This is a genomic window from Agathobaculum ammoniilyticum, from assembly GCF_025567315.1.
GTDB lineage: Bacteria > Bacillota > Clostridia > Oscillospirales > Butyricicoccaceae > Agathobaculum > Agathobaculum ammoniilyticum.
In genome coordinates this window covers 90,001-201,010 of the sequence record NZ_JAOQJE010000006.1, presented here as the reverse complement: position 1 = coordinate 201,010, position 111,010 = coordinate 90,001, and the positions used below count along the sequence as shown (strand labels likewise).

Below are 111,010 nucleotides of genomic sequence, written 5' to 3'. Positions count from 1 at the left end.
GGTATTCAGCCGCCGATGGTCGCTGTTGATCTGCTCATTTAACCCAGCGGATTGCAACTTTCCGGCGCTTACTTCATAGGAACGCATCCATGCTCTTTACTTGTCAAAGCTCATACTGCAGCCGCCTTTCATCGGCTTCCCCATAATCATTTTATAAATCCCCATGGGGAAGCCGATGAAAAAAGCGATTATTTATTCCAGTGCTTCTGGTAATCCAAATTCGCCCTTAAAAGCCCGTTTTCAATATGCCCCTTGACAAACGGGTCAACGTAAAATGTATAGTTACCCTGTTCATCAATATACGGGCGTAAGGCGTTCGAATGGATTATCGGTTGAAAGAAATGTACAACCCGTAGCATTGCCTGTTCGTCTCCATGTACAGCTTTTTTGACCGTATCATAGCTTAGAATCCGTTTCTCTTTTGCTTTACTCTTCACACGTTTCCCCAACAAACCATTCTCGGAGTTGTTTCATCGCTTTCCGTTTCTGGTAGCTTACTTTTTCTCTGGTCAGCTTCATACTTGAAGCTATCTCCTGATCTATTTGCTGTAGAAAATAGGAACGCAAGATAATCTCTCGCTGTGTTATCGAAAGCTGTTTTAGTGCGTCAGCAAGATCGCTGTCATAAACAGGCACGCAAATATCCCCAATTACAAATTCTGTGCCTGTCAGATGTATCACATTTACCGGTTGTGGAATGGCCTCAAAGAACAGCGCACCCGGAATATGGCATAGTGCATCTTTTCGTAAAAATCTGTACACTTCACTTGTCTGATTTTCGATTGCTTTCCAGCAATAGCTGATAAAGCGTTTCACCATAACATCCTGTGGCGTAAGCGACGTAAGCATTACACTCACCACCGATCATTTGTGAGCGCGACCGGGAGCAGGTGGAACAGGCCCTGCGCACGGCGCGGGAAAAGCATATAGAACTCAGCACACATTTCTGGCTGAAAAGCAAGAACGACCGTCAGATCTGGTGTCATCTGGTGGGGTGGACGGTTGAAGAGGAGTTTTTTGTGCTGTTCTCTGGGCTGTCTCCGGAGGTCCAGCTGTTTCAGCATATTGTCAGTGAATCGGCGGACAATATTTATGTGATCGATTCGGAAAACTACAACCTCCTGTATGCCAACAGCCTGAAATCCAGGGACGGGGCACAGAGCGCCTTCTCAGTTGGAAAATGCTATGAGGTGCTGCACGGCAGAACAGAGCCATGTGAGTTTTGCTCCCTGTATTCCAGTGCGGCCGCACAGCCGGAAGGTGCGGAGGCTTATGAGATGAATGGGAGGACCTATACCACGAGGACCCAGTCGATCGACTGGAATGGGAGACCGGCATACATCAAGTATGTACGCGATACGACGGAGGAGCTGAAAGAACGCAGGGCGAAGGAGCGGCTGGAGCAGTATTTCCAGACCGCGGTGAAATATCTTCCCGGCGGCATGGCTGTGATCCGACATGATGCGGAGGGGAACATCAAGCCGGAATATCTCTCAGAAGGCTTTTCAGAAATGCTGGATATGCCCCATGAGGATGCCTGGGCTATGTATCAGGAGAACGCCCTTGCCGGCGTGCATCCAGACGATCAGGCATTTGTTCAGGAGAATATGGAGCGCTGTATCAGTGAAAAGCGCGAGAAGTATGAGCTTGAGTATCGCTTGCAAAAAGGCAATGGGAAGTATATCTGGGTCAAAACCAAGGTATCTGTCATTCAGTGCGACGGCGACTGTGTAAGGGTTTATGCCGATTATCACGATGTGACCGCGGAAAAAAAGGTCAAGGAGCAGCTGCGCCAGCAGTATCAGGAGCAGATCTACCAGCACTACCAGTTGGCTGGGCCGGATGCCTTGATTCTTGGACACTGCGACATTACAAAAAATCAAATCCTTGAGATCGTGGACCACACAGACTCCGACCTTCTTTCCCTGTTTGGTTCAGAGCGGGAAAAATTTTTCACAGGACTGGGAACTCTGATTGTTGATCAAGAGGAGCGAAAAACATTTTACTCCAAATATCTGAATGAACCGGCTCAAAGGGCTTATGCTGCCGATAACAGAGAGATTGTCATGTCCTGCTTTATTGACCTCCCGAAGCAGCGCGCCGGAAGATATGTGCAATTCAAGGTGCTTTTAGTGGAGATGCCGGATACAGGAGATATTACTGGCATCCTAACTGTGACGGACGTCACGAAGAAGGCAATCCGAGATAAGATATTTTTAACGCTGTCTTCTACAAAGTATGATCTGGTAGCGGATGTGGATCTTCTCGCAGACCAATATGAGATCGTGAGCGGCGGAGATGACAATATCCCTGAAATGGCAGGATGTAATTCTGGGCGCATCCGGAAAGTCGTGGAAGAGACACTTGTGAAGGATTCTTGCGAAGAAGGATATGTGGAAAAGATGCTGGATCCCACCACGATGCTGGAACGGTTAAAGTCGCAGGGAAGCTACTCGTTCATCTTTTCTGTATGCAATGCTGCCGGTGAGATCCGAACGAAAAAAATGCACGTTTCAGCCATCGATCTGCGGCTCGGGCGGGTCTGCTTTATTCGGGCAGATGTAACGGATGTTGTAAATGCAGAGCGAAAGGCAAAGGAAGAACTTGAAAAAGCATTACGCGAAGCAGAAAACGCGAGCAAGGTGAAAAGTGATTTCCTCTCATCGATGAGCCATGATATCCGTACGCCCATGAATGCGATCGTTGGCATGACGACCTTAGCGCTTGCCAATCTGGATAACACGGACAAGCTGAGGGATTATTTGCACAAGATCTCCGTATCGTCCCAGCATTTGCTCAGCCTGATTAATGACATTCTGGATATGAGCCAGATCGAACAGTCTAAAATACAACTGAATCTTCAAACGATCCATATTGAGGAGCTGATCGGAAACATATCCTCTATTATGACCACTCAAGCCGAAAACATGGGTCTGTGCTTTAAAATTGAGACGGGCGTGTTTCGGCATATCAAATTTACCGGTGATGCACTGAGAATCAAGCAGATCTTGATCAATCTTCTGAGCAATGCGTTCAAGTTCACATGGGAGGGTGGCATGGTCATCTTCCGCGTTGAGGAGATCAATACAGAGAGCCATGGATGTGTACGCTACCGGTTCACAGTTCAGGATACCGGAATCGGCATCAGAGATGAATTCCTCAACCGGCTGTTTGAACCCTTTAACCGGAGCGAAAGGGTTTCCAAGGTAGAAGGGACCGGCCTGGGATTGAGCATCACCAAGGGCCTGGTTGATTTGATGGGCGGTACGATCCAAGTGGAAAGCAAATTGAGGAAAGGGACAAAGTTTGAAGTGGAGCTCGAATTTGCCGTTCCCGCCGAGCAGGAACAGCACCCTCAGGATGTGCCCGTTGAGGTGGGGCACGGCGACCTGTCCGGCTACCATTTCCTGCTTGTCGAGGATAACGAGATCAATTCCGAGATACTCGGGGAGTTGCTGCAGATGTGGGGCGCCACATTCACACTCAGGCGTGACGGCCTTCAGGCGGTCAACGAATTCAATCAGTCTGCGCCGGGAACCTACGACGCGATTTTTATGGACATACAGATGCCGGTGATGAATGGCTATAAGGCGACAAGAGAAATTCGAAGGCTCGATCATCCAGACGCTGCATCCATTCCCATTTTTGCAATGACGGCAAATGCGTTTGCTCAGGATGTGCGTGACGCTTTGGATGCCGGAATGAATGCGCACATCTCGAAGCCTGTGGAGATGGATCTGCTGTATAGTACAGTATCGAAATATTTGAAGAAGAAAAACGATCCATCTCATCGTTAAGAGCAAAACCATGTGCTTGTCTGACTGCTATGGAGCAGCAATCGTAAATTTCAGCGCTGTATCACTGTCAGAATAAACACAGCCAAAGGAAATGGACATCCCTCTCCTATGGTTCAGCCTGCAGAAAAGAGCCTGATGTTTCTCCTTCATGCCTTTCTCCTCCGGATCCTTTCGCCAGCAGGTTGGTTGACAGCTTCAGATGAAAAGGACCTGTCGAAGAATAGTTTTTTTAATAAAAGCAAATAAAAGTTACCGAGAAACCCAGAAGTTACTATTCTCGGTAACTTTTTATTTGCGCCATTTTTCTATCTTAGACTAAAATTTGCATTTTGCGATAGCCCTAGATTCTATAAGCTGTTGGACTCGCTCGCATTAACACATACTTAAATTGATGGAACACAAAATTGGTAAATATCGATTTCAACCGTCCCTTCCAAACGTCGAAACCTATCCGACAGCACAAACCGCAAATGCGGGATACATTGCCCGACACTTCGTAATGGTTGCTAAACAACAACCAATACACGGTTTCCCAGTTGCGTCTGGCCGTAGACAGCATTTTAGCTCAGACCCTCTTGGGTGCATTTACCTTGGGTGATTTACAGGTAACCGAAGAATTTGGTGGCGCATTTCAGGAAATTATGCAGGAAGTTTCTCAAGGGTCTTTTGGGGAGCGTTTTTGGCGTTGAATTTGGGTATGCTCGGCATGAAAATGGAGACACTGATCCAGACCGAAACAGTCAGTGAGAACATGGTCACCCTGCTGAAAAATTCTGTGCCCCAACGCCACCAGGCCGTACTGGATGTGGCGGATCAGCGCATAGCAGTACACTGGGAGGAGGCTCTTTCCAGCGATGGTCGTATGCCGAATATGGAACGTGATTTGTTCCAGTCCATCTACAACGTTGTGCTGAAAAGCTTTCACCAGAACGGCGGTGATGCGATGGCTGGCAATAGAGTTGCTTTTTGGAAAAGAAGTCACTGCAAAGACCGGGCAAGTATACGCAGAGTCTGTGGCTCTATTCCACATATTGAAGGGGGAAAATCCGGATTTCTTCGGTTGGCTGTCCATCCCAGACACCCTACTGGATTATCCGGTCATGTATACTCCATGCGACCCTGGGTACTATCTGCGCCGCGCTTTTGACGGTGATGAGAGCGTCAGCGGCGTGCCCTTTGTGGGTGCGGGTTACCAGCAAAACAGCCGCCATATCATCATCTATGGGCACAACATGAAAAACGGCAACTATGTTTACCCCACTCCTCCTGCTGTCTTACGCGGAACAGGATTTCTGGCAGGCGCATTCAACCATCACACTGGAAACTCTGGACGGCGGGCGCAGCTATCAGGTGGTGGGTGTGTTCTATTCGCAGGCATATCCCAAAGCCGAAACTGACGTGTTCCGCTTTTATCAGTGCAGTGACCTGCGCAAGCCGCAAGCCTTTGCGGACTACGTTGCGCAATGCGGAGTACATTGCTTACCTTGGCTACCCATACTCAGGAGGGAGGGTTTGTGGTTGTGACTTACTGTGAAGAAGAATAGAAAGAAGCAAACGGGGGCATTACAGGTTGCAGAATGTGTGTATTAGGACAAGACGGAAAAAGCGCGTTGAAGAAAGTTGTTTGCAGCGTCTCCACGCTTTATCAGCTTTAAATTTCTGTCAGCGGAAAGCACTGTTTCAAAACAAAAATCCCGCCTATCGGACACATGATCTTCGCGTTGTCTCTCGGCGAGCTTTGCTGCGCTTAGGGTATCACAATGCAAAATTCGTTGAACATCGTCAGCATTGATATAATCCATTTCGACAGGTCGTAATATAGTAGTGATTGTACTTTTCCCTGATCTGTTGGGACCTGCAAAAACAACAATCTCAGGTTTTTTCTTTTTTCCGTTCACTATATCGCCCTTTCCGCAATCGGTTTCCTACGAAAGTTCGTGTTCCATCTGCATGGATCATAAATATCTTGCCTGTTTTTTGATCAAATTGGGCAATAGGTTGTGAAAGGGCTTGCTTTTTCTTCAATTCCAGCTCCACGGCAAAGCGAGCCCCTTTCACAACCACAGAATCATCAGGAAGGAAATTATTTTTCCCGGGTTTGATTTTATGCACCTCTATATTAGAAAGTTACGCCTATTATTTCCCATTCTTTCTTTAGTAAACTGTGGTTATATATTTATACTATAGATTTACAGCTTATGAAACATCCAATATATAAAACGTTTACACATAGCATCTTGAATACTATCCGTAAGTTTTTTAATGAAGGGTAAATACCTTGACAGATCAGGCCGCAATTAAATAAATGCTGCCAAAAGAGACGGATTTCTCCAAACTGCTTGGAGAAACCGCCTCTTTTTCGTTTTAGAAAACCTTTCCACGGCCAAAGACTTATCGCCTATCCAGAAATCACAAGGGAATAGCAAAGGTTCACAGGCTTTTTTTGCGGCGCGGGTGGCATAGTAAATGGCGGAGGTGAAAAAAGTGCAGCAAAGCAAAGCGAAAAAAATCGCAATATCCTTGCTTTTGACCCTGATGATGCTGGTTACTGCACAGGCGGCGGAAATCACATCGGTAATCCCCATCGGCCACACCGTAGGCATCCAGATGAGCGCGGACGGCGTTCTGGTGGTGCGGCTGAACGATGTGCAGACAGCGGATGGAGCGGTCTGTCCCGCCCGTGACGCGGGCGTGTCGGAGGGCGACATGATCGTCAAAGTAAACGGCGCCGAGGTGGCGTCCAATGACGAAATGCAGAAGCAGATTGCCTTGTCGGCGGGGCAGCCGGTTGAACTGGAAATTTTGCGCAATGGCGAAACGCAAACGGTAACAGCGACTCCGCGCGCGGATACGGATGGTGTATACCGGATTGGCGTACTGGCGCGTGACAGCATGGCCGGTATCGGTACGCTGACCTACGTCGATCCGGAAACCGGCGCTTATGGCTCGCTCGGACACGGTATCTGCGACGGAGAAACAGGCGTGCTGATGCCCTTGAAAGAGGGTAGCGTCCTGTATTCTGTGGTAGGCTCGGTGCAGCGCGGCGAGGTTGGAGAACCGGGTGCGCTGCAGGGTGAATTCCAATCGGATGTGCCGCTCGGCACGGTAAATGAGAATACGGAAAGCGGCATTTTCGGTACGCTGACCGATAGTTCGCTGTATTCCTCTCTGGAATCCGTACCGGTGGCCGCGGCGGACGAAATAAAGGTGGGTGAGGCGGAAATCCTGGCCAATGTCGAGGGAGACAAGGTACAATCGTATTCTGTTCAGGTTGTCAAAATTTATCCGCAGGACGATGAATATGGGCGCGGGATGATGCTGCGCGTGACCGATCAGGCGCTGCTGGAAAAGACCGGCGGTATCGTACAGGGGATGAGCGGATCACCTGTTCTGCAGAATGGGAAGATCATCGGCGCGGTGACTCATGTGTAAGTAAGTATCATGATACCGATTAAAATTTTTATAGAAATACATAAAAGTGTTTCCTCAAAATTGCATATTTTAGATTAAAGAGACAAAATTCAGGCGAAAAGAAACAAAAAGGCATTTGGATATTACTCCAAATGCCTTTTTGCTAATATATATTTCCTGCTCGCGCAGGGTGCTGAACCGGTTATGTTTTTTCGGAGGGAAGCTCCTCAAACGGCGTTGTTTTCCTTGCCGGCGCCGGCGCGCGCTGGCCGAGGAACGAAGCGACCGCGCGGGTAATCACGCCGCCCGCGGCACAGCAGACGACCGCTTCGACCAAGCCCTGCATGCCGACCAGCAGCACCACGAACATCAGCGGATTTGCCGCGCCATTCGTCGCCACAATATTTTGGATATATTCGCAGTTATAGAACACCAGCACGATATACCCCATAAAGAACAGCGTATTGAGCAGCGGCGCGGACAGCGCGCCCGCAAAATAACTCCAGCCACCCTTTTTGTCCACACGCCGCAGCAGGCTAAACAGCAGGCCGACGAACCAGCCCATCAGGATGCGCATGGCGACGCACAGGATAAACGTATTGACCGGACTGACCTGGAAAAGCGCGCTCGTCATCGCGGAGCCTCCGGTCAGCGCGTCCTTAAAGCTCACCAGCCCGAACACGCCGCCGAGGATCGCACCCGCCACAGGCCCCATCGTCATCGCTCCGACCGCGATCGGCACGGTCAGGAACGACATGTACAGCGGCCCGACGGGAACGCTGCCCAACCCGATCAGCTTCATGACGATCTCGATTGCCGCCAGCAGGCCAAGCTGTGCCAGAACGCGCACATTGGTTGTTTTGTTCTTTTTCATATGTAATTTTCCTCCTGCTCCCGTCCCGCCCTTATCGTCGGGTACAGGGCTTATTTCGGCTTCTGCGGGTCAGGACCGGTTCCGCTTCCAGATCAGATGCAGGCCATCCAGCACAAGGCTTTGGTCGTATTCGAACGGCACGCGCATATACCGCGTGACCAGTGGCGCAATATCACCCGTCACGACCACATGGGGCGTTTGTCCCAGCGTTTCGGCAAAGCGTCCGACCATGCCATCCACCATGGCTGCCGCGCCGTATACCGCGCCCACGCGCATAGCATCGGCCGTGTTGCGCGCAAGGATTCCCTCGTCCCTCGCCTCGATCGCGACCGCGGGCAACTGCGCCGCCTGCTCCCGCAGAGCGGACAGGCTCAGGCGTACTCCCGCTGTAATAGCCGAACCGACCAGAGCGCCGGATTGATCCAGCACGGTAAACGTTGTCGCCGTGCCGAGGCAGACCACCACGCACGGCAGCTTCCCCTTTGCGCGCGCCGCAACCGCGCTCGCCACGCGGTCCGATCCAACCTGGCGCGGCTGCTCCGACCGGATATTAAGCCCTGTTTTGACGCCGCTCGATACCTCGATCACATCGGTCACGCCAAGCAGGCGCAGCGCGTCCTCGAGCACCGTGACCATGCTCGGCACGACCGAGCTGACCACGGCGCCGCGGATGCGGCCGACAGGTACGCTGTACAGCCCGAAAACCTGCTGCAGCTTGCAGGCGTAATCATCCCGTGTCCACTTGGGCTCGGTCGCGATGGAAGCGGCAAAGAGCTGCTCGTCTTCCTCATAACCGCCAAGCAAAACATGGCTGTTCCCTGCATTAACTGCAATCAGCATATCGGCCCCTCTTTCCCTGCATATTGCCAACGCCATTATACGGCATCCGGACATACTTTGCAAGCACTTATTGGGGCAGCATGAACGGAGCCGCCAAAAGCATCCAGAGCGCCGCGTATTTGGGGCATACCTGCCCTTGGATATTGCCGCGTTCGCGCGAATAATCCCATACGCCCATCCGGTACTTCCGGTTGACCGTGCAGCCGACGACGTATTCCGCCGCCGTGATGCACGCCGCGCCACACAGACACCTTGCCAGCGGCTTTTCCGCCCGCACCCGTGGACGCAGCCGGTTCAGCCCTACCAGTACCGCGCCGCCGGTGAGCGCCATCGTCCAGTGCGTGTAGCCGCGCCACAGAATTTCGAGCGCGGAATACCCACTTGCTCCTAAAAGGAACAGTCCGGCTGTTTGCTGCTTCATCTCTCATCACCGGACTTATTATGTCATATCCCGACGCCGTTATGCCTGCTCGGACGCACAAACCGCCAGCGCCGCGGCAAAATTTCCGGCAACGATCCTGGCCGCGCCGCACAGCATCAGATTGAGCGGCAGACCAAAATTTTCCACCGCAAAGCCCTCCGCATCTTTTTCCCCGATTTTCTCCCGCATCGCGCGCCCATCGGACACATACCCGTAAATCTGTTTTCCCTTTGCATGGGCGTAGCCGACCTCAAAGCAGGTGCCGCTGTCCGGCTCGGCACCACGGAACGGGTTCAGGTTCGCGATCACGATGTCGGCCTGATCGATCAGCCCACAGTTGCCGGCAAAAATATCCTGCGCGTTATCCGCCTCGTTGTCAAACGGGTACAGCCCTGCGAAGCCCTTTTCCGCACACATCATTTTCATTTTTGCGCCGCGCTGTCTTGCATCCGGCGCAAAAACATCAAAACCGGCAAGATATATCTTTTTCATATTTGCATGCCCTCCCTGTTATGCGTTGCACACAAAAAAGGGATGCCATCTCCGCGGCATCCCTTCCTGTCGTTTGTTACAGTCTCGCTTCCAGCTCCTTGCGGCGCTCCTCAAAGCCCGGCTTACCAAGCAGGGCGAACATATTTTTCTTATACGCCTCAACGCCCGGCTGATTGAACGGGTTGACGCCAAGCAGGTAACCGGAAATACCGCACGCCTTTTCAAAGAAATAGACCAGATAACCGAAATGCCATGCGTCCGCCCGATCGATCTCAACGATGATATTCGGCGTGCCGCCATCCATATGCGCCATCAGCGTACCCTGATAGGCCTTGGAGTTGACGAACTGCACGCTCTTGCCCGCCAAGTAATTCAGCCCGTCGATATCCTCCGCCGTTTCCTCAATATAGCTTTCCGAGCGCGGCTCGCGCACCCAGACAACCGTTTCAAACATCATGCGCGCGCCGTCCTGAATGAACTGGCCGATCGAGTGCAGATCGGTCGAGAAGTTGGCCGACGTTGCGAACAGGCCCTTGTGGTCCTTGCCTTCGGACTCATCGAACAGCTGCTTGAACCATTCGCCGAGCATGACAAGCGCGGGCTCGTAGTTGACCAAAATCTCCATGCTTTTGCCTTTCTGATGCAGGATGCTGCGCAGCGCCGCGTATTGCGCGCAGGCATGCTCCGTGCCATCCGCAAAATTCCGGCGCGCCTCGGCCGCGCCGGCCATCGCCGCGTCGATATCCACGCCCGCGGCGGCCATCGGCAACAGGCCAACCGCCGTCAGCACAGAGAAACGGCCGCCGACATCGTCCGGCACAACAAAGGTCTCATACCCTTCGTCGTCCGCCAGCTTTTTCAGCGCGCCGCGCGCCTTGTCCGTTGTGGCAAAGATGCGCTCCTTCGCGCCTTCCCTGCCGTACTTCTCCTCAATCAGCTTTTTGAAAATACGGAACGCGATCGCAGGCTCGGTCGTCGTGCCGGATTTGGAGATCACGTTGATCCCAAAATCGCGGTTTCCGATGATTTTGACAATATCGTTCAGGTAGGAGGAGGAAATGTTATTGCCGACAAAGTATACCTCCGGTATCCCCTCCGGACGCACACCGTTGTACATCTGCCCGTTCACAAATTCGATCGCCGCGCGCGCGCCCAGGTAAGAGCCGCCGATACCGATTACGACCAGCACCTCGCAGGTCTGCTGGATCTTTTTCGCAGCCTGCTTGATGCGCGCGAATTCCTCTTTATCATAGGCCTCGGGCAGATCAACCCAGCCCAGAAAATCATTTCCTGCGCCCGAGCCGGCATGCAGCACATCCTGCGCCGCCTGCACCAGCGGGGTCATCTGCGAAATCTCTTCCTCTCCCACGAAGCCTTTCAGCCCTGTCAGCTTGAGTTCCATTGCCATGATTCATTTCCCTTTCCGGTTCATTATAACCCTTTTCCAATAGTATACCAATAATCTCAGCGCCTGGCAAGGTTTTTGTTAATATTCTACAAATATTTTGTCCCTTCGAGCAATTTCATGCAACATTTTCCCCACCATTCCCGCCATGCAGCCGCAGAAAAGCCGTTCCCTGAAAAGAGGAACGGCTTTTGCAATTAATAAATCGGGAAATTGGCGCAAATATCGCATACGTTGCGGCGAATCTCATTCGCCTTATTTTCAAAATCAGTGGCAGTCTGCCAGATGAACTCCGCGATGTGGAGCATTTCCGGCTCGCCAAAGCCGCGGGAGGTGACCGCCGGCGTACCCACGCGCTGGCCGGAGGTAACGAACGGGCTTTCTGGATCGTTCGGGATGGCGTTCTTGTTCGCGGTGATATATACCTCGTCCAGACGGTGCTGTAGCTCCTTGCCGGTCACGCCGGTCTTGCGCAGGTCGATCAGCATGAGGTGATTGTCCGTACCGCCGGAAACCAAGTCAAAGCCCTGCTTCATCAGCGCGTCCGCCAGCACCCTGGCGTTGGTAACAACGCGCTTCTGATACGCCTTAAATTCCGGCTTGAGCGCTTCGCCGAAGCAAACCGCCTTGGCTGCGATCACATGCTCCAGCGGGCCGCCCTGCGTACCCGGGAAAATCGCCTTGTTGAATTTCTTGCCCAGCTCCTCATTGTTTGAGAGGATGACGCCGCCGCGCGGCCCACGCAGCGTCTTATGGGTCGTGGTGGTGACCACGTCCGCGTACGGCAGCGGGTTCATATGCAGGCCGGCCGCCACCAGGCCCGCGATGTGTGCCATATCTACAAAGAGGTATGCGCCTACTTCATGCGCGATCTCCGCAAACTTGGCAAAGTCGATCGCGCGCGGATAGGCCGAGGCGCCCGCAATAATCATCTTGGGCTTTTCCTTTTTGGCCAGGTCGCGCAGCGCATCGTAATCGATATAACCGTTTTCATCCACGCCATACGGCACGATATGGTACAGCAGGCCGGACTGGTTCACCGGCGAGCCATGGGTCAGGTGGCCGCCGTTGTCCAAGCTCATGCCCAGCACGGTGTCGCCCGGCTGGCACAGCGCCTGATAAACCGCCATATTCGCCTGCGCGCCCGAATGGGGCTGCACGTTAGCGTACTTCGCGCCGAAAATTTCACAAACACGTTTGATCGCAAGGTTTTCAACCTCGTCCACACATTCGCAGCCGCCGTAATATCGCTTGCCTGGGTAGCCCTCCGCATATTTGTTGGTCAGCACCGAGCCCATCGCGGCCATAACAGCCTCACTGACAATATTCTCCGAAGCGATCAGCTCGATATTGCGTGCCTGACGGTCGTATTCCGCCTGCATCATCTTGCCCAGCTCAGGATCATACGCTTTCACAAATTCCATTGCCTCGCGAACCATATTTCAACCTCCATCAACGTGCTATAAATTCTGTATCTCCATTAAACCACATTTTTCATCTTACGGCTACTGGCAAACAGATAGATTTTGCCCTGTTTTAGCACTTTTTTATGTTAAAAATGTAAAATGCCGACAAAACTCTTGCTTTTTCGTACAAATATGCTATGATATTAATACTTACGTCGTCAGGAGAGAAAGACATGACAAAAAAAGAACGCGCCGCCGCGGTGACCGAGCTGCTCAAGGAGGTTTATCCGGACGCTGTCTGCGCGCTGCACTATACCCATGATTACGAGCTGCTGTTCGCCACACGCCTGTCCGCCCAATGTACGGACGCCCGCGTCAATATCGTGACCGAAACTCTGTTCCGACAGTTCCCCACCCTGCAGAGCTTCTCCGAAGCGCCGGAGGAGGAGATCGCGGAGGCGATCAAAACCTGCGGCCTGTTCCGCACCAAGGCGCGTGACCTGAAAGCCTGCGCCATCATGTTGCTGAGCGAATATGACGGCAAAGTGCCAGATAACATGGAAGATTTGCTTCGTCTCCCCGGCGTGGGGCGCAAGACCGCCAACCTGATTCTCGGCGATATCTTCGGCAAGCCCGCTATCGTGGCCGATACGCATTGTATCCGTTTGTCCAACCGGCTCGGCTTTGTCAAAAACGAAAAGGACCCCGTCAAGGTGGAGAACGCGCTGCGCAAGCTGATCTCCCCTGCGGAATCCTCGGACTTTTGCCACCGGCTTGTTTTGTTCGGGCGCGAGCACTGCACCGCGCGCAGCCCCAAATGCTCCGGCTGCCCGCTCGGCGCGGTCTGCCCCTCTTATCCGGTCACAAAATAAGGAAGAAGCTGCTCCACAGGGGGCAGCTTCTCTTTTTAATGCTATTGTCTTGCCGCAGGCAGCGCCGGCCGCAGCGTCAGGCACCGCCGCACTCATTTCTCCGCGCTCCAGGCGCCTTCCTCCACCGCTTCCAGCAGGCACGTCTCGCTGTCAAGCTGGCGGCCCGCAAAGCAGTCTTTGTTGTTCTCGTAGATCAGGCGCAGCCCCTCCAGCGTCAGGTTGGGGTCCACCTCGTCGATCAGGCCGCAGTATTCCGCCATCATGCGGCCCATGCCGCCGGTCGCAACCACGCGCGCATTACCACCCAGCTCCTCTTGGATATCTGTAATGATGCCGGCCAGCGCGCCCACATATCCGCGCACCGCGCCCGACTGCATGGACTGCACCGTGGTTTTCCCGATCGCCTTTTCCGGCCGCTCGATATCCACGCGCGGCAGCTTGGACGCCTTGAGAAACAGCGCTTCCATCGCCACCTTGATGCCGGGGAAAATCGCGCCGCCCTGATATGCGCCGTTCCCGTCGATCGCGTCAAAGGTGGTCGCGGTGCCGATATCCACGATGATCAGCGGCTTCCCGTACTTTCTGACCGCGGACACCGCATTGACCAGGCGGTCCGCGCCTACCTCGCGCGGATTGGTGTAGCGGTTCTCAATCCCGATATCCACATCCCGCCCGGCGATGACCGGCTGCACATGCAGATATTTGCGGATGGCGTTGATCAGCGTATACATCACCGGCGGCACGACCGAGGCGATGATGACTGCATCGGTCTGGGTGCGGTCCAGCCCGTGAAAATGATAATATTGGGAAATCTGCATGCCAAGCTCGTCCGATGTCCGCTCCGCGTTGGTGGAGATGCGGAACGAACCCCGCAGCCTGTCCCCGTCATATAATCCAAACACCATATTGGTGTTGCCTACGTCAATGGTCAAAAGCATACCGTTTCCCCTTATTGTCTGAATTTATCGCGCCGGATCAGCCCGCCGTCCTCATCGAGCAGCGTAACTGCGCGAAGCTGTGCATTTTCAATCGTCAGGCGCGCATAACTTGCCGGACCGCCGCGCGGCAGGCTGATGCTGCCTGGGTTGCAGACCAGCACACCGTCTATCCGCTCCAGCAGCATGCGGTGGGTGTGACCGTATAGCGCCACCAAACAGCCCTCTTCCCGTGCCCGCTGCGGCAGGATGCCGCAGGCCAGCATGGATACCCGCTCCTTATGCCCGTGCGTGATATAGATTGGCAGGTTGTCCGGCGTGATTACCGCATACTGCGCAACGTCCGGCTTATAATCGTTATTGCCGCGCACCCGATAGACCGGCAGCATCGGGAAAAGCCGCTCCAGCTCCCGCGCGTCGTCCGCATAGTCGCCCAGGTGGATGACCGCGTCCGGCTTCTCCCGCTCGACCGCTGCGGCCATAGCGATATTCCGTCCATGTGAATCGGCAAAAACCAATATATTCAACGTGTTTTCGCCCCTTTCGCCGCGACACATATAGCAGTATTTTACACCGGCGCGGCCCACTTGTAAACCCACTGCATCACATTTTTCCATTTGCCGCATATACTGGCAGTAACGAAACCAGGAAAGGGATGGGAACTATGCCCGATCAAAATGAAATTTTACGCCGCCTTGCAGAGCAAGCCGGCAACCCCCAGGCGGTCGATCAGCTCCGCACGGCGCTGAACACGCCGGACGGAAAGAAGGCCGCGCAGATCATTTCCGCCCAGCACGCGGCCGATCTGGAGCGCGCCGCGCAGGCCGCGCAGCGCGGCGATATGCGGGAGGCGGCGATGCTCGCGCAAAAGCTCATGCAGTCGCATGAGGGTACTACGCTCGCGGCGCAGCTCAAAAAGCTGTTCCAGAAATAAGGAGGTACCCGCATGGACAACGATATGCTGTCCTCCCTGCTGAACGATCCTGATGCGCTACAGAACGCAATGAAAACCGTTTCCGATATGCTGGGAAGCCCCCAGCAGCCGGCCGGCGCCCCTGCCAGCAAGGATTACGACCCCTCCGCGGAGCTGATGGAGCGCGCGCTGCCGGTCATCAGCACCATCCTCCAAAGCGGGCAGGGCGCGGTCAAACCGGAAAAGCGCGTCCTGCTCAACGCGGTAAAGCCCTTTGTCACGGACGAGGTTGCCGGGCAGTTCGACCATGCGATGCGGCTGGTCAGCATAGCGCGCATCGCGCGCACTGTGCTGGGACAGCTGGGCCAATCCGGCGGCACCTCCTCCGACGACGGCACTCAATCACTCTGAACCAGAAAGGAAGCGAAGCCGCTTGTATAACCGCTATCTCGCCGCTGCGGAAGCCGACGACGCCCCGCCGCTACATAAAGAGCCGCCGTCCGGTCAGACCCCCGCAGACCGGAGCCGCAGCGGAGCCAGTTCGCAGACGGCGTCCGTGTTTACCGACCTGTCGCGCGGCCTGTCCGGACGCCTGCAAAACATCAAGCTCGACATGGACACCATCATCGTACTCGTCATCGTCTGGTTCCTTTTGAAAGACGGAGAGGAGATCGATTGGGAGCAGCTTCTCCTGATCGGCGCCCTGCTTATCCTGGGTATCTGACACATAGGTCAGATACCCTTTTTCCTGCGCGGCTTTGGCTCCGGCAGCGCCGCACAGGTCTGCCGCACCAACTCGGCCATGCGCGCGCGGTCGTCCAGCTCCTCGACATAGAGGAGGCGCGCGCCCTCGTGCGGCTCCACGATACGCGCTTCGGGCAGCAATGCCCGCCCCGCGTCCGTGATTTTCAGGCACAGCATATCGTCCTCGACCGTGGCGAAAAACTTTCCGTCGCACCACAGGCCGAATTCACCGAACATACGCTTCCAGGTGATCGTCCCCGCACCGGAAAGCTGGTCGCATACATAATTTACAAATTCCAGGCTGGATGCCATGTTATCTCCCTTTCAGGCGTCCCTCCGCGGCGTTGGACAGCGCGGCGTATTCCGCAAGGCTGAGCCGCTCGCCGCGCACACGCGCGTCCAGCCCTACCGATTGGATCAGCTCTGTGATCTCCTCCTTGCCCATTGCGCTGCCGAGCACCGGTCCCAGCGCGTTGACCAGCGTTTTCCGGCGCATGTTGAACGCCGCCCGCACAAGTGCGAAATACAGCTTTTCATTGCGCACTGCGACCGGCGGCTGGGTGCGCGGCGTTAGTTGTATTACTGCGGAATCCACCTTGGGCTTCGGCACGAAACAATCCGCCGGCACGTCGAACAGCAGCGCGGCCTCCGCATGATACTGCACATAAATGGAAAACGCAGAATACGCCGCCGTACCCGGCGCGGCGCAGATGCGCTGCGCAACCTCTTTCTGTACCATGACGGTGATCTTTTGGAAGGCTCCGCTTTCCAGCAGGGCTGTGATGGCCGGCGTAGTGATGTAATATGGCAGATTGGCGCAGGCCACTGCCTGAGCCTCGCCAAATTTTTCCCGACACAGCGCGGCCAGGTCAATCTGAAGCACATCGCCCTGCACGACCTCGAAATTATCATATCCCGCCAGCGTCTCCCCCAACACGGGCAGCAGCGCGCGGTCAAGCTCGACCGCGACCACTCTGTCCGCCCTGCGGCACAGCTCGGCGGTCAGACAGCCCATGCCCGGGCCAATTTCGACCGCGTTCCCCGTTTCCCCCGCACCGCTCATTTCCGCAATCCGGCGCGGCACGGTTTCATCCGTCAGGAAGTTTTGTCCCAGCGACTTGGAAAAGCGGAAGCCATGCCGTCCCAAAACCGCCCGTATGGTATCAATGTCACAAAGGTTCATTGCGCACACCCCACTATCTGTTATTCCTGCGCTATTCCCGTTTCCCAGCCGCTTTCAGCAGCGCTGGAGCGCCTCATATATAAAATCGGATAGGGATTCCCCTGCTCGTCGTGGTTCTTCCGCTCATAGACCACAAAGCCCAGATGCTCGTAAAATCCCCTTGCCTGTGGATTCTGCTCGTTTACTCCTACCGTTTCAATACCATACCGCTCCACCCCATACTCTATCAAGCTTTTCCCCCAGCCTTGTCCCCTTTGCTCTGGTGCAACGAACAGCATTTCCAGATTTCGTTCCTCTATGCCCATAAACGCAACAGGCACGCCATCCCTGTTTTCCAAAACGACTAAATGTGGAACCACCCGCAGTGCTTGTGGAACATATTGTTTGATCTTCTCAATTTCCTCAGCGGACAAAAACAAATGGGTCTGTTTGACCGCACCTTCCCACACCGTTAAAAGCTGCCTTATCAGCGCCTGCGGTCGGCTTTCAGGCTCCATGATTCTCATTTTATCACTCCGTCCAACAAAAAGGCCGACGGCAGAACGCCGCCGGCTTTTTTATTTTTAATGTCTCAATTCATTTCAAACTGCCCTTTTTAAGCAGCTTATTCCTCACCCTCGATCAGGCCATAACCGCCTGCGGCGCGCTTGTATACGACCGCATGGATATTATCGTTATCCGCATTGCGGAAAAAATAAAACTGATGGTCGAGCAGGTTCATCTGCAGGATCGCCTCGTCCACGCTCATGGGCTTGACCTCAAAGCGCTTGCGGCGCACGATATCGAAATCCTCCTCGGAAAGCGCAGCCTGCTGCTCGGCGATCTTATCGAACGCACCCTCGCGCAGGCGCTTTTCCAGGCGGGTCTTATGCTTGCGGATCTGCCGCTCAATGCTGCTGACCGCACCGTCGACCGAGGCGAACATATCGGTTGTCGTCTCCTCGGCGCGGACGACCAGACCTGTCTGGCGCACCGTAATTTCTACCGTCTGTTTGCCGCGCAGCTCGCTGAAAGTCAGCGTGGTATCTGAATCCTGATGGAAGTACCGATCCAGCTTCTCGACTTTGCGCAGCGCATACTGGCGCAGGTCGTCATCGATTTTCATTTTTCTCTCGACGATGGTGAACTTCATAACATCATCTCCTATCGGGCGGGTTGCCCAAGATACTTATGGGAATTTGCTATAATTAGTATACCACGTCTTAGGTGAAATTGTCCAATAGATTTTACACAAATTCACAAACTGTTCAGCATTTTCCCCAACGCGGTCACAATTCCCCTTCCGCGTGTCGGGTCACATGGCAGGAAATGTTCACCACGCAGGGCAGGCCCGCGATATGCGTGCCGAACGGCTCGATCGCGCAGGAAAGCGCGGTCACCGTTCCGCCAAGCCCCTGGGGACCCACGCCGGACGCATTGACCTTATCCAGCACTGCCCGCTCCATTTCCGCGTACATCGGGTCTTCGTTCCGCCGGTCCACCGGCCGGAGCAGGGCGCGCTTTGCCAAGTACGCCGCCTTGTCCGAGGTGCCGCCCAGCCCCACGCCGATTACGATCGGCGGGCAGGGGTTGGACCCTGCGCGGATGCATGCGTCCGCGATAAAATCCACAATCTGCTCCCTGGTCGCGGCCGGCGTAAACATTTTCATCGCGCTCATATTCTCCGATCCAAAGCCCTTCGGGGCGACCGTAATCTTGATCTTATCCCCCGCCACGATTGAAGTATACAGCACACAGGGGGTATTATCGTTGGTATTCTCACGCCGCAGCGGGTCTCCGACCACGGAAAGCCGCAGATACCCGTCGATATACCCACGGCGCACCCCCTCCGTGACCGCGTCCTCAAACGCCCCGCCGGTCAGGTGTACTTCCTGTCCCACCTCCGCGAACACAATCGCCATGCCAGTGTCCTGGCAGACCGGCACATCATTCCGCCTTGCCAGATCGCAGTTTGCGAGCATCTCCCCGAAAATTTCTTTCCCCAGCGGGGACTGTTCCGCTTTCTGCCCACGGACGAAAGCCTGCCGCAGATCCGCGGGCAGATAGTAATTCGCTTCCATGCAGAGCCGACGCACCAGCCACGTGACTTCCGAAACATCGATCGTTCTCATACCGTCCTCCTGTATTCCGGCGCGCCGTTGATGAACACGGCCTGCACCTGGCTTGTAAAATCCAGCGGTTCCCCGCTCCACAGGACGCAGTCCGCGTCCATCCCCGTGCGGAGCATTCCGATCCGTTGCTCCATGCCCGCAATGCGCGCCGGAACGGTTGTCACCGCGCGGAGCGCGTCCGTCCTGTCCATCCCCTCCCGCACAGCCAGCAACAGCGCCACGGGCAGCAGGCGGAGAGGTATCTCGGGATGGTCCACGGTAATCGCAGTCTCAATCCCCGCCCTGCACAGCAGGGCCGGCGCCTCGTCCGTCAGGTTCCTGAGCTCGGGCTTGGAGCGGTCGGTCATATACGGCCCGCAAACGACCGGCACCTGCTCCCCTGCCAAAAGGTCGGCGACCAGATGCGCCTCCGTACCGTGGATAATCACGGCTTTCAGGCCGAACTCCCCGGCAATCCGCAGCGCGGTAAAAATATCGTCCGCGCGGTGCGCATGGAAGTGCGCCTCCGCTTCGCCCCGCAGCAGCGGCAGCAACGCCTCCAGCTTGATATCGTAGTCCGGCTTGTCCTCCTCCGGCTCTTTTTCCGCGCGCTCCATCCGCAACAGGTATTCCCTTGCTTTGTAAAGCTGCTCGCGGATGAGCGCCGCGGTCGCCATGCGGGTAACCGGCGCTTCATCCTTGTCGTGATAGACCGACTTGGGGTTCTCACCCAGCGCAAACTTGATCGCGAGCGGCGCTTTGAGCACCATATCGTCGATGCGCCGGCCGGCCGTCTTGAGCAGCGCGATCTGCCCGCCGATCGGGTTGGCGCTGCCTGGGCTGACCGCGACCGTTGTCACCCCCGCCTCGACAGCTTCGCGGAAGCCACGGTCCAATGGGTTTACCCCATCGATCGCGCGCAGGTGCGGCGTAACGGGGTCGGTATCCTCGTTCCCGTCCGCGCCCTCAAAGCCCAGCCCGTCTTCATACAGACCGAGGTGGGAATGAATGTCGATCAGACCGGGTGTCACCACGCCGCCGCGCCCGTCAACCACCTGACCGCAGGCGGGCGGCTCGTCCGTTCCCATCGACACAATCTTCCCGTTTTTCATCCAAATCCATCCGAAAAAACGCGGATTCGATTCATCCATCGTCAGAAACGTGCAGTTTTTCAGAAGTATTTCTTCCATTTCCGTCCTTTCCCTCAAAAAAGCAATTGACATTTATTGTAAATTATGCTATATTGATTATGGCAGTTGAGAGAACTGCCATGCACCGTTCATATCTTTATCCCCACAATCCTACTTTTGGCGCCCTTTCGCAGGAAAGGGCGCGTTTTTTTGCCCTGCGGAATAAAAACAAAACCGAGGTCGCCCTCGGTTTTATGTGTTTATCGGCGGCGGCGCGATCCGTTTTTGCGGTCGGTCGCATGGCGCACGTCGGCCTGCCGGCTCTCGCTGTCGGACATGAACGCCTTGAGCTTATCCTCAAAGCTCATGGTCGCGGGGTCCTTGGGCGGCTGCGGCGTTCTGCCGCGCGGCGCCTGGCTGGAACGCTGCTGGAACCGCGGCTGCCGTGGCGCGGCGCCGCCGGCGCGTTCCGGACGTGACTCCTGCGGCTGTGCCTTTTTGATGGACAAATTGATGCGGCCCGCCTGGTCGATATTAATGATTTTCACCTTGACCTGCTGGCCTTCCTGCAGAAAGTCCTTGATGTCGCTGACAAAGCTCGCCGCAACCTCGGAGATATGCACCATGCCCGACTTCCCTTCGGGCAGGGCGACAAACGCGCCGAACTTCGTGATACCGGTCACTTTACCCTCTACGATCGCTCCCACTGCCAAATCCATATAAATTGTTTTGCCTCCGTTATTTGTTTCCCTTTTACCTGCTGGATGTGTCCACAAAGACACGTTCTCCCGGTTCTGCATAGCTGAGCTCGGTACGGGCGATCTCGCTGATGTCTGCTTCCGAAATGCCGTTCTGCATCTCCTGCCGGAGCGCTTCATTTGCAGCCTCGTATTCCTCGACACGCATATTGAGCGAATCCAGCTCCGCACGTTTATCCGCAATTTGTGCATGCAGGCTGATGATTGTCACCACGGCATACAGCAAAAAGGCCAGCATCAGGATTTTGACCCAGACCGGCGCTTTGCGCTTGGACATTCGGACACCTCGCTCCATCTTCCCTTGGCCCAGACTAATTCGAGTTTTATTTTATACCTTTCCTGCGAAAAATGGAAGAGGGTTTCGCAAACTTTTTTGTAAAAGAGCGAATTTTTTCCGGTAAACCAGCTTTACCCGCAAGCCCGCGCGCCTTTTCCCCCGCTGTGACGAACAGGCCGCACAGCCGCGCGGCCAAATCCAGCACAAGCCGCAGCGCCCCCTGCACCAGCCCGCTGAGCAGAAAAAAATAAATTCCCGCGCCGACGCACGCCCCCGCAAGTACATACCAGCGGCTCTGCCCCATCGCAAAAACCAGGCTGAATTCGAAAAAAGCCGCCAGCAGGACCAGCCAGAACACAAGGTCATACAATGCGGTAGCCAGGCGCCCGGCCGAAAAATACACCCGAAACGCCCGCAGAATATCATAAAAAAGCCCCAGGGACGCGCCCAGTAAAATACTTTGCAGCCCCAGCAGGAACTGTGCCTGCATCGGTACCGTCATGCCGCGTTCACCCGCCGAACAGACGGCTGAAAAAACCGCCGCGCGGCTGTACGCTGTCGTCATATTCCAGGCAGCCAACCTCGCCCTCCACAATCAGCTCGCCTGCTTCCAGCTGCAACCGCTCGACATGCAGGCCCTGCCCCCGCACGACCAGCATCCCGCGCACGGTCTCCAGCAATACCTGGTCCTCGTCAAAGCTCTGCACATCCACCACGCCGGAGATCGAAAGCTTCTCCCTGCCCTCCAGAATAACGGTATGCGGCATTTCCCTGTTGCGTTCGTCGGCTGCCATATGCAGTCCCTCCCTCTCATAAAAAACATCCCGCTCCCTTCACTATATGAAGGGGCGGGATGTTTTTATTACGGGATTTCCCGATACATCGCGGCCGCATCCGCTTTCAGCGCGTGCTCCGCGATCTCGAGTACTTCGACTTTCATCGTGCGCTGTCCGAACGCAATCTCGATAACATCGCCTGTTTTCACCTGGTAGGATGCCTTTGCCGGTTTGCCGTTCACTGTGATCCGCGCCGCGTCGCAGGCGTCGTTCGCTACCGTTCGGCGCTTGATCAGTCGGGAAACCTTGAGATATTTATCCAGCCTCACGGTTACTTCGTGTCCACCTTATCCTTGAGCGCCTTGCCGGGCTTGAATACCGGAATGGTCGCGGCCGCGATTTCGATCGCCTCGCCGGTGCGCGGGTTGTGACCCGTGCGCGCAGCGCGCACCTTGGTCTCAAACGTACCGAAGCCGCTCATCTGCAGCTTATCTCCCTGCGCCATCACATCGCCCATCGCGGCGAAGACAGCGTCGATCGTCTTTTCTGTATCCTTTTTGGAGAGGCCGGTTTTTTCCGCAACCAGCGTGACGAATTCGCTTTTTTTCATGCTTATACCTCCGTTTATACCTTTTCTTTTGATCTATTCCAAAGCGAGTCCATTTCTGCCAGCGACAAGTCGGACAGCACTTTGTTCTCTTCTTTTGCCTGCCGTTCCATAAAACCGAACCGATGGATGAACTTGTCGCAGGTCTTTTCCACCGCGCGCTCGGCGTCCACCTTTTTATGGCGCGCCACATTGACGACCGCGAACAGCAGGTCGCCCAGTTCCTCCTCGATATCGCCGTCGCCTGCGAGCGCCCGCCGTACCTCGGCAAGCTCCTCCTCGACCTTTTCCAGCGCTCCGTCCGCCCCATCCCAGTCGAACCCCACCTTAGCGGCCTTCTTCTGGATTTTTTCCGCGCGGATCAGACCCGGCAGGCTTTTGGCCACGCTGGCAAGCGCGGAGGTATCGGTTTCCTGGTGCTTCTCCTTGCGCTTGAGGTCGTCCCAATTGCTCAGGATCTCCTCCGAGGAGCCCACCTTGACATCACCGAAAATATGCGGATGGCGGTAAATCAGCTTTTTGCAGATGCCGTCCGCCACATCATTGATGTCAAACACGCCCTTTTCCTTTTCCATCTGCGTGTGAAAAACGACCTGCAGCAATACGTCGCCCAGCTCTTCCTTCAGGTGTTCGGTATCCTCCTCGTCGATCGCCTCACAGACCTCATAGGTCTCCTCAATAAAATTGCGGCGGATCGACCGGTGATCCTGTTCCCGATCCCACATGCATCCGTCCGGCGCGCGGAGTATTTCCATGATCCGCAACAGATCGTTAAAATTATACTGCTCTTTCTTTTGAAAATCAACCATTTTCTACACTTCCTGTCATTTTAAACGCAAAAGGTTGGCAATTTTTTCCCCTTTTGGCAGAAGCTGCACATCCTCGCGGTCAACCGCGTGCAACGCCAGCAGCAAAACGCCGTATACCGCCACCGCTACAAGGATCGACACGAGCGTGCTCAGCTTATCCACTGCCGAACCCGGCGCCGCGCCAAGCGCCCGCGTCAGCACGGTAAAGCAGATATAAGTCGCCGCCCCCATGCCAGCCGTTGCGGCAAGCGGCCTGCCCACGGTTTTGCCCAGCGGGGGCAGCGCATGGGACAGCCTTGCGATGTGGAACAGATTCAGCAGCGCAATCAGCCAGTAGCACACGGCCGTACTGATCGGCGCTCCCGCGATACCGAACCGCGGATCCCCGATCAGATAATAATCCCCGAACATTTTGACCAGCGCGCCGAGGAACATCGAAACCAGCGGCAGGTCAATCCGCCCGAACGCCTGCAGGGTAGCGTTTGTGATCGCGACCAGCGCCACAGCGGGTACGGCAAAGCCTAAAATCGCCATCAGCCGGCCTCCGGTTTCCGTCCCCGAATGGTAGAGCAGCCGCAGGATCGGCTCGGATAGAACGAGGAACCCTGTGCCTGCCGGCAAAGTGATGATCATGGTCAGCCGCAGCGAAGTGGAAAGCGTTTTGGACACTTTGGTAAAATTCTGCGCCGCGCGCGCGCTGGCAATCGTCGGCAGCACGCTGACCGCCAGCGCCGTGATCAGCGTCTGCGGCAGGTTGAAGAAATTGATGGCCTGGCCGGTGTAAATGCCGTAGGTCGCCATCGCCTGCTTGGCCGTCATCCCCACCGCTGGGCTTTGCAGCCGCGCGGAAATCAGCGCAACGTCGATCAGGTCGGTCAGGCTCATGACCGCCGAACTGATCGTAATGGGGATGGACAGGGAAAGCAAAACCTTCGCCAGTTCCCCCGCAGGACGCACCGCATCGTTCAAAATGCGCACGGGCGTCGCTCTGCGGCGCGTTACCGCCGCCTGCGCCAGCATATACGCCGCCGCCACGACCTCGCCCAGCGTTACGCCCAGCACGGTCATTGCCGCTACCACCGGATCGCTGTAGCCCTGCCCCATCGCATAGTAGGCAAGGCCAAGGCCAACAAACAGCTTACCCATCGCCTCAATGACTTGGGAAACCGCTGTCGGCACCATATTGGACCGCCCCTGGTAATAACCGCGAAACACGGAAAGGATGGCCACCATCAGCACGCTCGGCGCGATCGCCATAACGGCAAGCCGCGCATCTGCGCTTTTGATCCATTCCGCAAACGTACCCGCGCCAAAAAACAGCGCGACCGAACACAGCGCGCCGACCGGCACAAAAATGCTACCCGCGACGCGAACGATACGCCGCACCTCATGCTCGCGCCCGCAGGCCGTAGCCTCCGCCACCATCTTGGACAGCGCCGCCGGCAGGCCGACCGTCGAAATCATCAGCATCGCGGTGTATATCCGGTAAGCCGCGCTGAACATGCCAAACGCTGGGGATTCCTCCCCGCCGATCAGGTTTTGGAGCGGTATCTGGAAAAACGCGCCGATCACCTTGACGATCAGGCTCGCCGCCATCAGGATGACCGCGCCCTGCACAAAATTCTGTTTTTTTCGCTGCAAACGCTACACGCCCTTTGTCTTTTCTTATTGTACGGTATGGCAGGGCGCTCTAAAATATGCGCTCACAGCGCGCCGCCGCAGCCGGAGCAAAACGCATCCTCCCTGCTGCACGGACGCCCGCAGTGCGGGCAGGTCACGACCGACTTCATGCCTGCAAGCTCCTCGCGCAGCGCGGCAATCCTGGCCTGCTTCTCATCCACCAAATCGATCTTCTGATCCATTTCCTCGTTAGAGACCTCTGTTCCCCGATGCAGCTCATACACCATTCTGCCGATCTCTTTGAACAGCACCTCGCATTCGGTATTCAGATCAAAAATCTGGAGGTTGATCCGCGTCGCGCTGGCAAGCTCGGTCGCTTTCTTTCCGGCGGCATCCGCCGCGCGGCCAGCCGCTTTGCTGGTCTTATCCGCCATTACCTTGACCTTTTCCAAAAACGTCTGCATTTTTGCATCCATGGGTCCTCGCTCCTTCCAACGGGACTGTCCGCCCCGCTATATTGCATTTTATTATACTGCATAGCCCTATAAAAAGCAAGCGCGCCTGTATTTTACCCAATAAACTCGTGCAATACCGAATCCTCGGGGATAAAATCCGTATAATCGATCGGCGCTACCTGATCAAGCACCGCGCCGACCGGCACGAGACCCGCCCTGCCAAGCTCCTCCCGATGCAGGCGGAGCTTGGGCGCCAAATACTGCATGAGTATATTGAGCTCATACGGCAGGAAGGTGTCCACCGTCAGGTTGGCCTGCCCGCGATGCGGCGCGATATACAGCTTTTCTCCGCGCCGCACTGAGTTCCACTGGCGCAGCGTGTCCTCGACTGGCGAATTGCGGAACAGGCTGTCCCGCATAGCCCGCCGCAGGAAGCGGAGCATATACGGCTCGACCCGCGCCCCCTCCTTGGGGACGACCGCGCTTGCCACGGACAGGTAAACGCCGGTCGCCGCGTGCGCGAGATCCCCCATGATGACCGGATTGAACGAGTGGATCCCCTCGATCAGCACGACCTCGTCCGGATCCAGACGCAGCGAACGCGCGTGCGGGATTGAAGTACGCGTTTCAAAATCAAAACGGGGCAGGTCGATTTCCTCTCCTGCGACCAGCTGGGTCAAATGCTGGCTCAGCAGCGGCAGATCCATACATTCCGGACTTTCCAGGTCAGGCACGCCGTTTTCCGTGTCCGGCGGGATGTCATAGCTGCCGACCGTGCGGTAATAATCGTCCATCGAGATCATCTCCGCATGGATGCCGCGTTTTTCCAGCGCGCGGCCGATCCGGTCGTTGGTCGTGGTCTTTCCGGACGAGGAGGGGCCGTTGATCAGCACGATCGGCTTCTGACGGCTGTTTTCCGCGATTTCCTCCGCCACCTGATCCACCTGCGCATGGTACGTCCGTTCACATTCCGCGATAAAGTCGGCCGCATCGTACCGCGCGCGGTGGTTGATATATTTGAGTGTGTATTCCGCCATAGCCGTGTTCCTCCTTACTGCTTTGGGAAAAGCAATTTACGCTTACCACCGGCGAGCCGGTCCGCCGCCCGAATGTATTCGAGCGGATACTTGGGGTTGTTCGTTCGCTCGATCCAGCCCGTGTCCCGCTCGACGCGCTTGGAAACGCCGCCCGCGCCGAGCGACAAAATGGTTTGCAGCTCCTCCATCATGGCCACATTGTAGAAGCATTCGGTCCCCGGCCGACACCAGCCGACATTCTCAAAGCCGCCGGTGGTGAATTTCTGCCGGTACAGGTAATACGGGCCGTAGCCCGCGCCCTGCAGCGCGCGCGAGGCGCCGTCCAGCATACGCGCCACCGCCTCGCGCTGTGCGGCGGCGGCCTGCTTATCCGTCAGATCCGCCCCTCGCTTGATGGCCAGCGTATGTACCGTGATATTCTCCGGCGCAAGGCCGATCAAGGTATCCACCGTTCGGGCGAAGCTGTCCGGCGTATCGCCGGACAGCCCCGCGATCACATCCATGTTGATGCCAGCAAAGCCCGCCCGCCGCGCCTCGTCATAGGCGCGCAGCACATCGCACGCCACGTGCCTGCGCCCGATCGCGGCCAGCACCGCGTCGTCCATGGACTGCGGGTTGATGCTGACCCGTCCCACGCCCGCCGCGCGCAACACGCGCAGCTTGCCCTGTGTGATCGTATCCGGACGCCCCGCTTCCACAGTATATTCACAAAGTCCGGAAAAATCAAAGCTTTGTTCAAGTGTGTCAAGCAGGCGCGAGAGCTGGTTCTCGTCCAGCGTGGTCGGCGTGCCGCCGCCGATATACACGCTCTGCACCCGCCGGCCCGCCTCGCGCACCAGCGCGGCGGTCTCTCTGATCTCACGGCACAGCGTTTCCAGGTACGGCTCGATCAGGTGGCCGGACTGCGCGGTCGCGGAAGATACAAACGAGCAGTAATAGCACCGCGACGGGCAAAACGGGATACCGACATAAAGGGAAATATCCTTTTCGCCCATCCGCTTATCCATCTCTATCGCCGTTGCGGCCGCGCGTATGGTCAGCGCCGTGCGCTCCGGCGAAACATGGAAGTGCTCCCGCAGGTACTCTGCCGCCTCGCCGCGCGCCATCCCCCGCTCGATCAGCCCGCGCGCGAGCTTGGCGGGGCGCACGCCGGTCAGGCTGCCCCATACGGGCGGCTGGGCAAGCGACGGCACCACAGCCTCGTACACGGTCGTCTTGACCAGCTCGGTGACCGTGCGTTTATAAGCAATCGGCGCAAGCCCCTGAACCGACGCGCACCGCTCGCTGCGACGCGTTACGCCGCCGATGCGGACGTCGGCGCAAGCCCGCGCCCTGCCGTCCACTTCGGTCAGGACGCTCCGGCAATAGTCCCCCGTCCCGTCCGCCGCATCCACGGCATCCGCCCGCGCAAGCGCCGCCGTGGGGAGCAGATGGAACAGCATTTCCTCCACCGCATGCTTGAGCGCGTGTCCCTCCAGCGTATAAATCATCGTCTGCCAACCGCCTGCGCCATATAGGGATTGGCCGCGCGCTCCTCGGACAGGGAGGAGATGCCCTCATGCCCGGGCAACACCTTGTAATCCCCCTCCAGGTCGTGCAGACGCCGCAGCGACCGCAGCATCTGCCCGAAATCACCGCCCTCCAGGTCGCACCGGCCGCATTCATGCCGGAACAGCGTGTCGCCCGTGAACAGGCAGTCGCCAATCCGGATGACCGACGAGCCGGGCGTATGGCCAGGGGTGTTCATATACGTCGCCGTCATCCCGCCGAACGTCACTTGTGTCCCCTCGTTCGCCAAAAGATCCGGCTTATCCTCCACATAGGCGCTGGCCAACGAGCGGAACTGACCCATATTCTCCCGCTTGAGCAGCCACAGATCCCCCTCGGGTACGACATACTGCGCATGGGTTGCCGCCAGCACCTCGTGCGCGGCAAGGATATGGTCAAAATGCGCGTGCGTCAGCAGAACATATTTGATATCCAGCTTTTCCTTTTTCGCCGCGCTCAGGATAGAGGTGGCGTTGTCGCCTGGGTCGATCACCGCGGCCTCGCGGCTCTTTTCATCGTATACAATATAACAGTTCGTGGCGACCATGCCCACGCAAAGCTGCATGATTTTCATAAGCTGGTTCTCCTTTCCCTCACCGCATCTGTGCGGTATCCATCCATAGTGTGACCGGCCCGTCGTTGCACAGGTCGACCTTCATATCCGCGCCGAACTCGCCGGTTTCGACCGGCAGGCCGCTTTGCCGACAGCGCGCGATGAACGCCTCGTACAGCGGGACCGCGGTTTCGGGCCGCGCCGCGGCGGTAAAGCTCGGCCTGTTTCCCTTTTTGCAATCCCCGTACAGGGTAAACTGCGATACCACGAGGATGCCACCGCCCACATCCGCGAGCGAGCGGTTCATCTTGTCGTTCTCATCCGTGAACACCCGCAGCTTAACCGTCTTGTCGGCCAGATAAACCGCGTCGTCCACCGTGTCTCCATCCGTGATGCCCAGCAGGATCAGAAAGCCCTGTCCAATCTCTCCGCGCACCGCGCTGCCGATCGTCACCGATGCGCGCGTCACGCGCTGAATGAGTGCTCTCATAGCTTTTATTCTCCGTTTCCATTCCGCACACCTCGTGCAGCTTCTAACAGAAAAATGCCGCGGAGCGGCATTTTTCATAAAAACCGCGAACCCATATCACAGTTTTTATTCCCCTGAATGCGGAAATGTTTCGCCTCCCGAAGCCTTTCCGCGCCCTCTCGGCCGCGGCTGCACGCCGCAATCCAATACTCAATTTGTATCCACTGTACGCGTCACATCCACCACACCCTTGATCGACCGCAGGCGGCTGATCAGGTTATCCAGCTGGTGTACGCCCGCGACGTCGACCATCGCGTTGATCACGCCGTAGCCGTCGTTAAGATCCCTTGCCGAAATCTCATGCACATTGATCTTGCAGACCGCGAAGATCGTCGTCACGTCGTTCAGCACCCCGATACGGCTGCGGGTCGATATCTGCAGGCCGGTCGAGAACCGGCCCGCACGGTCCGCGGTGACCTGATCCTCGTCCCACCAGGCTTTTACCCAACGATCCGGATCCTCCGCCACATGGACGTTGACACAGTCCCGACGGTGGATAGACACGCCGTAGCCGCGCGTGACAAAGCCGATGATCTCGTCGCCCGGGATCGGCGTGCAGCAGCGCGCGAATTTGACCAGGCAGTTGTCGATCCCCTCGACCACCACGCCGGTCGAGCTGCGCGTCGTGCGGCGCTGCTGTTCGACATGGGGGTGATTCTGATGCTCCGCAATCTCCCGCTGGCGGCGCAGCCTTCCCACGTCGTCCTTGACCTTGTTGATGACCTTGGTCAGCGTGATGCCGCCGTAGCCGATGGCGGCGTACAGCTCGTCGAGCGTGTTGAACGAGAACTTGTTAAGCGTGTTCTTCTGTACTTCCTCGTTCTCGTAAAAGCCGTTGTACAGCAGGTTGGCGCGCAGCTCGCGGTCCAGATCCTCGCGGCCGTTGATGATATTCTCCTCACGGCACTCCTTTTTGAACCACTGCTTGATCTTGTTGCGCGCCTCGGTGGTTTTGACAATCTTGACCCAGTCGCGGCTGGGTCCATGCGCCTCCTTGGAGGTCAGGATCTCCACGATGTCGCCGTTTTTCAGTTGGCTGTCGATCGGCGCGATGCGGCCGTTGATCTTGGCGCCGGTCATCCGGTTGCCGACCGCGGAATGGATGGCGTAGGCTAGGTCGATCGGGGTCGCGCCCGCGGGCATGTTGACCACGTCGCCCTTGGGCGTGAACACGAACACCTCGTCCGCGAACAGATCCACCTTGATATTTTTGATGAAGTCCTCGGCCTCGGTGTCCTGCTGCGCCTCGAGCAGCTGGCGGATCCAGGCGAAAGCCTCCTCGTTGCCCTTTTTATCCAAGCCCTGCTTGTATTTCCAGTGCGCCGCGACGCCGTATTCGGCCATCTTGTGCATCTCGGTCGTGCGGATCTGTATCTCGAACGGGATGCCCGCGCGGCCGATGACCGTGGTGTGCAGGGACTGGTAGCCATTGGGCTTGGGCGTGGAGATATAATCCTTGAAGCGTCCGGGGATAGGCTTATACAAGTCATGCACATAGCCGAGTACATTATAGCAGTCCGCCACCGTATCCACGATCACGCGCACCGCGCAGATATCATAGATCTCGTCGATCGTCTTATGCTGGGCGTACATTTTGCGGTAAATGGAATAAATATGCTTGACGCGCGCCGAAATCGTATTATGGATATGCGCCTCCGCCAGCTTCTCGCTGATGCGCTCCTGTATCCCCTTGAGGAATTCCTCGTGCTGCTCGCTCTGCGCCCTGAGACCCTCGACGATCTCGTTATAGCCGATCGGGTCGAGCACCTTGAGGCACAGGTCCTCCAGCTCCCATTTGATACGGCTCATACCCAGCCGGTGCGCGATCGGCGCATAGATCTCCATGGTTTCGAGCGCCTTGTCGCGCTGCTTGCGCTCGGGCAGGAACTGGAACGTGCGCGCGTTATGCAGCCGGTCGGCCAGCTTGATCAGGATGACGCGGATATCCTTGGCCATGGCGAGGAACATCTTGCGCAGGTCCTCGAACTGCTCCTGCTCCTTGGAATAGCGCAGCATGCCCAGGCGGGTAACGCCGTCCACCAGCTCCGCGACAGGCGTGCCAAACTTGTTTTCGATCTCCTTGTAGCCGAATTGCGTATCCTCGATGCAGTCGTGCAGCAGCGCGGCGCAGATCGAATCCGTATCCAGCCCCATTTCAACCACGATCTCGGCCACCGAGACCGGATGGATGATATACGGCTCGCCGTTTTTCCGCTTTTGCCCCTCGTGCGCCGCGGAGGCGCACTCATAGGCTGCGCGGATTTTTTTAATATTCGCCTGCGGATTCTGTTTCTGCACGCGCTCGATCAAAAAATCCAGTTTATTCTGCATATAATTTCCCCCTCGGCTGTCATCCCGCCATGCTTTGCAGCGTGGCAAGGACGACCGAGCCCGATATATCCGCCTTACCCTCGTAAGGCTTGAGCAGGATGTTGAGCATCCCCTCTTTGAAATGGTAGCTGATCAGGCTCGACTCGGAAAACACGTCGAGACACACGAACAGCTTGCCAATATTGATCTCCCTGCGGCTTTCCCAGGCGATACGGCGTGAGAGCGCGTTGGATGGTACGGAAAGGCGGCCGTCCTCCGCGCGGCACACGATATGCCGCCATACCGCGACCAGATCGCTGCGGTCGGGCAGCAGGATGCGCGCCTCCCGCGCGGTCAGCGGGCCATCCGCCATGTAGGTGTTATACAGGTTGAGCAGCTTTTGGTCGGCAAGGTTTTCGCATTCGCTCAGCCGCACGTCGCACAGCGTCAGCTGCACCGAGCGCCGGCCCCGAAACTCGTTGATCTCCAGGTGGAACGCCGCGTCGACCATATTCCCCTGCGCAAAGCCCAGTCCGCCCACGCCCGTGCCGAACAGCATGGCCGACCAGCGCTTCCCGTCCTTTACCAGCGTCAGCCGGACATGGCGGTCGCTTGAAATGGGCGTGATCTCCTCCACGGTCAGATCCTTCATGCAGAATACCGGTTCTTCATTCTGCATGCCGTATGGTTCGAGCACGGAAAGCGCTTGGATATTTTCCAGCGTGATCCATTCCGGCTCGATCATGCAGTCGATAGGCAGCTGCGGGATCAGATCGGCCATGGAAACATGGTTTTCTGCATAGGCGCGCAGCCGTTCCCGCAGCGCCTCAATATGCGCCGCGTCCACCGTCAGCCCTGCGGCAAGCTCATGCCCGCCGTAGCGCTGCAGCAAATCCCCGCACGAGGTCAGGGCTTCGAACAGGTTGAAGCCCTTGACCGACCGACCGGAGCCTTTGCCTGTCCCGTCCTCGTCCAGCGCGATCAACACGACCGGACATCCATACCGGTCGCACAGGCGGGAACACACAATGCCGATCACGCCGTGATGCCAGCCTTCCCCCGCCAGCACGATGATCTTATCCTCCAGCGGATTGTATTCCATGCGCAGGCGGGCAAGCGCCTGCGTCAATATCTGGTTTTCCTCATTCTGCCGCCGCTTGTTCTGTTCGCACAGCTCTGCGGCCAGCATCTGCGCGCGCACGGGGTCGCGCGTCAGGAACAGCTCGGCAGCCAGTTCGGCCTGTCCCATCCGGCCCGCGGCGTTGATGCGGGGCGCCAGAACAAAGCTGATCGCAGCGGAGGTCAGGCGCTTATGCTTCATGCCGGCCTCGCGCAGCAGCATTTCCAACCCGATGTTGCTGGTTTCGGCCATCTTTTTCAGCCCCGCCGCGACGATAATGCGGTTCTCCCCGACAATCGGCATCACATCCGCTACCGTGCCGAGCGCCAGCAGATCGGCGTAACGGGCGAGCACAGTTCCGGCATCGCCCTCGAGCGCGCAGATCAACTTGAACGCCACGCCCACGCCCGCCAAGCTGCCGAACGGATAATCGCAGTCCGCGCGCTTGCAGTCCACGACGGCGTCCGCTTCGGGCAGGCTGTCGTGGCATTCGTGGTGGTCGGTAATCACGACCTTCATACCGAGCGCGCGGGCTGCGGCGATTTCCTCGTCCGCCGTAATGCCGGAATCGACCGTGATCAGCAGGCGCGTCCCCTGGCCATACAGCCGCTCCATAGCCGCGCGCGAAAGGCCGTAGCCTTCGTTCAGACGGTTCGGGATATAATATTCGCAGACCGCGCCTTTGCTGCGCAGATAATCCACCATGATGCAGGTCGCCGTGATACCGTCCACATCATAATCACCGTAAACGACGATATGCTCGTTATTCTCAAGCGCGCGGCGGACGGTCTGGACTGCCCTGTCCATATCGGCCATCAGGAACGGGTCGTGCAGCCCTTTGGAGTCGCAGCTCAGATAACGCTCCGCGGCCTGCGCCGTATCGATCCCGCGCGCGGAAAGGACCGCGGCGGTCAACGGCGCGCAGGCGCAATCGTGGGCGAGCATGCGCACACGCGGCTCGTCCAGCGCGGCAATCACCCAATGTTTGGTTTTCATAAAACTCCCTCATTTATTTTCGATTATCATTATTATACCAAAATTATTGATATGGGACAAGGGAGTATACAAAAATGTCACAAAACTCGCACAAAATTTTATCATCCATCCGGCAAACTGCCAAACCACTTCGCAAAAAACTTGCCTGGCGGCGCGCATTTGGGTTGCCGCCCCCCGCCGGATATCCCTTTGCCATGCAAAACACCCCCGACGGTGTCGGGGGTGTTTCTTTACCGCTTCTCCTCGCGCTGTCTGCCGCGTTCAAGCACCGGCTTCAGATATTGACCGGTATAGGAGCCTTCGCACGCGGCGACCTCCTCCGGCGTGCCCGCGGCCACCAAGCGGCCGCCGCCGTCCCCGCCCTCGGGACCGAGGTCGAGGATATAGTCCGCGGTCTTAATCACGTCCAGGTTGTGCTCGATGACGACCACGGTGTTGCCCGCGTCCACCAGTTTCTGCAGCACGTCCACCAGGCGGTGTACGTCTGCGACGTGCAGGCCGGTGGTTGGCTCGTCCAGGATATAGATGGTCTTGCCGGTCGAGCGCTTGGACAGCTCGGTGGCGAGCTTGGCGCGCTGCGCCTCGCCGCCGGACAGCGTGGTGGACGACTGCCCGAGCTTGACGTACCCCAGCCCGACCTCGCGCATGGTTCCCAGCCGCCGGGCGATCTTAGGCACGTTGGCGAAGAACTCGCACGCCTCGTCCACAGTCATGTCGAGCACCTCGTAGATATTTTTGCCTTTGTAGCGCACCTCGAGCGTTTCCTTGTTGTAGCGCTTGCCCTTGCACACGTCGCAGGGCACATATACGTCCGGCAGGAAGTGCATCTCGATTTTCAAAAGGCCGTCGCCCGCGCAGGCCTCGCAACGGCCGCCCTTGACGTTGAAAGAGAACCTGCTCGGCCCGTAGCCGCGCGCCTTTGCGTCCGCGGTCTTGGCGAACAGGTCTCGGATATCGTTGAACACGCCGGTATAGGTCGCGGGGTTGGAGCGCGGCGTGCGCCCGATGGGCGACTGGTCGATATCGATCACCTTGTCCAGATAGGACAGGCCGACGAACTTATCGTGCGCGCCCGCGCGCGTCTTGGCGCCGTTCAGCTCGGCGGCGAGCTTTTTGTACAGGATCTCGTTGACGAACGAGGACTTGCCCGAGCCGGACACACCGGTCACGCAGGTGAGCGTACCCAGCGGAATGGTGAAATCCGTGTGCTTGAGGTTGTTCACCGCGCAGCCCTTGACGGTCAGCTTTTTGCCGTTGCCCTTGCGGCGCACCGCAGGCACGGGGATGCACTTGCGGCCGGACAGGTACTGTCCGGTGATGGACTGCTCACTTTGCAGCAGCTCGTCCACCGTGCCTTCAAACACGACCGCGCCGCCGTTCCGGCCCGCGCCCGGGCCGATATCCACGATATGATCGGCGGCGAACATGGTATCCTCATCGTGCTCGACCACGATCAGTGTATTGCCCAAGTCGCGCAGGCGTTTAAGGGTCGCCAGCAGCTTGTCGTTGTCGCGTTGATGCAGGCCGATGGACGGCTCATCCAGGATATACAGCACCCCCATGAGCGACGAGCCGATCTGCGTCGCCAGCCGGATGCGCTGGCTCTCGCCGCCGGACAGCGTGCCGGAGGCGCGCGACAAGGTCAGGTATTCCAGGCCGACCGACTGCAGGAAGCCCAGCCGGTCCTTGATCTCCTTGATAACGCGGTCGCCAATCTTGTGCTGCATCTCGGTCAGCTGCAGGGTCTGTAAAAACTCCATCGCTTTGACGACCGACTTTTCCGAAAATTCGGCGATGTTCAGCCCGCCAATCGTGACCGCGAGCACCTCGGGCCGCAGGCGGCGGCCGTGGCACGCGGGGCAGGGGATCTCGCTCATGCACTCCTCGATCTCGGCGCGCGAATAGTCGCTGGACGTTTCCTTATAGCGGCGCTCGAGGTTCACGACGATGCCCTCGAACGGCTGGCGCATCACGCCGCCCGACACGCGGCTGACCGACAGCTCGAGCGGCTCGTCTCCAGTGCCGTACAGCAGCTCGTGCAGCGCCTTGTCCGAAAAGTCCTCGATCGGGGTGTCCAGCGTGAAGCCGTGCTTTTTGCCGAGCGCGGTGAAGTACATGCCCGCGATCGTCCCCGGCTCGGCGCTGCCCCAGCCGGACGCGCGGATCGCGCCCTGTTTGATGGACAGCTTTTTGTTGGGGATGATGCGGTCCGGATCGACACGCATCTGCATGCCGAGGCCGGTACACACCGGACACGCGCCGTACGGGTTGTTGAACGAGAACATACGCGGTGTCAGCTCCTCAATCGAGATGCCGCAGTCGTCGCACGCATAGTTCTGCGAGAACGCGATCGGCTCGCCGCCGACTACGTCCGCGATGACCAGCCCCCCCGAGAGCGCGGACGCAGTCTCGACCGAGTCCGTGATGCGGCCGCGCGCGTCCGGCCGGATGACCACGCGGTCGACCACAATCTCGATGTTGTGCTTGTGGGTCTTGGCCAGCTTGATATCATCGGACAGGTCGCGCACCTCGCCGTCCACGCGCACACGGACGTAGCCCGCCTTGCGCGCGTCCTCGAGTACCTTGACGTGCTCGCCCTTTTTGCCGCGGATAACCGGCGCGAGGATCTGGACGCGCGTTTTTTCCTCCAGCGCCATCAGCCGGTCGATGATCTGGTCGATGGTCTGCTGGTGGATTTCCTTGCCGCACTTGGGGCAGTGCGGCGTGCCGATGTTCGCCCACAAAAGGCGCAGGTAGTCGTAGATTTCGGTGACCGTGCCGACCGTCGAGCGCGGATTCTGCGAGGTGGTCTTCTGGTCAATCGAAATCGCGGGCGAAAGGCCGTCGATGTAGTCCACGTCCGGCTTGTCCATCTGCCCCAAAAACTGCCGCGCGTAGCTGGACAGCGACTCGACATAGCGTCGCTGTCCCTCGGCATAAATCGTGTCAAACGCCAGCGACGACTTGCCCGAGCCGGACAGTCCGGTCAGCACGACCAGCTTGTCGCGCGGGATCTTGATATCGATATTTTTCAGGTTGTGCTCGCGCGCACCCTTTACGTGGATAAATTCCTGCATGTTCACCTATCCTTATTCCAAAAATGCAGTATCTCTTTTCTGGTTTTATTACAGCTCGATCACGCTGCCCGCCGCAAGGAGCGAAATCCGCTCCCCAAACGTTTCGCGCAGCACCTCGAACGCATGCGCGCCGGTACAGTGGCCGGTGTAGTAACGGCTGCTCGTGTGCGCGAGCCGCGCCGCGACCGCGCGGATCGCCTCATCCGGCTCGCTTTTGCCGGTGGACGGGCTGAACAGGTGCATCCCGCCGACGACAGCGTCCGGCGCGCGGCCGAGAAGCTCTCCGGCGCGGGCGCAGATATTCACCACGCCCCGATGGGCGCAGCCAGTAAAAAGCACCGTCTTATCCCCCTCGCGCACGAGCAGGCTCTGCTCATGCAGGAAGCGGTCGGGGAAATATTGCCCGTCCGCCCGCTCGCACAGCGTGCGGTTGCCCTGCGGCACGCAGTCTGCGCCCGTGACATCGGAGAACAGGGTCAGGGTGTCGTCTATCCGCGCCACGCCATCCACCCGCCGCAGACGCGGGCTGTGTGCGAGCGCGCTGTCCAGCCCAATCTCCCTGATACCCTCCGGCTTGTGCGAAAAATGCGGCTCGAACGCCCGCTCATGCACATAGACCGGCGCGTGGCTGTTAACGCTCAGGAACGCCGCCAATCCCCCGCCGTGGTCGTAATGCCCGTGCGAGAGAAAGGCGATATCCACCGCTCCCAGGTCGGCGCCCAGCCGCGCCGCGTTGCACACGAACAGGCCGGTCTGACCCATGTCGAACAGCAGCCTTTTCCCGTTCGTCTCGATATAAAAGCTCAGGCCATGCTCGCAGGCAAACGCCGGCGCGCACGCGGTGTCCTCCATCAGGGTGACAATCCTCATCTGCCTTCCTCCAATGCCTTGATCTGGTCGCGCAGCTGGGCGGCGATCTCGAACTCGAGCATCTTGGCCGCCTCTTTCATCTGGCGGGTCAGGCGGGCGATCTCCTGCTGACGCTCGCCCTTGGTGCGCAGCTTTTTCTTGCTGCTCGTCGGCACGTTGGAGGTGATTTCGATCACGTCCTGCACCTTCTTTTTCACCGACTGGGGCGTAATGCCATGTGCCTTGTTGAACGCATCCTGAAGGGTGCGTCGGCGTTCGGTTTCGTCCATCGCACGGCGCATAGAGGGCGTGATGCTGTCCGCATACAGCACGACCATGCCCCTCTCGTTGCGCGCGGCACGGCCGATGGTCTGGATGAGCGAGGTTTCCGAGCGGAGAAAGCCCTCCTTATCCGCGTCCAATATCGCCACCAGCGACACCTCGGGGATATCCAGACCCTCGCGCAGCAGGTTGATGCCCACCAGCACGTCGAACACGCCCAGGCGCAGGTCGCGCACCAGCTCCTGCCGCTCGATGGTCTTGATATCGTGGTGCATGTAGCGCACCTTGATGCCCGCGTTTTCCAGATAGGCGGTCAGATCCTCGGCCATCTTTTTAGTCAGCGTCGTCACCAGAATGCGCTCGTCCTTGGCGGTACGCGCGTTGATCTCGCCGATCAGGTCGTCGATCTGCCCCTCGACCGGACGCACGACCACCTCTGGATCGAGCAGGCCGGTCGGGCGGATGACCTGCTCAACCACCTGTCCGGAGCGGGACAACTCATACTCCGCCGGCGTCGCGGACACATATACGATCTGGTTAAGGCGCTCGTTGAACTCATCGAAGTTCAGCGGGCGGTTATCGTAGGCCGAGGGCAGGCGGAAGCCGTTCTCGACCAGACTCTCCTTGCGCGCGCGGTCACCGTGGTACATGGCGCGCACCTGCGGCAGGGTGACGTGGCTCTCGTCCACAATCAGCAGGAAGTCCCTGGGGAAATAGTCGATCAGCGTAAACGGCGCCGAACCCGGCGCGCGGCGCGAGAGCACGCGCGAGTAGTTCTCGATGCCGCTGCAAAAGCCGATCTCCTGCAGCATTTCAATATCGTACCGCGTGCGCTGCGCGATGCGTTGCGCCTCTATCAACTTGCCGTTTTGCTCAAAGAATTTGACGCGGGCCTCCAGCTCGTCCTCCAGATCTCGAATCGCGGCCTGCAGCTTGTCCTTGGGCGTGACGTAATGGCTCGCGGGGAAGATCGCGGTGTGTCCCAGCTCGCCCAGCACCACGCCGGTCAACGGGTTGATGCGGCTGATGCGGTCGATCTCGTCCCCGAAGAACTCGATGCGCACCACGTCCTCGTCCGAATAGACCGGCCAGACCTCGACCGTGTCCCCGCGTACGCGGAAGCGGTTGCGCTCGAACGCGATGTCGTTGCGCTCGTACTGGATGTCGATCAGGCGGTGAATAAGCTGCTCGCGGCTGATCTCCGTACCTGGACGCAGGGAAACGACCATCTTCTTGTAGTCGATTGGGTCGCCCAGCGAATAGATGCAGGACACAGAGGAGACGATGATCACGTCCCGCCGCTCGGAAAGCGCCGAGGTAGCCGAGTGGCGCAGGCGGTCGATCTCGTCGTTGATGGCCGAGTCCTTTTCGATATAAGTGTCGGTCGAAGCGATATAGGCCTCGGGCTGGTAATAGTCGTAATAGGACACGAAATACTCGACCGCGTTGTGCGGGAAGAACTCCCGCAGCTCGGTGCAGAGTTGCGCGGCCAGCGTCTTATTGTGCGCGAGCACCAGCGTCGGCCGCTGGGTCTGCTCGATAATATTGGCCATGGTGAAGGTCTTGCCCGAGCCGGTCACGCCCATCAGGGTCTGCTCGGTCAGGCCGTTCTGGATGCCCTCAACCAGCTTGGCGACCGCCTCCGGCTGGTCGCCCGCCATTTTGTAAGGGCTTACGATTTGAAAATCCGGCATTCCCTATCTCCTTTCCTGCCCGATCAGCAGCTGCTTCCGCATGGAATAATACTTTCCCCGCGCGACAATACAGTGGTCGAGCAACTCGATGTCCATATCATTCAGGTAGCGTTCCAGCATGCGCGTCACCTCGATATCCTCGTGCGACGGGAGCGCTCTCCCATTCGGATGGTTATGGGCAATCGCCACGCCGGCCGCCTCGCTCAGCAGCGCGTTGCGGCATATCTTGCCGCAGTCCACGCGGACCTGCGCGCGCCCGCCGCGGCCGGCTTCCTCGCATTTGATCACCCTGCCGGCACCGTCGACATAGGCGGCGATCAGGACCTCCTCGCTCTCCCCCATAAACTGCGGCACGAAAAACGCGCCGATCCGTTCGCTGCTGTTAAGCTTGTCCCCATTCGCCTCCATTTTCGCCACATCGGCCTGATACCGGCCGACCAGCGCGAAAGCCACCTTGATCAGCGACGCGGTATGCGGCCCGACGCCCTTCACCTTCTGAAGCTCTTCCGGTGGCGCCTCCAGCACCGCGTGCAGCGAGCCAAAACGCTTGAGCAACGCGTGCGCGGTCGGGTTGGTATCGCCGCGCCGGATCGCGAAAAACAACAGTAATTCCAGCACCTCATGGTCGGCAAACACCTGCAGACCAAACCGGCGGAATTTTTCCCATACGCGCTGGCGGTGGTTTTCATGCAGATTGGGTTCCATGGCGGCCTCCTTTTTCCCCGTCCCGCAGCTTCACAGGTGGATCCGCTGCTCAGCCTGCCGCAGCACGCGGTCCACCAGCGGACTGTCCTGTATCTCCGGAAACGGTACGGCGGGCTGCGGTTCCCCCTCATGCGGGCGCAGGCTTTTGCCCATCCACAGCACGTCGCGCCACTGGCCGAATTTGTACATGCTCTCTTGGTACGCGCCCGAAATGATAAAGCCCATGGACTTGTGGAATTTCATGGAACGTTCGTTCGGTGAGGTGATGCCGACATAGATGTTATAGTATCCCTGCATGGTGAGCAGTTCAAACAGGGCGGCGTAGATTGCCCCGGCGATCCCATGGCGGTGCCATTCCTCCGCAACATAGATCGACGTCTCCACCGACCACTGATAGGCCGCGCGCGTGCGGTGCGGCGAAGCATAGCCGTAACCGGCCACCTCGCCATCAACCAGACAGACCAGCCACGGCAGCCTTGCCATATAGGTGCGCATCCTGCCCACGAATTCCTCCAGCGATGGCGGCGTGTATTCGCTCGACACCGTGGTCTGGATGACATAGGGCGCATACAGCGCGAGCATGGCCGGCGCATCCGCCTCGCCCGCAACGCGCAAAACAACTTCCGACATGCGGTTTCCCCTCGGTTTCATAAAAATCTGACACTTTATTATACCGCGCTGCTCTCTGTTCTTCAACAGCTTTTTCCCATTTCCGCTTCCAAAAATCGTACATCCGTTCGCCTTTCATTTGTGCGTTTTTTCGGCAAAAGCGGACGTGCTGCCACCGACCCTCCGCTGGGCGGCAAATAATTGCCCGGCCGGACCGGTTGCTTTTTCGGGCGTTTTAGGATATACTAAAGGAGCGATTTTTTGAAAGAGGAGGTCTGCGCTGTATGGTTCGCTATGGCTTTATCCACTCCAAAGAGGATATCAAATTCCTCGTTCTTTTTGCGATGGATTTGCTTCCCTTTCCGGTTTCCTTCAACGCCATCGTTGATCTGACGACCTGGTGCGACGAGGGGTTCGGCTATTTCGAGCTCAGCGAGGCCTTTTACGAAATGCTCCCAACCGGACATATCGAAGAGGTCGCGGACAGCGTCGAAACGCTGTACCGCATCACGGAAAAAGGGCGCGAGACGACCCGCATTTTTGAAAAGCAGCTCCCGTATCCAGTCCGTGAGGCGGCGCAGCGCTCCGCGCTCCGTGTCGTGCGGCAGATCCGACGGGACGCGGCGATCCGCACTCGTGTGAGCGAACGCTCGGAGCACGACCTGACGGTCCGCATGGAGATGGATCAGGTGTTTGCGATCGAGATGGATGTTGTCAACCGCGCGCAGGCCGTGCTGCTCGAGCGCACATTCAAATCCAACGCCGAAGCAATCTACCAGACCTTGCTCTCCGCCATGACCGCCAATTATGAAACCAGGAAAGAAGAAGATGCCACTTGAAATATATGAAGCAATTGGGCGTTCTGCTTGCGTGCGCTGTCGCAGGCGACGCCTTTTCCATTCTCCTGCGCGGCCGGCTGCCCGGCAATGTACTCGGCCTGACGCTGCTGCTGCTTCTGCTCGCATACGGTCCGGTCAGGCTCGGCCATATCGAGGATACGGCCGACTTTCTGCTGCACAACATGGCGTTTTTCTTTCTGCCCGCCTGTCTGGGCGTGCTTGAGATTTTTGCAGAGATCAAAAGCGAGGTGTTCGCTCTTCTGGCGGTATGCGTTTTGACCACCTTCTGCACCGCGGCCGCTACCGCATTCACCGTGCATATCGCGCTGCGACTGCAGCGTAAAAAAGACAGGGGAGGCGTCCGCCCATGACCGCTCTGCTCTCCAGCGCACCGTTTTGGATATGCGTTTCGATCGCATGCTATGCGTTCGGACAAAAGGTACAGCGCCGGACCGGCTCCGCGCTCTTCAATCCGTTGCTGATTGCTTCCGTTCTGGTTGGCTTGCTGCTGGTGTGTACTGGCACCAGCTACGAGACTTATAACCAGTCCGGCCGGCTTATCTCTTTTTTCCTGACCCCCGCTACTGTTGCCCTTGCCGTACCGATCTACCGCAAGCTGGACGTGCTCCGGCAAAACCTGTTTCCCATCCTTGCCGGCGCGCTCGTCGGCTCCGTGGTTTCCATTGCAAGCGTGATTCTTTTTTCCCGCCTGTTCGGTCTTTCGGACACGACCATGCGCTCGCTCATCCCCAAATCCGTGACCACGCCTATCGCAGTTTCCCTTTCTGAAATGCTGGGCGGGCTTGCGCCGGTCACCACGATCGCGGTGGTGTTCACCGGCATTGTTGGCGCGATGCTGCTGCCGGTGTTCCTCAAGTGCATCGGCGTGCGCAACGAGGTGCAGATGGGGCTTTCCATCGGCACCGCCGCGCATGCGGTCGGCACCTCGCGCGCTATCGAGCTGGGGGAAACCGAGGGCGCAATGAGCGGGCTTGCGATCGGTATTGCCGGGCTGCTGACTGCTTTGATCGTATCGGTCGGTTCCCTGCTCTTATCGATCTGAAAGAAATGCACCTTTGCCGGCGTTCGGAGCAGCGAGTGGAAGCCCATCGACTATGACCAACATCGTAAGAAAAAGAGGACGGAATCAATCCGTCCTCTTTCCATTTCTCAACAAACAGGCTTAGCCGAAGTAACGAGCCAGCAGACCCTCGAAAGCCTTGCCGTGGCGGGCCTCGTCGCGGGCCATTTCATGTACAGTATCGTGGATGGCGTCAAGGTTGAGCGCCTTAGCACGCTTTGCCAGATCGAACTTGCCGGCGGTTGCTCCGTTCTCCGCGTCAACACGCATCTCAAGGTTCTTCTTGGTGGAGTCGGTCACGACCTCGCCCAACAGCTCGGCGAACTTGGCGGCGTGCTCGGCTTCCTCGTAAGCCGCCTTCTCCCAGTACAGGCCGATTTCCGGATAGCCTTCACGGTGCGCAACACGAGCCATCGCCAGGTACATGCCGACCTCGGAGCACTCGCCCTCGAAGTTCGCGCGCAGATCCTTCATGATGTCTTCCGGTGCGCCCTGCGCCACGCCTACCACATGCTCGGCCGCCCAAGTCTTCTCGCCGGACTGCTCCTTGAACTTCTCAGCCGGAGCATGGCAGATCGGACACTCGGCCGGAGCCGCCTCGCCCTCATGAACATAACCGCATACGGAACAAACAAACTTTTTCATGATTTTTTCCTCCTAAAAAATATTTTTTACTTTTTCACGGGTGGAAGGAACCGCTCCATGGTAATGGAAAACAACTGCTCCCGCAGGGATTTGTTGATTTCGCCAAACACATGATGAAAATCGCATTCTTTCCGGCAGCCCACGCGCGTACACTGGAATTCATTGGCAAGGCAGTGATTGATTGCAATCGGCCCGTCGATGCATTCAATGATTTCGCCCAGACTGATCTCGGAAGGGCTTCGATTGAGCTCATACCCGCCGGCGACGCCTTTATAGGATTTTGTAATGCCGGACTGCGTCAGCTTGCGCAGAATCTTCAGCGCAAACCGAAGCGTTACCCCTGTGGTTTCAGAAATGTCCTTTGCGCATTGCTTCCCCCCTGCCAGCGCCAGACAGTAGGTCACACGAATCGCATAGTCCGCTTCATGTGTGATTCTCAAATCGTTCCTCCCTTTCTCTATTTGGAACACCTTTAGTATAGTATTGTTCAGCAAAAAAGTCAATAGGTTTTTATAGAAATAAATATATTTTTTTAATTGATATTTAATATCAATTTATTCTTCCCTGCTAACTGCCCTTTTCCCGAATACGTTTACAAAGATAGTATATCATATCGCCGGTTAAATGTCTAATCATTTTGTCTCTTTTCTGCGCCCCGTTTTGTCCAAAAACAGCGGGCGCATACCCCAAGCCGGTACGCGCCCGCCGCTGACGGCCGGATTTGGTTTTATCCCCGGCGCAAAGCGGGATGACCGCAGTCATGCCATGCCGGAGTAAGCAAGAGGGGCTGTTTCGCATCCGGAGCCCTCGTGCCGTCAAGCTCAGGCTCTTAAAAGAAGCTGATTTGCTCCTCCGTCTGCCGGCGCCGTCCCGTGCTTTCCCGCTGTACTGCCTCCGGCAGATCGCACAGGAATGGAGAAGCTTCTTTTGTCGTTGTGAGGATCAGCTCCTCCCGCGCCCGCGTCATACCCACATAGAACAGCCGCCGTTCCTCCTCGGTATCGGTCGGATGCTTTTGCGACACCAGCGGCAGCATGCCGGACGTTACTCCTGCCAGAATGACCGCCGGAAACTCCAGCCCCTTGGAGCCGTGCAGCGTCATCAGACGCACCGCGCCGGACTCCCAGCCTTTTCCCGCGGCGCGGTTTAGATCCGCCTCCTGCCCCATCGTCAGCGCATACCAGAGGCTGTCGAAATCCTCGTAAAAAACAGCCGTGTTGCGCAGGCGTTCCAGCGCGGGCGAGCTGCCATAGGCCTGCTCCCATCGTTCGACCAGTGCGCGCGGCTTTTCCCTGTCCACAAGCGGCTGCCACTCGGCTGCCCGCTCCAGCCACGCCTCCAGAAAGCCGTATCCCCGCACGACCGGTTCCCACACCTCAGGTTGGAAGCCCCCCTGTTCCGCACAAGCCTGACGCGCTTTCTGCACTAGATCCGCTGGGCAGTCCCATACCAACCGGAGCGCTGTTTCCAACGCGGTTTGATCTTCCGGCACACGCAGGAAACGGAAAAAGGACAGTACCCCGCGCACCTCGTCCGCGTCTAAAAAGTCCTCGCGCCCGCTGATGACGCAGGGGATGTCGTCGTGCCGTAGGCACTTTTCCACCAGCTCGAGCTGACGGTGGGTGCGGCAAAGCACCGCAATATCAGAAAACGCACGGACGGCGCGCTCCTGCCCATGCTTTTGTGCTTCCAGCATATCCACGCCTCCGGCAATGCGCCCTACTTCCTTGGCGACGAACACGGCCTCCGCAAAGTCGTCCGCCGCCGTGACCAGCCGCACCGCCCCCCCTGCCGGACGGCTCGGCTCCAGCACGCGCGGGCCGCCTGGATTCCGGTCAATCACCGGCAGCGCGGCCTGTAGGATCTCCGGCGTGGAGCGATAATTGCGCTTGAGCCGGATCACTCGTGTATCCGGCCGCTCCTCCTGTAAGCGTCCGAAGCAGCGCCCGCCTGCGCCGCGGAACCCATAGATCGACTGGTCGGGATCCCCGATGACGAACAGTCCCGCGCCGCCTCTGCTCCATGCGCGCACCAACTCGTACTGCACGTCATTGATATCCTGAAACTCGTCCACCAGCAAATAACGGAAGCATTTTCGGCCAGCCGTATCCAGCCGCAGCGCCTCGGCCAGTAGATCGTCAAAATCCAGCACGCCCAGCGCGCGCAGTCGTTCGTTATAGGCCTCTGCCAGCTCCCGATCAATGCCGGCAGCGTCCGCCGCTATACCGTTTTTGAGACGGGAAACACCCTGCAGCAACTCCCACGCGCCGCCTTTCCGCCCGCAGGTCCGCAGCGTTTCCGCAGCAATGGTCAGCGCCTCGCTCTGTCCCAGCAGGCGAACCTCCCCCAGAAGGCGCAGGCAGATCGAGTGAAACGTGCCGATCGTCATGCGCTGAACCGCACGCTTGCCGCCCAGCCGCTTTTCTAGGCGCTGACGCATTTCAGCAGCAGCCTGGTTCGTAAAGGTTACCGCCGTGATCTCATCCGGTTTGACGCCGCGCTCCTCCACCAGCCATGCGATGCGCGCGACCAGCGTCTTGGTCTTTCCCGTTCCCGGGCCGGCGATGACCGCTACAACAGGCCGGTCTGTCTCCACCGCTTCCCGCTGCTCCGGATTGAGCGTCTCGGGATTGGACTCCGGCAGCGCGTCCGGAGGCGTTCCCGCCTGTTTTAGCGGTATTTTGCGCGCGCCGCGTTTGCGCTTTACCGGTTCGGCGCCGAACAGGGACATCTGCCCGCTGTACTGCTCGATCTCCGCCGGAGTGAGCAGGGAAATCGTGCCGTATTCCCCGTCAAAGCCGGGGCGCCGCTCAACCTGCCCCTTGCGTAGGCGCCGGACACCCTCCGCCACGCAAGGTCCCGCCAGCCGCTCGATCTCTTCGATCGGCGACTGCCGCAGAATATGGAATTCCGGCCCCAGCTCGTGCAGCAGGCGTTCATACTGCTCCATGACCTTTTTACCGGCAGCGGAAGCGCCCGTCGAGGCTGCAATGACTTCGGGCAGCGGTGCCAGGCTCTCAAACGGCTTGGCGTTTTCCGGCCGGAAGCCCTCCGGCCGATCGGCCAGCTCCTCCACCCGATGCTCTACGCCGATCGTCAGCTTTTTCCCGCATACCGGACAAAGCCCCTCCCGCGCCGCGGTTTCCGCAGGCGTCAGGCACACGCCGCAGTTCCGGTGTCCGTCCAGATGGTATTTCCCTTCCTCCGGAAAAAATTCCACGGTCCCCAGGAACCCCTCGCCCGTCCGGATTGCATGCGTCAGCGCGGAATACGAAAGCGCGGTTTCCAGCAGATTGGCTTCGCGCCCCAGCTTGGAGGGGGAATGCGCGTCCGAATGGGAAACAAGCGTCAGCCCATCCAACTGGGAAACGCGCCAATTCATCGGCGGATCGGATGAAAGGCCGGTTTCGACCGCATGGATATGCGGCGTCAGATCCGCAAAGCATTCCTCCATCGTGTCAAAACCGGAAAAAGCGCCGAACATGGAAAAATGCGGCGTCCAGATATGCGCTGGAATAAACTCCGCGTCAGGGCAGGCTTCCAGCGTCAGCTCCAGCAGGTCGCGGCTGTCCAGCCCCAAGATCGGGCGTCCGTCCGAGCGAATGTTGCCAATCGCCTCCAGGCGGGCGGCAAGCTCGTCCGCCGCTTCCAGGCTTGGCAGTAGAATCACATTATGTACCTTCCTCGTCCGGCCGCCCCGCTTGTAGATCGAACTGATCTCGCCGGTCACGACAAAATACGGCGTCTCTCCCTGCATGCTGTCCGGCAGGCGCAGCGCTTCCCGCAGGGTATACACACCGTCGCCCGCAGGCACAAGCTGCTCTTTCAGCTCAGACCGCCATGCTGGATGGGTAAAGTCACCCGTGCCGACCAGCCGAATGCCCTTGCGTCTGGCCCACCAGTCCAGATGCGGCGCATCGCAATCCCGACTGGTTGCGCGCGAAAAACGTGAATGGATATGAAGGTCTGCAACATACATTATGGTTTCCCTCGGTCACGAAATATTTTCTTTATTATTATATCCCTATTTCAGCGCAGGGGCAATGCCCCGCGCCGAAGTGTCAAAATCAAAATTTGAACCCGTGTCCTGTTTCGGCAAATACAGATGTTTTTCAAGCAAAAGGACGGATGTCAGGAATTTGCCGAGTGGAAAGTGCAGAGAAAAATTAAACAATAAAAGCAAGCATGGCCAGGAGTGATTAAAACAATTCTTCTGTCGCCTCACACCAATGAGGGCTTAATGCCATTAGTTGTTTTTCCGTTTTTTAATCCAGTCCTTCCACCGAAACGCCATGCCAACTATACAGATGGCAATAATGGATACAAAAAAATTACAGTAAAGGCTCTATCTCTGCCAGACATTTCGTTTGTATGTGTATTAATAACGCAAAGCAGGGAAACACAATAGATTACCACGAGTCCACTTGCTGCTATTAGACAGGGCGATTCCATTCGTTTATAAAATTGAGGGGATTTCTTTTCGAGTAGTTTGTCAACAACTGCAATAGCGATCAAAAAAATCAACTGCTTTATTTCCACAGGGCTGCACGCCTCCCCGTTCCTGCATTTGTCTAATCACTCTAATCCCATCCTGCATCCCATTATATCGAACAATAGAAAAACACAAGGGAAGGGATATTGTCCCTTCCCTCACCTGCCATATATTCTCGATAGAATAAAAATCCGAACGGCAGTATCCACTCGAATACTGCCGTTCGGATAATCAAAATATGGTCCGAGTGACAGGACTTGAACCTGCGGCCTCTTGACCCCCAGTCAAGCACGCTACCAACTGCGCTACACCCGGATATTTTGGCAAGGCGCTAAACCTTGCCAAAATAGAATATCAAATTTCCACCCTGTTGTCAAGGGCTTTCCACATTTTGCACGCAAACTTTTCTCTTAAAGCGTGACTTTATGGAACGTTTTTTTACCCTTTTTGATAATGCACGCCTGTTCAAAGGCACTTTTTCCGAGCATCTGCCTGAAATCCTCGACCTTTTCACCGTTCACCGACACGCCGCCGCCCTGCACGAGCTTGCGCGCCTCTCCATTCGAGCCTGCAAGGCCACACTTGACGAGCAGCGTCAGCACGCCGATCCGGCCGTTCTCAAAGTCCCTATCCGTCAGCACGGTGGTCGGCATATTTTCACTCGTGCCGCCGCCGACAAAAATGCTTTTTGCTGCTTCCATCGCCTTGTCGGCCTCTTCCTTGCCATGCACCAGCTCGGTCAACTCATACGCAAGGATCTCTTTCGCCCGGTTGAGCTGCGCGCCCTCCCAGCGGTCCATCTCCTCGATCTGATCCATAGGCAGGAACGTCAGCATACGAATGCACTTGAGCACATCCGCATCGTCCACGTTGCGCCAGTACTGGAAAAAGTCGTAGGGAGAGGTCTTATTGGGGTCGAGCCATACCGCGCCGGACGCGGTCTTGCCCATTTTCTTGCCCTCGGAATTGAGGAGCAGCGTAATCGTCATGGCATGCGCATCCTTGCCCAGCTTTCGGCGGATCAGCTCGGTGCCGCCCAGCATGTTCGACCACTGATCGTTGCCGCCGAACTGCATGTTGCAGCCGTAGTGCTGGAACAGATAGTAAAAGTCGTAGGACTGCATAATCATATAGTTGAATTCAAGGAAGCTGAGCCCTTTTTCCATGCGCTGCTTGTAGCACTCCGCACGCAGCATATTGTTGACCGAAAAGCATGCGCCAACCTCGCGCAGCAAATCGATATAGTTCAGGCCGAGCAGCCAGTCCGCGTTGTTGACCATCTGCGCCTTGCCCTCGCCGAATTCGATAAAACGCTCCATCTGCTTTTTGAAGCAGTCGCAGTTGTGCTGGATGGTTTCAGGTGTCATCATCGAGCGCATGTCCGAGCGGCCGGAGGGGTCGCCGATATAACCTGTGCCGCCGCCGACCAGTGCGATCGGCTTGTTGCCAGCCATCTGCAGACGCTTCATCAGACACAGCGCCATAAAATGCCCGACGTGCAGGCTGTCCGCCGTAGGGTCGAAGCCGATGTAAAACGTCGCCTTGCCCTCGTTGATCATTTTACTGATCTCTTCCTCATTGGTCACCTGGGCGATGAGGCCGCGCGCCTTGAGCTCTTCATATAAAGTCATGGATGTTTTTCGTCCTTTCTGAGATAATATCACCGCGCAACATCTGCCGTTTGTCAGGGCGCGCGCTCCTTCAGGTTCTCATGAATAATGACCACTGCAATTTCTATCCTCTCTGATATTCCGCCGCTTTCTGCAAAAGCTCCCTCGCGTTCTGCAGCGACAGCTCTGTGATGGTTTCGCCCGACAGCATGCGCGCGATCTCACGGGCGCGCGACGGTTCATCCATGGGCTGCACATCGGTATAGCTTCTTTCCCCACGCACGGATTTGGAAATCAGCAGGTGATGATCCCCCATCGCCGCGATCTGCGGCAGGTGGGTAACGCAAAGCGTCTGCTTCTGCCGCCCGATATCGGACAGCTTGTACGCGATCTGCTGCGCCGCATGGCCTGAAACGCCGGTATCGATCTCGTCAAAAATCAGCATACCAACATCCTCACCCGCCGTCAAGACGTTTTTGAGCGCCAGCATAATCCGGCTCAGTTCGCCGCCCGACGCGACCTTGGACAGCGGCTTTTCCGGCTCGCCGGGGTTGACCGATATCTCAAACGTCACCGTGTCGAACCCGTGCGCGGAGAGCTTGGCTCCCGTATGCACCGCGATGCGCAGCCTCACCTTTTCCATATCGAGCGCCGCCAGCTCGCGGACGATCTCCGCCTCCAGCCGCTTTGCTGCGGCGCGGCGCGCCTCGCCCAGCCGGGCGGCGAGCGCCTTTGCTTCCGCCAGTTCTTCCTTGTACTGCGCGCGCAGCCCCTCGCGCCGGTTGTCCGAATCCTGCAACGTTTCCAGCTCCACCGCAATCCGGTCGCGGTATGCCAGCACCTCAGCAACCGTACCGCCGTATTTCTGTTTCAGGCGATAGATCAGGTCGAGCCGCTGCTCCACCCATTCCCGTTCCGTCGGTGAAAAATCAAGGGTATCGCTTCGTCCGGAAACGCTGTCGCGCAGGTCCGCCGCGAGCAGCCGCACCTCCTCCGCCTGTTCGGCCAGCCCGTCGAACGCCCCCGACACCTCGCGCAGGCCGGCAAGCGCCCCCGCCGCCTGGTCGAGCAGCGCGCACGCGCCGCCGGCGTCGTCATCTCCGTTCAGGGCGCGCCGCGCCTGCTCCAGCGCGCCCGCAATTTTCCCCGCATGGTCGAAATACGCCTTGCGCTGCGCGAGCATCTCCTCCTCGTCCGGCCGGAGCGCGGCCTGCTCGATTTCCTCCTTGTGGAACGTGAGCATATCGATGCGCTGCAGGCGCTCCTGCTCGCCGGTCTCCAACGCAGTGATCTCGCGCCGCAGCGCAAGCAGCGCCTGATACCGCGGGCGGTATTGATCCAGCAGGGCGCCGTTCCCCGCATACCCGTCCAGATAATCGATGTGATACTGCTCGTCCAGCAGCTTCTGGCCGTCGTTCTGCCCGTGAATATCGATCAGGTACGGCGCGAGCTGGCGCAGCACCGCAGCCGCGACCGGCTTCATGTTCACCCTGCAGGTGCTTTTCCCGTCCGCTGTCAACTGGCGCTGGATATGCAGCGTATCCGGCTCCTCGCCGGTCAGGGCAAGCTCGTCCAGCAGTCCGTGCAGCGCCGGCGACAGGCCGGTAAACACGGCGCTGACAAAGCCCTTCTGCGCACCGGTGCGCACCAGGTCGCGGCTGACGCGCCGGCCGAGCACCGCGCCGATCGAATCGATCACGATCGACTTGCCCGCGCCAGTCTCGCCGGACAGCACGGTCAGCCCGTCCTCCAGCTCAATATCCGCCTGCTCGATAACCGCTATATTCTCAATGTGGAGCAACTGCAGCATCGCCGCTTCCCTCCGTCACTTCAGGATGTCATGCGCCTGCCGGCAGAACCGGTCGGCGCTGTCGTTGTCGCGCATGACAACGAACACCGTGTCGTCGCCGCCGAGCGTGCCGATTACATCCGAGGCGCGCATCGCGTCGATCGCCATGGCTGCCGCCTGCCCCAGGCCGGGCAGCGTCTTAATAACCACCATATTCTGCGCCGCGTTGATCTCGGTCACACATTCGCGGAAAATGTTGCGTAGCCGGGTTGTAAAGCTGTCCGCCGCGCCGGCGGCCGCGGCCGAATACTTGTATTTCCCCGTTTCCGCGGACAGGGTCTTGATCAGGCGCAGCTCCTTGATATCGCGGGACACGGTGGCCTGTGTCGTGCTGTAACCCAATGCGCGCAAGTGGTCGGTCAGCTCCTCCTGCGTCTCAATATCGAACCGGTCGATCAGGTCAAGTATTTTCGCCTGTCTTTGAAACTTCATGCTCCGCGCCTCCCTCTTCAGAATTCAGAGTTTTTGCTGCAATATCTTGTAAAAGCTGTCTCCCTTGAGCCGCACCAGCCGGCTGCGCAGCGCGGAGCGCGTGATCTCCACCACATCGTCCGGCCGGATGGCGAAGCCCTGTCCGCCGTCGACCGAAAGGAACACCTCGCTGCCGCCCTCGCATGCTGCGCGGATGGAGATACGGCGTTCGGGCGCGAATACAAACGACTTGGCCGCCAGCGCGTGGGCGCAGATCGGAATGACCGCCATATTCTCCGCGCTCGGTTCGATCACCGGCCCGCCTGCGGACAGGCCGTACGCGGTCGAGCCGGTCGGCGTAGCCACGATCACACCGTCCCCGCTGAAGCCGGTAACGTCCTCCTCATCCGCCGCAATGCGCACCCGAACCACCCGAAACGCGGTTCCCTTGGCGACCACGATGTCGTTGAGCGCATCGTCCTCATACACCGCGCGGCCGCCGCGGCGCACCACGGCGTGCAGCATCATGCGGCTGTCAATCGAATACTCGCCCGTGAAAAGCTTTTCCATCCGGCCCAGCTCGTCCGGCTCCAGTTCGGTCATGAACCCGATATGGCCGACGTTGACGCCCAGGAGTGGCAGCTCCTGCTGCGCCGCGGCGCGCGCCAAGCGCAGCATGGTGCCGTCACCGCCCAGAACGACCGCCAGCTCCGCAAGCCGGACGCCCGCATCCGTTTCAACGTATTCCACATCGTCCAGCCCCAGTGGCGCCGACCGCATCTGGAGCGGCAGCATCAGGTGGACGCCGTCGCGCCGGAGCTGTCCACAGACCTTGGGCAGCAGGACGTGCGCCCCCTCCTTGCGCATATTGGGATAGATGAAAAAACTTTTCATGATCGTATCAGCCATCCAATTCCGCATGCGCCTGGCGCACGACTTCCTTCAGATCGGGTACGCTTTCCACACCCCGCTTCGCCAGATACCCCAAAAACTCGATGTTCCCTTCCGGCCCCTTGATCGGGGAAAACGTCACATCCTGCACCGCAAAGCCCGCTTCGCGCGCGTTTTCCACAAACCGTTCCAGCACCTCAAGATGGATCTCCGGCTCGCGCACAACGCCCTTTTTCCCGACCTTGCCCCGCCCTGCCTCGAACTGCGGCTTGATCAGGCAGGCGACGCGCCCGTCCTCTGTCAGCAGGCTGGCGACCACGGGCAGGACCAGCTTCAGAGAAATGAACGAAACGTCGATCACACAGAGCGCCGGAGACTCCTCCAGCATGTCCGGCGTGACATATCGAATATTCGTCCGCTCCATACATTTAACGCGCGGGTCCTGCCGCAGGCTCCAAGCCAGTTGGCCATAGCCCACGTCGATCGAATACACCTTGGCGGCCCCGCGCCGCAGCAAGCAGTCGGTGAAGCCGCCGGTCGACGCGCCCACGTCCATCACGGTCAGCCCCGCCGGATCGATTTGAAAATGCGCCAGTGCCTTTTCAATCTTTTTCCCGCCGCGCGACACGAATGCGTTCTCATTGCCGCGCACCTCAAGCACGGCGTTTTCGTCCACCATGTCGCCCGCCTTGCCGGCCTTTTGGCCCGCGATATAGACGATGCCCTCCATGACCGCCGTTTTTGCACGCTCGCGCGAGGGGAAAAGCCCCTTTTCAAACAGCAGTACGTCCAGTCGTTTCTTAGCCAAGCCCGTTCCCCCCTGCTTTCCGCTTTTCCGTTATATAGTCCGCCACGCTCTCCGCGTCGATGCCGCAGACGCGGTAAATATCAGACACGCTTCCATGCGGCAGAAAGCGGTCGCCCGTGTTGAGCAGATCCAGCCGCCCTCTGTGGATCTGCGCCATCGTTTCCCCAAGGCCGCCGCTCTGCACAACGTCCTCCAGCACGACGCACCAGTCCGCCTGTTCGGAGATGCGGCCGAGCTGCTCCTTGAGCGCCCCGTCGATCCGGTTGACCTTCCATACCTGCGTGCGGAGCCCACGTTCCTCCAGCAGCCGCGCCGCCGCCAACGCCTCGTTCACCAGAATGCCGTGGGTCAGCAGTACGGCATCCGGCCGCTCCGCCTCGCGCACGCACGCCGCCGGCTCCGCCGACGTATCCCTCTGGAACGCACCCTCCGCGCCGCGCGGGTAGCGGATGGCGACCGGTCCTTCCTCATGGTAGAGCGCGTCCGAAAGCATGCTGCGCAGCTCGGCGAAATTCGAGGGACAGAATATCTTCATCCCCGGGATGGCCCGCAGGAACGCGACGTCCAGCACGCCGTTATGAGTCGCGCCGTCCGCGCCCACAATGCCCGCGCGGTCCACACAGAACACCACATGCAGGCCGGAGATGGCCACGTCGTGAATCAACTGGTCATACGCGCGCTGCAGGAACGTGGAGTATATCGCAACGACCGGCAGCAGCCCCTGCGCCGACATGCCGGCCGCCATCGCCGCTGCATGCTCCTCCGCAATGCCGACGTCGAAAAAGCGAGTCGGAAACCGGAACGCGAATGGTCCCAGACCAGTACCCGAAGGCATTGCCGCCGTGATCGCGCAGATGCGTCCGTCCTTTTCCGCAAAGGAGCAAAGCTCCTTTCCGAAAAAAGTGGAAAAATCCATTTCCCCGGCCGCTTCGAAGCGGCCGGTCAGCGGGTCAAAGCTGGAAACGCCGTGATATTTTTCCGGCTCCTGCTCGCTCGGCGCGTAGCCGCGCCCCTTTTGCGTCATTACATGCAGCAGCACGGGTTTTTTCATTTTTTTCGCCTGTGCGAGCAGCTCGCACACGCTTTTCAGATCGTGTCCGTCCACCGGACCGAGATAGGTAAACCCCATCTGTTCAAACAGCGAGGTGGGCAGCACAAAGCGTTTGACGCGCGCCTTCGCGCGCGAAATCGCCCGCGACACCGCCGCGCCGCCCGGAATCCGCGCCAGCCGTTCTTTCACACGGGCCTTGGCGTGCAGGTACCGCGGGCTGACGCGCAGACGCGACAAATGTCGGCTAAGCCCGCCGACATTCTGCGCAATGGACATATTGTTATCGTTGAGCACTACCAGCAGCGGCTCGCCCGACGTTCCGGCGCTGTTAAGCGCTTCGTACGCCATACCGCCGGTCATCGCGCCGTCGCCGATCACCGCGACCACATGGTACTTCTGGTTTCTGATTGTGCGCGCGTGCGCCATGCCGAGCGCGACAGAAACCGAGTTGGAGGCGTGTCCGGTCACACAGGGGTCGGTATCGCTTTCCTCCGGCCGCATAAAGCCGCTGAGCCCGCCGTACTGCCGCAGGGTACCAAAACGGTCCCGCCGGCCGGTCAGTATCTTATGGACGTAGCTCTGGTGGCCCACATCATAGATGATACGGTCGCGCGAGGAATCAAACTCGCGCTCCAGCGCCACCGCCAGCTCGACCACGCCCAGATTGGACGCAAGATGCCCGCCCGTTTTGGAAACCGAGTCCACAATGAATTCCCGCAGGGAGGCGCAGAGCACGCTCAGCGAGTCATAGGAAAGCCCGCGCAGATCGGCTGGGCCTGTGATGGTATCTAAAATTCCGTATCGCTTCATCCATCCTTCTCCCATTGTGAAGGTCTTATGATTTCTTGCTGTCGAATGAAACCGGCAGCAGCGACAGCACACGGCCGCAAAGCGCCAGCACCTTGCTGCTGAACGCAATCGCGACACCCTTGCCCGCCGCCTTGCCGCCGATCGTCATGGCGGAGATCATGCCGGTAACCAGCAGGGAGACCGCCACGACCATTGCCGCATGCATCCCCACGGTGATATTGGCTACGATCAACGCGCCGGTCGCGCCTGAAATGATGCCGCAGATATCGCCAACCACGTCGTTGCAGATGCTCGACACCTTTTCCGCGTTGCGCGACATCCAAACCGCCTCCCGCGCGCCCCGCACCTTGTGCGCGGCCATGGAATGAAATTCCTTTTCGGTCGCCGAGGTTGCGGCAACGCCGATCATATCAAACAGAATGCCCAGCGCGATGAACAAAAACAGCACAGCAAACGACAAAACCGTATTCGCATTGCTGAGCGCTTCGTTCGACACGTAGGACATCACCACGGACAGCAGGAAGCTGGCGCAGGTGATCGTCGCCACCCAGCGCGTATTGATCAGCCGCGGCTTCTGCTGCGGCTGCGCTTTTTTCTTCTGTTTATCGGACGCTTCCAATCCCACTACTCCTTAATTAAAAAGCCGGTTCCGGCTTGCAACTTGTTTGATAAAAGTGGCGGCAGATCGAGTAAATCTTGCGGCTTGAGGTTCGGTTGGCTTTCCCCGCGGACTGCCACGCGTCGCCGTCGTGGGGGTTTCCCATTAAAGTCCGTGCCGGGATGTTGCCATCACCGGGACCGAATTGCCACTGAGTCCGCACTGCAATCCTCGATCTGCCTCTTTGCGAACAGCCTAGGTGATTTCCACTGCAGGCAACACGATTCTTAGCCTCTTTTGCAGACATGGTTTCAACCGTCAATTCCCGCGGCGTTCCTGGCCGGGAAACCGCGGGCGGATACGCTATCCACCATGGCCACGCAAGGCAGGCTACACTGCACACAGCGTTTTGCTTGTGTGCGCCGCCCATTTTCCCGCCCCCAAAAGGGGGCGGGCGGGAGAACACGCACAGTCACGCCGCACCGCAATACAGGTTTCATCCTGCACCGTAGAACATCCATCAATCAAAGCGATGCTATAGGTGTCCCACGCATACAGGTCTCCACGGCGAGAGGGTCGGTACTTCATGCCATTGAAGCGCGCCCGCAAGCCTTAACCTCCAGCATCCACCCCAAACTGGGCGTAAGAAGCAAACACCAGAGACTTCATCGATATGCCCTTCTACGGATTTTTAGGCCCGTCCTGGGAATCGTATGCGCTGACTAGGATACTGCGCCACTTATTTGTTATTTTAACACATACACAGCTCTTATTCAAGAAAACCGCATAAAAATTCACATTTAGTTTGCCCTGCCCGTCAGGCTTCGCGCAAGCTCGGTCAAAAAGCCGTTCCCCGGAAGCCCGTCGAGCGCCGCCACCGCTTCCCCGGTCAGCCGGTCCGCGAGCGCGCGGCACGCCTCCAGCCCAAGCAGAGCGGGAAAGGTCGATTTTTCATCCCGCGCGTCCTTGCCGGTCGTTTTACCGAGCGTCCGCGCATCACCCTCGATATCCAGGATATCGTCCTGAATCTGGAACGCCAGCCCGAGCTTTTCGCCGTATTCGCGCGCCGCTTCCAGCGTGCGCGCGTCGGTGCAGCCCGCCGCCGTGCAGCCCAGCTCGCACGCGGCGCGCAGCAGGCACCCTGTCTTGAGGCTTTGCAGCAGGTTCAGCGCGTCGAGCGATATCCGGCGGTGCTCCGCCCCCAGGTCGAGCACCTGTCCCGCAATCATGCCATTCATACCCGCCTCGCGTCCCAGAATGCGCACGCACCGCAACACGGCTTCCGCGTCAAGCCCCTTCGCGGCGGCGGCGGTTTCAAACGCAGCGGTCAGCAGCCCGTCGCCCGCAAGGACGGCGGTTGCCTCGTCAAACGCCTTATGGCAGGTCGGACGCCCGCGGCGCAGGTCGTCGTCATCCATGCAGGGCAGATCGTCGTGGATGAGCGAATAGGTGTGGATCATCTCAAGCGCGCAGGCAAACGGCATCGCCTTGTCCGCTTCTCCGCCGCACAAGCGGCAGAATGCCAGCACGATCACCGGCCGCAGGCGCTTGCCGCCCGCCAGCGCCGAATATTTCGCGGCCTCAAAAATACGGTCGTAGCCCTCGCCCGTTTCGCGGGAAAGGTATTGCGCCAGCGCGGCTTCGATCTGCGCGACATCCGCCTTCATCTGTTCGGAAAACGTCATTTTGCCGCCTCCTCCGCGTCAAAGGGCTGTTCGGTCAGTTCGCCCTGCGCGGTTTCCTGCATCACGGTCACTTTCTGTTCCGCCTTGTCCAGCAGCCTGCCCAGCGCGGCGGACAGCTTCGTCCCCTCCTCGAACAGCTTCATACTCTCGTTCAGCGGCGCCTCGCCCTTTTCCAGCAGGCGGACGATCTCCTCCAGCCGTTCCATCTGGTTTTCAAACGTTTTTTCAGCCATGCTATGATTCCTCCCTGATATCGGTCACGCGGCAGTCCGCCGCGCCTTTGGCAAACCGGATACGCAGCGTATCGCCTGCTTTGAGCGTGCGCGCGTCGCTGACGACCGCGCCGCGCGCCCCTTTCGTCGCGACCGCATAGCCGCGCGCCAGCACGCGCAGCGGGCTGATCGCGTCGAGCGTCGCCACAGCTTGCGTAAAGCGCAGGCGCCGCCTGTGCAGGCCGCCCTGTCCCGCCGTGGCCAAGCGCTGCCGCAGCACGGCCAGCTTCTGCGACTCGCGTCCCAGGCGCGCGGGCAGCGCGGCGCCCAGCCGGTCGGCCATCTGGTCGAGCAGCAGGCGCTTTTCCGCGATATAGTGCGCGGGGGTGCGCAGCGCGAGCCGCTCCTGCAGCCCCGCCAGGCGCTGCCCCTTTGCCTGCAGCAGCTTATGCGCAGCCGTATGCAGCCGCGTATGCAGCGCGCGGACCGAAAGCGCATACTCTGTCCGGTCGGGGACCGCAAGCTCGGCCGCGCCCGATGGCGTCGGCGCGCGCAGGTCGGCCACGAAGTCCGCGATCGTCACGTCCGGCTCGTGGCCGACCGCCGAGATCACAGGTATTTCCGAGGAAAAGATCGCCCGCGCGACGACCTCTTCATTAAACGCCCACAGATCCTCCATCGAACCGCCGCCACGGCCGCACAGGATAACGTCGGCCTCCCCCACCGCGTTGGCAAGCCCAAGCGCGCGGGCGATGCTTTCCGCCGCGCCCTGCCCCTGCACCTGCGCGGGATAGAGCGTGACCTTGGCGAGCGGCCAGCGCCGTCCCAGAATGCGGATCATATCGCGCACAGCCGCACCGGTCGGAGAGGTAACCAGCGCAATGTGCCGCGGGCAGGACGGAATGGGCTTTTTACGGCTCTCGTCAAACAGCCCTTCCGCATACAGCTTGTTTTTCAGCTGCTCAAAGGCCAGATTCAGCGCACCCGCCCCGTCCGGTATGACCTCGGAAAGATAGAGCTGCACCGCGCCCGTGCGCGGGAACGAGCTGACACGCGCCCGCACAATGACCTTCATCCCGTTCTGCAGGCGGAACTTGAGCCGCGCCGCGTCCGACCGGAACAGCACCGCGTTGATGGATGCGCCCTCGTCCTTGAGCGTCAGGTAATGATGGCCGGAGGAATGCGCTTTATAGTTGGAGATCTCGCCCTGCACCAGCAGGCTGCGGTAGCCGGGTACCGCGTCGAGCAGTTCCTTGATCTCGTTGTTCAGTTGGGTTACGGAATAGATGGTGCTCACGTTTTCATCCTTTCATACAGCCGCGAGGCGAGTACGGCCGCGCCGACCGCGTTGTCGCCCGACAATGCCGGCTCAGCGAAATATACCGCGTCCCCGAACGCCTCCCGCATCCGCGCGCGGATGACCTCGCTCGCCATCACGCCGCCCGCGCACAAAATCGGGCCGCCGTACCGCCGCACCGCCTGGTCGGACGCTTTGACGACCGCGTTTGCGACCGTTTCCAGCGCAAAGCGCGCGAGCTGCGCAGGCTCCGCAGCCTTTTGCCTATTTTCCACCTGGTTCTGCATACCGGAAAGGGAAAAGCGGCTATCCGCCACCTTTGGCGCAAAACCCTTTTCCGGCCGCGCCTGCAGCGCCAGCTTGTCCAGCGCCGCACCCGACGGGAATGGCAGGCCGAGCAGCGCGCCGGTCCGGTCGATGAACTGGCCAGCGGCAAGGTCAGTCGTGCCGCCGACGCAGGTGCAGCCCGGCAGTCCATCCTCCCCCTGCCGCACCAGCAGCAGCTCGCTCGTCCCGCCGGACAGGTGCCACGCAAGCAGGCTCCCATCCAACAGGTCGAGCCTGCCCGCGCTCAGCGCGGCCGCCGCGATATGCCCCTGCTGATGCGAGACTGCAAAAAGCGGCACAGATAGCAAATGCGCCGCGCTGCGCGCGACGCTCTCCCCCGCCAGAAAGCAGGGCATATACGAGCCCTCGACCGCGCGCGGGCGGGTGCTCACGCCGATGGCGCGCACTTCTCCTGACGGCAGGGACCCGATCTTCTCATGCAGACGCACGGTATGCTGGAACAGCGCGTCCGACTGACGCAGGCCGATCGCGCCCTCCGGCACGGACAGCAGACCGCCCTCGTTGCGCCACGCGCCCGACGACGCATCATAAACCGCCGCCGAGGTGCGGTAATTCGAGGTGTCGATCCCTAGGAAGCGCTCAGGCATCGGCCGTCTCCAGCGCCGCGGGCTTGTCCGGAAACTCCGCGCGCGCCACCGAGCCGAGTACGCCGTTGACGAACGCGGCCGCTTCGTCCGTATCGTACACCTTCGCCAGCTCGACCGCCTCGTTGATCGCCGCGCCGACCGGCACATCGTCCACATAGCGCATCTCATAGATCGCCAGGCGCAGCACCGCTGAGGTCATGCGCGACAGGCGGTTCAGCTTCCATCCCTTGGAATAGGCTTCGATCGTGCGGTCCAGCTCCTCCAGACTGCCGGCAACGCCCTTGACCACCGACCGGATGTACTGCGTCTGCTGGTCGGACAGCTTGCCCGCATACAGCGCGATATCCCCGCTGATCGAGGCCATGATGCTCTCGTCCAGGCGGTTGTTCAGATTTTCATCCTCAAACTGCTGAAACCCCATCTCAAAAATCAGATGCAGGGCAATCTCTCTCGCTTTTGTTCTGCTCACGGCGGCAAGCTCCTCCTATATTTCTGAATACGACCTATTTTATCCTATTTTCGCCAAAATTTCAAGCCGATATTCCATGAAAAGCGGGAGGATTTGGCAAAACAAAAGCGGCATGGCCGCCGCCATGCCGCTCTCCCTATCCGTTTCAGCCCTGCTCCTGTCCGGCCGCCGGCTCCTCCGCCGCCGGCGCGGGCGCGAACGTCACGCCGCCGACGTGGATATTGACCTCGGTAACTTTGAGGCCGGTCATGGATTCCACCGAAGCTTTGACGTGCTGCTGCACCTGCTTTGCCACATCGCAGATGTTGTGGCCGAACAGCGCAAGGAAGCCAATCTCGATCCGGACCGTCCCTTCCTCGCCGATCTCGATGCGAACGCCCTTGGAAATGTTTTTCTTGCTCAAAAAGCTGACGATATCGCTTGTCAGGCTGGAATACAGTCCGCTTACGCCTTCCGTTTCCGAGGCGGCAAGCGCGGCGATCGAAGCGACAACGTCTTCAGAAATACGAATGCAGCCCTGGTCGTCCTCGGTTGACCAGTACTCCTTATGATCCGCCATACTGTTCACTCTCCTTTTTACGGATTATAACACAGTTTTGGCAAAAAAGAAAGAGAAAATACCGATCAGGCCGCCTCGACAATCTTGATCTGGCCGGCCGACATGCCGGTCTCGGAGATAATGATGTCCTTGATGACCGTAACGTCCTCGGCCTGCAGGCCGCCCTCCGGCGGCGCGACGACCGCGTTTACGCTGTCGTCCCCAATCATCACAACCGCATCCTCGTACCCTTTCGCGCGGATCAGGCTCTCGATGTTCGCCTCGGCCACGGAGTCCTCGGCCAGCGCGGAGATCTGTGCCGCCGCCTCGTCCTTCGCGGTCTGGTCGGCTTCCTCGCTCTCGCTCAGCTCCTTGAGCGTGCTGACCGCCTCATCCCTCGCCTGCTCGCGGGTCAGACGCGAGGCCGCGAAGTAATCCGTCCCGTCCGCCGCGCCTTGCGCGCTTGCCGCCGCGTCCTCCGGATCGGTCTGTTCCGCGACCAGCAGGTCCTCCGGCGCATCGATGTAGCTCCAGTTGAGGTAGACCGCAACGCAAAGCAGCAGCGCGATCACTCCGTATATTGCCCCGCGTTTCTTGATTTTTTTCATGACTGCTCGCCCTCCTGTACATGGTTATTATGTTTTATGTTCCCGCCGCCATTTTCAGAACCGTAACTTTGTCCGAGCCGATGCCGCATACGGTACCGACCGCCTGCGTCACTGCAAGGCGCACCTGCGCGTTGTCCGCGCCGTCGCACAGGACGACCGCGCCACGGAACGTCGGCAGCAGGCTTTTTACCGTCACCGGCTTTTCGCCGTAGCTTCCGTCTGATACAACGGTCAGATCGCTTTCATAGCTTTGTCCTGCGTCGCCGTTCCTCGTCTGGCGGGTGTTCACAGCATATACCGCCTCCTCGGTCTGGTCGAGCGACAGCATCAGTTCCACCCGCCCCACACCCTCGATCGCCGCAAGTTTTTCGTTCAGGTCCTGCTCAAACACGGCCAGGTCGAATCCCGCCGTCTCCGGCTGTCCGGTCTGCGCCGCGGCCTGCTCCTCCCCCCCGCCGAACCACCCACCGGAGGCAAGCAGCAGCATCCCCGCCAGCAGCACGATCAGGACCGCCCGATACCGGTGCGCCAGCGGCCGCAGCTTCTCCCCCAGGTCTTTCAGCCATGCCAGCTCTGGTTTTTTCATCTTGCAATCATCTCCTGCCTTTCCTCCGGCACCCCGCACTCCTCGGTCAGAATCGCGCGCAGCTCTTCCAGGCGCGCCGCGTCCCGCCCGCCGTAATATACGGTCACGCGGTCCACCTGCAAAATCCCGTTTTCATCGTTTGCCATGGTCACATCGACCGTACAGTCGAAGCCCTCTTTTTGCGTGCGCTGCTCCACCATCTCCGCGATGCTGGCCGCGACCGTACTCATGGTGGTCTGGGTGTTTTGCTCCTGGATTGCAGCGATATCCTCCTGGGACGGCACGCCCCAGCCATCCCACGCGGCGGTGCGCAGGCCGGAGAGCGGCTGCAGCAGCGCCAGCAGCATCAGCAGACCCGCCGCAGCCTTGATGATCTCCCGCAGCGCCCCGCCGCCCACCATGCGCAGCGCAACCGCCGAGGCTACGCCCGCCAGTGTGACGCGCATCAAAATTGTCTGAAATAATTCGGTCATATCGGCTTCACCATAGCAACCACATATACCAGCTCCAAATACAAGATCAGGCAGCAGGTGCTGAGCATGCCGAGCAGCAGGCCGAAGCCCGTGCCTACCCCCTCCAAAAGCTGCCGCAGGCTGCCCGAGCACAGCGGCGACAGCACGGCCGCCCCCGCCTTATAGCACAGGTAGCTCGCGCCCGCGCGCAGGAACGGCACCAGGCAGATAGCCGTGACGCACAGCATCCCGAACACGCCGATCGAATTTTTGAGCAGCGACGCGCCGGACAGCACCGTCTCGGTCGCGTCCGAGATCACGCCCCCCACCACAGGCACCACGCCCGACACGGCAAACTTCGCCGTTTTCAGCGCCATCCTGTCCACGCTGCCCGAAACGCTCCCCGCTATGGTAAGGTATGCGGTAAATAGCGTCAAAATGAGCTTGAGCGCACCCGAGGTCAGGCTCTTGATCCCGTCCGCGAGGCCGCGCAGCATGCCGTTGCCGGTCGCCGCGTCCACTGCGGTGATCGCAAGATACGCACAGGCCGCCGGCACCATCAGCGTATGGATCAGGCGGATAACAAGGTCGAACACCACCATCGTCGCCACCTGCAGCACGGTGGCGGTCGCGGCGCTGCCGCCGGCCGACAGCGCGGCTGCCAACACCGGCTGCAGCGTGCCGGAAAACAGGCTGATCTGCTCCAGCGTATCGCGGCAGAGCGACAGCACGCCGGAAAAGTCCTGCAGCAACACGGCAGCGCAGCCGAGGGCGCCCGCCATATCGATCCATGCGTCCGCTTCGCCGCCCGCCGCCGCGGAAAAGCCGCGCGCCATCGCGGTGAGCAGGATCACGACCGCTACCCGCGCCAGGCTATGTACCGCGTTCTGCAGCGCGCTGCGGCTGTCCTCCGATACGTTGTCCAGCAGGCGCGCGAGCGAGCCTGCCAGCTCGTCGGCGGTTTCCGGCTGGATGCCGTCCAGATACCCCCGCCGCTCCTCCGGCACCGCGCCGAGAAGCGATTCCCCGCCCGTCTGCCCGATATCCACACCCGATGCCGCCGCTCCGGCGGATACGAGGCAGGCCAGGAGGACGAGCCATACAACGACCAGTTTTTTCATCCATCCGTTTCCTTTCATACCGTCCAGTCGGCCACCAGGCCCAGCACCTGCTCCAGCAGCGGCAGACACAGGGAAAGCGCAAGCACCGCGCCGGCAATCTCCAGCTTGGCGGCAAGCGCGGACTGCCCCGCATCCTTGCACAGCGCGCTCATGACGCGCACCACAACCGCCACGCCCAATGCCTTGCACACCGGCAGATACAGGCTGCCCGTAATGCCGCCCTGCGCCAGCAGCGCGGAAAAGCGCTGCGCCGTGCCGCCGATCGTCTGGAACGCCTGCAGCAGGATCAGCACGCCCGCGGTCAGCGTCAGCAGGAAGGCAATGGCGGGCGCGTCCTTTTTCAGCACGAGCGAAAGCACCAGCGTCAGCAGCGCCAGCCCGCAGGCCGCGGTCAGCCCGTTCAAAAGCCGAACACGCTTTTCATCATCGAAAAGAGCTGGCTGATCTCCTGCACAATCAGCATCAGCACGACGATCAGCCCTGCGAGCGTGGTCATCAGCGCCTGCTCCTCCCGTCCGGAACGCGTCAGGAGCTGTCCAAGGACAGCCACCAGGATGCCAACGGCCGCGATCCGGAAAATCAGATCAACATCCATACTTCCCTCCGTTGTCAGATCAGCACCAAAACGACCAGTATCCCGAGCGCGATGCCGCAGGTGCGGTACAAATTCCCCTTGCTTTGCAGTTCCTCGGCCGCCGCCGCGCGCGCGGCGGACAGGCGCCGGCCAATCTGGTCCAGCCCCGCCGCCTGTTCGGCGGCGTCGTAGCGCCCCAGGTAGTTCGCGGCGTCGCAGAGGATATCGCATTCCGGCGCGCCGAGTCCAGCCTCCGCGCGGTTGTCCCGCAGATTGACGCGCCACAGATAGCTGAGCGAAAGCCCGTTCTGCTCGCGCAAGCGGCGCTGAAGGCCGCCGAACACCAGCCGGACGGTCGGGTTTTCGTTTTCCGCCAGCGTCCCGATGATCTCAGGCAGCGGCGCGCGGCGGCAGGATATCTCGCTGCTGATCAGCGAGAGAGCCATCAGCATCGCGTCCGCCGCCGCAACCCGCTTTCGCAGGCTCTGGCGGGCAGACAATCCGAGCGCCGCGCAGGAGCCGAATATCATCACCGCACCTATCAGCTTGAGCATGTCCGTTCCTCCAATCGTTCCATGCGGTATTCCCGCTTTCCATCCCTCCGGCCGATCACGACCGCCCGCCTGAAAACGCCCAGTTCCAGCAGGGAGCGGTAAAGCGGCCTGCGCCGCAGGTCGTCCGTTCCCGCCGCGTGCGCGGTCGCGAGTACCGCCGTGCCGCAGTGCGCGCAAAGCGAAACCGCCTCCACATCCTCGGGCGCGGTGATCTCGTCGAACGCCAGCAGCGCGGGCGACATGGTTTTGAGCAGCATGAGCGCCGCCCGCTTTTTCGAGCAGTTTTCCAACACATCAGTACAGCGCCCGATCGCGAACTGCGGCACGCCGTCTGCCAGCGCCGCCACCTCGCCGCGCTCATCCGCCACAGCGACCGTATGCCCCTTGTCCGACACCGCGCGCACCCATTCCCGCAGCAGCGTGGTTTTCCCAAAGCCGGGTGGCGACAGCAGCAGCATGGATTGCGGCTCACCCTCCCCGACCCAGGGCGCGATCACGGCATCCACCCCCCAGGCCTGCCGCGCGATGCGCAGATTGACGGAGGACAGCCCGCGTATGCCGACGACCTTTCCGTTTTCCTCCGCTGCGGTGCCGCAGACACCCAGCCGGTGGCCACCCGTAAGCGTAACAAACCCGTTTTTCAAGCTTTCCGTATAGCTATGTACCGAATACCGCGCGGCACGGCTGAGGATCTCCCGCAGCTCCTGCGCGGTAACGACGGCAAGCTCCAGCTCCCGCTCGCCGCGGGCCGTTTTGACCGCCGGCGGCCGTCCCGCCCGAAACCGCAGCTCCTCGACCTCCTCCTGCCCCTCCAGCGCCGCGAGCTGCGCCGCGCGAAGCGGCGGCAGGCATCCAGCCGCCTGCTGGTAGGCTTTGTCCTGTTTCACTTCCATATTGCATCACCTGTCCTACTCTATGAGCGCCGTCTGCGGAATATGACTGTCCGACGCCCTTGACCGCAATTCCTCATGAAACAAAACCGTAACAATTTTTGCATTGACAACCCGAGGCATCGGTAATATAATAAGTACAAATATTGCACAAAGCGATGACAGAGGAAAGTAGTTGTTCCAAGCGCGGCTTTCAGGGAGTGTCCGGCATGACTGGAAACGGACGCAGACGCCGGCACGATGAAGTTCCCTCTTAAGCTGCGGCGCTGAAAAAAACCTTGCAGTAGGCGCCGACGGACTCCTCCGTTACAGGGATAGGATATTTTGTGTATCCGAAAAAGTGCGGCATGGTTTCCATGCCGAATGTGGGTGGTACCGCGGAATGTTTGTCTTTCGTCCCTCTTTGTGGATGAAAGGCTTTTTTTATGCTTTTTCTCCGCCGGACAAACGCAATTCACCCCCAATATGACAAGGAGAGAAAACACATGATTATCATTATGAAGCAGGGTGCGACCCGCGAACACGTTGAAGAGCTTTCCAGGCACATCGAGCGTTGGAATGTCAAGGCCAACCCGATCTACGGCGCGGGTACGATCGTCATCGGTCTCGTCGGCGACACGGGCGCGGTGGATAAGGACGCGCTGCTGCGCGACCCCCAGGTGGAAAACATTATCAAGGTGCAGGAGCCATTCAAGCTGGCCAACCGCAAGTTCCATCCGGATAATTCCCAGGTCGAGATCGCGCCGGGCGTGGTCGTGGGCGGTAAAAAGCTGGTCGTGATGGCCGGCCCCTGCTCGGTCGAAAGCGAGGAGCAGATCATCGACGTGGCGCGCCATGTGCAAGCGGACGGCGCCGCCGTGCTGCGCGGCGGCGCGTGGAAGCCGCGCTCCTCCCCGTATTCGTTCCAGGGCCTCAAGGCTGAAGGCCTCGAACTGCTCCACAAGGCGCATGAGGCGACCGGCCTGCCGGTCGTGACCGAGATCACCAACCCCGCGCATATCGAGCTGTTCCTGGATAAATGCGACTGCTTCCAGGTGGGCGCGCGCAATATGCAGAACTTCGAGCTGCTCAAGGAGCTGGGCCAGACCAAAAAGCCCGTGCTGCTCAAGCGCGGCTTCGCCAATACGATGGAGGAATTCCTCATGTCCGCCGAATACATCATGGCAGGCGGCAATGAAAACGTTATCCTGTGCGAGCGCGGCATTCGCACCTACGAAACCTACACCCGCAACACGCTGGATATCTCCGCGGTGCCCGTACTCAAGCGCATGAGCCATCTGCCGGTCATCGTTGATCCGTCCCACGCGGGCGGCATCTACTGGATGGTTGAGCCGCTGGCCAAGGCCGCGATCGCCGCGGGCGCGGACGGACTGATGATCGAGGTTCACAACGACCCCGCGCACGCCCTGTCAGACGGCGCGCAGTCGCTCACCTACGATTCGTTCCACGAAACCATGACCAATCTGCGCGCGGTGGCGCAGGCAGTGGGGCGCGAAATCTGATTTCGCTTGAAGCTGCCGTTTCCGGCGAGGGGGACGTGACGAGGTTTTGCCGCGGGCGCGTCCAAAGCGCGACTTCGCGCGCCGCATCGCTCGATTTCCCATCTTAAAAATGCGCCTGACGGCGCGGTACAAATGTGCAGTTTATCATCAAAGGAGTGCTTCAGTAGTGCAGACCCTAAGCCTGACGGGCACGAACGGCGTGTCCGATATCCATATTGAAACCGGCCTGCTCGGCCGCGCGGCGGCGGCCATGCTCGATGTTTTTTCCCCCAGCCGCGCGCATATCGTCACGGATTCGACGGTCGCGCCGCTGTATCTGGAAGCGCTGGAACGCCAATTTTCCTTTCCGGTCTCCCACACGGTCATCCCCGCGGGCGAGGAGTACAAGCGGCTGGCAACGGTCGAGACCGTCTATCATGACATGCTCGCCGCCGGCATGACCCGCAAGGATCTTGTTATCGCGCTTGGCGGCGGCGTGGTGGGCGATATCACCGGCTTCGCCGCCGCAACTTTCCTGCGCGGCCTAGCCCTGTGCCAGATTCCAACCACCCTGCTCGCGCAGGTGGATTCCTCGGTCGGCGGCAAGACCGGCGTAGACCTCGCGGAGGGTAAAAACCTGGTCGGCGCGTTTTACCAGCCGCGCCTGGTTCTGATCGATCCGGCGGTGCTTGTTACCCTGCCGGACGCGACCTTCGCTGACGGGATGGCCGAGGTGGTTAAATACGGCTATATCGCCAATAAGGGCATTCTGGACCTGGTTGCCTTGCCGGATTACAAGGCGCGCATCGGGGATATCATCTACGAATGCGTCAAGATCAAGCGCGACGTGGTCGCGATCGATGAGCACGATACCGGCCTGCGCATGATTCTGAACTTCGGCCATACGATCGGCCACGCGGCGGAGAAGCTCGGGCATTATACCGACCTGACCCACGGCAGGGCGGTCGCCATCGGTATGGTTGCGGCCATGCGGCTGAGCGCCCTGCTTGGCAATCAGGACCTGACCGCGCCGCTCACAAAGCTTTTGCAGCACATCGGGCTGCCGACCGCTCTGACCTATGACCGCGAGGCGATTTACACCGCCCTGCTGTCGGATAAAAAGAAGTTCGGCGCGACGGTCAATTTCATCTTGGTCCGCGAGGCGGGCCGCGCGGAGATCACCCCGATCGACGCGGAAACGCTGCACGAATACATTCTCAAACTGTAAGGAGGCAATGCCCAATGGGTTCCATTTGGGGAAACGCCATCAAACTATCGCTCTTCGGCGAATCGCACGGGGCCGGCATCGGCGTGGTGATCGACGGGTTTCCGTCCGGCGTCGCATATGACGAAGCCTTTATCCTGCGCGAGATGGAGCGCCGCGCCCCCGGGCGCAACAAGCAGTCCACCCAGCGCAGGGAGGCCGATCTGCCGCTTATCCAGTCCGGCATCTACAACGGCAAAACCACCGGCACGCCTCTCTGCGCCCTTATCCAGAATACCAACCAGCGCTCGGGCGATTATGCCGCGCTGTCCGCGCAGCCCCGCCCGGGCCACGCGGACTATACCGGCATGGTGCGCTATCAGGGTTGCAACGACCCGCGCGGCGGCGGCCATTTTTCCGGCCGGCTGACCGCGCCGCTTGTGTTCGCGGGTGCGATGTGCAAGCTGTGGCTGAAAACGCAGGGCGTGACGGTCGGCTCCCATATCCAGTCCATCGCGCAGATTCAGGATATGCCGTTTGACGATGTGGATGTGTGTCCCGAGCAGCTTGACGCGCTGCGGGAGGCCGACTATCCGGTCAATAACCCGCGCGCGCTGGACGCCATGCTCGCCGCGATCGAGGATGCGCGCGAAGCGCAGGATTCGGTAGGCGGCGTGATCGAATGCGCGGCCACCGGCCTGCCCGCCGGACTTGGCAGCCCCATGCTGGATACGGTGGAGGGCCGCCTGTCCTCCCTGTTGTTCGGCGTACCCGCGGTCAAGGGCGTGGAGTTCGGCGCGGGCTTTGCCTTTGCCGCGCTGCGCGGTTCCCACGCAAACGACGCCATCTATCAGGAGGCAGGCACGGTCAAAACCGAAACCAATAACAACGGCGGTGTCAACGGCGGCATCACCAACGGCATGCCGCTCGTGTTCCGCGTGTGCATCAAGCCGACCCCTTCCATCTCTTCGTTACAGCAGACGCTCAATCTTCAGACCGGCCGGGTTGAGCCGCTTTCCATCCATGGGCGGCACGATCCCTGCATCGTCACGCGCGCCGCGCCCGTCGTCGAGGCGGCGTGCGCCGTCGCGCTGGCAGACCTGCTGCGGGAGGCGAACGGCTATGCGTGAATTACCCGCAATCCGCAGGGAGATCAACGAGGTGGATGAACAGATGCGCGCGCTGTTTCTCAAGCGCATGTCGCTCGCGCTTGAGGTGGCGCATGCCAAGGCCGAAACGAACGACAGCGTCTATAAGCCTGATCGGGAAGCGGAAATCATTGAACAGCGCACTGCGGGTATGGACGGGGAAATCCGGCTCAAATATACCGCGTTACTGCAAAGCATGATCCGCGCGAGCCGCGAATATCAATACAGCGAGCAGCTTCGGGAGGAGCCTGCGCGTTTCCCGCTCCATCCGGCGGGGTCCGCGCTCGACCCGAAAACCGTCTACTACCAGGGCGTACCGGGCGCATACCAGGAGCTGGCGGCGCGCGCGCTGTTCCCACAGTGCGAGCCGGTCAACGTGCCGACGTGGGAGCAGGTGTTCCGCTCCGTGCGCGACGGCGCTGCGGATGTGGGCGTGGTTCCAGTCGAAAACACGACCGCCGGCACGGTCAGCGAGGTTTACGACCTGCTCCTGGAATACGGCCTGTGCATCAACCGCTCGTATATCCGGAAAATCTCGCATTGCCTGGCCGCAGTGCCGGGCGCGCGGCTTGCGGATATTCAAAGCGTATGCTCCCATCCGCACGCCCTGCCCCAATGCCACGCGTTTATTGCCGCGCATAATCTTGAAGCGATCGAAGTGGCCAATACCGCGATCGCGGCGCAGAATGTCCGCGATAAAGGCGACAGGCGGCTTGCCGCCATCTGCTCACGCGAAGCGGCCGAGCGGTACGGCCTGCACATTCTGGAGGAAGGCATCAACGACCTCAAGCACAACGAAACGCGCTTTATCGCAGTCAGCCGGATGCTTACCAGCCAGCCGGAGGACAACCGTATCGAAATCGCGTTCCACATCCCGAATGTCGCGGGCTCGCTCAACACCGTGCTGGATACGATTGCGCACTACGGCATCGACATGACCAGCATCTATTCCCGACCTCTGAAAGACAGCCCCTGGTGCTATGTGTTCTATCTGGATTTCACCGGCAATATGCGTGACCATGCTGTGCAGTCCCTGCTATACCAGCTCCATGAGGAGCTTCCCTACATCAAGGTCATCGGCAGCTATCAGGTGTCCGATGCGACGGAGGAGTAAAAACAAATGCAAATCCAACCCTGCGGCCCGCTGCGCGGCGAGATTACCGTGCCGGGCGACAAATCCATTTCGCACCGCGCGGTCATGCTGGGCGCGCTGGCAAATGGCACGACCCACATCACCGGCTTTCTGATGGGCGAGGACTGCCTTTCCACCATCGACTGCTTCCGCAAAATGGGCGTGGAAATCGAGATCACGGACAGCGAGGTCATCGTGGAGGGCGTGGGCCTACACGGCCTGTGCGCGCCGGAGGAGACGCTGTACACCGGCAACTCCGGTACGACCACCCGTCTGCTGTGCGGCATCCTGGCCGGACAGCCGTTCACCGCCACCTTAAACGGCGACGCCTCCATCCAGAAGCGCCCGATGGGCCGCGTTATCAAGCCGCTGCGCGAGATGGGCGCGTCTATTGAAGGCAAAAACGACAATTACTGCCCGCTCACCCTGTATCCAAGCGAACTGTACGGCATCGAATACCGCCTGCCGGTCGCTTCCGCGCAGCTTAAAAGCGCCATTCTGCTTGCCGGCCTCTATGCCGAGGGGCAGACCACGGTTATCGAGCCTGCGCCCTCGCGCGACCATACCGAGCGCATGTTCCGCGCCTTGGGCGTGGAGGTCGAAACACACGGCAGCACTATCACGCTCGAGCCGCCGGAGGACCTGTACGCCGTGGATATCCGTGTGCCGGGCGATATTTCTTCCGCGGCGTTTTTCCTGGTCGCGGGCGCGATCGTCGAGGGCTCAGAGCTGACGATCCGGAACGTTGGCGTCAATCCGACGCGCACCGGCATTCTGGACGTGCTGCACGAGATGGGGGCAGATATTTCCATATCGAATTTTCACGACGACGCGGAACCCGTATGCGATTTAACCGTCAAACATAGTATGCTGCGCGGTGTGGAGATCGGCGGCTCGATCATCCCCCGCCTGATCGACGAGCTTCCGGTCATCGCGGTCGCGGCGGCTTACGCCGAGGGCGAGACGGTCATCCGCGATGCGCAGGAGCTCAAGGTAAAGGAATCCAACCGCATCGCCGCCATGGTCACCGAACTGAAAAAGGCAGGCGTGGACGCAGAGGAAACCGACGACGGCATGATTATCCGCGGCGGCAAGCGTCCGCACGGCGCCGCCTTTGAAACCTACAAGGACCACCGCATCGCCATGAGCCTCGCCGTGCTGGCGCTCGCCGCGCGCAGCGCATGCCGTATCGACGAGCCGGAGGTCGTCGCGATCTCCTATCCCGACTTTTTCCATACACTGGAACGGTTGGGGGGCTGATACCATGCTGCTATCCATGGAACAGTTCCGCGTGTTCCAGCCGGAAAAGCCGACCTACGCGCTGTTCGGCTGGCCGCTCGGCCATACCATGAGTCCGGAACTGCACGCACAGCTGTTCGCGGCCTCCGGCCAGGACGCGGATTATATCGGCGTCGCCGTGCCGCCGGAAGACCTGCCGGAAGCGTTCGAGCTGGCAAAGCGCAGGCTGGGCGGCATCAACTGCACCATTCCGCACAAAAAAGCGGTCATCCCCCTGCTGGACGAGGTGGACACCGCCGCACGCAACCTGCACTCGGTCAACACCGTGGCATTCCGGGACGGGAAGGCGGTTGGCTACAACACGGATATCCTGGGCTTTGCCGAATCCCTTACAAGGGATGGGATCAGACTGCGTGGGAAAAAGGTCCTGCTGCTGGGCTATGGCGGCGCGGCTTCGGTCATGGCCTACCACTGTGTGACGCAGGGCGCGTACCTGACCATCACCGGCCGCAACCTGGACAAGGCGGAGTCCCTGCGGCAGCAGCTCTGCGCGGCCGTGCCCGGCGCACACATCGCGGTCTATAACCGCCGGCATATCCCTCGCGATATCCAGATCGTCCTGAATTCCACGCCGGTCGGCATGTACCCCAGGGAAAACGCCGCTCCCCTGCACTACCTGCCGCACAAGGCCGAATATGTGTTCGACGCGATTTACAACCCACCTATAACCGCCACCATGCGGCTGGCCAACCCCAAAAAGGCCCGCGTGCGCGACGGTCTGTTCATGCTGGTCATGCAGGCGGCCTACGCGCAGACGGTCTGGTCGGGCGTGCGGTTCGAGCCGCAGGCCTGCGAAACCATTCTGCGCCGCACCTATGGCAAAATGGCGGTCAAGCGCCTGCATGAAAAGCACGGCAAGCGCAACATCGTGCTGTGCGGCTTCATGGGCAGCGGCAAGACCACCATTGGCCGGAAACTCGCCCGTCTGACCGGTTTGGAATTTATCGACGCGGATCAGTATTTAGAGGCGCGGGAGGGCAAAAAAATTCCCGACATTTTTGCGGAACAGGGGGAAGCGTATTTCCGCGATCGGGAATGCGCCTACATCAGGGAGCTTTCCCAGCGGGAAGGGATTGTGCTTTCCCTCGGTGGTGGCGCGGTGCTCCGGCCGGAAAACGTGAAAGCAGTCCGAGAGACCGGCCTGCTCATCCATCTGGACACTCCCTATTACCGCATCCTGAAAAACCTTTCCTATTCCAACACCCGCCCGCTGCTTGCCGGCCCTGACAAGCAGGCCGAAACGCGCCGCCTGTATAACGCGCGCAAGGCCGTCTACCACCATGCGGCAGATATCTCGGTGCGTAGTCCCAAGATATCCGAGGTGCTGGAAAAAGTGGTAAAGAGCATCTAAAAAGCCGATCGGAACCATGCTTCCGGTCGAACGGACGCACCGTGCCGGGCGCGGATGCGTCCCGCGCTTCGAAAAGTTCCGGAAACGAAGCTTTTCTCCGTATTGGTATAAAAACCCACGTATATGCCGCGGGTTTTTATGGTTTTCGGCGGCTGCACCGCTGAAAACCAATGTCATTGCCCCGCGCGCGGGATAGAGGCGCGCGGGACGGCGCTGCGTGCGAAGTGGGGGCGCGGCGCGGCAGCAAGGCTTCCACTATCCTGAGAAAATGAGGAGGACCATGAAACACTTCGCAAAAGTATCCAGCCGCCTGCTGGCGGCTTCCCTTGCCGCAGTACAGCTCTTTACATCTGCGGCCGGCGCCGCATTCAGCAACGGCTTCACCTATTCCTATCCGGTGGGAGAAGGCTTGACCTATACCCGCTCGGAGGGCAAAAACAGCGCCGGCGTGCAGCGTGCAAATATCCTGACATACCGGCCGAACACAGGCGTCTCGCCGATCATGGTGTATGCGGACGAGCAGCTTTACGGCAGCAGCGCCACGATCACAAACGCGGTCAAATATCTGGAGAGCCAAGGGAAATCGGTCATTGGCGGCACGAACGCCGACTTTTTCGTCATGTCCAGCGGCGTCCCGATCGGGCTGGTGATCGACGAGGGCGAGCTGATCTCATCCGACGCATGGCAGTATGCGGTCGGCTTCAAGGCGGACGGCTCGGCCGTGATGGGCCGTCCGACCATGAGTATGACGGTTTCCGGCGCAAGCGGCACGGTTTCTGTGTCCTATTTCAATAAAACCCGTACCACCGCAGGCGCATACCTGCTCGACCGCAACTATGACGATTCGACCCACTTTACCGCCAACGGCACCAACATCATCCTCGAGCGCGTGGATGATACGCCGGTCACGGTAAACGGCACGGTCAAAATGAAAGTCATCAACAAGGGAACGGGCAACAGCCCGCTCACCATCACGGACGACCAGATGGTGCTGACCAAGTCGGACGGTGCGAACGTCCCCTCCTGGGTGGACTTCCCTGTCGGCGAGGAAGTCACGCTCAAGGTCACGGCGAACGACGCCAACTGGGCGGATGTGGATTACGCGGTCGGCGGCAAGCTGCTGATCGATAACGGCTCTGTCACCACCTCGGGGATAGATGGAGGCTCTTCCAACCGCGCACGCAGCGCGATCGGCGTCCGGTCGGACGGTACGGTCGTGCTATACGAGGTTGACGGGAACCAGTCCTCGCACAGCGTGGGACTGACCGCCGCCCAGCTTGGGGAAGAGCTGGTATCGCTGGGCTGTGTCCGCGCCATCTGTCTGGACGGCGGCGGCTCCTCCGCCATGGCGCTGCGCAGGCCCGGCGAATCCACCGCTTCCCTGATTACCAGCCCCTCGGACGGTTCCCAGCGCGCCTGCGCCAACTATATTTTCTTTATCAACCATGTCACATCTGACAACGTCACTGCCTATGCGTTCCTCACGCCAAGCTACCGCTATGTGCTGCCGGGTGCTTCCACCTGGTTCTCGGTCAAGGGCGCGGACGCATCCTACGGCCCTGCGCCGGATCCCTCCGGCATGAGTTACACCGTATCCGGTGATCTGGGTACGGTCGAAAACCAGACATTCACTGCCGGTACAGCAACCGGCACCGCCACCATTACCGCTTCCAACGGTTCGGTCGAAGGCTCAATGGATATCTGCATCACGGGCGACGTCAATTCGATCGGCCTGCAGAGCGCTGGCAAGGACATCAGCTCAATCTCGGTCAAGCCCGGCCAGAGCGTCGATGTGGACGGGATCGCCTACCACCTTGGCCAGAAGATGGCCTCGATCGACACTGCTTTTAGCTGGAGCGTTTCCAGCGGCATCGGCTCGATCGACGAAAAAGGCGTGTTCACCGCGGGCGACAGCATGGCAAGCGGCACGCTCACCTGTTCGTATGGAGCGACCAGCAAATCCATAACGGTGAATGTCGGCATGGGCGACCCGCAGGACGCGGAAACCGTTGCAGATTTTGAGGCCGGCACGGACGGCTGCACGGCCACCGAGGGCATGACGCTTACCCGCGTGACCGGATATACAGCGGTCGCGCGCGGCGAAGGCTCGCTCAAGGCCGCCTATGACGGTACCAAGGTCGCGGCCGCGACGATCTCGCTCCCGCAGGCCGATGTTTCCGGCCGGAAGCACCTGACGCTGTGGGCGCGCGGCGAGGGGACGCAGGGTACGCTTACCGCGGTCTTTGCTGACGCCGAGGGCAATGAGCTGACCACAGCCCTGTCCGCGGCCACCACGGCCTCATGGAAGCAGCTTACCGCCGCCGTTCCGGAGGGCGCGTCCAAGCTGACCGGCATCCGCTTTGAACGCAGCGGCAGCGGAGCTGCGGGTTCCGCGCTCTACCTAGACCAGGTCGTCGTTTCCGCCGACCACGCGGTTACCAATACGGACGCCCCCTCGGTCAAGCTGAACAGCACCGCCCTGACCGTGGACGCCGGCGCGGCGGCCACGATCAGCGGTACCGCTACGATGGAGAATGGCAAATATCCCGCCCGTTCTTCCAACATTACAGTCAAGGTGGATGGGAAAGCGGTTGACGGCGCGGCTAAAATGAGCGGCGCCACCCTGACCGTCACAACCGGCGCGCTGTCTGCGGGTACGCATTGCGTCACGATCGACGTATCGGACGACGCAGGCAACCGCACCCGTGCTTCCGCAACCGTCACAGCAGGCAGCGCCAGCAACGCGTTTGCCGATACCGCTTCCCACTGGGCGCGCGGCTACGCTTCCCTGCTGAATACCAACGGCATAATGAAGGGCGAAACCGGCAGCGACGGGAAAACCTATTTTCGTCCGGAGCGGAATCTGACGCGCAAGGAATTTGCGGTCACGATGGCGCGCCTGCTCGGTCTGGACACCTCGTATACCGGCGCGCTCGACTTTGCCGACGATGCCTCCATACCGGATTGGGCGCGCGGCGCGGTCTACGCTGTTTCGCAGGCGGGCATCATGAACGGCGAGACACGGAACGGCAAGCTGTATTTCTCTCCGGACGCGGATATGACGCGCGCCGAGGTCATGACCGTGATCGGACGCTGCCTGCCGCGCGGCTATGCGGCGGCAAGTCTTTCCTATAAGGATGCGTCCTCCGTCCCCTCCTGGGCGGTCGATCAGGTCAGAACCTGCGTTGCCGCCGGCATCATCGGCGGTTATAGCGACAATACGTTGCAACCTCTGGGCAAGATTACCCGCGGCGAGATCGCCAAAATTCTCGCGCTGTTCTAAAAATGAATAACAAAAACCCCCTCTGCCGAATGACAGAGGGGGTTTTTGTTATACTTTCAGAAGCCGCCAGTCACACCGAGCACCTGTCCGGTGACAAAGGCCGCTTTGTCCGAGCAGAGGTACAGGATGCTTTCCGCGACCTCGCGCGCGGTGCCAATGCGCCCCAGCGGTGTTTGCTCCGCCAGCTCGCGCATGGTTTCCGCGCTGTGCACCGCATTCATATCCGTATCGATCACACCGGGCGCGACACAATTGACCCGAATGCCAGAAGGCCCCAGTTCCAGCGCGAGCGATCTGGTTAGACCGATCAGCGCCGCCTTGCTCGCCGCATAGTGGCTCTCGCAGGACGCACCAGCCTGCCCCCAGACAGAGGACACTGTCACAATACTGCCCTGCTTTCTGTGCAGCATGCCCGGCAGCGCGGAACGGATGGTCCGCACCGCGCCCAGCAGGTTGACATCCAGCATATGCTGCCATTCCTGCTCCGTAATGTCCTGAAACAGCTTCTGCTCCGCCACGCCTGCGTTGCACACCACCGCATCCAATCCGCCAAAATAGCTTACCGCCTCCCCCGCCGCACGTCCGACCGCACGCTCATCCGTCAGGTCGGCACAAAGCGCCAGCGCACCGGACTTTTCCGCCAGCGCGCCCGCGGCTGCGCGGCTGGCGCGGTAGGTGAAGGCCACATTCCAGCCCGCATCGGCAAATACCTGCACACACGCGGCGCCAATACCACGTGAACCGCCGGTAATCAAGACTGTCTGCGGCATGTCAGATCGCTACCGTCTGCTGCGCCACAAACAGATCCTGCTCCAGGTCCTTCTGGCGCGCAAGCCCTTCCTCGATGTCCAAGTCGGTGACGCGGTTATCATCGAACACGATCACGCGGTTGGTCTTGCCCGCCTCCAGCGCCATCACCGCCTCATAGCCCATGCGGGTCGCCATCACGCGGTCACGCGCGGACGGGGAACCGCCGCGCTGGATGTGGCCAAGGATGGTCACACGCGTATCGATGCCGGTCGCCTCATGAATCCGGTCGGCAACATCCTGCGCGGCGCCATAGCCCTCCGCCACAATAATAATATGGTGGTTGCGGCCCTTGATGCGCCCGACGCGCATCTTCTCGATGATATCAACATCAAAGTTCAGCTCGCGCTCCGGCAGGCAGATCGCGGTAGCGCCGACCGCGCAGCCAACGTGCAGCGCCAAATGACCCGCCCGGCGCCCCATGACCTCAACGACCGAGCAGCGCTCATGCGACTGCATGGTGTCGCGCAGCTTATCGATACATTCAATCGCAGTATTGCAGGCCGTGTCAAAGCCGATCGTGTAATCAGTACACACGATATCATTATCGATCGTACCCGGCACGCCGATGCAGGGTACGCCCTTGCGGGACAGCGCCTGCGCCCCGCGGAACGTACCGTCGCCGCCGCAGCAGATCAGTCCGTCGATCCCCAGATAACGGCAGGTATCCGCCGCCTTCTGCAGCCCTTCGTCGGTCAGCATCTCCTTGCAGCGGGCGGTATACAGCATCGTGCCGCCCTTGCGGATGATCCCGTCCACGCTGCGCGCCGCCATCTCGATGATATCGCCGTTAATCAGGCCGCTGTAGCCGCGGCGGATGCCAAGCACGGAGATATCGTGCGCCGAAGCGGTGCGGACGACCGCACGGATCAATGCGTTCATGCCCGGCGCGTCGCCGCCGCTGGTGAGCACGCCAATTCTGCGAATCTGTTTGTCCATAATGAGCCTCCTGTATCGGTTGCTTCTCAAAATAATATTTGCCTTACATGGCGGAGCCTTGTCCGGTTCCCTACTGCATTATAACATCTTCCTCGCCCAAGAGGAAGCGTAATTTTTCCAAAAGCGGCACATCCGGCTGGCACCAGTATTCCCGCTTGGCCAGCGTTTTTTTCCTAGTGTCCGTAGGATAGAGATAAACCGGCGTATCGCCTGGCTGCGCCAGTAGTATGGCCTTGATCTGCGGCCATTCGTCGCTGCCCATGCTGTCAATGCGCAGGAACAGCTTCTGCGGCGCAAGCCGCGCCGCCTGCTGGTCGGTATATACCGACCGCTGCGGGTTCTGCTGTGCGAGCATGCTGTTCACTGCGCTTTCGGTCAGCGGCTGCGCTTCGTTCAGCAGCACCTTGGGCGCTTCATCCTCGCGCGCGTCGATCTTACCGGTAAGCAGTACCGCGCTGTCCTCGGTCAAATAGGCGCCGCACTGCTGCAGCGAGCGCGGGAACACGATCAGCTCAATCGACGCGGACTCATCCTCCACCGTCACATATGCCATCATCGAGCCGTTTTTGGTGGATTTGAGCCGCACAGAGGTGATAACGCACGCCAGCCGCACAGTCATTCCATCCTTATAGGCGGGCTGGGTGCTTTCCCCCGAAAGATCGTCGATGATCTTCCGGATGGAGGCCGCGTCTGCTTTTTTCGCCAGCTCCCGATACTCGTCCATCGGATGACCGGACAGGTACAGGCCGGTCGTTTCTTTCTCCATTGCCAGAAGCTCCCGCTTGCCCGCCTCGGGGATATCGGGCAGGGCGATCTGCGTATCCTGCACCTCGTCATTTCCCATGCCGAACAGGTCCATTTGCCCCTCAATGTTTTTCTTGCGGCTCTGCGCGATCGCATCCACCACCGCGCCCACAATCTGCAGCAGCTGGCTCCGCCGGTATCCCATGGAATCGAATGAGCCGGCTTTGATCAGGCTTTCGAGTGCACGCCGGTTCAGTTCCCGATCGTACATGCGCTCGCAAAAATCCTGGAACGACGAAAACAGCCCTCCTGTCTCGCGCTCCTCCACAAGCTGCTTCATGAACGACCGGCCGACGCCCTTGACCGCAGCAAGGCCGAAGCGGATGTCCCGTCCGGAAACCGAAAACCCATCGAACGACTCGTTCACATCCGGCGGCAACACCCGAATCCCCATTTCACGCGCGGCCTGGATATACTCGGAAATCTTGTCCGACCAGTCCAGCACGGAGGTGAGCAGCGCTGCCATATATTCGCGCGGATAATGGCACTTGAGATAGGCCGTGCGGAAGGAAACAACCGCATAGCACACCGCATGGGCCTTGTTGAACGCATAGTTGGCAAAGTCCATGATCTCGTCGAACAGGCCTGCCGCAATGTGCTCCGGCACGCCGCGTTTGACCGCGCCGTCGATGCCAAGCGTCTCATTGCCGTGGATGAAATTGACGCGCTCTTTCTCAAGCTCCTTCATCTTCTTTTTGCTCATCGCGCGGCGCACCATGTCCGCCTTGCCGAGCGAGTAACCCGCCAGGCTCTGAAACACCTGCATGACCTGCTCCTGATAGATCATGCAGCCATAGGTGACTTTCAGGATCGGTTCGAGCAGCGGGTGCTTATAGGTCACCTTTTCCGGATGGTGGCGGCATTCGATATAGCGCGGGATGGACTGCATCGGCCCCGGCCGGTACAGCGCCACAACCGCGGTGATATCCTCGATGGACGCGGGGCGCAGGCCGGTGACGACGTTGGTGATACCCGCGCTTTCCAGCTGGAACACTCCCATCGTTGAGCCGCGGCCGAGCATCTCATAAGTGGCCTTGTCGTTCATATCCACGGTTTCGATGTTAAAATCCGGCACATGGCGGCGGATCATCTTTTCTGCGTCCGCGATCACCGTCAGGTTACGCAGGCCGAGGAAGTCCATTTTGAGCAGCCCCAGTTCCTCGAGCGTGGTCATGGTGAACTGGGTGACCATCTGCTCATCGTTGCGCGCAAGCGGCACATAGGTATCCACCGGATCCTTGGTAATGACCACGCCCGCCGCGTGGGTCGAAGCGTGCCGCGGCATTCCCTCGAGCGCGCGGGCCGTATCGATCAGCTCGCGTACCTGCGGCTTTTCGTCATACATCTTTTTCAGCTCTGGATTAACCGCCAGCGCCTTGTTGATCGTGATGTGCAGCTCGTTTGGCACCTGCTTGGCAACCGCGTCCACCTCGTTATACGGGATTGACAGCGCGCGTCCCACATCGCGGATCGCGCCGCGCGCAGCCATGGTGCCGAACGTGACGATTTGCGCTACGCGGTCCTTGCCGTACTTTTCGGTGACGTACTCAATCACCTCCGGCCGACGCACATAACAGAAATCCACGTCTATATCCGGCATGGAAACGCGCTCCGGATTGAGGAAGCGTTCAAAATACAGAGAATAGTGGATAGGGTCCAGGTCGGTGATGCCCAGGCAGTAGGAAACGATCGAGCCCGCCGCCGAGCCTCGCCCCGGCCCGACGGGGATACCGTTGCTCTTGGCATAGCCGATGAAGTCGGAAACGATCAGGAAATAATCCACAAAGCCCATCTGCGCGATCATATCGATCTCATACTGCAGGCGGGCGCGCACCGTGCCGTCGTCATCCGGATAGCGTTTAGCAAAGCCCTCGTCGCACAGCTTCTGCAGGTACTGCAGGGCGCCATACCCCTTCGGCACATCGAATTCCGGCAGATGGTACTTGCCAAACTCAAACTCGACCTGGCAGCGCTCCGCGATCCTGACGGTGTTCGCAAGCGCTTCCGGATGCTCTGGGAACAGTGCGGCCATCTCGTCCGCGTCCTTGATATAAAACTCCTGCGTCTCAAACTTCATGCGGGTGGGGTCGTCCACCGTCTTGCCCATCTGGATGGACATGAGCACGTCCTGTATTTTTGCGTCCTGTTTGGTCAGATAGTGCGCGTCGTTCGTGGCGACCAAACCAATATCCAGCTCTTTTGCGAGCTGATACAGCCCCTCGTTTACCTTTTTCTGCACCTCGATGCCATGGTCCTGCACCTCGAGATAGAAATGGTCGCGGTCAAAAATATCCAAAAACTGTTCGCACAGCTCATAGGCGCCGTCCATATCGCCCTCGGCCAGCGCGCGCGGGATCACGCCCGCCAAGCACGCGGACAGGCAGATCAGGCCCTCGCTGTGCTGCCGGAGCAGGTCCATATCGATGCGCGGCTTCATATAAAAGCCCTCGGAAAAGCCGAGCGACACCATATGGATGAGGTTGCGGTAGCCGGTCATATTCTCGCACAGCAAAATCAGATGGCTGTGCCATTCACCATTCACATAGCTGCGCTCAAAACGCGAATGCGGCGCCAGATATACCTCGCAGCCAATCACCGGATGGATGCCCTTGGCCTTACAGGCGCGGTAAAAATCAATCACGCCATACATCACGCCGTGATCGGTCAGCGCGCATGAGGTCTGCCCCAACTCGGCCACTCTCTCCACCAGCCCCTCGATCCGGCACGCGCCGTCCAGCAGGCTGTATTCACTATGCACATGCAGGTGCGCAAACGGTACCATTTAGTCCTCCTTTGACGCAAATTCCGTTATTTTTTTCAGCCGGTGGCTCAGCCCCGGCTTGGAGATCGGCGGGTCGAAGCGTTGTGCAAGCTCGGCCAGGCTGTCGGTCGGATAAGCCAGCCGCAAGCGGACGGTTTCGCGCAGCGCTTCCGGAAAGGCTTCCTCCCCGCGCCGGTCGAGCACCGCGCGGATCGCGGCGACCTGGCGCGCGGAAGCGTCCGCCGCTTTCATCAGGTTCGCAGTCTCGCAATTAACCTGCCGGTTAATCGTGTTGCGGATATTCTTTTCCACCTTGGCCTGCATCAGCTCCATCGCCGCGCGCGGCGCACCGATGCGGGTCAGGAAATCCTCCACGCTCGCGCCCTCCTTAAAGTACAGGAGGCAGGAATTACCGCGGCGCGCCTGCTTGGGCGACAGCCCCAAATCGAGCAGCAGGCTTGTCTCCTCCCCCGCAAGGCTCTGCCGGCCGGCTTTCAGCTCCAGATGGCTTTTTTTATCCGGCCCCGCCACCGTACCCGCCATCAGGAACGCGCCGCGCAGGAAAGCAGCGACGCAGCAGTCGTTTTCCAGCACGTTCCGGTTGAGATGGTAGGCGAGGTGGCTTTTCAGGTCATATCCCAGCACATCAAAGATCCGCGCGATCTGCGCTGGCTCCCCGACAGTATGCTGTAGCTTGCGCCCCGCCCGCTGCGGCGCGCAGTCCACGGAAAACGCACGCTGCAGCAGCGCCTGCAGCCGGCGCGCCACAAATACGTTTTCCGTGGACAGCCGTATCTCTTTATGGGAAAATACCGACGCGTGCAGCAACACGCCGTAAGCTTCCGCCCGCGTGCAGCACGCACGCTGCATGGAAACGCGGCACAGCTCGGCCTTTACTTCGGTTGAAAAGGACATGGACCGCTCCTTTATCTGTCAATCAGCGCTGATAATCGCGGTGCATGGTGACCACGCCGTAGTCCCGACCGCGCAGATGCTCGGAAAGCGCCTCCGCAATCGCGACCGAGCGGTGCTTCCCACCAGTACAGCCGATGCTGATGATTACGTTCGCTTTTCCTTCCGCCACATACCGCGGCAGCAGAAAATCGATTGTCGAGGTCAAATGTTGCATCAGCTCATCCGCCATGCCGCCCTGGAACACGTAGTCGCGCACATCCGGATCGGTACCGTTTTTCTCGCGCAGGCTCATCTCATAATAGGGGTTGGGCAGGAACCTCACATCAAACACCAGATCGGACTCGGGCGGGATGCCGTATTTGAAGCCGAACGACTGCACGATCACCTCGAACGCGCCGCCGCCATCCGTCCCCGCGAACAGCGCGAGCAGGCGCTCGCGCAGCCCCGCTGCGGACAGTCCAGTCGTATCGACCACAAAATCCGCGCGGCTCTGTAGCGCGGCCAGCATGCTGCGCTCCTTCTCGATCGCAGCCGTCATGCCAATACCCTTCTCCATCAGGGGATGCTTACGGCGGGTTTCCTTAAAGCGCCGGATCAGCGTCGGCGTATCCGTATTCAGAAACAGGATCCGGTAGTCGCAGCCCATGCTCTTGATCGAGTCCAGCGAATCGAACAACTGCTGGAAATCCCCGCCCGCGCGCACATCGGTCACAAGCGCGACGCGCTCGTAACGCTCAGTCGCGGCAAGGCATATCTCGGCAAAGCGCGGGATGAGCGCGATGGGCAGGTTATCCACGCAATAATACCCCAGGTCCTCAAACGTGGCGACCGCGCGGCTCTTGCCCGCGCCCGACATACCTGAAACAATCAAAAAATACATCGATTCATCCCCCTTGCCCATTCGTCCATGCTTACCGGATGATCCGGACCTCGCATTCCAATTCCACGCCGAATGCCTCCCGCACGCGGCTCTGCACCAGCTCGATTAGGCGCAGCATATCGTCGCAGCTCGCACCGCCGCGGTTGATCAGAAAGCCCGCATGCTTTTCCGATACCTGCGCCCCGCCGACAGAAACCCCTTTCAGCCCCGCGTCCTCGATCAGCCGTCCGGCAAAATACCCTTCCGGCCGCTTGAATGTCGAACCCGCCGATGGATAGTTAAGCGGCTGCTTATCCCGCCGCCGCTGCGCAAGGTCGGCCATTTTGAGCTGGATCGCGGTGGGGTCACCCGGCCGCAGCCGGAGCGTTGAACGCAACACCGTCCATTCTGGATGGGCGCGGAAAGCGCTGCGCCGGTAGCCGAAGCCGTGCGCCTCCCCCTCCAGCACATGCCGCGCGCCCACTCCGTCCAGATACTCGGTTTTTTCCACAATGCCCGCCATCTGTCCGTCATACGCGCCGGCGTTCATAAATACCGCGCCGCCCAAGCTGCCCGGGATGCCGGCGGAAAACTCCGCTCCGGTCAGCCCCGCGCGCTGTGCGCGCCGTGCCACACGGCTGAGCAGCGCGCCCGCTTCCGCAGTGACCCGACAGTCCTCGCCGACGCGCACCTCGTCCAGCCCGATCGTACAGATGACCGTGCCGCGCACGCCATCGTCCGAAACCAGCATATTCGACCCGTTCCCCAGCACCAGCAGCGGCAGCTCATGTTCGCGCACCACGGAAAGGGCGGTCGTCAGTTCCGCAATGGTTTTCGGCATGACAAACAGGTCCGCCGGTCCGCCGATCGCAAAGGTAGTGTGGCGGCTCATGGGTTCGTTAATCGCAATATCTATCTCTGGCGCGGCTTTACGAAGGGCCGCCGCGCATTCGTTGATGTTGATACGGTGCTCCATCCTTTTCCTCCAAGCAAAGCAAAAGCAATATATAATATTATACCAAACCGCAAGGTAAAGTGCAAACGAAAGGCACCCCTATGGGGTGCCTTTTTGGTGAACGGTTTCCGGCAGCCGGTTAATTGCTCGCCTCATCCAGCAGGCTCGCGCCTTCCGCCATATCGTTGACAGCGGTACGCAGCTGCTCATCCATCTGGGATACCAGCTCCGTCAGCTTGGTCTGGTCGGTTTCCTCCGTCATTGCCACGACTGTATCGATAAAATCGATCATCGACTGGCAGCCGGACTGCATCTTCTCGTGTCCCGCCGCATAGGCTTCCGGCGGGGTGATTGCGATAAAGTCGTTAAGCGGTGCCTTCATGGACTCCAGAACCTCTTTCGCAGACTCCGGATCGGTCATTGCGGTGCTGGCATTGTTCTGGATCTCGGTCATCTCCGCGCCCAGATCCTCTACCGCCTGCTGGTATTCCTCCTCGGTCAGCGCGGCCGACGCCGCCTGATCCCCGCTGCCGGCGTTGTCCCCGCCGCTGCACGCAGCCAGCGATAACGCCATTACCGCCGCCAGCAGCGCGGCCAGCAAACGCTTCGTCATGTTCTTTTTCATACTCTTTCTCCTTATGACCTTACAAATTTTAGCATAAGCTATGGTATCATTATACAAAAAGAGCGTGAAAAAGTAAAGAATTTTTGTGGCAAAAAATGCAACAGGAAATACTTTTCTTATTGTTTATTCTACCTATTAATTTTTAGTGGAACCAGACTTCCTCATGCTCCCCGCGCCGTGGGCGCCCCAGGAGCATGCGTATGGCTTCCTTAGCGGACAGGCCGTTATACAGCACCTCATACATTGCCTCGGTGATCGGCATGGACACCCCCTGCTGCTGGGCCAGGCGGTAGCCGGCTTCGGTCGCGTAATAGCCCTCCACGGTCGCGCCGACCTCCTGCATTGCCTCCTGTGCGGTCTTGCCCTGCCCAATCAGGATACCCGCGCGGCGGTTGCGCGAATGCATCGAGCAGCAGGTAACGATCAGGTCCCCCACGCCGGACAGCCCCGCGAAGGTCTCCTGCTTGGCGCCGAGCGTAACCCCCAAACGGGCGATCTCGGTCAGGCCGCGCGTCATAAACGCGGCTTTGGAGTTATCCCCCAAGCCCAAGCCATCCGAAATACCCGCGCCAAGAGCGATAATGTTTTTGAACGCGCCGCCCAGCTCGCAGCCGACCAGGTCGGACGAGGTGTACACACGGAAAAAGGTATCGTTCATAAACGCAGCCTGCGTCAGCTCAGCCGCCGCCCTGCTCGCTGATGCGGCAACAATCGCGGTCGGCACCCCACGGGCCACCTCCTCCGCGTGGGTCGGGCCGGTCAGCGCTACCACGGGGTTGCGGCCGCCCATCGCACGGTCGATCGTTTCCGAGAAGCGGCAGTAGCCGTGCTGGGAATCCAGCCCCTTGCCCACATTGACGATCACCGTACCCGCTGGAACGATGCGGGAGAGCTGCTCCGCGGTCGAAGCCACGGCAAAGGACGGGACGGCCATCACCACCAGGTCCGCTTCCGCCGCGCCCGACATATCAGTCGTGACCGTGATCCCCTCTGGAATCCTCACCCCTGGCAGCAGCTTTTCGTTTGCCCGCTCGCGATGCAGCAGGTCGCATTCCTCCTGAAAAAAGGTCCAGGAGGTCACCGCATGGCCGTTATGGTGCAGCAGCATAGCCAGCGCAATGCCCCAGCCGCCGGTACCCAATACAAAAACCTTCATTTTCCGCTCTCCTCTCCATCGGAAGCTATTTTCTCAATGGTCTTTTTACTTTTGAAGGAAAACCTGTTCTCTTCCCCGTGCAGCATACGCATGATATTGCTCCGGTGCATGAAGATGACCGCCACCGCCATACCGAATGCCATCGCGGTCAAAACCGAATCGCGGTAGAACAGCAGGGTCGTAATGGGGAAGCTGACCGCGCCCAGAATCGAGCCAAGCGAGATCCAGCGCGTCACCGCAACCGCCAGGAAAAACAGCACGAACGCGATCAGGAAAATGCGCCAGTCGAACAGGAGCAACATGACCGCGCCGACCAGCACGCCCTTTCCCCCGCGGAAGCCAAAGTACACAGGAAACATATGCCCCAGTATCACGAAAATACCGGCCACCAGCTTGCCGACCGGTCCAACCAGAAGCGCGCCGATCGAGATTGCTGCCGCGCCCTTTGCAATGTCCCCCAGCAACACGAACAGCGTTTTGCCCGCCCCCATTGTGCGGTAGGCGTTGGTCAGTCCGGCGTTGCCGCTGCCATAGTTGCGGATATCCTTGCCGAGCGTTACCTTGCTGACGATGATTGCAAAGCTCAGCGAACCCAGCAGGTAGCCGCACACCGCAATGATGGCAAATTGCGTCAATGTCATGTTGTCGTCCCCCAAGAAATTAATTTAATCCTTGTCCCCGCGCTCACGGATCACCATGCGCACGGGCGTGCCTGTCAGTCCGAACACCTCGCGGATCTGATTTTCCAGATACCGCTGGTAGGAGAAGTGGAACAGGCGAGCATCGTTGCAGAAGCAGACGAACGTCGGCGGACAGGTGGATGCCTGCGTCATATAGAAGATACGCAGGCGGCGCCCCTTGTCAGTCGGCGGCTGCACGCGCGCGGTCGCCTCGGCCAGGATGGAATTCAGGCGGCCGGTCGGGATGCGCATATGGTTCTGCTCGTGTACCGCTTTGATCAGGGCGAACAGCTTATCCACGCGCTGTCCAGTCTGCGCGGAAATGAACAGCACCGGCGCATAGGGCATGTATGCCAGCCCCTCGCGCACGCGCAGCGTGTATTCCTTCATCGTGGAGCCGTCCTTTTCCACCAGGTCCCACTTGTTGACCACAATGATGCAGGCCTTTCCGGCATTATGCGCCTCGCCCGCGACCTTGGTGTCCTGCTCGGTCACGCCCTCGGTCGCGTCGATCATAATGACGCACACATCCGCGCGCTCGACCGCGAGCAGGGAGCGCATAACCGAATATTTCTCAATCTTCTCGTCCACCCTGCTTTTTTTGCGGATGCCCGCCGTGTCGATAAAGGTGAACCTGCCGTGCGCGTTGTCCAGATCGGCGTCCACGCTGTCACGCGTCGTACCCGCCACATTGGAAACGATCACGCGCTCCTCGCCCAGCACGCGGTTGAGCAGGCTGGACTTGCCCACGTTCGGCTTACCGATCAGCGCGACGCGGATGCGGTCCGACGCTTCCTCGCCCTCCTCCTCGGGCGGGAAATGCTCGTAAGCCGCGTCCAGCAGCTCGCCCACGCCATAACCGTGCAGTGCGGAGATGCCGTAAGGCTCTCCCAGGCCGAGGTTATAAAACTCATAAAACTCCGCCGGCGGGTCGCCCGGCTTATCGCATTTATTGACCGCCAGCACGATCGGCTTGCCCGAACGCAACAGCATCGCCGCCACATCCTGATCCGCCGCGGTCACGCCGGTGCGCAGGTCGGTGATGAACACGATCACATCCGCATGGGAGATCGCAGTTTCCGCCTGAAAGCGCATGAACTGCAAAATTTCGTTGTCGTTTGACGGTTCGATGCCGCCGGTGTCGATGATGGTAAAATCACGTCCGCGCCAGTCGCTTTCCGCATATAGCCGGTCGCGTGTTACGCCCGGCGTATCCTCCACAATGGACAGGCGCTTGCCCGCCAAGCGGTTAAACAGCTGTGATTTACCGACGTTCGGCCGGCCGACAATCGCCATAATCGGCTTTGGCATATCCTTTCCCTCCTCTTTGCTTTTCGGGGGCTAATCTTCAAAAATTTTGGCGAGCAGGTCCGCGCCGTCGATCTCGACCGGAACGATGGGTACGCCGATCGCGTCCGACACCTGTTCCGGCGTGCAATCATCCAGGAACACGTCTCCCCCATCCCGCAGCATATTGGCGGAGATCAGCACGCGCTCGCCCAAGTCCCGCCCTTTCAACTGGGCGATCAGATCCTGGCCGGTAATCAGTCCGGCAACCGAGACCAGCGGCCCAAAGAAATCGTTGCGAATCGCCACGACTCTGCCGCTTAAATTATCGCATTTTGCGGCCGCCTCGTCAAGCAGGACCGCCAGAGAAGGCGCGGCGGCCGTGCCGGTCGCAATGGTAAACGGCCGCGCCGCGCGCCCCTCGTAATCCGGCAGCGCCAGCCGGAACTCCTCCATGAACAACGGCAGCATGCCGATGCCGTTTTCAAACTGGGTAAACTCCTCGTAATACACCGTATTCGGCAACGGGCGCTCCGCCTTGAGGTACAGCTCGTCCCCGCACCAGACCAGGCGCGTGCCGAGCTCGCGCAAGCATTCCTGCGCGAACGGCTCGACGATATCCAGAATCGCTTCCGCGCAGGGCTTATCCGTCGCCTCCAGTGGATACAGCCCCTCGCGGTGGCGTGTCATACCGAACGGCACGACCGAGATTGTATTCACCGCGGGATAGAGCTTCTTCAGATCGTTCAGCGAGCGGCGCAGCTCCTCCCCGTCGTTCAGCCCCTTGCACACGACGAGCTGGCAATTCATCGTGATGCCGCCCTCCGCGAAGCGCTTCATGATCCGAAGTGCTTCGCCCGCGCGGCGGTTCTGCAGCATTTTGACGCGCAGCTCCGGATTGGTGGTCTGCACCGAGATATTGACCGGCGAAATATGCATCCGCAGGATACGGTCCACATCCGCGTCCGACAAGTTGGTCATGGAGATATAATTCCCCATCAGGAAGGACATGCGCGCGTCGTCGTCCTTTACATAGAGCGTCTTGCGCATCCCACGGGGCAGCTGGTCGATAAAGCAGAACACGCACTTGTTCGAACACTGCTTCATCCCGTCCATCAGATAATGCTCGAAATTCAGGCCGAGCGGCTCGCCCTCGCGCTTGCGCACACGCACCTCGCGGACGCTTTCCCCATCCGCTTCCAGCACGCGGAGCGTCAGCCGCGCGTCGTAGCTGTAAAATTTGTAATCCAGCACATCACGGATCGCTGTCCCATCGATCTGCAGCAGAGTCTCCCCCGCCCGCAGTCCCGCGCGCGCCGCCGGACTGCCCGCATCCACACTGACAATTTTTGACGCCATCCAGCGCCCTCCTTTCTGCATTTTTCACGCTTGCCGGAACGTTTCCCCCTGGGACGCATCCGGCCGCACCCGCCATCACGCCCGACCGAAACCATGGATCCGATCGAGGGCGAAAAAAATGGAGAAGCCGTTGCCGCCTTCTCCATCCTTTGTTCTGTTTTCAGCCTTACGCTTCCTTAACGGCGACAACCTCACGGCCGTTGTAATAGCCGCAAGCCTTGCACATTCTGTGAGCCAGCTTCATCTCGCCGCACTTCGGGCATTTGGACATGCCGGGCAAAGAGAGCTTCCAATGGGAGTTGCGGCGCTTGTCGCGACGGGCTTTCGAAACCTTTCTCTTCGGTACTGCCATGGTGGATACACCTCCTACTCTATCTTCTCAATTTGTTTGACTGTTTTATGTGCTCTTGTCCTCATCAGAGTCGAGCAGGGCGCGCAGCGCGGCAAAACGCGGATCGATCTGCTTTTTGTCGCAGTCGCAGTCAACCTCGTTGCGGTCGGCGCCGCAGTGCGGACAGAGGCCTTTGCAGTCCTCCTTGCACAGATATGTCATCTGTACCTGCAGGATCAATGCCGGCACCAATACGTCCGCAGGATCCACGCTGTCACCGGTCAGCACGAAAAGATCGTCCTCTTCCTCCGTCTCAGGGTCGTCCGACAAAATCATATCCGTCTCGGCTGTCAGCAGAATATCCAACGGCTTCAGACAGCGGGCGCAGGCGGTGGAGTAAATCGTTTTGATCGTCCCTTTCAGCCGCAGGACGCCGCTCTCGTTCGAAACCTCCCCGCTGATCTGAACCGGACTTTGGAACGGCTTCGCGCCATACAGCGTTTCCTCCCGCAAATCAAGCGTTTCGGAAAACGGGATGCTGACGGTATTCGAGCCGGTCAGCTTTCGCAAATCAATCTTCATGTCAACCTCACATGGTACTAAGATAGTATACTACACCCTTTTGCCCTTTGTCAAGCAAAAAACGACTTTATCATCGGCGCATCGGCGCATTTTAATGATAAAAGGTTCCGTCCGGATGGACGGAACCTTTTATAACACAAATCTGCCTTATCAGCCCATGAGCAGGTTCGGTACAAACAGAATAATGCCGGGTACATAAGTGAATATCAGTAGCACCGCAAACAGCATTATGATCCACGGCCACACCTCTCTGCAGTAGCCGGAGAACGTACATCCTGTAATCGAGGTGGAAACGAACATCATCGCGCCGAACGGCGGGGTAACGCCGGCCAGCGTCAGGTTGATCGCCATAACGATACCGAAGTGGATCAGGTTTACATCCAAGCTCTGCGCAGCCGGTACGAGCAGCGGGGCGAGCAGGATCATTGCAGCGCCGCCCTCGAAGAACATACCAACAATAGCGAGCAGGATGTTGACCAGCAGCAGGAACTGCCAATCCGTGTGGCAAATCGCCAAGATCGCTTCGGAAATAATCATCGGGATACGTTCCCAAGTCAGGAACTTGCCGAACGCGATAGACGCGCAGATGATCAGCATGATGCCGGAGGTAGCCTCAACGGACTCACGCAGGATCGGCAGCAGTTGCTTGACATGGATGGTGCGGTAAATCAGCGCGCCGACCAACAGAGCGTAAACGATGCAGCAGGCGCCGGCTTCGGTCGGGGTGAACACACCGAAACGCAGGCCCATGATCAGGCCGAACGGCAGGAACAGCGCCCAGATGGACTGCTTCAGGTTCTGTGCGAACTCCTTCGCGGTACCGATGCGATCACGGGTGGGCTTATAGCCGCGCTTGCGGGACTGGATGCCTGCCAGCGCCATTTCAGCAACCATGATCAGGAAGCCGGGGAAATAGCCGGCATAGAACATTTCCTGAATGGAAACGCCCGACGCAGTTGCATACAGAATCAGAACGATTCCGGGCGGGATGATCGGGGTGATACAGGAGGATGCAACCGTTACAACGGTCGAAAACTCCTTGGAATAGCCCAGGCGCTCCATTTCCGGAACCAGCATTTTGGACTGCATCGCTGCGTCCGCGTTCGCGGAACCGGACAGACCGCCCATCAGAGCGGAAAGAACGATGTTAACCTGCGCAAGACCGCCCGCAAACTTACCAACGAGCAGCTCGCAGAGGTTCATCAGTCGTTCTGTGATTCCTGAATAGTTAAAGATAACACCGGCAGCCGTAAAGAACGGGATTGCCAGGTAGGTGAACGATGTTGTACCGGACAACATGTTCTGAACCATAATATCCGTCGGCTGAGACGACGAGTTAAACATAAAGTATACCAGTGTGGAGAATGCGAGCGAAAACGCCACCGGTATTTTCATGAAGAGAAACAGAAACAGCAGGAGAAGTGGAAACCATACTGTAAATGACATTTCTCTTTACCTCCTTCCATAGTAAACGTGTATTCTTCCTTATGCGCGGTTTTCCAGCGAAGTTTCCGCGAACTCCTTGCCGATGATGGACCAGTACAGGAAACGAAGCGAGTACAGGCACATGACAAAGAAGCCGATCAGCGCCGGAAGGTCCATAAAGGTATACGGAATACGCAGCGCAGCCGTAGGACGAACCCACGCCTCCACGGTGAGGATAAAGCTGTAATAGGTAAGAACCGCATTACCAATCGCCAGGATGACAAAATTGATGATGTAGATAATACGCTTCGGGAGTTTGGGAAGGCGGTCCACAATGACGTCAATCGCGATCATGCCCTGGTTCTTATACAAAGTACAAACACCGAAGAACACGGTATAGGCAAAGCCCAGATACGATACCTCTTCCGCCCATGCAAAGGACTTGGAGATAACGAAACGCGAAAATACGTTAATGATAATCGCCAGGCACATTACAACGAAACCTACGCTTGCAATGTACATTTCCCAATCGTTAATAAACTTTTTGAAAAAGCCTTGTTTGTTCTCGTTCACAGATTAATTCACGCCTTTCTTTCACAAAAAGCTATTTGCGAAATGGAATGTAGCAAAAAAGAGTCAGAGTCAACATGAGGTGGGTATGAAACAGTCATACCCGCGCCGTCAAACCAGTTCCCCCCGTTTTAACGGCGCGGCATACAACCGTTCTACATCATTAGATTCTTATCGTAATTAAGTAGATCGAAAGCACCAATCAGGTTTTACGCAGCAGCTGCGTCATCCGCGGCGGCATCGGTATCAGCAGAAGCACTGGAATCGGTCGCGCCGATCGCTTCCTGGATGCGCTCTACCAGATTGTCGCTCCACTCCGGGAAAGCTTCCGGAACGTGCTCGAACGAATAGTCGCGCCACTCCTGGATCGCCTCGTCGGTCGGGTAAACTTCCTGAACGCCCTCGTTGATCATATCTTCGAGCATCGGGCCAACAACGGACTCAACCTCTTCGATAGCCTGCGCCGGGTAAGCCTGGCCGACCTCGTCGATCGCCTTCTTGCCCTCTTCCGGCAGGGACTGGTATACTTCTTCCGACATAACCATGATGGTCGGAGCATACAGGTGACGGGTGTAGTTCAGGTACTTAGCAACCTCGTGCAGCTTCGCGGAGTACAGGATATGGATCGGGGACTCAGCGCCGTCCGCAACGCCCTGGCTGATAGCCTGATAGGTCTCGGACCAGGTGCAGGTGGTAGCGTTGCCGCCCATGACGTTAACCATTTCGGTCCACATCTTGGTCGGAGCGCAGCGGAGCTTCATGGTGGAAGCAGCAGCGCGGTCCGGCATCGGGGACTTGGTCAGCCAGTTGCGCTCGCCAAAGTAAACGGCGGTGATAATGCGCATGCCTTTTTCATGGAGCTGAGCCTCAAGCTCCTGGCCCAAGTCGGACAGCCACAGGTTACCAACGTCTTCCGGCTTCTGGAGCAGGTAAGGCATCATGAACGCGGAATAGTCCGGAACGTAGTCAGCCAGGTGGGAGAAGTCGCAGTCCTGAATAGCGGCAGCGCCCTTGGAAATGGATTCGATTACGTCGGTGGTGGCGCCCAGGGACTCAGACGGGTAGATCTGAACGTCCAGCGTGCCGTTGGCAGCCTCGTTGATGCGGTCGCAGAAGTTCGACCAAGCTTCGTACATCGGGTCGGAGGTGGTCTTGATGGAGTTCATCTTCAGAACGACCGGCTCATTGGAGGAGCCACCGTTAGCCGCTGCATCGCCGCCATTGTCCGCACCGGTGTCGGTGTTGCCACAAGCAGCCAGAGACAGAGCCATGGCAGACGCCAGAAGCGCCGCGAGTAATCTTTTCTTCATGTTACAACCTCTTTTCTTCGCTTTCTTAAAAGTGAGATTTATATGCAGGCTGGGGGGGGGCCAGCCTGATATACTATTTATTCGCCGGTATACTGCGGCTCGCGTTTCTCGAGGAACGCGGTAACGCCCTCGTTGAAGTCCTTGTGCCGCGCCATATACCGCGTGTAGGTGACCTCCAGATCGTTCTTGCGCTTCATCTGGAAATCCTCCTGTGCGTTCATGCACGCCTTGAGGTAACGCAGTACGAGCGGTCCGCGCTTGCAGATCTCACGCGCCTTGTCCATCGCCGCGGGCATTAGCTCATCCAGCGTATCGACAACCTTGGTCACGCCGCCGTACTTGGTCAGCTCCTCCGCGGTGATAAACGTGCCGCAGTAGCACATGTCGCGCTGGATCTGCGGCGGCAGGATGCGGGCTAGATGGCCCGAGCCGCCGACGACCGAAAGCTTTGCCTCCGGCGCGCCGAATACCGTACCCTTGACCGCGATCGTGATGTCCGCGCCGGCCGGATAGCACAGGCCGCCGCCCAGGCAGTGGCCATGCACCGCGCAGATCAGCGGCACGCGCAGCTCGTACAACGCGAGCGCACCGTCGTAATATACCTCCTGCGTATTGGTAACGTCCTTGTCATCAATGCTTTTTTTGAAGCGCTTGATGTCAACGCCCACACAAAACGTCTTGAGGTCGGAATGCATGATGCACACCCATATATCGTCATCATGGTTGATATAATCGCACAGCATGATGATCTCTTCCTGCACCGTGCCGCTGGCCGCGTTGACCGGCGGGTTGTGCAGCGTTAAAATGCCAATATGATCTTCTACTGTCAGGAAAACCTGCTCCAGCTTATGCTCCCCGACCATTTCTACCGTTCTCGTTGCCATGCTTCAGCCCTCCTCGCCATAACGCGCATGATATGCGGCCCAGAGTTCGTCTCGGAAATCCGGATGCGCAATGTTGATCAGCAGCCTTGCGCGCTCGCGCAGGCTCTTGCCGCGCAGATTCGCCACGCCGTATTCCGTCACGATGTAATGCACGTCGGTGCGGGTCGTCGTGACCGTCGTACCTGGCTCGAACACCGGTACGATGCGGGAGATCGTGCCATGCTTGGCCGTGGACGGCATCGCCAAGATGGACTTGCCGTTCGGACACATGGACGCGCCGCGCACATAGTCGAGCTGGCCGCCGATCCCCGAGAACTGGTTGATGCCCATGGACTCGGAGTTGACCTGGCCGTTGAAATCGACCTGTAGGCAGGAATTGATGGAAACCATCTTGTTCTGGCGCGAGACAACCACGGGGTCGTTTACATAATCCACCGTGAGCATCATAACGTCAGGGTTATTATCAACGAAGTCGTACAGCTTTTTGCTGCCCATCAGGAACGCCGCGACCATCTTGCCCTTGTTTTCGGTCTTGGCCGCGCCGGTGATGACGCCCTGCTCATACAGGTCGACGACGCCGTCGGAGAACATTTCGGAATGGATGCCGAGGTCTTTCTTGTCGCCCAGGAACTTGAGCACGGCGTCCGGTATGGAGCCAATGCCAAGCTGCAGCGTGGAGCCGTCCTCGATCAGGCTGGCGCAGTTGCGGCCGATCGCCTCTTCAACCGGACCAATCTTGCCGCCGCCCAGCTCGGGCAGAGGCCGCGAAGCTTCCACGGCATAGGTGATCTGGGACACATGGATAAATGAATCGCCCATCGTGCGGGGCATCTGGTCGTTGATCTGCGCGATCACCATCTTGGCCGAAAGCGCAGCCGGCTTTGTGCCGCCGACCGATACGCCGAACGAACAGAAGCCGTGTTCATCCGGTGGGGTCAGTGATACCAATGCAACATCGATCGGGAACGTCCCGTCGGTGAAAAAGCGCGGCGACTGATGGAAATAAAACGGGGTATAATCCGCACGTCCCTCATTGACGGAGGCGCGTGTCACCGGACCAAGGAACAGGCCGTTGTAATTGAGGTGGCCCTTCATCTTGGGCTGGGTGTACTCGCCCTTCCCCATCGGTACCCAGTGGCAGATCTCCACGTCCTCATACTGCTCGTAGTTTGCTACCAGCGCGTCGGTCAGTACCAACGGTTCGTTTGCGCCATGGCCGAAGAATACCCGGCAATGGTTCGGGATGTGCTTGACCGCTTCTTCCGCGGTCGTGAGCTTCGACTGATAGATCGCTCTCCAGTCTTTCATTTTAGTTCGACCTCCAACTGCCACTCGAACCCCTCAAGCCCTCTCTCAAAAGGCTAAATTCGAACGGCGATCAGGTAAAGTCGATCAATACCTTGAGCATGGACTTATCCTTGCTCGCTTTTTCGAACGCATCCATCGCCTGGTCGACCGGATAAACCGCGGAAACGACCTTGGCGAGCTGCTCGTTCATCGCACCGGAGTTAATAATCTTGGCCGCGCCCTCCATGCTGGTCATCGTGTGGTGACGCACGCCGAGCATCGAAGCCTCGTTATAGATAATGGTGTTGATGTCCGTGTTGAAGATGGTACCCTTGGGCGGCATGCCGACCTGGACCATCGTGCTGCCCTGCTTGATCAGGTTGAAGCAGGCGTCATAACCGCCCTGGAAGCCAGTGGCTTCAAACAGGATATCGAACTTGCCGCCGGCAATCGCGATGCACTGATCCACGAAGTCCGGAGCGGAAATATCGACTACGTCAAAGCCAAGCTCCTTGGCGATGCGGATACGGTCCTGATTGATCTCGGCCAGAACAACATGCCCCGCGCCGGAGAATTTGCACATCATGCCGATCAGCACGCCGATCGTGCCGGCGCCGGCGATGAATACGTCGTCGCCCGGACGGACGCCCGCGCGGCGGGTGTCGTGTACCGCAACGGTGAGCGGCTCGACCAGCGCGGCGATCTTCATATCAACGTCGTCATTGAACTTGATCAGGCGGTCGGCGTTTACCAGCATATACTGGGTGAACACGCCATCCATCGAGGTACCCATGATCTTAACGTTGGTACACAGGTTCTCGCGGCCCTCGTGGCAGCCCACGCAGGCGTTGCAGGGCTCGATGGTGTGGGAGCAGACCTTGTCGCCGACCTTGATGTCGGTACGCTCAGAGTTAATAGCGTAAACCTCGCCGCAGGCCTCATGACCCATCACAAGGGGCGGCTTGGCGGTCGGGTGCTGGCCCGCGAAAATATGTAAGTCAGAACCGCAGATGCCCGCATACTTGATGCGGACAACCGCCTGTCCGGGGCCGGGCTCCGGAATCGGCGACTCCACCGTTTCGACCTTGAAGAAATCGGTTAACAAAAGCTTTTTCATAATCAAGTATCCTCCTCAACTTGACGTCTGTTCCCAGCTACCATATTTCTGCTTCGCCAGAACCGGCGCGCCGCTTCCCAGTCTCCAGTCTCCGTTATCTTGTTCTGTTGGAAGCGATGCTTCCAACAGAACAAGGGGGGTACCCCCTTGTTGTCGAAAAACGGGAAATCTTCGGCCACGGTTTCGGGAGCGGTTTCACACCCCCTACATAAAATAGACACCATCCTGCCGCCATATCCTTTACCAAGGTTCTTATCGCGCAACAATGGTTGTCCATCCCTCACGGCCATCGCCGTTCCGCCGCGCATGCGAAACACAAAAACAAGTGCCTGCTTTTGTTGTTTTTTCGCGCAGCAACACAATACAGTAGTTTTCTACAGCACAGTAATACTATAATTGTCCAGACAACGATTGTCAATACCCCACAAAAGAATTCACCACTCATTTCAGGTTTTTGTAGAGCGTGCAGAATATTCATTTAATTTTTTGTTAACATTTTCACAGAGCGTCAATTTCAATATGCATTGTCACAAATTTATCATTTCATTCTTGTTTATTTTTCACAATTTTATCGCAAGATATTTCATAATTCGGTGAAACTACTCGTCAAAAAAAATTATTTTTGTTTCCGAATTTTAATCTTGAAAAAAACCGTTTGCTTGACAACTTTCCGGTATGTATTATAATGTCAGTGAGTGGTGGTTTCATTCCACGTTTTGATCCGGCGGCGCGGCCGCCGACGCCCTCCATCCTGTTATGTATGGAGGGTGTTTTCAAGCAGGTGGGAACGTTTCCGCCCAATCTGGTACCGCGGGCTGCGATACAAGCGATCTCCCTGCCTGTGGGCACAGAAAGTTCAATATTTTAAGGAGGTTTTGCTATGCAAATGACATTCCGCTGGTACGGCGAAGGCAACGACAGCGTTTCCCTGGCCGACATCAAGCAAATCCCCGGCGTTACCGGCATCGTATGGGCTCTGCACCATAAGCAGGCCGGTGAAATCTGGACGGTCGACGAGATCATGCATGAAAAGAAGATCATTGAGGACGCAGGCTTCAATATCGACGTCGTCGAATCGGTTAACGTACACGACGATATCAAGATCGGCCTGCCGACCCGTGATCAGTATATCGAAAATTACAAGATCACCCTGCGCAATCTGGCGCAGTGCGGCGTAAAGGTTGTTACCTATAACTTTATGCCCGTTTTCGATTGGACCCGCACCGACCTGTTCCACCCGCTGCCGGACGGTTCGACTGCGCTTTACTATGAAAAGTCGGTCATCCGCGAGGACGCCAAGGAAATGGCCGATTATATCCTCAAGGGCTGTAAGGGCTACACCATGCCCGGCTGGGAGCCTGAGCGCATGGCCCAGCTCGACGAGCTGTTTGAAAAGTACAAGCCCGTTACGAAAGAGAAGCTGTGGGAAAACCTGAAGTACTTCCTCGAAGCGATCATGCCGACCTGCGAGGAGACCGGCATCAAAATGGCCATCCATCAGGACGATCCCCCCTGGGACATCTTCGGCCTGCCGCGCCTGCTGGTCAACAAGGAAGCGATCGGCAAGTTCCTCAAAATGGTCGACCATCCGAACAACTGCCTGTGCCTGTGTTCCGGCTCGCTCGGCGCCAACGAGAAGAACGACATCGCCGACATCATCCGCTCCTATTGCGACCGCATCGCGTTCGCGCACGTCCGCAACGTCAAGCACTATGAAAACGGCGACTTCTCTGAGGTTTCCCACCGCGACTGCGACGGCGATGTCGGCATCCTGGAAATCATGAAGGCCTATCACGACTGCGGTTTCGACGGCTATATGCGTCCCGACCACGGCCGCCACATCTGGAACGAGAAATGCCGCCCCGGCTACGGCCTGTACGACCGCGCGCTCGGCATCATGTATCTGTGGGGCGTTTGGGACATGCTGGAGAAACTGGAAGGAGCTCATTAAGCAATGAAACTTTCTATTGCATCTTTGAAAGATAAGGAAGCCTGGAAGGGCTATACTCTGCCGGCGTTTGACATTGAGGCTGTCGCGGCCAGGACCAAGGCTGCGCCGACTTGGCTGCATTTCGGCGCAGGCAACCTGTTCCGTGCGTTCCAGGCGGCTGTGGCCCAGCACCTGATCGGGAGCGGCGACATGGACACCGGCATCATCACCTGCGAGAGCTACGACGACGAGATCGTGACCAAGTGCTTCCACAAGGTAGACAACCTTACGGTTGCCGTTACCCTCGAGGCCGACGGCCGCATTGAAAAGGAAGTCATCGGCTCGGTTGCGGAAACCACCACCCTGCTGCATGACCTTGATCGCGTCAAGGAGATTTTTGCCGCCCCGTCCCTGCAGATGGTTTCGTTCACCATCACGGAAAAGGGCTACTCCCTGCGCAACGCCAAGCAGGAGCTTGTTCCGGCTGCTGTGGAGGACATGAAGAACGGTCCCTCCGCCTGCAAGTCTTTCATGGCGCAGCTCGCCACCCTGCTGCTGCACCGCATGCATACCTGCGGCAAGCCGCTCGCCATGGTTTCGATGGATAACTGCTCGCACAACGGCGCGAAGCTCCAGGGTGCGATCATGGAATTTGTCGACGCCTGGAAGAAGAACGGCCAGATCTCTGATGAAGAGTATGCTTATCTGACCGAAAAGGTTTCGTTCCCGTGGTCGATGATCGACAAGATCACTCCCCGTCCGGCTCCGGAGATTGCGGACCAGCTCGAGGCCGACGGTCTGGAGGATATGCACCCGTTCGTAACCAGCAAGAACACCTATATCGCGCCGTTCGTCAACGCCGAGCGCCCGCAGTACCTGGTTATCGAAAACGACTTCCCGAACGGCCGTCCGGCGCTGGACAAGGCCGGCGTTATCTTCACCGACCGCGACACGGTTAACAAGGTGGAAATGATGAAAGTCTGCACCTGCCTCAACCCGCCCCAGACCGCGCTGGCGGTTTATGGTTGCATGCTCGGCTATACCTCGATCGCTAAGGAAGTACAGGACCATGAGCTGTACACCCTGATCGACCGTATGTGCCACATCGAGGGCATGCCTGTTGTGGTTGACCCGGGCGTGCTCAGCCCGAAGGCGTTCCTCGACGAAGTGTTTGAGACCCGCCTGCCCAATCCGTTCATTCCGGACACCCCGCAGCGTATCGCAACCGATACTTCCCAGAAGGTTTCGATCCGCTTTGGCAACGCGATCAAGAATTACGACGCGATGGGCCCCGGCAAGGCTGCCGAGTTGAAGTATATCCCGCTGGTTCTGGCCGGCTGGTTGCGCTACCTGCTCGCGGTTGACGACGAGGGAAATGCGTTCCAGTGCAGTGCCGACCCGCTGCTCGCCTCCCTGCAGGAAAAACTGTCCGGCATCGAGCTGGGCAAGGCGGACGACGCCGCTGTCGCCAAGCTGGAGCCAATCCTACACGACGCGTCTATTTTCGGCATCGACCTGTATGCCTGCGGCCTTGCGGATAAGGTCATCGGCTACTGGAAGGAAATGATGGCCGGCCCCGGCGCAATCCGGGCAACGCTCAAAAAGTATACTGCGTAAAAGAAATAAACAAAAGCTCCCGCACATCTGTGCGGGAGCTTTTGTTATCCATACCCATAAAAAAACACGGGCGCTTTGACGCCCGCGTTCATTTGTTATTCTTCCGCCGGAAGCGCTGCCAGCATTTGCTGTGCTTTCTTCGTCGGCCACAGCCAGTCCCGTCCCTTTTCAATCGTCTGCTCCAAATAAGCCCGCGCCATATTGATTTCTCCCTGTGACAGATAGACGCGCGCCAGCAGCAGGCTGGTATTCACCCGAAAGAGCGCGGTGGTGCCGTTGCGGACCAGTTCACGCAGGTATGCGTCATCCTGGCACACACCGGTCAGCGCGTCGTAATGGCACTGCAGGATACGCACATTCTCTGCATAGCGCTTCTGTGCCGCCTCATCCTGCCGCTCCAGCAGTTCGCGCATCTTGTCCAGGCATTCCTTGCCCTTTTCTGCGTTTTCCATCCGGAAATGAATCAGGCCCTTGTTATTGAGCATCAGCAGCGCCGCGCTGAGGCGTTCGCTTTCTTCCGTAACAACCGGCGCGCCGTCCAACAGGGCAAGCGCCTGATCGAATTCCCCGATCGCGGCATGGCCATCCGCCAGGTAAGCCCGAACCGTGACTTCGAGCGCGGGTGTCTTTTTCGCACGGGGCAGAAGCTTTTCAAACTTTTCCAGAAAGCGCTCAGGCTCAAGGTTCTGATACAGCCAGGCAAGCCGGTTCTGCAGGGCGCTCACCCCGTAGGACAGCGCCAGGATGTACAAAATTGCAAAGCCAATCACCAGAACAGCCAGCGCCAGCCAGAACGATATGCCCCGTTTTACCATATAGCCCGCCGCCGCCAACAGCGCAATACCGCCGACCGCCGGCAGAAGCATGTACTGCGGGAACAGCTTGACCAATTTCACCATAATGTAATCACTCCTAAACTCAACAGTTCTATTATACCGGTACCATGTTCAAATCGCAAGTCTTTTCATGCCTGTTTGCGACAATAACCCGTTAAAAAAGGCGGTGCAGCCGCAGCCGCCCGCCCTTTTGCAAGCATCTTTCCGTCCTACAAGGCAATATGGTGTGTTTTCCAGGGAGAATCCGGCTGACGGGAAGAAACCGGTCCCGTGCTGTCGCGCACGATCAGCTTTGCTTCCACGTCGATCACCCTTCCCTCCGGCGTCGGCGCCCCTTCGATCAGGTCCATCAGCAGGTTTACGCTAATCCGGCCTTTTTCCTCAATCTGCTGGCTGACCGTGGTCAGGCTTGGCGTCACCTGCTCCGACATTTGGATATTATCAAACCCGACAACCGAAATGTCCTGCGGAATCCGCATCCCGCGGTCATGAATGGTATCCAGCACACCGATCGCCATATAGTCAGACGCAACGAACAGCGCCGAAACATCCGGAAATTCGTTTAAGATCTGATTGGCGATCTGATAGCCCGAATCAATGGAGTTATACCCCTCGCGCACCATGCCAGGCAGGACCGCGTTCCCTTGCCGCGCCATACCGTCCAGATAAGCCCGGCGGCGCTCCTCGCTCGACGGCAGGAAGTGCGGACCGTTAATAAAGGCGATCCGCCTGTGTCCCAGCCCGAACAAATGCTGCATCGCGCTCAGCGCGCCCATATAGTTATCGATGCAGACCTGATAGACCTGCTGCGACGCAGGCGACTTCCCGATCAGCACCAGCGGCACATGATGCTCCAGCAGCTCGTTGATATACGGCGTATGCTCATAAAGCGGACTGATGAGCAAAAGGCCATCCACCCTTTTCTGCAGCACCGCGTCAAAGGCTTCTTTCATGTCCCGACAGCAGAGCATCAACGCATAGTATCCCCGCTTCGTCATCGCTTTAAGAATGCCGCGTTGAATCTCCATATAGTACTGGTTCTGAAAAACGTAATCGATATCGTGCGGCACAACCACGCCGATCGTTCGGCTGCGCCGCTGTGACATGCTGCGCGCGTAAGCATTCGGCTGAAACTGGTGCTCGCGTATCACGCGGAGCACACGCTCTTTTGTTCCCGGCAATACATCTGATTTATTATTCAGCACGCGAGAAACCGTTGATTTGGAAACGCCCGCCTCTTTGGCAATTTCCGTGATCGTCATACTTTTCTTCAAGACCACTATCTCCTTTTCCCCGCCTCTCTCTCAATATAATTATACAGGCTTGACAAGAGCCAATCAATATATGATTCCCTGCTGCGGATATTTTCGTCAAATTTACTCTGTTTTGTTATTATACTTTGTGCATATTCTATATATTTTCTCCAGTTTGCCGCAACTGCTACTTCCTTTTTTGATAAAAATGAGGTATACTATTCCCATATTATCCTTGGAGACAAAAGAGGGCTTTCCATTGAAAGAATACCACATCACATCCAATGACAGCGGGCAGCGCTTGAACAAATTCCTTGGCAAAACAGTTCCCCTGCTTTCCGGCGGGCAGATGCATAAATACCTGCGCCTTAAGCGCATCAAGATCAATGGGAAGCGCACCGAGGCCAGCTACAAGCTCATAGCGGGCGACGTGGTGCAGCTTTATCTGAACGACAGCTACTTTGACGCACCCCAAGAGGAGGATGCCTACCGGCATATTTCACACCCCCGCGTCCGTGTGGTCTATGAGGACAGCCATATCCTCCTTGCCGATAAGGCGCCCGGTATGGTGGTGCATGCGGACGAGCGCGGCGGCACAGATACGCTGATCGCCCATATTCAGGCCTATCTGTATCAGTCCGGCGCCTGGGAGCCGTCCGCCGCCGCATCCTTCGCCCCCGCGCTGTGCAACCGCATTGACCGCAACACTGGCGGCATCGTAATTGCCGCGAAAACGGCCGAGGCGCTGCGTATCCTGAACGACAGGATCAAATCCCGTGAACTCGAGAAACGCTATCTGTGCGTTGTTCACGGCCGTCCACAGCCAGCCGAAGGGCTGATCGAAAACTATCTGCGCCGCGACGAGACGCGCAAGCAGGTCACCCTGCACAGCACACGCGTCCCCGGTGCCAAAACCGCGCGCACCCGTTACCGGACGCTCGCTTCCAGCGGCCGACTTTCCCTTGTCGAATGCGAGCTGCTCACCGGCCGCACCCATCAGATTCGGGCGCACATGGCCTCGATCGGCTGTCCGCTGTTAGGCGATGGCAAATACGGCGTAAATGAGCGCAACCGTCCTTACGGCGAATTCGGCCAAGCATTGTATGCCTATTCGCTGTCCTTCCATTTCCAAACGGATGCCGGCGCGCTTTCCTATCTGGATGGGAAAACCTTTACCGTGCAGGACGTCCCTTTCGTCCAAAAATATTTCCCTGAATACCACCTATAGCAAAGCAGCAGCCCACAGGCTGCTGCTTTGTTTTTAATCGAAAATATTTTCCTTATACGTTCCATCCTCAATGGCCTGCACCGTTGCATCCGACAGGTTGCTGTAAACCATGCCGGGCTCCAGCGTGATGCCCTTGACCGCGGCCAGCTCGGAAACCGTAACGAACGCATACGTTTTGTCCGTGCGGCTCTGCAGCTCGTCAATGGCTGCCAACACGCCTGGCAGGGTACCCTGCCAGATATCGTGCATCAGCACGATATCGCCGTCCTCGACCTCGTTGATGATATGGTCTTTCACACTCTCCGGATCGGTCTTGGTGCTCCAATCCAGCGTATCAACGCTCCAGTTGATGATCGGCAGACCGAGCGCTTTCATCTGCTCCTTGACCGTGTCGTTGACGCCGCCGCCGACCGGACGCATGACCGTCGGCTTTTGGCCGGTATACGATTCGATCAATTCGCTGTTGGACTCCACCTCGTCGCGCACGGTCGCCGCGTCCAGATGTGTCAGGCGGCTCATCGGATGCGTCATGGTGTGGTTGCCCAGCTCATGCCCATCCGCAAGGTACTGCTCCATATGGCTGTGGAAGTCCTTGATGCGGTAGCCACACATGAAGAATGTCGCATGGACATTGCGCTTTTTCAGCTCCTCCAGAAGCGTTGCCGTGTAACCGTTCGGATAGGTGTCCGTAGCGCCGGTCGGCCCATCGTCAAAGGTCAAGGCAACATATACGTCGGCCTCTGGGATATCTCCGCCGACCGCGTCGGTCAGCGCGCTTTTCATGGTATCGAGATATGCCTTCTGGCTGTCAAAGCCCTCCAGCGAGCCTTTTGTGAACGCAAAAGTACCCTCTTCATCCGCAAGGTCGGTATAGTTTCTGCCGACCAGCGCCGCAAACAGGGGCGCTGAAACATAGAAACGCCCGTTTTCATCCGTATGAACCTTGATATCGTCCCCCTTCACGCGGTCCCCGCCAACCTTGGTCTTGGCATTGTCCCGCACGGTGGACTGAATCCCGTCATAGTTGATCGTCCATTCGGCGCTCCCGTCAAACTCCGCGGTCCCGCCCAGCGTCGTAATCGCGGCCTTGAGCGGAACATAGCGCAGCCCATCCTGCTCGATCACGGCGGCGCCCAGCCGCTCCCCGTCCTGCACCATCTGCGCGGACTGCCCGCCCCGCACAAGCTTATCTGAGCCGACACGCATCAGCACACTGGTTTGCTGCAACGTCTGCTGAGACGGGCCAAGCTTTTCCAAAGCCTTCTCCGCGATCTCGTTCAGCTTATCCTCTTTCAGCTCTTTTTTGGATTTCGTGAGTACAACCAGATCTCCCTGCCCGCTTCCCAAATCATTTACCTGCAGGGACAACGCCCGGCAGAATTCCTTTGCCGGAACATACGCGGTCCCATCCGACAGGCGCGGTACCAGAGCCATAGTCTGCGCCGCCTCGTTCACGCGCAGCGATGTGCTGTCAATCTGCGCCTGTACCGTCAGCTTATTATCACTGACTGTGATCGTTTTTGTGGCCTGATCCCAAGTAAGGGAAAATTCAAGATTGTCACAGACCGGTTTGACCGGAACATAAGCATTCCCGTTCTGATCCCGAAACGGCGCCGCGCTGCCCAGATCGACCACATCATCACCCAGCAGCGCCTTGCCGTTATTCATTTGAAGCACCAGTTGATTCTGGCTTCCTCCAAAAATCGCGCCGGAAATTCCTTTCACGATATGAAACGCGACAGGGATCGCAATGACGATCACTAGAATCAATGCAATCAGCACACCCCAGTGGCTATTCCGGCGGCGTCGTCTATGACGGCGGTATCGAGACCGGTACGCCGTTTGATAAGACATGCCTCATTCATTCCTTCCTACCTAATATCAATTGCTACATACTACCAATACCGTATTATAACATATAACCCATGCAAAAACAGTTACAGTATCGTTACTATTCGCCCTTTTTCGACAGCACCGCGTCGGTTAAGAGCTGTACGCCCACTCCAAGCAGATGCGGTCCCACATACGCGCCCAGGGTACAGTCGATCTCGCCCTCCATGAAATTTTCAAAATCAGGTAGGCTTTTCTGCGCCAGGCTGCGGATCACCTTCAATTCCTCCGGCGCGTCCCCATGCGCGACAGCCAAATTGAAGCGTGCGCCGCGCGGCACCAGGGCTGTGGCCATTCGCACCATCTGATCGACCGCCGCTTTTCTCCCACGGATCTTCGCCACACTGATCAGTTCCCCGTCAGGCGCAAAGGAGAGGATCGGCTTGATCTGTAGCATTGTCCCCGCAACCGCCGTGATCTTGCCTACTCTGCCGCCTTTCTGCAGATATTCCAGCGTATCGACACAAAAGAAAACATGCGTTGCCCGCATCAAGGGCGGGATAGCCCGCAGCAGCTCCGGCCAAGTCCAGCCCTCCTCGATCCAGCGGGCCGCCTGTAGCACGGTCATACCTGTGCCAAGCGAACCGCTCAACGTATCAAAGGCGGCAATCTCTAGGCCCACGGTCTGCTCGCCGATCAGCCGGATCAAATTATGCGTCCCACTGAGGCCGCTTGAAAAATTAATTGCAAGGACCTTCGTATAGCCTGCCTGCCGGATGCGCTCCAAGGTATCTGACACCTGTCCCCCGTCGGGCAGCGTTGTCTTCGGGATCTCCTTTTTGAGTCGGCGATACACCTCAACGGCACTAATATCCACGCCATCGGCATATTCCCCATCAGAAAAGATGAGCTTGAGCGGCACGACAAAAATACCGTATTTGCGGATATCCGCCTGCGGAATATCCGCACAGGAGTCGGTAAGCAAAGCGATCTTCTGTTGATTCATAACTCCTCCTGCTGCTTAAAGTTCCTCGCCCGCGCTCCAATTAATCAAGTGCGGCGAAATTGTCTTTCTGCGCTCCTGCGGCGGGACGACCTTCACGCCGAAAAAATCATACCATTGGCCACACGCGTCACACTGCCAGGCGGTCGCTTCCGTTTCATCCATAATATAAATCTCGTTACCACATTCACAGGCCAAAATCGTCATACAGGATACCCCTTTCGATATCACGCCCTCAAAATATTGTATATAGTATATCACACTTCTAACACGAAGTCATCCACAGTATTCCCAAATAAGAAAGCCCCGCCGCACAAAGCAGCAGGGCTTTTTGGAGCTGTTGATCAGAGTTGAACTGACGACCTCATCCTTACCAAGGATGCACTCTACCTACTGAGCTACAACAGCATAATACAAAACGGCGATCAAACAGTCGCCGTTTTGTAATGGCGACCCGGATGGGACTTGAACCCACGGCCTCCAGCGTGACAGGCTGGCGCTCTAACCAACTGAGCTACCGGGCCAAATATAAAATTTGGTGGGCCTTCGGGGACTCGAACCCGGGACCGACCGGTTATGAGCCGGTTGCTCTAACCAACTGAGCTAAAGGCCCATATCAACATGGAGTGATAGCACTTTGCCGCCACCATAATATGTGGCGGCAAAGCCTTATCAAATGGCTCCTCAAGTTGGACTCGAACCAACGACCCTGCGGTTAACAGCCGCATGCTCTACCAACTGAGCTATTGAGGAATATCAAGCGAATCCTTTACTGGATTCGCTGGTGTGCGCATCGAGTTATCTTTCCAGGCCGTCGCCAGCCAAGTATTGTCACCGTAAATGAGCTTAACTACTGTGTTCGGAATGGGAACAGGTGTACCCTCATCACCATAGATACGCACTATATCGAGAAATGCTCCAGGCATTTACTCACCTTGTAAAACATACCACATCGCCGCCATCTTGTCAACCGTCAAAGATGGTGACCCGTGGGGGAATCGAACCCCCGTTTGCGGCGTGAGAGGCCGCCGTCTTAACCGCTTGACCAACGGGCCATTTCCAGCCTGCTTTCGGTATGCTTGCCGGCTCCACCGTGGGACTGAACTCGGCCAATCCCACAGCGCACCGTTTCTGGTACACCATCACGGGCTCGAACCGTGGACCCACTGATTAAGAGTCAGTTGCTCTACCAACTGAGCTAATGGTGCATGCTTCTCCTTGAAAAAGAAATTTTCTTTTCGCAGAAACAGAAGGTCTTACACCTTGAAAACTGAACAATAACTATGGCAAACAAAGAGTAAAATCTGAGATTGCCTCTAATATGAGGTCAAGCCCTCGGCCTATTAGTATCAGTCCGCTGCATACATTACTGCACTTCCACTCCTGACCTATCAACCTTGTAGTCTACAAGGGGCCTTACTCCATAAAGGATGGGAACACTTATCTCGAGGGGAGTTTCACGCTTAGATGCCTTCAGCGTTTATCTCGTCCGTACTTAGCTACCCAGCTATGCCCCTGGCGGAACAACTGGTGCACCAGCGGTACGTCCATCCCGGTCCTCTCGTACTAAGGACAGCTCCTCTCAATATTCCTGCGCCCGCAACAGATAGGGACCGAACTGTCTCACGACGTTCTGAACCCAGCTCGCGTACCGCTTTAATTGGCGAACAGCCAAACCCTTGGGACCGAATTCAGCCCCAGGATGCGATGAGCCGACATCGAGGTGCCAAACCTCCCCGTCGATGTGGACTCTTGGGGGAGATCAGCCTGTTATCCCCAGGGTAGCTTTTATCCGTTGAGCGACGGCATTTCCATTCACATACCGCCGGATCACTAACTCCAACTTTCGTTACTGCTCGAACCGTCATTCTCGCAGTTAGGCTCGTTTATGCGTTTACACTCAGTGCACGATTTCCGTCCGTGCTGAACGAACCTTTGAGCGCCTCCGTTACTCTTTAGGAGGCGACCGCCCCAGTCAAACTGCCCACCTGACAGTGTCCCCCGACCAGATTCATGGCCGCAGGTTAGAATCCCAATATCCCAAGAGTGGTATCCCAAGGTTGCCTCCACAAATGCTGGCGCACTTGCTTCCCAGGCTCCCACCTATCCTGTACATGGAATACCGAGATCCAATATCAAGCTACAGTGAAGCTCCATGGGGTCTTTCCGTCTAGTTGCGGGAAACCGGCATCTTCACCGGTACTACAATTTCGCCGGGCGGGCTGTTGAGACAGTGCCCAAATCGTTACGCCATTCGTGCGGGTCAGAACTTACCTGACAAGGAATTTCGCTACCTTAGGACCGTTATAGTTACGGCCGCCGTTTACTGGGGCTTAAGTTCGCACCTTCGCTTGCGCTAAGCACTCCCCTTAACCTTCCAGCACCGGGCAGGCGTCACCCCCTATACGTCATCTTTCGATTTAGCAGAGAGCTGTGTTTTTGCTAAACAGTCGCTTGGGCCTTTTCACTGCGGCCTGCTCTCGCAGGCGCCCCTTATCCCGAAGTTACGGGGCCAATTTGCCGAGTTCCTTAACAACCCTTCTCCCGTTGGCCTTAGAATACTCATCCCATCTACCTGTGTCGGTTTGCGGTACGGGCACCTTAGTATACACATAAGCTTTTCTCGTCTCTCACGCCAGTTACTTCCCTACTAAATTTCGGTCCCTTACGCCCGGGGCAACCATCGCCCGGGTTAACCTTAATGAAAGCGTCCCTTATGCTTAAAGTTCGGTGGTTACGGAATTTCTACCGTATGTGCATCGACTACGCCTTTCGGCCTCGCCTTAGCTCCCGACTAACCTTGGGCGGACGAACCTTCCCCAAGAAACCTTAGATTTTCGGCCATTATGATTCTCACATAATTCTCGCTACTTATTCCGGCATTCTCACTCGTATAAAATCCACCAGTGCTTCCGCTCTGACTTCGCCTCTTATACGACGCTCCCCTACCCAATGCATTACTGCAATGCCTAAGCTTCGGTTGAACGCTTAGCCCCGTTACATTTTCTGCGCAAAACCACTCGACCAGTGAGCTATTACGCACTCTTTGAATGAGTGGCTGCTTCTAAGCCAACATCCTGGTTGTCTTCGCAGTTTCACATCATTTTCCACTTAGCGTTCATTTGGGACCTTAGCTGTAGATCTGGGCTGTTTCCCTTTTGACCACGAGACTTATCTCACGTAGTCTGACTGCTATTCATCAATTAGCCGGCATTCAGAGTTTGATAGGGTTCGGTAACCTCGCGGCCCCTAGCCCATTCAGTGCTTTACCTCCGGTAATCTAAAATAACGCTAGCCCTAAAGCTATTTCGGGGAGAACCAGCTATCTCCGAGTTCGATTGGAATTTCTCCGCTATCCACAAGTCATCCCCGGCTTTTTCAACAGACGTGGGTGCGGCCCTCCACGGTGTCTTACCACCGCTTCAGCCTGCTCATGGATAGGTCACCCGGTTTCGGGTCTAATACCTGCAACTTCATACGCCCTTTTCAGACTCGCTCTCGCTACGGCTCCGGTACTCCAGTACCTTAACCTCGCTGCAAATATTAACTCGCCGGACCGTTCTACAAAAAGTACCCGATCACACTTTAACGTGCTCTCGGTGCTTGTAGGCACAAGGTTTCAGGTTCTTTTT

At 58.5% G+C, this 111,010-nt stretch carries 106 protein-coding genes, 7 tRNA genes, 2 rRNA genes and 1 other annotated feature (1 of these 116 cut by a window edge); of the genes, 21 read left to right on the top strand and 94 right to left on the bottom strand.

Going from position 1 to position 111,010, the window contains the following annotated elements:
* Positions 1–188: 188 nt before the first annotated feature.
* Entirely contained in the window at positions 189–437 is a 249-nt protein-coding gene (locus OCV66_RS15620) for a helix-turn-helix domain-containing protein (RefSeq protein WP_147574161.1), read from the bottom strand.
* The gene (locus OCV66_RS08885; protein WP_147574160.1) at positions 427–849 is read right to left on the bottom strand and encodes a sigma factor-like helix-turn-helix DNA-binding protein; all 423 of its coding nucleotides are present in this window, start codon (positions 847–849) and stop codon (positions 427–429) included. The genes OCV66_RS15620 and OCV66_RS08885 overlap by 11 nt, the downstream gene beginning before the upstream one ends.
* Positions 850–890: 41 nt before the next feature.
* Between OCV66_RS08885 and OCV66_RS08880 the strand changes: the two genes are divergently transcribed.
* The 3 genes from OCV66_RS08880 to OCV66_RS08870 all read left to right on the top strand — a co-directional run bounded on the left by OCV66_RS08880 (position 891) and on the right by OCV66_RS08870 (position 5,321).
* Complete coding sequence (locus OCV66_RS08880) at positions 891–3,797, top strand: PAS domain-containing sensor histidine kinase (protein WP_147574159.1); 2,907 nt, start codon at positions 891–893, stop codon at positions 3,795–3,797.
* A gap of 679 nt (positions 3,798–4,476) precedes the next feature.
* Entirely contained in the window at positions 4,477–4,944 is a 468-nt protein-coding gene (locus tag OCV66_RS08875; RefSeq protein ID WP_147574158.1) for a hypothetical protein, read from the top strand.
* 101 nt (positions 4,945–5,045) lie between these two features.
* Positions 5,046–5,321, top strand: a complete 276-nt coding sequence (locus OCV66_RS08870) for a sortase family protein (protein ID WP_147574157.1) — start codon at positions 5,046–5,048, stop codon at positions 5,319–5,321.
* Positions 5,322–5,669: 348 nt separating this feature from the next.
* Here the strand turns inward: OCV66_RS08870 and OCV66_RS08865 are convergent, their stop codons facing one another.
* Complete coding sequence (locus tag OCV66_RS08865; RefSeq protein ID WP_262564286.1) at positions 5,670–5,834, bottom strand: hypothetical protein; 165 nt, start codon at positions 5,832–5,834, stop codon at positions 5,670–5,672.
* Positions 5,835–6,281: 447 nt separating this feature from the next.
* On the opposite strand from OCV66_RS08865, the gene spoIVB reads away from it, so the two are divergent.
* Positions 6,282–7,229 carry a SpoIVB peptidase gene (gene spoIVB, locus OCV66_RS08860; RefSeq protein ID WP_159068210.1) on the top strand — a complete coding sequence of 316 codons (948 nt, stop codon included), beginning with the start codon at positions 6,282–6,284 and terminating at the stop codon, positions 7,227–7,229.
* Positions 7,230–7,410: 181 nt separating this feature from the next.
* Here the strand turns inward: spoIVB and OCV66_RS08855 are convergent, their stop codons facing one another.
* From OCV66_RS08855 to glyA, 6 genes are all read right to left on the bottom strand, one after another.
* Positions 7,411–8,082, bottom strand: a complete 672-nt coding sequence (locus OCV66_RS08855) for an ECF transporter S component (protein WP_147574156.1) — start codon at positions 8,080–8,082, stop codon at positions 7,411–7,413.
* Positions 8,083–8,151: 69 nt separating this feature from the next.
* Complete coding sequence (locus OCV66_RS08850) at positions 8,152–8,922, bottom strand: type III pantothenate kinase (RefSeq protein ID WP_054327355.1); 771 nt, start codon at positions 8,920–8,922, stop codon at positions 8,152–8,154.
* Between the two features lie 67 nt (positions 8,923–8,989).
* Positions 8,990–9,343 carry a putative ABC transporter permease gene (locus OCV66_RS08845; protein ID WP_054327354.1) on the bottom strand — a complete coding sequence of 118 codons (354 nt, stop codon included), beginning with the start codon at positions 9,341–9,343 and terminating at the stop codon, positions 8,990–8,992.
* Between the two features lie 39 nt (positions 9,344–9,382).
* Entirely contained in the window at positions 9,383–9,835 is a 453-nt protein-coding gene (locus tag OCV66_RS08840; RefSeq protein ID WP_054327353.1) for a nucleoside 2-deoxyribosyltransferase, read from the bottom strand.
* A 76-nt stretch (positions 9,836–9,911) separates the two neighbouring features.
* Positions 9,912–11,243 carry a glucose-6-phosphate isomerase gene (locus OCV66_RS08835; protein WP_054327352.1) on the bottom strand — a complete coding sequence of 444 codons (1,332 nt, stop codon included), beginning with the start codon at positions 11,241–11,243 and terminating at the stop codon, positions 9,912–9,914.
* A 194-nt stretch (positions 11,244–11,437) separates the two neighbouring features.
* Positions 11,438–12,679, bottom strand: a complete 1,242-nt coding sequence (gene glyA, locus OCV66_RS08830; RefSeq protein WP_054327351.1) for a serine hydroxymethyltransferase — start codon at positions 12,677–12,679, stop codon at positions 11,438–11,440.
* Between the two features lie 200 nt (positions 12,680–12,879).
* Here glyA and nth point away from each other — a divergent pair, with 200 nt between their 5' ends.
* Entirely contained in the window at positions 12,880–13,518 is a 639-nt protein-coding gene (nth, locus tag OCV66_RS08825; RefSeq protein ID WP_054327350.1) for an endonuclease III, read from the top strand.
* Positions 13,519–13,610: 92 nt separating this feature from the next.
* Here nth and OCV66_RS08820 read toward each other — a convergent pair whose 3' ends face one another.
* Together OCV66_RS08820 and OCV66_RS08815 are read right to left on the bottom strand one after the other, a co-directional pair.
* Complete coding sequence (locus tag OCV66_RS08820) at positions 13,611–14,456, bottom strand: type III pantothenate kinase (RefSeq protein ID WP_054327349.1); 846 nt, start codon at positions 14,454–14,456, stop codon at positions 13,611–13,613.
* An 11-nt stretch (positions 14,457–14,467) separates the two neighbouring features.
* A complete protein-coding gene (locus tag OCV66_RS08815) occupies positions 14,468–14,980 on the bottom strand; it encodes a YfcE family phosphodiesterase (RefSeq protein WP_161804745.1) in 513 nt (170 codons plus the stop codon).
* A 137-nt stretch (positions 14,981–15,117) separates the two neighbouring features.
* Here OCV66_RS08815 and OCV66_RS08810 point away from each other — a divergent pair, with 137 nt between their 5' ends.
* Genes OCV66_RS08810 through OCV66_RS08800 form a run of 3 tightly spaced genes read left to right on the top strand, consistent with a single transcriptional unit; the run spans position 15,118 to position 16,090 of the window.
* Positions 15,118–15,387 (top strand): hypothetical protein, encoded by a 270-nt coding sequence (locus OCV66_RS08810; RefSeq protein ID WP_054327347.1) that lies wholly within the window; start codon positions 15,118–15,120, stop codon positions 15,385–15,387.
* 12 nt (positions 15,388–15,399) lie between these two features.
* Entirely contained in the window at positions 15,400–15,777 is a 378-nt protein-coding gene (locus tag OCV66_RS08805) for a hypothetical protein (RefSeq protein ID WP_054327346.1), read from the top strand.
* A gap of 22 nt (positions 15,778–15,799) precedes the next feature.
* Positions 15,800–16,090: a hypothetical protein gene (locus tag OCV66_RS08800; RefSeq protein WP_054327345.1), complete on the top strand. Its 291-nt coding sequence runs from the start codon at positions 15,800–15,802 to the stop codon at positions 16,088–16,090.
* 8 nt (positions 16,091–16,098) lie between these two features.
* Here the strand turns inward: OCV66_RS08800 and OCV66_RS08795 are convergent, their stop codons facing one another.
* From OCV66_RS08795 to OCV66_RS08670, 26 genes are all read right to left on the bottom strand, one after another.
* A complete protein-coding gene (locus OCV66_RS08795; RefSeq protein WP_054327344.1) occupies positions 16,099–16,422 on the bottom strand; it encodes a TfoX/Sxy family protein in 324 nt (107 codons plus the stop codon).
* A 1-nt stretch (position 16,423) separates the two neighbouring features.
* The gene (gene rsmA / locus OCV66_RS08790) at positions 16,424–17,293 is read right to left on the bottom strand and encodes a 16S rRNA (adenine(1518)-N(6)/adenine(1519)-N(6))-dimethyltransferase RsmA (protein ID WP_054327343.1); all 870 of its coding nucleotides are present in this window, start codon (positions 17,291–17,293) and stop codon (positions 16,424–16,426) included.
* 20 nt (positions 17,294–17,313) lie between these two features.
* On the bottom strand, positions 17,314–17,799 hold the full coding sequence (locus OCV66_RS08785) for a GNAT family N-acetyltransferase (RefSeq protein WP_054327342.1): 486 nt from the start codon (positions 17,797–17,799) through the stop codon (positions 17,314–17,316).
* Between the two features lie 98 nt (positions 17,800–17,897).
* The gene (gene hpf, locus OCV66_RS08780; RefSeq protein ID WP_054327341.1) at positions 17,898–18,425 is read right to left on the bottom strand and encodes a ribosome hibernation-promoting factor, HPF/YfiA family; all 528 of its coding nucleotides are present in this window, start codon (positions 18,423–18,425) and stop codon (positions 17,898–17,900) included.
* 136 nt (positions 18,426–18,561) lie between these two features.
* Complete coding sequence (locus tag OCV66_RS08775; RefSeq protein WP_054327340.1) at positions 18,562–19,404, bottom strand: fumarate hydratase; 843 nt, start codon at positions 19,402–19,404, stop codon at positions 18,562–18,564.
* Entirely contained in the window at positions 19,401–20,573 is a 1,173-nt protein-coding gene (locus tag OCV66_RS08770; protein ID WP_147574155.1) for an amidohydrolase, read from the bottom strand. The genes OCV66_RS08775 and OCV66_RS08770 overlap by 4 nt, the downstream gene beginning before the upstream one ends.
* Before the next feature lie 200 nt (positions 20,574–20,773).
* The gene (locus tag OCV66_RS08765; protein ID WP_054327339.1) at positions 20,774–21,232 is read right to left on the bottom strand and encodes a S1 RNA-binding domain-containing protein; all 459 of its coding nucleotides are present in this window, start codon (positions 21,230–21,232) and stop codon (positions 20,774–20,776) included.
* A gap of 34 nt (positions 21,233–21,266) precedes the next feature.
* Positions 21,267–21,548, bottom strand: coding sequence for an FtsB family cell division protein (locus tag OCV66_RS08760; RefSeq protein WP_054327338.1), 282 nt, complete (start codon positions 21,546–21,548; stop codon positions 21,267–21,269).
* 46 nt (positions 21,549–21,594) lie between these two features.
* Positions 21,595–22,050 carry a spore cortex biosynthesis protein YabQ gene (gene yabQ, locus OCV66_RS08755; RefSeq protein WP_159068208.1) on the bottom strand — a complete coding sequence of 152 codons (456 nt, stop codon included), beginning with the start codon at positions 22,048–22,050 and terminating at the stop codon, positions 21,595–21,597.
* 7 nt (positions 22,051–22,057) lie between these two features.
* Positions 22,058–22,342 carry a sporulation protein YabP gene (gene yabP / locus OCV66_RS08750; protein WP_054327336.1) on the bottom strand — a complete coding sequence of 95 codons (285 nt, stop codon included), beginning with the start codon at positions 22,340–22,342 and terminating at the stop codon, positions 22,058–22,060.
* A 68-nt stretch (positions 22,343–22,410) separates the two neighbouring features.
* Entirely contained in the window at positions 22,411–22,653 is a 243-nt protein-coding gene (locus tag OCV66_RS08745) for an RNA-binding S4 domain-containing protein (protein ID WP_054327335.1), read from the bottom strand.
* A gap of 2 nt (positions 22,654–22,655) precedes the next feature.
* Positions 22,656–22,934 (bottom strand): HU family DNA-binding protein, encoded by a 279-nt coding sequence (locus OCV66_RS08740; RefSeq protein ID WP_107632014.1) that lies wholly within the window; start codon positions 22,932–22,934, stop codon positions 22,656–22,658.
* 14 nt (positions 22,935–22,948) lie between these two features.
* The gene (gene mazG / locus OCV66_RS08735) at positions 22,949–23,740 is read right to left on the bottom strand and encodes a nucleoside triphosphate pyrophosphohydrolase (protein ID WP_054327334.1); all 792 of its coding nucleotides are present in this window, start codon (positions 23,738–23,740) and stop codon (positions 22,949–22,951) included.
* Between the two features lie 15 nt (positions 23,741–23,755).
* On the bottom strand, positions 23,756–25,381 hold the full coding sequence (locus OCV66_RS08730; protein ID WP_107632013.1) for a putative polysaccharide biosynthesis protein: 1,626 nt from the start codon (positions 25,379–25,381) through the stop codon (positions 23,756–23,758).
* Between the two features lie 62 nt (positions 25,382–25,443).
* Positions 25,444–25,836, bottom strand: coding sequence for a hypothetical protein (locus OCV66_RS08725; RefSeq protein WP_147574154.1), 393 nt, complete (start codon positions 25,834–25,836; stop codon positions 25,444–25,446).
* Positions 25,837–25,928: 92 nt separating this feature from the next.
* Positions 25,929–26,852 carry a uridine kinase family protein gene (locus tag OCV66_RS08720; protein WP_054327331.1) on the bottom strand — a complete coding sequence of 308 codons (924 nt, stop codon included), beginning with the start codon at positions 26,850–26,852 and terminating at the stop codon, positions 25,929–25,931.
* Positions 26,853–26,866: 14 nt separating this feature from the next.
* Positions 26,867–28,342, bottom strand: coding sequence for a coproporphyrinogen dehydrogenase HemZ (gene hemZ / locus OCV66_RS08715; protein WP_147574153.1), 1,476 nt, complete (start codon positions 28,340–28,342; stop codon positions 26,867–26,869).
* Positions 28,339–28,974: an MBL fold metallo-hydrolase gene (locus OCV66_RS08710; protein ID WP_054327329.1), complete on the bottom strand. Its 636-nt coding sequence runs from the start codon at positions 28,972–28,974 to the stop codon at positions 28,339–28,341. Before OCV66_RS08710 ends, hemZ begins: the two co-directional genes overlap by 4 nt.
* A gap of 19 nt (positions 28,975–28,993) precedes the next feature.
* Entirely contained in the window at positions 28,994–29,443 is a 450-nt protein-coding gene (gene dtd / locus OCV66_RS08705; RefSeq protein WP_054327328.1) for a D-aminoacyl-tRNA deacylase, read from the bottom strand.
* 189 nt (positions 29,444–29,632) lie between these two features.
* A complete protein-coding gene (locus tag OCV66_RS08700) occupies positions 29,633–31,813 on the bottom strand; it encodes a RelA/SpoT family protein (protein ID WP_107632009.1) in 2,181 nt (726 codons plus the stop codon).
* A 19-nt stretch (positions 31,814–31,832) separates the two neighbouring features.
* Positions 31,833–33,908 carry a single-stranded-DNA-specific exonuclease RecJ gene (recJ, locus tag OCV66_RS08695; RefSeq protein ID WP_054327327.1) on the bottom strand — a complete coding sequence of 692 codons (2,076 nt, stop codon included), beginning with the start codon at positions 33,906–33,908 and terminating at the stop codon, positions 31,833–31,835.
* Positions 33,909–34,138: 230 nt separating this feature from the next.
* Positions 34,139–36,985, bottom strand: a complete 2,847-nt coding sequence (gene uvrA / locus OCV66_RS08690; RefSeq protein WP_107632007.1) for an excinuclease ABC subunit UvrA — start codon at positions 36,983–36,985, stop codon at positions 34,139–34,141.
* 48 nt (positions 36,986–37,033) lie between these two features.
* Positions 37,034–37,855, bottom strand: coding sequence for an MBL fold metallo-hydrolase (locus OCV66_RS08685; protein ID WP_054327326.1), 822 nt, complete (start codon positions 37,853–37,855; stop codon positions 37,034–37,036).
* The gene (uvrB, locus tag OCV66_RS08680) at positions 37,852–39,810 is read right to left on the bottom strand and encodes an excinuclease ABC subunit UvrB (protein ID WP_054327325.1); all 1,959 of its coding nucleotides are present in this window, start codon (positions 39,808–39,810) and stop codon (positions 37,852–37,854) included. The genes OCV66_RS08685 and uvrB overlap by 4 nt, the downstream gene beginning before the upstream one ends.
* 3 nt (positions 39,811–39,813) lie before the next feature.
* A complete protein-coding gene (locus tag OCV66_RS08675; protein WP_054327324.1) occupies positions 39,814–40,515 on the bottom strand; it encodes a JAB domain-containing protein in 702 nt (233 codons plus the stop codon).
* Positions 40,516–40,545: 30 nt separating this feature from the next.
* A complete protein-coding gene (locus OCV66_RS08670; protein ID WP_054327323.1) occupies positions 40,546–41,145 on the bottom strand; it encodes a GNAT family N-acetyltransferase in 600 nt (199 codons plus the stop codon).
* Positions 41,146–41,408: 263 nt separating this feature from the next.
* Here OCV66_RS08670 and OCV66_RS08665 point away from each other — a divergent pair, with 263 nt between their 5' ends.
* From OCV66_RS08665 to OCV66_RS08655, 3 genes are read left to right on the top strand one after another with little or no spacing between them, the layout of a single operon-like run.
* The gene (locus OCV66_RS08665; protein ID WP_054327322.1) at positions 41,409–41,963 is read left to right on the top strand and encodes a DUF4364 family protein; all 555 of its coding nucleotides are present in this window, start codon (positions 41,409–41,411) and stop codon (positions 41,961–41,963) included.
* Between the two features lie 5 nt (positions 41,964–41,968).
* Positions 41,969–42,334: a CidA/LrgA family protein gene (locus OCV66_RS08660; protein ID WP_147574152.1), complete on the top strand. Its 366-nt coding sequence runs from the start codon at positions 41,969–41,971 to the stop codon at positions 42,332–42,334.
* The gene (locus tag OCV66_RS08655; protein ID WP_054327320.1) at positions 42,331–43,026 is read left to right on the top strand and encodes an LrgB family protein; all 696 of its coding nucleotides are present in this window, start codon (positions 42,331–42,333) and stop codon (positions 43,024–43,026) included. The genes OCV66_RS08660 and OCV66_RS08655 overlap by 4 nt, the downstream gene beginning before the upstream one ends.
* A gap of 120 nt (positions 43,027–43,146) precedes the next feature.
* On the opposite strand, the gene OCV66_RS08650 is transcribed toward OCV66_RS08655, so the two are convergent.
* The 25 genes from OCV66_RS08650 to OCV66_RS08530 form a co-directional block, all read right to left on the bottom strand.
* The gene (locus OCV66_RS08650; protein WP_054327319.1) at positions 43,147–43,689 is read right to left on the bottom strand and encodes an NADH peroxidase; all 543 of its coding nucleotides are present in this window, start codon (positions 43,687–43,689) and stop codon (positions 43,147–43,149) included.
* Between the two features lie 26 nt (positions 43,690–43,715).
* A complete protein-coding gene (locus OCV66_RS08645) occupies positions 43,716–44,129 on the bottom strand; it encodes an RrF2 family transcriptional regulator (protein ID WP_054327318.1) in 414 nt (137 codons plus the stop codon).
* A 389-nt stretch (positions 44,130–44,518) separates the two neighbouring features.
* Positions 44,519–47,668: a UvrD-helicase domain-containing protein gene (locus OCV66_RS08640; RefSeq protein WP_147574151.1), complete on the bottom strand. Its 3,150-nt coding sequence runs from the start codon at positions 47,666–47,668 to the stop codon at positions 44,519–44,521.
* 752 nt (positions 47,669–48,420) lie between these two features.
* Positions 48,421–48,496: transfer RNA gene (locus OCV66_RS08635), tRNA-Pro, on the bottom strand.
* Between the two features lie 95 nt (positions 48,497–48,591).
* On the bottom strand, positions 48,592–49,812 hold the full coding sequence (tyrS, locus tag OCV66_RS08630; RefSeq protein ID WP_147574150.1) for a tyrosine--tRNA ligase: 1,221 nt from the start codon (positions 49,810–49,812) through the stop codon (positions 48,592–48,594).
* A 103-nt stretch (positions 49,813–49,915) separates the two neighbouring features.
* Positions 49,916–51,601, bottom strand: a complete 1,686-nt coding sequence (gene recN, locus OCV66_RS08625) for a DNA repair protein RecN (protein WP_054327317.1) — start codon at positions 51,599–51,601, stop codon at positions 49,916–49,918.
* A 15-nt stretch (positions 51,602–51,616) separates the two neighbouring features.
* Complete coding sequence (locus OCV66_RS08620) at positions 51,617–52,072, bottom strand: arginine repressor (RefSeq protein ID WP_054327316.1); 456 nt, start codon at positions 52,070–52,072, stop codon at positions 51,617–51,619.
* Between the two features lie 24 nt (positions 52,073–52,096).
* Positions 52,097–52,960, bottom strand: a complete 864-nt coding sequence (locus OCV66_RS08615) for an NAD(+)/NADH kinase (protein WP_159068206.1) — start codon at positions 52,958–52,960, stop codon at positions 52,097–52,099.
* Positions 52,953–53,750 carry a TlyA family RNA methyltransferase gene (locus tag OCV66_RS08610; protein ID WP_107631986.1) on the bottom strand — a complete coding sequence of 266 codons (798 nt, stop codon included), beginning with the start codon at positions 53,748–53,750 and terminating at the stop codon, positions 52,953–52,955. Before OCV66_RS08610 ends, OCV66_RS08615 begins: the two co-directional genes overlap by 8 nt.
* Positions 53,743–55,611 (bottom strand): 1-deoxy-D-xylulose-5-phosphate synthase, encoded by a 1,869-nt coding sequence (dxs, locus tag OCV66_RS08605; protein ID WP_107631985.1) that lies wholly within the window; start codon positions 55,609–55,611, stop codon positions 53,743–53,745. Before dxs ends, OCV66_RS08610 begins: the two co-directional genes overlap by 8 nt.
* 25 nt (positions 55,612–55,636) lie before the next feature.
* Positions 55,637–56,230, bottom strand: a complete 594-nt coding sequence (locus tag OCV66_RS08600; RefSeq protein WP_107631984.1) for a hypothetical protein — start codon at positions 56,228–56,230, stop codon at positions 55,637–55,639.
* A 779-nt stretch (positions 56,231–57,009) separates the two neighbouring features.
* Positions 57,010–57,894, bottom strand: coding sequence for a polyprenyl synthetase family protein (locus OCV66_RS08595; RefSeq protein WP_054327313.1), 885 nt, complete (start codon positions 57,892–57,894; stop codon positions 57,010–57,012).
* On the bottom strand, positions 57,891–58,127 hold the full coding sequence (gene xseB / locus OCV66_RS08590; RefSeq protein ID WP_107631983.1) for an exodeoxyribonuclease VII small subunit: 237 nt from the start codon (positions 58,125–58,127) through the stop codon (positions 57,891–57,893). The genes OCV66_RS08595 and xseB overlap by 4 nt, the downstream gene beginning before the upstream one ends.
* Before the next feature lies 1 nt (position 58,128).
* The gene (xseA, locus tag OCV66_RS08585; protein ID WP_054327311.1) at positions 58,129–59,403 is read right to left on the bottom strand and encodes an exodeoxyribonuclease VII large subunit; all 1,275 of its coding nucleotides are present in this window, start codon (positions 59,401–59,403) and stop codon (positions 58,129–58,131) included.
* Positions 59,400–60,338, bottom strand: coding sequence for a tRNA (adenosine(37)-N6)-threonylcarbamoyltransferase complex transferase subunit TsaD (locus OCV66_RS08580; RefSeq protein ID WP_054327310.1), 939 nt, complete (start codon positions 60,336–60,338; stop codon positions 59,400–59,402). The genes xseA and OCV66_RS08580 overlap by 4 nt, the downstream gene beginning before the upstream one ends.
* On the bottom strand, positions 60,331–60,807 hold the full coding sequence (nusB, locus tag OCV66_RS08575; protein ID WP_054327309.1) for a transcription antitermination factor NusB: 477 nt from the start codon (positions 60,805–60,807) through the stop codon (positions 60,331–60,333). Before nusB ends, OCV66_RS08580 begins: the two co-directional genes overlap by 8 nt.
* A gap of 145 nt (positions 60,808–60,952) precedes the next feature.
* Positions 60,953–61,366, bottom strand: coding sequence for an Asp23/Gls24 family envelope stress response protein (locus OCV66_RS08570; RefSeq protein WP_054327308.1), 414 nt, complete (start codon positions 61,364–61,366; stop codon positions 60,953–60,955).
* A gap of 65 nt (positions 61,367–61,431) precedes the next feature.
* Positions 61,432–61,953, bottom strand: a complete 522-nt coding sequence (locus tag OCV66_RS08565; protein ID WP_147574149.1) for a SpoIIIAH-like family protein — start codon at positions 61,951–61,953, stop codon at positions 61,432–61,434.
* 34 nt (positions 61,954–61,987) lie between these two features.
* Positions 61,988–62,539, bottom strand: a complete 552-nt coding sequence (locus tag OCV66_RS08560; RefSeq protein WP_107631980.1) for a hypothetical protein — start codon at positions 62,537–62,539, stop codon at positions 61,988–61,990.
* On the bottom strand, positions 62,536–63,012 hold the full coding sequence (locus OCV66_RS08555; RefSeq protein ID WP_054327305.1) for a hypothetical protein: 477 nt from the start codon (positions 63,010–63,012) through the stop codon (positions 62,536–62,538). The genes OCV66_RS08560 and OCV66_RS08555 overlap by 4 nt, the downstream gene beginning before the upstream one ends.
* Complete coding sequence (locus OCV66_RS08550; RefSeq protein WP_262564265.1) at positions 63,009–64,112, bottom strand: stage III sporulation protein AE; 1,104 nt, start codon at positions 64,110–64,112, stop codon at positions 63,009–63,011. Before OCV66_RS08550 ends, OCV66_RS08555 begins: the two co-directional genes overlap by 4 nt.
* A gap of 14 nt (positions 64,113–64,126) precedes the next feature.
* Positions 64,127–64,516, bottom strand: a complete 390-nt coding sequence (locus tag OCV66_RS08545; protein WP_054327302.1) for a SpoIIIAC/SpoIIIAD family protein — start codon at positions 64,514–64,516, stop codon at positions 64,127–64,129.
* The gene (gene spoIIIAC, locus OCV66_RS08540) at positions 64,513–64,707 is read right to left on the bottom strand and encodes a stage III sporulation protein AC (protein ID WP_107631977.1); all 195 of its coding nucleotides are present in this window, start codon (positions 64,705–64,707) and stop codon (positions 64,513–64,515) included. Before spoIIIAC ends, OCV66_RS08545 begins: the two co-directional genes overlap by 4 nt.
* A 14-nt stretch (positions 64,708–64,721) precedes the next feature.
* Positions 64,722–65,240 carry a stage III sporulation protein AB gene (locus tag OCV66_RS08535; RefSeq protein ID WP_054327301.1) on the bottom strand — a complete coding sequence of 173 codons (519 nt, stop codon included), beginning with the start codon at positions 65,238–65,240 and terminating at the stop codon, positions 64,722–64,724.
* Positions 65,228–66,133, bottom strand: coding sequence for a hypothetical protein (locus OCV66_RS08530; protein ID WP_054327300.1), 906 nt, complete (start codon positions 66,131–66,133; stop codon positions 65,228–65,230). The genes OCV66_RS08535 and OCV66_RS08530 overlap by 13 nt, the downstream gene beginning before the upstream one ends.
* A gap of 146 nt (positions 66,134–66,279) precedes the next feature.
* Positions 66,280–66,534: a binding site (T-box leader), on the top strand.
* An 81-nt stretch (positions 66,535–66,615) separates the two neighbouring features.
* On the opposite strand from OCV66_RS08530, the gene aroF reads away from it, so the two are divergent.
* The 7 genes from aroF to OCV66_RS08495 all read left to right on the top strand — a co-directional run bounded on the left by aroF (position 66,616) and on the right by OCV66_RS08495 (position 77,028).
* Positions 66,616–67,632, top strand: coding sequence for a 3-deoxy-7-phosphoheptulonate synthase (gene aroF / locus OCV66_RS08525; protein ID WP_107631975.1), 1,017 nt, complete (start codon positions 66,616–66,618; stop codon positions 67,630–67,632).
* A gap of 166 nt (positions 67,633–67,798) precedes the next feature.
* Positions 67,799–68,839: a 3-dehydroquinate synthase gene (aroB, locus tag OCV66_RS08520; RefSeq protein ID WP_054327299.1), complete on the top strand. Its 1,041-nt coding sequence runs from the start codon at positions 67,799–67,801 to the stop codon at positions 68,837–68,839.
* Positions 68,840–68,853: 14 nt separating this feature from the next.
* A complete protein-coding gene (gene aroC, locus OCV66_RS08515; protein WP_054327298.1) occupies positions 68,854–69,945 on the top strand; it encodes a chorismate synthase in 1,092 nt (363 codons plus the stop codon).
* A complete protein-coding gene (gene pheA, locus OCV66_RS08510; protein ID WP_054327297.1) occupies positions 69,938–71,077 on the top strand; it encodes a prephenate dehydratase in 1,140 nt (379 codons plus the stop codon). Before aroC ends, pheA begins: the two co-directional genes overlap by 8 nt.
* 6 nt (positions 71,078–71,083) lie before the next feature.
* Complete coding sequence (gene aroA / locus OCV66_RS08505; RefSeq protein WP_054327296.1) at positions 71,084–72,355, top strand: 3-phosphoshikimate 1-carboxyvinyltransferase; 1,272 nt, start codon at positions 71,084–71,086, stop codon at positions 72,353–72,355.
* 4 nt (positions 72,356–72,359) lie between these two features.
* Positions 72,360–73,745: a shikimate kinase gene (locus OCV66_RS08500; protein WP_147574147.1), complete on the top strand. Its 1,386-nt coding sequence runs from the start codon at positions 72,360–72,362 to the stop codon at positions 73,743–73,745.
* A 280-nt stretch (positions 73,746–74,025) separates the two neighbouring features.
* Positions 74,026–77,028, top strand: a complete 3,003-nt coding sequence (locus tag OCV66_RS08495) for a phosphodiester glycosidase family protein (RefSeq protein WP_262564260.1) — start codon at positions 74,026–74,028, stop codon at positions 77,026–77,028.
* Between the two features lie 56 nt (positions 77,029–77,084).
* Here OCV66_RS08495 and OCV66_RS08490 read toward each other — a convergent pair whose 3' ends face one another.
* The 19 genes from OCV66_RS08490 to OCV66_RS08400 form a co-directional block, all read right to left on the bottom strand.
* Positions 77,085–77,798, bottom strand: a complete 714-nt coding sequence (locus OCV66_RS08490) for an SDR family NAD(P)-dependent oxidoreductase (protein ID WP_054327293.1) — start codon at positions 77,796–77,798, stop codon at positions 77,085–77,087.
* A 1-nt stretch (position 77,799) separates the two neighbouring features.
* Entirely contained in the window at positions 77,800–78,774 is a 975-nt protein-coding gene (pfkA, locus tag OCV66_RS08485) for a 6-phosphofructokinase (protein WP_054327292.1), read from the bottom strand.
* Positions 78,775–78,844: 70 nt separating this feature from the next.
* On the bottom strand, positions 78,845–82,360 hold the full coding sequence (locus tag OCV66_RS08480; RefSeq protein ID WP_054327291.1) for a DNA polymerase III subunit alpha: 3,516 nt from the start codon (positions 82,358–82,360) through the stop codon (positions 78,845–78,847).
* Positions 82,361–83,254: a DNA-binding protein WhiA gene (gene whiA, locus OCV66_RS08475; protein ID WP_054327290.1), complete on the bottom strand. Its 894-nt coding sequence runs from the start codon at positions 83,252–83,254 to the stop codon at positions 82,361–82,363.
* Between the two features lie 22 nt (positions 83,255–83,276).
* Entirely contained in the window at positions 83,277–84,134 is an 858-nt protein-coding gene (rapZ, locus tag OCV66_RS08470; RefSeq protein WP_054327289.1) for an RNase adapter RapZ, read from the bottom strand.
* Positions 84,135–84,165: 31 nt separating this feature from the next.
* Positions 84,166–85,089 (bottom strand): UDP-N-acetylmuramate dehydrogenase, encoded by a 924-nt coding sequence (gene murB / locus OCV66_RS08465; RefSeq protein ID WP_107631968.1) that lies wholly within the window; start codon positions 85,087–85,089, stop codon positions 84,166–84,168.
* 118 nt (positions 85,090–85,207) lie between these two features.
* On the bottom strand, positions 85,208–85,693 hold the full coding sequence (locus OCV66_RS08460; RefSeq protein WP_054327288.1) for a DUF6376 family protein: 486 nt from the start codon (positions 85,691–85,693) through the stop codon (positions 85,208–85,210).
* A gap of 142 nt (positions 85,694–85,835) precedes the next feature.
* Positions 85,836–86,849, bottom strand: coding sequence for an NAD(P)H-dependent glycerol-3-phosphate dehydrogenase (locus OCV66_RS08455; protein ID WP_107631967.1), 1,014 nt, complete (start codon positions 86,847–86,849; stop codon positions 85,836–85,838).
* Positions 86,846–87,490, bottom strand: a complete 645-nt coding sequence (plsY, locus tag OCV66_RS08450) for a glycerol-3-phosphate 1-O-acyltransferase PlsY (RefSeq protein WP_054327286.1) — start codon at positions 87,488–87,490, stop codon at positions 86,846–86,848. The genes OCV66_RS08455 and plsY overlap by 4 nt, the downstream gene beginning before the upstream one ends.
* 24 nt (positions 87,491–87,514) lie before the next feature.
* Entirely contained in the window at positions 87,515–88,840 is a 1,326-nt protein-coding gene (gene der, locus OCV66_RS08445; RefSeq protein ID WP_147574145.1) for a ribosome biogenesis GTPase Der, read from the bottom strand.
* Positions 88,841–88,870: 30 nt separating this feature from the next.
* Positions 88,871–90,175: a DUF512 domain-containing protein gene (locus OCV66_RS08440; protein ID WP_054327284.1), complete on the bottom strand. Its 1,305-nt coding sequence runs from the start codon at positions 90,173–90,175 to the stop codon at positions 88,871–88,873.
* A gap of 166 nt (positions 90,176–90,341) precedes the next feature.
* Entirely contained in the window at positions 90,342–90,527 is a 186-nt protein-coding gene (gene rpmF / locus OCV66_RS08435) for a 50S ribosomal protein L32 (protein ID WP_054327283.1), read from the bottom strand.
* 45 nt (positions 90,528–90,572) lie between these two features.
* Entirely contained in the window at positions 90,573–91,088 is a 516-nt protein-coding gene (locus tag OCV66_RS08430) for a YceD family protein (protein WP_054327282.1), read from the bottom strand.
* A 150-nt stretch (positions 91,089–91,238) separates the two neighbouring features.
* On the bottom strand, positions 91,239–92,534 hold the full coding sequence (locus tag OCV66_RS08425) for a TRAP transporter large permease (RefSeq protein ID WP_054327281.1): 1,296 nt from the start codon (positions 92,532–92,534) through the stop codon (positions 91,239–91,241).
* Positions 92,535–92,573: 39 nt separating this feature from the next.
* Positions 92,574–93,086: a TRAP transporter small permease gene (locus tag OCV66_RS08420; protein WP_107631965.1), complete on the bottom strand. Its 513-nt coding sequence runs from the start codon at positions 93,084–93,086 to the stop codon at positions 92,574–92,576.
* Between the two features lie 206 nt (positions 93,087–93,292).
* Positions 93,293–94,393, bottom strand: coding sequence for a TRAP transporter substrate-binding protein DctP (gene dctP, locus OCV66_RS08415; protein WP_147574144.1), 1,101 nt, complete (start codon positions 94,391–94,393; stop codon positions 93,293–93,295).
* 77 nt (positions 94,394–94,470) lie between these two features.
* Positions 94,471–95,277, bottom strand: a complete 807-nt coding sequence (locus OCV66_RS08410; RefSeq protein ID WP_107631963.1) for an enoyl-CoA hydratase/isomerase family protein — start codon at positions 95,275–95,277, stop codon at positions 94,471–94,473.
* A 3-nt stretch (positions 95,278–95,280) separates the two neighbouring features.
* Complete coding sequence (locus OCV66_RS08405) at positions 95,281–96,585, bottom strand: acetyl-CoA hydrolase/transferase family protein (RefSeq protein WP_054327277.1); 1,305 nt, start codon at positions 96,583–96,585, stop codon at positions 95,281–95,283.
* 70 nt (positions 96,586–96,655) lie between these two features.
* The gene (locus OCV66_RS08400) at positions 96,656–97,681 is read right to left on the bottom strand and encodes a zinc-dependent alcohol dehydrogenase (RefSeq protein ID WP_054327276.1); all 1,026 of its coding nucleotides are present in this window, start codon (positions 97,679–97,681) and stop codon (positions 96,656–96,658) included.
* Between the two features lie 880 nt (positions 97,682–98,561).
* Here OCV66_RS08400 and uxuA point away from each other — a divergent pair.
* Together uxuA and OCV66_RS08390 are read left to right on the top strand one after the other, a co-directional pair.
* On the top strand, positions 98,562–99,632 hold the full coding sequence (gene uxuA, locus OCV66_RS08395; RefSeq protein ID WP_054327274.1) for a mannonate dehydratase: 1,071 nt from the start codon (positions 98,562–98,564) through the stop codon (positions 99,630–99,632).
* Between the two features lie 3 nt (positions 99,633–99,635).
* Positions 99,636–101,228, top strand: a complete 1,593-nt coding sequence (locus OCV66_RS08390; RefSeq protein ID WP_054327273.1) for a mannitol dehydrogenase family protein — start codon at positions 99,636–99,638, stop codon at positions 101,226–101,228.
* A 95-nt stretch (positions 101,229–101,323) separates the two neighbouring features.
* Here the strand turns inward: OCV66_RS08390 and OCV66_RS08385 are convergent, their stop codons facing one another.
* Both OCV66_RS08385 and OCV66_RS08380 read right to left on the bottom strand, forming a co-directional pair.
* Positions 101,324–102,127, bottom strand: a complete 804-nt coding sequence (locus OCV66_RS08385; protein WP_054327264.1) for a hypothetical protein — start codon at positions 102,125–102,127, stop codon at positions 101,324–101,326.
* Between the two features lie 146 nt (positions 102,128–102,273).
* Positions 102,274–103,338, bottom strand: a complete 1,065-nt coding sequence (locus OCV66_RS08380) for a LacI family DNA-binding transcriptional regulator (RefSeq protein WP_054327263.1) — start codon at positions 103,336–103,338, stop codon at positions 102,274–102,276.
* Positions 103,339–103,576: 238 nt separating this feature from the next.
* Here OCV66_RS08380 and OCV66_RS08375 point away from each other — a divergent pair, with 238 nt between their 5' ends.
* Positions 103,577–104,545, top strand: coding sequence for an RluA family pseudouridine synthase (locus tag OCV66_RS08375; RefSeq protein WP_107631958.1), 969 nt, complete (start codon positions 103,577–103,579; stop codon positions 104,543–104,545).
* A gap of 33 nt (positions 104,546–104,578) precedes the next feature.
* Here the strand turns inward: OCV66_RS08375 and OCV66_RS08370 are convergent, their stop codons facing one another.
* The 11 genes from OCV66_RS08370 to OCV66_RS08320 all read right to left on the bottom strand — a co-directional run.
* Positions 104,579–106,399, bottom strand: coding sequence for a polysaccharide deacetylase family protein (locus OCV66_RS08370; protein WP_082397103.1), 1,821 nt, complete (start codon positions 106,397–106,399; stop codon positions 104,579–104,581).
* Positions 106,400–106,496: 97 nt separating this feature from the next.
* On the bottom strand, positions 106,497–107,381 hold the full coding sequence (locus tag OCV66_RS08365) for a DegV family protein (RefSeq protein ID WP_147574143.1): 885 nt from the start codon (positions 107,379–107,381) through the stop codon (positions 106,497–106,499).
* Between the two features lie 15 nt (positions 107,382–107,396).
* The gene (locus tag OCV66_RS08360) at positions 107,397–107,543 is read right to left on the bottom strand and encodes a hypothetical protein (protein ID WP_153802387.1); all 147 of its coding nucleotides are present in this window, start codon (positions 107,541–107,543) and stop codon (positions 107,397–107,399) included.
* Between the two features lie 167 nt (positions 107,544–107,710).
* Positions 107,711–107,786 (bottom strand) — tRNA-Thr (locus OCV66_RS08355).
* Positions 107,787–107,825: 39 nt separating this feature from the next.
* Positions 107,826–107,902: transfer RNA gene (locus OCV66_RS08350), tRNA-Asp, on the bottom strand.
* A gap of 12 nt (positions 107,903–107,914) precedes the next feature.
* Positions 107,915–107,991, bottom strand: a tRNA-Ile gene (locus OCV66_RS08345).
* Between the two features lie 64 nt (positions 107,992–108,055).
* Positions 108,056–108,131: transfer RNA gene (locus OCV66_RS08340), tRNA-Asn, on the bottom strand.
* Between the two features lie 32 nt (positions 108,132–108,163).
* Positions 108,164–108,280: ribosomal RNA gene (rrf, locus tag OCV66_RS08335) — 5S ribosomal RNA — on the bottom strand.
* A gap of 78 nt (positions 108,281–108,358) precedes the next feature.
* Positions 108,359–108,433: transfer RNA gene (locus OCV66_RS08330), tRNA-Glu, on the bottom strand.
* A gap of 77 nt (positions 108,434–108,510) precedes the next feature.
* Positions 108,511–108,586 (bottom strand) — tRNA-Lys (locus OCV66_RS08325).
* 115 nt (positions 108,587–108,701) lie between these two features.
* A 23S ribosomal RNA gene (locus OCV66_RS08320) occupies positions 108,702–111,010 on the bottom strand; it runs 534 nt beyond the window's last position.

Bases quoted from the DNA above. Each gene is read 5' to 3' on its own strand.
- OCV66_RS08885 (WP_147574160.1), bottom strand. From the start codon at position 849: ATGCTTACGTCGCTTACGCCACAGGATGTTATGGTGAAACGCTTTATC.
- OCV66_RS08870 (WP_147574157.1), top strand. From the start codon at position 5,046: ATGTTTACCCCACTCCTCCTGCTGTCTTACGCGGAACAGGATTTCTGG.
- OCV66_RS08855 (WP_147574156.1), bottom strand. From the start codon at position 8,082: ATGAAAAAGAACAAAACAACCAATGTGCGCGTTCTGGCACAGCTTGGC.
- OCV66_RS08850 (WP_054327355.1), bottom strand. From the start codon at position 8,922: ATGCTGATTGCAGTTAATGCAGGGAACAGCCATGTTTTGCTTGGCGGT.
- OCV66_RS08845 (WP_054327354.1), bottom strand. From the start codon at position 9,343: ATGAAGCAGCAAACAGCCGGACTGTTCCTTTTAGGAGCAAGTGGGTAT.
- OCV66_RS08840 (WP_054327353.1), bottom strand. From the start codon at position 9,835: ATGAAAAAGATATATCTTGCCGGTTTTGATGTTTTTGCGCCGGATGCA.
- OCV66_RS08835 (WP_054327352.1), bottom strand. From the start codon at position 11,243: ATGGCAATGGAACTCAAGCTGACAGGGCTGAAAGGCTTCGTGGGAGAG.
- glyA (WP_054327351.1), bottom strand. From the start codon at position 12,679: ATGGTTCGCGAGGCAATGGAATTTGTGAAAGCGTATGATCCTGAGCTG.
- nth (WP_054327350.1), top strand. From the start codon at position 12,880: ATGACAAAAAAAGAACGCGCCGCCGCGGTGACCGAGCTGCTCAAGGAG.
- OCV66_RS08820 (WP_054327349.1), bottom strand. From the start codon at position 14,456: ATGCTTTTGACCATTGACGTAGGCAACACCAATATGGTGTTTGGATTA.
- OCV66_RS08810 (WP_054327347.1), top strand. From the start codon at position 15,118: ATGCCCGATCAAAATGAAATTTTACGCCGCCTTGCAGAGCAAGCCGGC.
- OCV66_RS08805 (WP_054327346.1), top strand. From the start codon at position 15,400: ATGGACAACGATATGCTGTCCTCCCTGCTGAACGATCCTGATGCGCTA.
- OCV66_RS08795 (WP_054327344.1), bottom strand. From the start codon at position 16,422: ATGGCATCCAGCCTGGAATTTGTAAATTATGTATGCGACCAGCTTTCC.
- rsmA (WP_054327343.1), bottom strand. From the start codon at position 17,293: ATGAACCTTTGTGACATTGATACCATACGGGCGGTTTTGGGACGGCAT.
- OCV66_RS08785 (WP_054327342.1), bottom strand. From the start codon at position 17,799: ATGAGAATCATGGAGCCTGAAAGCCGACCGCAGGCGCTGATAAGGCAG.
- hpf (WP_054327341.1), bottom strand. From the start codon at position 18,425: ATGAAGTTCACCATCGTCGAGAGAAAAATGAAAATCGATGACGACCTG.
- OCV66_RS08775 (WP_054327340.1), bottom strand. From the start codon at position 19,404: ATGAGAACGATCGATGTTTCGGAAGTCACGTGGCTGGTGCGTCGGCTC.
- OCV66_RS08770 (WP_147574155.1), bottom strand. From the start codon at position 20,573: ATGGAAGAAATACTTCTGAAAAACTGCACGTTTCTGACGATGGATGAA.
- OCV66_RS08765 (WP_054327339.1), bottom strand. From the start codon at position 21,232: ATGGATTTGGCAGTGGGAGCGATCGTAGAGGGTAAAGTGACCGGTATC.
- OCV66_RS08760 (WP_054327338.1), bottom strand. From the start codon at position 21,548: ATGTCCAAGCGCAAAGCGCCGGTCTGGGTCAAAATCCTGATGCTGGCC.
- yabQ (WP_159068208.1), bottom strand. From the start codon at position 22,050: ATGACGGTACCGATGCAGGCACAGTTCCTGCTGGGGCTGCAAAGTATT.
- yabP (WP_054327336.1), bottom strand. From the start codon at position 22,342: ATGGCAGCCGACGAACGCAACAGGGAAATGCCGCATACCGTTATTCTG.
- OCV66_RS08740 (WP_107632014.1), bottom strand. From the start codon at position 22,934: ATGAAAAAAAGCGAATTCGTCACGCTGGTTGCGGAAAAAACCGGCCTC.
- mazG (WP_054327334.1), bottom strand. From the start codon at position 23,740: ATGGTTGATTTTCAAAAGAAAGAGCAGTATAATTTTAACGATCTGTTG.
- OCV66_RS08725 (WP_147574154.1), bottom strand. From the start codon at position 25,836: ATGGATGCAAAAATGCAGACGTTTTTGGAAAAGGTCAAGGTAATGGCG.
- OCV66_RS08720 (WP_054327331.1), bottom strand. From the start codon at position 26,852: ATGGCGGAATACACACTCAAATATATCAACCACCGCGCGCGGTACGAT.
- hemZ (WP_147574153.1), bottom strand. From the start codon at position 28,342: ATGATTTATACGCTGGAGGGACACGCGCTCAAGCATGCGGTGGAGGAA.
- OCV66_RS08710 (WP_054327329.1), bottom strand. From the start codon at position 28,974: ATGAAAATCATGCAGCTTTGCGTGGGCATGGTCGCCACGAACTGTTAT.
- dtd (WP_054327328.1), bottom strand. From the start codon at position 29,443: ATGAGAGCACTCATTCAGCGCGTGACGCGCGCATCGGTGACGATCGGC.
- OCV66_RS08700 (WP_107632009.1), bottom strand. From the start codon at position 31,813: ATGCAGAATAAACTGGATTTTTTGATCGAGCGCGTGCAGAAACAGAAT.
- recJ (WP_054327327.1), bottom strand. From the start codon at position 33,908: ATGAAAACCAAACATTGGGTGATTGCCGCGCTGGACGAGCCGCGTGTG.
- uvrA (WP_107632007.1), bottom strand. From the start codon at position 36,985: ATGCAGGAATTTATCCACGTAAAGGGTGCGCGCGAGCACAACCTGAAA.
- OCV66_RS08685 (WP_054327326.1), bottom strand. From the start codon at position 37,855: ATGAGGATTGTCACCCTGATGGAGGACACCGCGTGCGCGCCGGCGTTT.
- uvrB (WP_054327325.1), bottom strand. From the start codon at position 39,810: ATGCCGGATTTTCAAATCGTAAGCCCTTACAAAATGGCGGGCGACCAG.
- OCV66_RS08675 (WP_054327324.1), bottom strand. From the start codon at position 40,515: ATGGAACCCAATCTGCATGAAAACCACCGCCAGCGCGTATGGGAAAAA.
- OCV66_RS08670 (WP_054327323.1), bottom strand. From the start codon at position 41,145: ATGTCGGAAGTTGTTTTGCGCGTTGCGGGCGAGGCGGATGCGCCGGCC.
- OCV66_RS08665 (WP_054327322.1), top strand. From the start codon at position 41,409: ATGGTTCGCTATGGCTTTATCCACTCCAAAGAGGATATCAAATTCCTC.
- OCV66_RS08660 (WP_147574152.1), top strand. From the start codon at position 41,969: ATGAAGCAATTGGGCGTTCTGCTTGCGTGCGCTGTCGCAGGCGACGCC.
- OCV66_RS08655 (WP_054327320.1), top strand. From the start codon at position 42,331: ATGACCGCTCTGCTCTCCAGCGCACCGTTTTGGATATGCGTTTCGATC.
- OCV66_RS08650 (WP_054327319.1), bottom strand. From the start codon at position 43,689: ATGAAAAAGTTTGTTTGTTCCGTATGCGGTTATGTTCATGAGGGCGAG.
- OCV66_RS08640 (WP_147574151.1), bottom strand. From the start codon at position 47,668: ATGTATGTTGCAGACCTTCATATCCATTCACGTTTTTCGCGCGCAACC.
- tyrS (WP_147574150.1), bottom strand. From the start codon at position 49,812: ATGACTTTATATGAAGAGCTCAAGGCGCGCGGCCTCATCGCCCAGGTG.
- recN (WP_054327317.1), bottom strand. From the start codon at position 51,601: ATGCTGCAGTTGCTCCACATTGAGAATATAGCGGTTATCGAGCAGGCG.
- OCV66_RS08620 (WP_054327316.1), bottom strand. From the start codon at position 52,072: ATGAAGTTTCAAAGACAGGCGAAAATACTTGACCTGATCGACCGGTTC.
- OCV66_RS08615 (WP_159068206.1), bottom strand. From the start codon at position 52,960: ATGGCTGATACGATCATGAAAAGTTTTTTCATCTATCCCAATATGCGC.
- dxs (WP_107631985.1), bottom strand. From the start codon at position 55,611: ATGAAGCGATACGGAATTTTAGATACCATCACAGGCCCAGCCGATCTG.
- OCV66_RS08595 (WP_054327313.1), bottom strand. From the start codon at position 57,894: ATGACGTTTTCCGAACAGATGAAGGCGGATGTCGCGCAGATCGAAGCC.
- xseB (WP_107631983.1), bottom strand. From the start codon at position 58,127: ATGGCTGAAAAAACGTTTGAAAACCAGATGGAACGGCTGGAGGAGATC.
- OCV66_RS08580 (WP_054327310.1), bottom strand. From the start codon at position 60,338: ATGCCTGAGCGCTTCCTAGGGATCGACACCTCGAATTACCGCACCTCG.
- OCV66_RS08570 (WP_054327308.1), bottom strand. From the start codon at position 61,366: ATGGCGGATCATAAGGAGTACTGGTCAACCGAGGACGACCAGGGCTGC.
- OCV66_RS08565 (WP_147574149.1), bottom strand. From the start codon at position 61,953: ATGAAAAAAATCAAGAAACGCGGGGCAATATACGGAGTGATCGCGCTG.
- OCV66_RS08560 (WP_107631980.1), bottom strand. From the start codon at position 62,539: ATGAAAAAACCAGAGCTGGCATGGCTGAAAGACCTGGGGGAGAAGCTG.
- OCV66_RS08555 (WP_054327305.1), bottom strand. From the start codon at position 63,012: ATGACCGAATTATTTCAGACAATTTTGATGCGCGTCACACTGGCGGGC.
- OCV66_RS08550 (WP_262564265.1), bottom strand. From the start codon at position 64,112: ATGAAAAAACTGGTCGTTGTATGGCTCGTCCTCCTGGCCTGCCTCGTA.
- spoIIIAC (WP_107631977.1), bottom strand. From the start codon at position 64,707: ATGGATGTTGATCTGATTTTCCGGATCGCGGCCGTTGGCATCCTGGTG.
- OCV66_RS08535 (WP_054327301.1), bottom strand. From the start codon at position 65,240: ATGCTCAAGCTGATAGGTGCGGTGATGATATTCGGCTCCTGCGCGGCG.
- OCV66_RS08530 (WP_054327300.1), bottom strand. From the start codon at position 66,133: ATGGAAGTGAAACAGGACAAAGCCTACCAGCAGGCGGCTGGATGCCTG.
- aroF (WP_107631975.1), top strand. From the start codon at position 66,616: ATGATTATCATTATGAAGCAGGGTGCGACCCGCGAACACGTTGAAGAG.
- aroC (WP_054327298.1), top strand. From the start codon at position 68,854: ATGGGTTCCATTTGGGGAAACGCCATCAAACTATCGCTCTTCGGCGAA.
- pheA (WP_054327297.1), top strand. From the start codon at position 69,938: ATGCGTGAATTACCCGCAATCCGCAGGGAGATCAACGAGGTGGATGAA.
- aroA (WP_054327296.1), top strand. From the start codon at position 71,084: ATGCAAATCCAACCCTGCGGCCCGCTGCGCGGCGAGATTACCGTGCCG.
- OCV66_RS08500 (WP_147574147.1), top strand. From the start codon at position 72,360: ATGCTGCTATCCATGGAACAGTTCCGCGTGTTCCAGCCGGAAAAGCCG.
- OCV66_RS08495 (WP_262564260.1), top strand. From the start codon at position 74,026: ATGAAACACTTCGCAAAAGTATCCAGCCGCCTGCTGGCGGCTTCCCTT.
- OCV66_RS08490 (WP_054327293.1), bottom strand. From the start codon at position 77,798: ATGCCGCAGACAGTCTTGATTACCGGCGGTTCACGTGGTATTGGCGCC.
- pfkA (WP_054327292.1), bottom strand. From the start codon at position 78,774: ATGGACAAACAGATTCGCAGAATTGGCGTGCTCACCAGCGGCGGCGAC.
- OCV66_RS08480 (WP_054327291.1), bottom strand. From the start codon at position 82,360: ATGGTACCGTTTGCGCACCTGCATGTGCATAGTGAATACAGCCTGCTG.
- whiA (WP_054327290.1), bottom strand. From the start codon at position 83,254: ATGTCCTTTTCAACCGAAGTAAAGGCCGAGCTGTGCCGCGTTTCCATG.
- rapZ (WP_054327289.1), bottom strand. From the start codon at position 84,134: ATGTATTTTTTGATTGTTTCAGGTATGTCGGGCGCGGGCAAGAGCCGC.
- murB (WP_107631968.1), bottom strand. From the start codon at position 85,089: ATGGAGCACCGTATCAACATCAACGAATGCGCGGCGGCCCTTCGTAAA.
- OCV66_RS08460 (WP_054327288.1), bottom strand. From the start codon at position 85,693: ATGAAAAAGAACATGACGAAGCGTTTGCTGGCCGCGCTGCTGGCGGCG.
- OCV66_RS08455 (WP_107631967.1), bottom strand. From the start codon at position 86,849: ATGAAGGTTTTTGTATTGGGTACCGGCGGCTGGGGCATTGCGCTGGCT.
- plsY (WP_054327286.1), bottom strand. From the start codon at position 87,490: ATGACATTGACGCAATTTGCCATCATTGCGGTGTGCGGCTACCTGCTG.
- der (WP_147574145.1), bottom strand. From the start codon at position 88,840: ATGCCAAAGCCGATTATGGCGATTGTCGGCCGGCCGAACGTCGGTAAA.
- OCV66_RS08440 (WP_054327284.1), bottom strand. From the start codon at position 90,175: ATGGCGTCAAAAATTGTCAGTGTGGATGCGGGCAGTCCGGCGGCGCGC.
- rpmF (WP_054327283.1), bottom strand. From the start codon at position 90,527: ATGGCAGTACCGAAGAGAAAGGTTTCGAAAGCCCGTCGCGACAAGCGC.
- OCV66_RS08430 (WP_054327282.1), bottom strand. From the start codon at position 91,088: ATGAAGATTGATTTGCGAAAGCTGACCGGCTCGAATACCGTCAGCATC.
- OCV66_RS08425 (WP_054327281.1), bottom strand. From the start codon at position 92,534: ATGTCATTTACAGTATGGTTTCCACTTCTCCTGCTGTTTCTGTTTCTC.
- dctP (WP_147574144.1), bottom strand. From the start codon at position 94,393: ATGAAGAAAAGATTACTCGCGGCGCTTCTGGCGTCTGCCATGGCTCTG.
- OCV66_RS08410 (WP_107631963.1), bottom strand. From the start codon at position 95,277: ATGGCAACGAGAACGGTAGAAATGGTCGGGGAGCATAAGCTGGAGCAG.
- OCV66_RS08405 (WP_054327277.1), bottom strand. From the start codon at position 96,585: ATGAAAGACTGGAGAGCGATCTATCAGTCGAAGCTCACGACCGCGGAA.
- OCV66_RS08400 (WP_054327276.1), bottom strand. From the start codon at position 97,681: ATGAAAAAGCTTTTGTTAACCGATTTCTTCAAGGTCGAAACGGTGGAG.
- uxuA (WP_054327274.1), top strand. From the start codon at position 98,562: ATGCAAATGACATTCCGCTGGTACGGCGAAGGCAACGACAGCGTTTCC.
- OCV66_RS08390 (WP_054327273.1), top strand. From the start codon at position 99,636: ATGAAACTTTCTATTGCATCTTTGAAAGATAAGGAAGCCTGGAAGGGC.
- OCV66_RS08385 (WP_054327264.1), bottom strand. From the start codon at position 102,127: ATGGTGAAATTGGTCAAGCTGTTCCCGCAGTACATGCTTCTGCCGGCG.
- OCV66_RS08370 (WP_082397103.1), bottom strand. From the start codon at position 106,399: ATGTCTTATCAAACGGCGTACCGGTCTCGATACCGCCGTCATAGACGA.
- OCV66_RS08365 (WP_147574143.1), bottom strand. From the start codon at position 107,381: ATGAATCAACAGAAGATCGCTTTGCTTACCGACTCCTGTGCGGATATT.
- OCV66_RS08360 (WP_153802387.1), bottom strand. From the start codon at position 107,543: ATGGATGAAACGGAAGCGACCGCCTGGCAGTGTGACGCGTGTGGCCAA.